We start from the raw sequence: 92,481 nt of genomic DNA, 5'->3' as shown, positions 1-92,481 counted from the left end.
TGTTTGGAGCGTGCGTAGCGAACACCATCTCGGCCAGCGGGGCTTGACTCGCACAAACAGGCCGGACATCTGATAGCAAGCGATCGAGTCAAACAACTATCTAGACCTGACAAGCTGGGAGGCCGTCCACATCTGCAATCTCTACTCCATGGTGTCAAACAAGGAGGCTATCCGGGAATTCGCAAAGTTCCTGCGTGTGGCTACGAACGCGGATAACCTCAAGGCCCAGCCTGATATTTTCGCGAACGGCTACGGTCCTGTCGTACGCAATACCGCGGAAGGTCGGGAACTGGCCGTATGCCGGTGGGGCATGCCATCATCGGAAGACGCGATTGGTACCAAGAAGTACGACAGCGGCACCACAAATGTGCGACGCTCATATCTGCCGCACTGGCAGCCCTGGCTGGAGGTTGAGAACAGGTGTGTCGTGCCAGCGACATCGTTCGCCGAACCGGATCAGGTTGGCAGGACCTTCAAGAACTACTGGTTCGCCCTCGATGAAGACCGTCCGCTGTTCTTCTTCGCCGGCATCTGGACGCCAGAGTGGACAAGCGTCCGCAAGGTCAAGGAAGGCCCGACGACCTCTGACCTCTATGCCTTCCTGACGACGAAAGCCAATGCAGAGGTCGCACAATATCACGACAAGGCCATGCCGGTCATTTTGCGCACGCCTGAAGAGGTGGAGCAATGGCTCACCCTGCCTTGGAATGAGGCCAAGGCCCTGCAAAAGCCTCTACCGGATGACGCTCTGAAGATCGTCGCCAACGGCCTTAAGTGGGATCCGCCCACCGCGACTCCGTCCCACTTGGAAAGCAAGCACGAAGATGCTCCTGCCAAAACGCCGCCGGCGCCTTCGCCACAGTTGGACTTGTTTTAGGCGGCGCCGCCTCGCAATCATGCCACCATACGATAGGTGAAGCCGTCGTCCGCCCAGGGTGAGCGCAGGTCGAGAGTGTCCGCGCCATCGAGCCAGGCCGCAAAGTCTTTCGGTTCAACGACAACCGGCTCGCGATCGTGAATTTGCGCCATCCGAGGACCGGGATCGCGCGTCAGCATGGCTGCGGTCAACAGCAGTCCCTTGTCAGTCTTGATCGCATTGTAGATCCCGGCAACTCCCAGTGGCAGTCCGTCGGTCCGGCTTATGGCCAGCTTGGCGCCCTTCGCGCCCTTGCCGAACAGGTCGCTACCGGCCTTTACCTTTTGATGGAAGGCGTCCATTGGAAACAGGCATCGCCACTTCCGGCGCCAGAGCTCCCGAAAAGACTCTAACTGGTGAGCGGTCTCGATGCGGGCATGGAACAGGCGCTTATCGCAAAGTTCAGGTGCCGCATTATACCGCGGCGGGATCAGTCCCCATTCCATTTCCTTTGGGACATGAAGTCCCTGGCTATTGCGCGCCAGCAGATCAACTTTCTTTCCGGCCAGCATGGTGTCCTCGTTCTTCAAATTCCTGAAAGGCGGATCAACCGCCAGATAGCCCGCATAGACGGCCATCTCGGCCGGACCACCATATTTCCCACACATACGCTTACCCGCTTACGCTACATTTACGCCAATCAGTGCCGGCTAGGCTTGATCCCGGTCAGCGCATCGACCAGACCTTCGACATCGATGCGAGCAATCCCGGACACCTCGACAAACCGCGTGCCTTCTGGGGCGACCGGCATGTCCCGGTCAGCCCAGGCTTTTTCGAGGCTTGCCGCATAGGCCGGCTGCGTCATGCGCGTCAGTTCCTGTGCGCCGTCATACATCGGCATGATCCCCTCCTGCATCAGGCTGAACATCTCGCGCATGGCGTTTTTCAGGCCGCGCGTTTCCGTGCAGCCTCGATCGATAGCTTCCGAGATCGCCGCGGCGAGCGCCAGGTCTGCGCTCATCCTGCACTCATAGAAGAGCTTGGACACCTCTAGGAGCTTGCCATTCATGACGAAGGGCGTCCCGCCCGGACAGGTCACGTAGAAGACGTGGCGATCATCCGAGTAACCTGTGAACGACGTCGCTTCATTCCACTCACCCACGTCGCCGACCTGCATCGGGATATCGTGATAGGCAAAGGCATCGACCTGATCTAGGTGAACCGACAGCCCGGAGCCGTGGCAAAGCGCCAGAAAGTCGCTTCGGGAAATCTCCAACTGAAGCGACGTGTCGATCGACTTCCGCGCCACCTTTTCGATCTTGGCCAATCGCGTCTCGATGTCGACATCCTGGTTGAAGGCGACCACATTGCTCTTGGTCGCGACGGTCTGGACCACCGAGTCAAGATGAACGACCAGGGCCATCTGGTCGAAATGGTCGTGCGGCCACCACTCCGTACGTGGCTCGAGACGATCGATTACGTACCGCTCCACGGCTGGAAAATTGAAGATCGTCAGGCTGTCCCCGGCCTTGGGCACCGTGTCACGTGACACGACGTCGATCCGAAGCACATCGGTCAGGCTTTTCAATTTGAACAAGTACGTCTTCATCGCGAACATCCACAAAAGTTAATGTTCTATATTTGTTCTCCCTCATTCCAAGAGTCAAGCCCTCGGCATCTTCACGATGCCGACAGAAGGTCGAGTGTCGCGCCGTCGGGCTTCCCATCGCACCAGCGTTCGAGCGCCTGCCTAAACGGACATTGAGGGTCAGGTGCGATGGCGGAAAACAATGTCATGCTGGATCGAAACTTCAAATCGTCGGGGGTTCCCAGATAGGCAGTGAGCGAAGGAGCCCTGGCGCTCAACGTCGCAAGCGTGCAGGCGACCAGGCGTGGCCCAAGCAAAGCATGATCGTAGTAAGCGGTCGCTTCGGCGAAAGACCCGATGCCATAGAACTGCGCTGTGGCCGACCGCCCCAATTGCCGCAGCTGGGGAAAGATGAACCACATCCAATGCGAACGCTTTCTGCCAGCCCGAAGCTCGTCAAGCGCCGTCGCGTAGGTGGTCGCTTGCGCGTCCACAAATCTTTGGAGGTTGAACTCATCCCGCATGGCCGCATCCAATGCCGAAATCAGTCACTGCCGAGTTCCAAAAGCTCGCCCAAGTCTTCGCTTTGCGACACCCAGTAGCCGATCATCTGTCGGACATCCGAAGCGGCATCCTCGCTTTCCAGCTCTCCGCTCGCCACCTTGTTTGAAATGTCTGTGATGTATTCCTTCAACTGGTTGCGGCGGGCGGGGTGGATCTCGGCATCGAACAACAGCAGAAGGTCCTTTTCGACCTCGGCAGGGGTCAGGCTATGTGCGCGATAGCGTTCGAGTGTCAGGGCGATCGCCTCTTCGTCGTTGGCGGCGCCAAGGGCGGCGGGAATAGCGGTCATTGCAATGTCCTCAAAGGCGAACGAAGTCGGATGCCCCGCTGTCGAGGAGACTCCGCATCGCGTAAAAAATCAGTGGGGAATTGGCCTCTACGTTGTGTCTAGCGCTCACGCTCAATCCTCGGGCTTGCATCCGCTGCGCGCACACGCTTCGTCGGTCCCATTGTTACCTCCTCTAAGAAGGTTGCCAGTTCCGTAGCCAGTTTTCGGTCTTCGGCAGATGATGACCTTGCCAGTACGTCTGTAACCACGCGGTAATAGGAAAGGCGTTTTTCCCCTAAGGCGCCGTGGGTCTTGGCCGCTTTCGACGTCGGCTTTGCCGAAGCGGATTGGCCTCGTGCCTCCATGGCGAGCTTCGCACGACTTGGGCCCCGATGCCGTTGCAGGCGCGCCAGCCGGTGTGTGGCGTTCGCCTCTATCCCATGCGCCCGCAACGCCTGCGCGAATCCGTCCCGCCACTGTTGGAGGTCAGCCTTCCTCGGGTTCAACCGCCGACCGTCCCGGCCCTGGATCTTTACAGATAGGTGGACATGCGGGTGTGCCGGAGGATCCGGATCAGGGTCCGAAGCCTGGGTGTGGTAGGCGAAGACATACTGATGACCGTTGAAGACGTCCGCCGCAAAGGCGCGTATCGCACGCTTCATGGCGACCTCATCGGTAAATGCCGGCATCGAGAACACAATGTTCAAGGTGTCCCGTCGCTCGCTGGTACGGGCGATGGGCTCCGGGCCGCTCGCTTGCCAATCCGCCTTCAGCTCGCGCAGATCATCCCTGCCCTTCAGCAAGAAACCATCCTGGTCCTCGAGTTCAAGTTCGCCCTTGCGGCTGATGTAGTCGACGTGTCGACCAACCTGTCCTATGCCACGACAAGACGAGGTGATTTTAACCACGACCTCGGGCGTAGCCCGCACGGTGCGTTTCAGCTTTTCGCGCACCTGCTGCGCTCGGGCGGCGGTGCCGCCGGCACGATTGGCGAGGTTTGGTTTCAGGGCTTTTGACCTCTGCCCGGACATCCGCACTTCGGCGGCGTATTCGTTCGCTTCCCATTCCACCAGGAAGCCGTCGACATAGGACTTAGGCAGGAGGGTCACTGCCATCTCGCCGAATTCGCTACGAGGAGCTTCGCAACCTCGCGCGTGTGTTCCGTTATCAGATCCCGGACAAAGCTGAGCTGGTCCAGGCTCAACCCATCGCCACGCGGGTTAGCCTCCTGGTTCCGGATAAGCTGATTGATGTTCCGGCCGATCGCCAACAATGCCTGACTGGACCGGGTTAAAGCCTCGACCTCCTGTCGGCCGAATTGCGAGCGTTTCTGCAAGTGGACAATGACCAAGGCCTGGAGCCAGCGCGGAAGACTCATTCCCTCCGCGTCCGCGGCGATGCGCATGGCATCATGTTGCTTCGGGCACATTCGGATCTCCAGGCGCTTTAGATCCACCTGCGCCTTTCCAGTTCCGGGCGAGATCGACGCTGCGGGCCCTGCGGCACCATCAAGGGTCTCGCGGAGAACGCGCCGGACGGCCTCGCTTGGGGTGAGACCTTGTGCTGCGCACCAGGCCAGCCACGGCGCCTTTAGGTCTTTCAGGTCGACGTGGAGGAGATTTGTCCGCGCACCGGATTTGCCGTCTGAACTCATCGGGCACCGCCACGCCATGTCCGTGTGACATTTTCGGCGTTCAGCCTATCCTGCCAATCCAAAAAAACGAAAACCATCTGAGCCGCCACAGGCCGTGACGCTGTTTCGCATGCGAAACTTTTCGCCAATCTCCTCATCGCCGCAGCTCCCTTCGCCGGCCGCGTGGTTTTGCCGGTCCACTGCGTCCGTCTTCAAGGGCCACCACCTGAATCGCCTGAACCTCGACAGGTTGAACCTCGCCGCCATCATCCCACCTGACCAGGACATGGTTGTCCAAATCGCTGCGCCGGTTCAAAACCAAAACGCCAGGCCGTTCCCCGATGCGAACCTTGAGCAGGGGGTGCCGAATGTGGTCGGTCCGATGGCTGGCCTTATCGCGGCCCGCGGCGCCAGACATCTGGTCTTTCTCCGCCTCCGTGAGGTGCCGCTTCAGGTGTTCAACAGATCGTCGGGTAACGTCGACATCGCTTGCCAGCCATGCCCGCGTCTTTTCCGGCCAGCGATCAAGGACCTGCCGAAGATCATAGAGCGTGTCTGGCGAAGTGGTCCGGCCCGAAGCGTACGTAGCTTCAATCTCGCTGGGCGCATCGACCAGGGCGAAATATTTGCTGATGGCTGATCGGGACAGGCCGAGACGCCGGGCGATTTCAGCCGGTTTCATACCGCCTTTTTGCTTGCCGGATATGAACAGTGCCATTTCCATCGGAGAAAGTTCCGCCCGATGAAGGTTCTCGATGACTTGGTCGAAATCGCTTAGGAGGTCTTCGATAAGAGCGGGCACATGCGCCAACCCCACGGCGACGGCGGCCCGGTGGCGCCTGGCCCCGAAATTCAACATGTACTGGCCCGGCAGCTGGGGATGTGGCCGTACTGAAATCGGAATTCGTATGCCGCTCTCGGCGACACTGGTGCAGAGTTCACGCTGCTTGGTATCATCGAAGACTTTTCGCGGCTGCTCCGGATCCTCATGGATGAGACCGGTATCCACCATCATCGGCTTTCCTGCCGGCGCCGTGGGTTCAAGCTTTTCGAAGGCTTCAAGCGCATCCAGGTCAATGGTGGGCGCGATCATGTGCGGTCTCCCGTCCAACCATCGATGCCCATTTTAGCGAGCATGAGGTCGAAGACCGGTTGAATTTCGTGCCAGGCTTCGCGGGCTGCGCTTTTCTTCAGGTCCGGAAGGAAAAGGCCGGCCGCCTGCGCTTCCGCAATGGCTGAACGCTTGGGAATATGCGCGAACCACGGCTTCCCTTGCGCTTCACCCGAAAGCAGTCGCGACCCGAACCGCGAAATAAGACATTTCAGGTTGGTGCGCTGGAATGGCGTGGATTCAACGAGATTTGGCAGGATACCCATGAACTCCAGCCGGGAATTCAAGAGCGCCTTGATCCGCGCGAGGCCGTACCGGGAATGGTTTAAGAGGGCGCCTATGCCTTCCATGGCCTCCTGGTTCAACTGGATCGGCGCCAGGACGTAGTCTGCGCATATCAAAGCCGCGCCGTAGCGAATATCTGGATTAGGATTGGTATCGATAAGGCAAACGTCAAAACCCCTGGCATCGGAGAGCGCGGCCCGGAGCCTTGCGGCTATACGGTTGTGCTGTTCACCCTGACGTTCTAGCTGGGAGAGCTCTTCACTGCCGGCAATGAGGACGAACCCGGCGTCTGGCAATGCCATTCGTCCCTCCCCCTGCAACAACTGGCAAGCCGTAAACGCCGCGCAAGTCACATTCGGGTTCATGCGCAGCGGGCGTGAACTGTTTTGCTGGTGATCCAGGTCGAGAAATAGGACTGACAGTTGGCGCCGTCGGAGGTAGTGCGCCATTTGCGTAGCGATCGCGCTCTTGCCAACGCCCCCCTTTTGATTGGCAAAGACAAGAATTTTCATAGATCACCTCGTGCTAAAATGACATATCGCACTGACGATATATTATTTCGTCCGTTCGATATGTCATTTCGTACACGCGATAATTCATTTTGACAACTTGACCGCGAATGTTCGGCGGGCGCAAGGCATCACTCTCAAGAACCCGCTTGCAAGCGAGAGCGTCAGCGGATGACCTTGCGCATCTTTCGCCACCACGCCACACGTTCGTCTCGTGACGCATTCCCCAGCCGGAGCAGGATCTCGCCGTGGCATCTCGCTGGCGCGCAGAAGCACACCAGGTCCCGACCGCGCAGTTCATCAATATGTTTCAAAAGGTCGGGCTGGGACACAAGCCAGCGTTCATGTTTGTCTACGACCGCTGTCCGGTCTCCGTCTTTGCCTATGACAAATGGGTTGCCCCATTTGGAGCCACGACCGATATAGACGGCGCCTGCGGGCACGCCTGCATGATGTTTGTTCAAGACCTTACACATGACTCAAACCCCTTAGCACGGGAAAAGCCCTCCGGTGGCACCGGAGGGCGGGTTGACTTGATTAGAACGGGATTTCGTCGTCGAGATCGTAGCGGGGTTCCTGTAGCTTCTGGCGCTGGCTCGTTTTCGCCTTCTGGTCCGTCTCGCTCCGGCTGGCGGGCGCCAGCAGGGACGTGCTGCCGATCAGTTCGGCATTGTGATATTTCACGCCATTGCTTTCGGACTGGCTATAGCCGAGGCGCCCGGTAAACTGGATCAGGTCGCCCTTGGCGTAGTGTTTTTCGATGTACTCGACGCGCTTGTCGCCCCAGACGGTGAGACGGTGCCAGGCCGTGCGTTTCACCCAGTTGCCGTCCCGGTCCTTGTAGCCTTCGTCGGTGGCGACCGAGAGATTGGCGACGCGAGCGCCATCGTTGAGGGTGCGGCACGACGGCTTTTCACCCAGGCGGCCGATGAGGTTGACGACGTTGTTCATTTTAGTCTCCATGATGTTCACCCCTGGGGCCCATCCCCATCGGGCCGCGGCCTCACCGCGATCATGCGACGGAACTGGCCGGCCAAGGTGGCACGCCACACCCGAAGGGGCGAAACGGAGTGAAGCAGGGCAAAGCCCTTGGGGCGTGACGCTGGCCGGCCTACGTCTGCATGCTTGATCGCAGGAAACAGCCGGCTCGCAGGGAAGGCCCGGAGGCTACGTCATCGAGATGGACCGCTCGGCAACCACTGGCCTCGAAAGGTGATTGGACCGAATGGTGAAATGCTCCATCATTGCCGCCAAATGGTTCAGGGGGACGGCGCGAGGTTGAGGACGTAACGGGTGGACTTGCGCTCACCGCTACGCACCAAGGCACCCAGTGACACAAGTTCCGAAAGGTCGCGCGTTGTCGTCGCCGTGGTGGCCCCCGTGATCGATATGTAGTTGGCCGCGCTCAGCCCCCCCAGGAAACCACCGGGCCCGGCATCGAACATTCGCAGCAGCGCTTTTTCCTGTCGGACATTGAGCTTGCCGCGGAGACCTGCCAGCAGACGGTCCTTGGCAAGGACGAAGTCGACCAATGCGGTGACGCGCTGTTGAGCCATGAGTACGTGCGCAGCAAACCAGGCGAGCCATTCGTCAAGGTCGAGAGTGCGGCTCGCGCGCTCAAGTGCTGCATAGTAACTCTTGCGATGTTCAAGCAGCGTACCCGCCAGACCTGTGATGGCTGGGGTTGTCAGGCCCTGAGCGAGGGCTTTCTCGGCGATGGCACGACCGATACGCCCATTGCCGTCTTCGAACGGGTGGATGCTTTCGAACCAAAGATGCGCAATCGCCGCACGTGTGACTGCCGGAAGGGTGCCACCTTGCGCGGGCGACGTCGACTCCAACCAACCAATGAAACGCGTCATTTCAAACTGGATACGGTCGGACGGAGGCGCCTCGAAATGGATTTTAGGGTCATGGATCGCGCCGGAGACAATCTGCATGGGCTCGGCGTCAGACCGATAGCAGCCGATGTCCCTTATATCGGACCGTCCGTTCATTAGCATTTTATGCCAACGGAACAAATCTGCTTCCGCCAGCGGTTCAGTGAGCGTACGATAGAGGTCGACCATCATGTCTGCGATACCGACTTCTGCAGGCGACGCCCGACGCCGGTCACCCGCGACACCGAGCTGGCGTTGAATCGACGACTGCACGCTGCCGCGGTCGAGTTGCTCACCCTCGATGGCGGACGTATCAACCGCCTCGTGGCTCAGTAAGGCAATGCTCAGGTTTTGACGGTCACGCTGGCCCAAATGCTTCGAGGCGCCCACGACGACACCGGCGCCCTCTATGAAGGCCATCTCGGCGCGTGTCACCTTATCCCTGTCCCAGCTAAATTCTGGCCAGTCCTCGTGTTGCCAGTTCCAGACCATGATCGATAATTACTCCATTTATCGATCACAATATAACCAAAAATGATCGATAAACACCAGCTTTATCGATCATACTGGTTTTAATGCTGTGACCGATAAACGGCACCGCCCGAACAAATGCCGGATCAAGCCGGAAAAGAAAATGCAATGGAGCCTATTGGCTCCCGATCCGCAGAACGCGAATACCCTTGGCGCGCGCCTTGTCAGCCAGGTTTTCCTGGATACCGGTGCCACCAGCGACCACGATGACCCCGATTGGCAGACACTCCAGCATCTGGTCGTTACGCCGGAAAGGAGCAGCCTTCCCGTGCTTGTTCCAATCCGGCTTAAAGGCGATTTGCGGCACCTTGCGATGATCGGCCCATTTGGCGGCGATGAGTTCGGCACCCTTTGGCGAACCACCATGGACTAGAACCATGTCGGGGTGCTGCCCATGAGCCTTGTCGAGCTTGTCCCAGATCAGGCGGTGATCGGAATAATCAAGGCCGCCGGTGAAGGCGATCTTGGGGCCAGCCGGCATCAAGACCTCGGTGGCTGCCTTGCGCTTCGCGGCCAGGTAGTCGCGACTATCGACCATGGCGGACGTCATGGCCTTGTGGTTGACCTGCGAGCCGTATTTCGGGCGCCAGGGGGTGCGCATGTAGGACTGGTAGAGGTCAGCCGCCTGGTCACGCATCGCCTCCAAGGTGTCACGCCGCCCGATCAGTCCGCGTCCTGCCACGATCAGACGCTCCAGTTCCACAGACCTGACTTCGGAACCATCCTGCTCGTTCTGGCCGCGCCGCTGCGCGACTTCATTGTCGTCGAGCTCACGGCCAAGACGGTCGGCCGCGCGATGGAACAGGTTGACGGCGCCCCAGAGCAGGTCCTCCAGATCGGGCTCCATGGCCGTGTCATCGAAAGTGCCGACGAGAACGTCCATGATTTCAAGGACGGCACCCTGGACCTGGATATCTTCTGGAATCGGACGCGGGTCAGGTTCGTCAAGGTTGGGGCGATAGCCGTATAGCTCAAGCTCGGTCAGATAGTGGTCGGTGGATGAGCCTTGATGTGTGGGTTCAAATTCTGCGTCTTGATAGGTCATGTCCGTTTTCCTCGTCATGTGACCGGCGCCTGCCGGCCTTCATGGCGCCGAAAACCCCATCGACCTGCTGGCTGCACCGGCGCTCGCGCCGGCCGAAACGCAGTGGAGGAGGCTTAAGCCTTGCGGCCAGCAGACGCATGGGGTCGGTCGCCCTCTGAAGAAGGCCGCTGCGCGGGCACCTCTCGACGAGGAGAGGACTGGCGGGACGCGAAGTCCCACTTGGCGGTCACGCCAACACGAACCGCTCGACCAGGTTTTGCGGCAGCTGCGACCGGACATGAGCGGTGAGCCGCTCGCTTCCGAACGTCACCAGGTCGCTGTTCAGGTCGTCAAGCTCCGGCGCCACGAGGTGGACGTCGAGGCCGGCCGCCTGACCGCGGGCGTACAGGGCGTCAGTCGCCGCATCGCCGGCATGGTCATTGTCGCGGATCACCAGAAGCGTCCGCACACTGGCCGGAAACAGCAAGGCCGAAAGGTGATTGGCGCTGGTTGCCGACATCAGCGGTACCGATGGCATGGCCGCCCGCAGGGACAGGGTCGTCTCAAGCCCCTCCCCGACCGCCAATATATCCGCCACGACCCCGAAACGCGTGCCGTTTCCCAGTAGGTCACCCTTGGATCGCCGCTTTGGCTCTACCGGCGCCTTCTCCAGGCCGTCGCGTCGCAAGAAGGTGCGCGATACACCGGTCAGGTCATCCTGCAGGTCCGTAATCGATGCGATCAGACCTGGCCAGAACACGGGTTTTCCGCCTTCGCCAGAGCCATGAAAGCAACGCGGATGAAAACGCAGGGCTTCGAAGTCCGGTTGCCAGACGATCCCGCGACTGTTCAGGTAGATCTCGGCGATCGACCCCTTGAGCGCCCGACTGGATGTGAACAGGCGTGAAGCGAACGCCTTAGCGCGGTCGGTTGGATGGCCCGCCCGCCGGCGCCCCGGAGTGATCGCAGGCATTGGGTCGGGCAGCTTCAGGAAGCGTGACGCTTCGGTGAGGACGATGCGGAACTCTGTCAGCCCCTGGCTCAGACGGATAATGTCGAGCAGGTCGCCAAACTCGCCGGTCGCCTCGTCCACCCATTTGCCCGCTGCGCCCTTGCCCGCCAAGGGGCCGCGCAAACGGACATGCAGGGACTGACCGGGGACGCCTGTGGCGTCCCCCACTCGCCAGTAATTGCCCTCCTTCCTGCCATTGGGCAGATAGGTTCGGCAAACGGCTTCCGCGCGACTCGCCAACAAGGAAGCCAATTCGCTGGCGGAGGACATGACCATCAGCCTGCCTCCTTCTCGCTTACGCGCTCGATCGGCCAGGCGCCGAGCACATGGCCCAAGGCAACGATGCCTTCGGCCGAGACCGGCACGAACATGCGTAGTTTCCAGGTGATGATCTCGTGGAAGAGACCATAAGCCTTGAGCCGGTCACGCATGCTATCGGTAAAGCCCGACAACTCGATGCGGTTCGACCCCATGACGCGAACACGGCGCAGTTGAAGCCCTTCCGCCAACGATAGGATTGTCTTGCCCTCCATCAGAGCCGCGTGGGCATCAGCCGGTTCCAGCGTCACGCCGCCGACCGCACTGGCGTTGGCGACCCAGGCCGCCGATACACACCGTCCCACTATCCGTTCGCCCTCATCCGTTTGAAGGCGGTAGACGCGCGCGCCCTCGCCCGGCAGCCGGTTCCAGATCGGCAACAACAGACCCGAGACCACGTGGAGCGTGTCTTCGGCAAATTCTGGAATAGTTGCAACCTCGGCCTCCCACGCGCCAATGAAGGTGGCGCGCTCAGCCACCCGCCAATGACTATCAGCCATCGAGGCCAGGGATGTAAAGCGTTCATGTTTTGGTCCAATCAAGACGACGCGATCCTCCACGCTTCCATCTTCGAGCAAGAGCCCGCGTGTGCGGTGTTGCAAGCAGGCGTGTCCGGTCTTGCCATTGACCAGGAAAATCCCCGCCCGGGCCTCTGCCTTCTCCAGGACCTCCGCCACGGTCATGACCTCAGACCGCAAACGGCGGCGTATGCTGATCATTGTGGTTTCGGCCCCCGTGGTGGGGTGCTGGTTGATCACCTGACGGTCGGACACCTGGAAGCTCACCGCCTGCAGCGTCTCCAGGCCAAGTTCGTATGTACCCGCCGCAATGGCGCCCTCGATCTTGGCGGACAGCAGGTCTTCAAACGCGGTGAACAGCAGTTCCTGCATCGAGATCGTCAGGGCCAGCAGGCGGTTCAGGAAGGTATTGATCGGCGGCAGGTCGTCGCGGAGACCGTTTTCGTCACAGAGCCGCAGCCCCGTGATTTGCTCAAATTTCTGAAGCGAACAGCCTTCGACCTTGCCGGCATGGATCATCTTGTAGAGCTGACGCAAGGCATCGCGGCCGTAGACGCTCTCCAAATTGTCCTCGGGCCGGAACAACCCTTGACCGCCCGTTTGGCGCTGGCCCCGGGTCAGGGCGCCCAAAGTGTCGAGCCGGCGGGCGATGGTCGCCAGGAACCGGCGCTCCGCCTTGACATTGGTTGCGATCGGCCGGAACACGGGCGGCTGTGCCTGGTTGGTGCGATTGGTCCTCCCCAGCCCTTGGACGGCCGCATCCGCCTTCCAGCCGAACTCCAGCAGATAGTGGACACGCAGGCGCTGGTTCTTGGCCGACAGTTCGGCGTGGTAACTCCGACCGGTCCCGCCCGCTTCCGAGAAGATCAGGATTTGCTTCAGGTCATCCATGAAGGCCTGGGTTTCAACCAGATTTGCGGCACCGGGCCGGCTTTCGACGACATAGCGGTCGCCCTTGCGGACAATACGGCGCGACCGGCCGGTGACTTCGGCCACGGCATCGGTTCCGAAATGCTGGACAATCTGGTCGAGCGCGCCCGGTACCGCCGACAGGCTGGCAAGGTTTTCGATCAACGCGTCGCGAGCCGCGACGGCCGCCCGGCATTCAACGGGCTGGCCATCCTTGTAGACGGCGCGCGAGACGACCTTGCCGTCATCCGTCGAATAGGGCTCATATAGCTGGACCGGGAACGAATGCCGCAAGTAGTCCAGGACGTATTCGCGCGGGGTGATATCGACTTGGATATCGTTCCACTCCTCGGTCGGCACCTCCGACAGGCGACGTTCGGTCAGGGCCTCGCCGGTCGAGACGATCTGGATGACCGCGCTATGGCCCGCGTCAAGGTCCTGCTGGATGGCGCGCAGCAAGGTCGGCGTCTTCATGGAGGTCAGGAGATGACCGAAAAAGCGCTGTTTCGTGCTCTCGAAGGCGCTCTTTGCGGCAGATTTCGCCTGGCGATTCATCGTGCCCGTATCGCCCGTTACCTTGGCCGCTTTCATCGCGGCGTCCAAATGGTTGTGGATAATGGCGAAAGCATCGGCGTAAGCGTCGTAGATCCGCACCTGCTCAGGCGTCAGGTCATGGACCAGCATGTCGTATTCAACGCCCTCGTAGGACAACGATCGGGCGGTGTAGAGGCCCATCGCGCGCAGGTCGCGTGCCAGGACCTCCATGGCCGCCACCCCGCCGTTCTCGATCGCCGCGATGAAATCCGCCCGGTTGGCGAACGGGAAGTCTTCGCCGCCCCACAGCCCCAGGCGCTGGGCATACGCCAGGTTATGGACGTTGGTTGCGCCCGTCGCCGAGACATACACCACACGGGCGTCAGGCAGGGCATGCTGCAGGCGAAGGCCCGCCCTCCCCTGCTGCGACGCCTCGGCGTCACCCCATTCGGTCGAGCCGCCGCCGGCATTTTGCATGCTGTGCGCCTCGTCGAAGATGATCACCCCGTCGAAATCGCGGCCAAGCCAGTCCACGATCTGTTGTATGCGCGATTTCTTGGTGCCACGCTCCTCCGAGCGCAGGGTCGCGTAGGTGGTGAACAGGACGGCCTCGTCGAGCGGAATGACGGCGCCCGGCTTGAACCGGGACAATGGCGTCACTTCCAGGCGTTCGCGGCCCAGGGCTGACCAATCCCGCTGCGCATCCTCCAGCAGCTTGTCGGATTTGGATATCCATAGCGCCTTGCGGCGGCCTTTCAGCCAGTTGTCGAGTATGATGGCCGCGGACTGGCGACCCTTGCCGGCACCGGTGCCATCGCCCAGGAACCAGCCTCGCCGGAATTGAAGGGCGCCGTCCGTGCCCTCAGCCGCTGTGGAGACGAGATCGTAGGTATCGTCGACCGTCCACCAGCCTGACAAGTGCGCGCCGTGGGCTTCGCCAGCATAGATCACCGACTCCAGCTGGGCGTCCGACAGCAGCCCTGCTTCGACCGCCCCGGCGGGCAGATGCGGCCGGTAGCTCGGCTTGGGGGGCGCGACCGATGACATGGCCGCGGATTGGACCAGGACGGTCGGATGGGGCTTCGCGCCCGGGATGCGGAGGCTCTGAAGGCTATATGGCTCGTAAATGGCCTCGGAGAGCCGTGTGGCGGGATCGGGCGCCCAATCCGCCGCGTGGTAGTCGAGCGGCACCCCAGCGGCTTCCTGGGGCGTTCTGAGAGGCTTTCGTGACCTCGCGCCCTCAAAAGCCGACTCGCCCGCAACGTTCGCTGGCAATGCGGCGCCCCGGAAAGCGGTATGGGAGACTGCCGGGCGGGGCGGCAGGTCAGCGTCAATCCATCTCATTAGGGTTTCAACGTCCTGGGCCATGCCATGGGACGCGTGCAGCAAGCTTGGGTCAGATGCCGGCACCTTGTCGATGACGGTCAGCCGCGTCTCGACGGTCGTGCCATGTTTGGCATAGACAGATCCGTCGATCGCAGCGCTGAAGACAATACGCCCGACCTGCTGGACCTCGACAAAGGCATCCCGCCAGGCCGGCTCATCCGGCGACAAGGAAGCGCCCGTGATCGCCACCAGGCGCCCGCCCGGCGCCAGCCGGTGGAGGGCGGAACGGATATGCTTCATCGCCGCGCCCTGGACGGGGCCTCTGACGCCCTTCAGCACCGAAAATGGCGGGTTCATCAGGATGACCGAGGGTTTCAGTGCCGGATCGAGGTAGTCGTCGATCTGGGCGGCGTCGAAACGGGATCGCGCCACCCGCGGAAAGAGGAGATCGAGCACATCGGCCCGACCGGGCGCCAGTTCATTGAGGATAAGCCCGGCACCCATCATCTCGGCCAGCACTGCGAGCATGCCCGTGCCCGCCGATGGCTCAAGGACCAAATCCGCAATATCTAGTTGCGCGGCGGCCGCGGCGACCCAGCCCAACGGCAGGGGTGTCGAGAACTGCTGATAGGTCTGGCTGTCGACCGAACGACGGGTGTGCGTCGGCAGGAGCGAGGCCACCTTGTGCAGGGTCGGCAGGAGGGCCGAGGCCGCCGGCACCTTGCGCTTCAGGACCTGGCCATACTTGCGGATGAACAGGACACTGGCGATCCCGCACGCATCATATGCCGTCTTCCAGTCCCACGCGCCTTCGGCATCGGTGCCCCGGAAAGCCGCCTGCATCGCTGATCGTAAGACCGATGCGTTGATGCGGCCGCCGACCTCCATGGTGGGCAACAAAGCCGTTGCGGCAGTGTACGTTGCCTCGGCGACCTTGCGGGACGCATGGGCTGAAGTCGGGTGGGCTGAAAACGAATGGGCGGTTGCCAACGAGGTGGCAGGAAGCATGGCGTTCATCGATTAATCCTCGCGAAAGGTGTGGAAATGACGAACCAGGGCTTTCTCTTTCGCACCTGGCTCACTCCCTGCCCCGCCGCCTCTCCCTCTAGCCGGGCCAATGAAAGACGGCGCCTGATGCAGGGATCAGGCGCCGCGCAAAGGAGGCAAGAAGTCAGTCGATGGCGCCGAAGATCGCGGCAGCCTCCGGATGGCTGGCGGCATATTCATGAAGCCGTTGGAACGCCTCGCTCAGTCGCTCGGACTCGAACTGAAACGACAGGTGCGAGAGGGTGAACAAGGTCACAATAATGCCGGCGGCGTCGGATGAGGCCGTGCCGTGGTAGCCGTTGGTGTCGCATGTGATGCGATACAGGTCTTTTTCCGGCGGAACCATGTAGAGCGGCCGCCCATCGAGCGCATAAAATTCCCAATATCCGCCGCCATAGTCCTGAGGGCTCAGCCAGCCCATGAAGTTGTAGATGGCGTTCTCGCCAACGAGGAAATGCTCGTAGCCGAACAGCGAGGGAAGGAAGGTTTCACGGTCGTCGTCACCGACGGCAAGCGCGATGGGACGGTTCGTGTCAGGGGTCGTGGGATTGGACATATCGGTCTCCGAAGTGGGGTTTGAGGGAGAACCCGGCCTCTAGGCTCGGCCTGGCTCACCCCCTTCCCGCCACCTCTCCCTCCTCGGTGTCAGACGAACAGGGTGCCGTCCGCCCTGAACCGACAGTCGCCCGCCGCGAGGGCGTCATCGACCACCGCGTCGGAGGTCAGGTGTTCGTATTCGCGTTCGAGCCTGCGGTAGAGCCACCGGGCCAGATCTCGCAGCCCTTCCTTCACGACTTCCTCGGCATCGTTGGAAGGTCCCTGATCGGATCTGTCACGGTCGACGTCAATCACCATGGAATACTCATGGTAATACCGGCCACGGTGCAGGATGTTCGCCTCGAGCTGATAGAAATTGCGGCGCTGGATCTCCGCCAGGGTTCGCGCAATCTGATGCAGTTCCTTGTCAAAAGGCGCATATGCGCGGATGGCCGAAGCGCTATCCCTGCGGTAGCGGTAGGTGCCCTCGAAGTAGGCGCCATCACCCTGGCTCCAAAAGCCACGGAAATAGATGTTTGCCTTTTGGCGCGAGCCGCCTCCCATCAGCGGCACCGATGCTGTGCGAAGGGTAACACCAAGCAGCGGGCAGATGGCTTCGAACTCGTCGTAGATAGTCTGGAACCAAGGATAGTCGAGGCTGTTCACGCGATAAATATCGCGCGCATGCGTCTTGGCTTCGTCCGACAGTTCGTCGAACGCAAAGACCGTAACTTGAATCTTTTGCGGCATGGTTGCCTCCAAAATGAAACCCGGCGCGATGGCCGGGTTCCGTGGACGAAAGAATTACTCGGCGGCGATCGACGACGGGTCACCATCCAGTGTGTCTTCGCTCGGGTCATCGAGAAAGGCTGGTAGCGCGGCGACCGCCTCGAACGTTTCTGGTGCTGCCTGGTCAGGACCGCGTAGCACCTCCGGCAGCCAGCCAACGTCGGCCAGCAACCGCTCGGCTTCGACGACCATGTCGCCCTTTTTCAGGTGGTCGATCATTTGGGCCGACCGCTCGCCACAGCCCTCTCGGACCGCCTCAAGAATGCGGGCCCGCGGAACGCGGTTGAGGTAGGTATCGGCCGTGGGACGCCAGCCGAGGGCCACGAGATCAAGCTCTGTCGCCTGCGCCAGGCGCTCTGCCTGCTTCATGCGGCAATCGATCCCACGCTGGGTCGTCGAACCGTTGGGGTTGGGACGTTCCATGACGGCGTCGACGCCATAGCTTACGCAGAAGGCGAGCAGTTCCATGCGGACCTCGTCGCTTTCGGCCTCCAGCCAGTCCCAGAGCACCTGGTCATCGGCTGGGACGACATCGGCCCACAGTTCACGGCAGTGTGCCATGGATGCAGCCGGCGGCGTCTCGTTCAGGTCCTTCTGCGCGATGCCCACCAATTGTGGGGCGGAGACGAACACCCCTAGGCAGGCGCCGCCATAGCGGTGCTGGAATGTATCGCTGACCAGCTTATGAAGCAGGAGCGTCATGGCAACCCGGGGATTGCGGGCCACGGCGTCCCGCAGGGCAACGGTGCGGAAGGCGGTCAGCTCCAGGAGCAGCCGTTCCGGGAGGGGACGCAAGGTGTCGCCCTCCCCGTCATCAGGCGGGGTGGCAGATAGCGGAGCAGCCCCATGCGAAATGATCGCCGCTTCTCTCACCGGCTTGTCCAAACCGGTGCCTCCAGCCTCGCCGCTGACGTCATCAGCGTGCGTTTCCAGTTCAGGTTCATCTTCGGGCCGCACATAACCGCGCATGATCAGCGGCTGGCCGTCGCGGGCGATGGAGACAATGACGCCGGCAAAAACCATCTCGGCGGGATCGAACCTGGCCTCACCGGTCTTTTCCAAAGCCTCGATGGCTGTTTCAAGCTCGCCAAGGCGCTGGTCGACCTCATCGGGGAGGTCGTCGTCATAGTCTGCAAACCGCTCCTGGATCTCGTCATACTCGGACCTGAGCACTTCAAGCGTCACCTGGTCTTCCGCGCTGAGCGCCGCCGCCAGCGGCGGCAGGATACGAAGACCATCGGTAAAGCCGTATGGCACAGAAGCGAGCACCTCGATCCACTTCCACCCCTCCCCTTTCAGATCGTGGGCGACGGCTTGCAGCTTTTCGTTGGCCAGCCGGTCGAGCAGGACGGGGTCCTGGAACCATCCGCCATTGTCGGCATGGAACAGGTCCTTGAGGATCTGGCCTCCTGCCGCCTCGTAGGCTTCGGTTCCCACGAAGAGCGCCAGACGATCGGTTGCCGGAACGGTACTGTCGGTGAGCATGCGCTTGATCGTCGATGTATGTTTTTCCCATGCGGTAAGCTTGCCGAACGCTTCCCAGACCTGTTCCTGGCGCGCATGGTCTCCGGTAATCGAAAAGGCCATCAGCTGTTCGAGCGTCATGCCGTCGGCGGCATATAGCTCGAGCAGGGTTGGCGAAACCGCCGCCAGGCGTAGGCGCTGCTTGACGACGGAGACCCCGACGAAATACCGCGCGGCGATGTCCTCCTCACTCATGTTTTGCCGGCGCAGCGCTAAGAAGGCCCGATACTGGTCGAGCGGATGCAGGGCGACGCGGTGCGTATTTTCGGCCAGGCTGTCGTCTTCGATCGACGTCTCGCTGGCCTCGCCACGGATAACGCACGGAATGGGCGCCGTCTTCGGCAAGCGCTTGGCCTTGACCAAAAGCTCAAGTGCGCGGAAACGCCGGCCGCCGGCGGGCACCTCGTACTTCCCGGTGTGCTGGCCGTTTTCGTCAAGGATCGGCCGGACATTGAGGCTCTGTAGGAGCCCCCTGACGCCGATGTCTTCGCTGAGTTCCTGGATAGATACGCCGGCATTGACCTGGCGAACATTGGCTTGGGATAGCACCAGTTTGTTGAAAGCGATATCGAGCGAGCGGCTGAGTGGGACGACTTTGGTAGTAGTGGTCATTTGCAGGTTTCCTGACGAGCGATCGAAAGCCTCTCTTTCAACCTTCACCTCGTCAGCTTTCCGAAGGCCTTCTCTCCCTCTGCTGATCACGAAGATTTGGAATGCCGAGGTACGGGAATCGGGATTTCAGGGGCGCCACTACATTTGCCAGACCGCCCTGACCGCGGGGACACCGACAGACAGTTTTATCGGGATTTCAGGGGCGTGAGGGTTCTCGGCAAGACAGGCGCTATGCGACCCTCTCAAGGTCGCTAAAGCGCCGTATCATTTATTCACAGCTCTTAGAGGGTTAAGAAGAGTCTTGTTAAATATAAAAGTTATAGAGTTAAACGGTCAAAAAACGCCATTTTTTGATTTCAGATCAATTGCTTAGATAAACGTCTGGTCCCTATTGTCCCGACGAATCGGCCCCTCTAGTCCCGAATCCGCCGCCCTTATAGTCCCGATTGAAAAAGCCCTTAAAATCCCGATGCTTACGCTCAAATTATCCACAGGGCGGGACAGGTTCAGATGGCCCCTAAAGTCCCGACAGGATATCCAGACCTGGCAGGGCGGGCGATAGCACGATCCGGTGCCGGGTGGCGACACCGCATTGCTCACGCGAGCCGACAAGGAACGCATTGAAATATTTACTTTTCAGAAACCATTCTGAGTCCGCCCCTAATATCCCGACGAGTCGAATGGAACCGCCAATTTCTGTACCTTCGCCCCTAATATCCCGAGTAATTTCCGGGAGCGGCCAGACGCCTGGGAAAAACATACCCTCAAAATATCCTTTTCAGACGCGGGTTTAACGCCATGTCTGATCTAAGAGGATGATGTCGGCCCCTTATATCCCGACGATTCGGGAGCACGCGGTGGAACCAATGCAATCGGCCCCTATTGTCCCGATAGATACTTCGTTTAAGTCATTGATTTCGTTGCGTGGCCCCTAATATCCCGAGTGGAGCGTTCGACGCTGTGCGGAAAATCTGTGACCAGATCGTAGGAACGCGTAACCGGCCCCTGAAATCCCGACCGTTCTCAGCGGGCCTGGACCAGGCGTGGGTTCTTTCCACTGTCGATCAGTTCCGCACGGGCGTCCTCTCGTGCAATCTGCTGGAGGTGCTCGAGCTCAGCGGCGATCTTCGCGGCCTCGACTTCGTCCCGGATAAAGCTACGATCAATGAAGTGAACCGCGGGCTGCCCGTCAACCAGTGTGGTGGCCGACATCTGGTAGCGTGGCAAGTCGTTCTTTTTTATGGAATTGCGCAACATTTCGGCAAATTTCTTAGTCGAACTGTCGCTACCCGTCTTCTTCTGCAGGGCGGAGAAGCCGCACGTCCATCCCTGCCGCTGAGCGCCGGCGTGCTTGCGGGCCACGCGATACAGGGCCCGGTCGAGGCCACCGGTCAGCAGGAAGTATTCCCGATCAAGGGTCAGCACGTTTTCGGTCTTGCTGATGGCGTTGAAGATCCAGGTTGGCAAGGTAAGCGACAGGCTTGTCACCTTCTCCATCTGGTCGGGCGTTTCTATACGCCCCTCCCCTTCAAACTCCGCCAGCCAGTTGAAGGTCGCGAAACGGCCTTTCTTGGCGCGGATGTTCGTGGAAATCGACGTGTGGTGAAGTCGATTAAGCGCTTCGAAGAGCAACCTGTACTCGCGTCCGCCCGTGTCCCGGGCAATGCCGCGCAGGAGCTCGTAAGGCGTGGTATGAATCGTCGCGGATTCCATGTTCCGGCCACGGTCGCGTTCCTGGACGACCCTGGAGATCAGCCAGATTAGGATATCGCAGTCCCAGATCGTCGCCATGCCGAATTCGGGGTTGGCCCGGACCTTGACGACAACCTCGTGGTCGTCGCTTTCATATTCGATTGGCTTGTTGCGCTTCTTCTTTGAAATCGAGAAAAACGGCCGCTCCATAAGCGAGCGCTCGTCCTTTGGGCTGTAATCGATGATATCTCTGATGAAGAGATCACGTACAGGATGGGGATCGATGCGCTTGACCATTGGTGGCGGACTTTCGAGTTGCTGAAATGCCGTCAAGACGACGGAATCGACTCACTTGCGTACTGGTTGATGACTGGATCGGAGTTTCGCGCAATTTGCAATGCGCAGACGCCCCCTGCCCTATCTGACGCCTTGGGCTGCGCGGTACTGGCTGATCGCGTCTTCAATGATGTCCGGAAGGCTAAGGCCTGTTTCCGAAGCGTGGTCACGCATCCAGCGGGCCGTTTCGGTCGTGATCTTCACCGTCAGGGGTGCGTCGCGGGGCACACGATTGCGAACCACGCGTCCCGCATCGCGGTGGGCGGACGAATGACCGCTTTTATCAAAGCCTTGCTGGCGAGCAATGGTTGCGATGTCAGCTGCCGGCGTTTGAGGTGCGTTTACGCGCGGAGCGGACGGCAGCAAGGGCTTACGGGCGGAGATGACGCTATCCATTAGGCGACTTCCTTCTGTTGGCTGCGGACAATGCTTTCAGCAACGGCTTCTGCGAACCGGAGGCCCTCATCTATGGCCTTGCCGATGCCGGGCACCTCCTTTTTGTCGAGACGGCCGAGAATGGTGCTGTAGCTGAATAGGGAGCGGTAGGCATCTCTTTCGCAAACCTCGAAAATTACTGGGATTCCTGCATCAATAGCCGCCTTGGCGGTATTGTCCATCTCGCGGCTTTTGATCGCCGGCGGCACACGGTTCCAGACAATGCCGTAGGCCCGCTGGACCTGACTTTGTGAGTTGTATTGCGCGACCAGGGCCGCGGTTGACATGGCGTCCTTTAGGTCCATCGTGGACTTGTTGGCGGGAATGAGAATGCAATCCGAGTTGAAGACGGCATTGGCCAGGATCAGGCTTGCGGAGCCTTCGACATCGACGATGACAACGTCGAAATTTGTGCGGCCCCAGGCGATCTTGTCCGCGATGGTCTTATGATCGGCGGTCGTCACCTTGATGTTTTCCGGCAACCGGGACGCATCGTACCATTCGGTGGCCAGCCGCTGTGCCGCGTCGGCATCAATTATGAGGACGGAATATTCGGATACGGCGTACACGCCGGCCAGGACAACACTGAGGGTGCTCTTGCCCGGCCCTCCCTTGCTCGAAGCCATACAAATCACGGTCGACATTTGCAACTCCTGTCCCGCTGCCGGGCGGGTGCTGATGTGGCGCTTGCCCCGTACCGTACCAGTCAAGGGCAAGTCCTTGATAAGTCGTTTACCTTAACAAGGCGTTAAACCGCCTGCTGCCGTGCCTTGCATTGTCGTGCGCCTGTCCATCCAAAGTCATTTACAAGTCACTGGCCGGGGTTGCGCATGGCCTCTAGCGCGCTTGCAAAAGCCCGGTGCTTGCCAGTTGCGTGTGCTGTGCTGGTAGATGTCAGGCGCTGGCCTAGTGTCGGTATCTGACTGCCGCAAGACTTGCGCCTGCAATGCGCCAGGCAAGTGCCGCTACAAGGCTTGTGCTTGCCCAATACAAGTATTGTGCCAGTACGGTGCAATGTTGAGGGAATTCAATAGGTTGTTCTAACCAGAACGGATGCAAAGGTATCTTGACGCCGAGTCGTCGATTAAGACAACACCGTTTTCCACACCCAGCCATCCCATTGTTGAGGACAAGCGGCCGCCGCGCGACGACCGCAGGGCAGGGGGCGGTAGCCTTGGATGGATTCCTGAAGTATCAATAACCCGCGCAGAATGGCGCAAATATCATCCGGAAATGTCGGCTTGACGTGTCGACCCGAACGAAGCCGACACCCGTATCTACCACGTTCGCGGATAGACGCCCGCAGTTTTGACGCTTCGGGCCCGTCGCAGGCCAGTAAAAATAAAACTCAAACAATAAACAGATGGACGCCGGCCGAAGGATGTAGACAATGCCTGAGACGAGTCGGAGAAAGCAAACGGTGCTGAATTACGCCAGGGTTCATCGCAAGGAGCCCCAATTCAAAGAGACGGTAACGATCATTCGAGCAGATCATTTGATTGTCCGTCAGCGCGACGACAATGCGTTTACTATCCTTGTCCGCGACCCAGCGACAAACACCGAATACGTCTTGTCGAAAACGCGAGTAAGCGGCGTTGAGAGAACCTTCACAAATCTCGGGCGGTGCGTCCAGTTCGCGGTCCGGGTGTTCGGTTTAAGGGTTATCCATTTCGACCTGCTCGATGGCCCTTTTACGGATTCGGATTCCGCGTAATTCGCCAATGACGCGAGTCAGGGGATGCAAGCTCTCGTAAAAGGCACTTTCCGGCGACTTTATGCAACATTAGACTGTCGAAATTGCATATCGGCAGCACAAAATGTCATTTCGTCGCAATTTCGGGTTGCCAAGCGCTGTCGCCCGTACTATGGGTAGTTTTGTACCTTTAACGTAACTCACTGACAATCTTGAAGAAATGGCGTGCGAGATGGATTTCGCTGCGTTGGCGGAGCTTTGCGCCCCGAATATGGGGGCTGACATCCTGTCTGGAATTGTGGCCGTGGAGTCGAGCGGGAACCCTTACGCGATAGGCGTGGTGGGTGCCCATCTCCAACGCCAGCCACGGTCGCTGGCGGAGGCCATCGCGACAACGGAGATGCTGGAGACGGCGGGATACAATTACTCGCTCGGCCTGACCCAAATTAATCGCATGCATTTCGCCCGGTTTGGCCTGACGGGCGCGAATGCCTTCGATCCTTGCCGTAATATCCGCGCCAGTTCGGTCATCTGGAACGATTGCCTGGATAGGGCAGGGGGCTCGGATAGCCGGTTTGGCGACGCGCTGAGCTGTTACAATTCCGGCAACTTCACGACCGGATATCGCAATGGCTACGTAACACGCGTGCTGAATGCACGCCTGTCGCTGCCGGCAAATGGACGAGAGTCCGGCGCCATTGATGTTGTGCCTGACCAGCCTCCCGCAGGCCGCCGCGTAACCACGCCCGCGCGCAAGTCCGTGCCGGAAGCTTTGCTGACCACACCCTCATCCTCTCAAACCCCCAAAGGGCAGGCGGAACCGACCGCGCTGCTGTTCTAGGAGAATCGACATGACCCCACAGGCTGAAAAGCGGATCGCGCGTCTTGGCTATCTGACAGGATTCTGCATGGCCCTGGCGACACCGGCCTTTGCCCAGGTCACGCAACTCACCAACGGCCTGAACTGGATCAAAGGCACGATCACCGGGATCGGTGTCGTGGTCATCATCATCGCGATTATGTGGACGGGCATCCAGATGATGTTCCAGCACGCCAAGTGGTCGCAGGTCGCCCACATATTTTTCGGGGGCATTCTGGTCGGCGGTGCGGCGGCCATCGGGCCGCAGCTGTTCGGCGGCGGCGCGACCAGCTGAGGTTTTGCCATGTCGTTCCGTGACCCCGTTTTCCGAGGCTGCACGCGGCCTGCCATGTTCCTTGGCGCGCCGATGGTGCCTGTAATCTTGCTGGCGGGGGCTACCGTGTTGATTGGCATGCTAGGCCTGTTCGTCAACCTCCTGGTCCCGCTGGCGATCGTACCTGTCACAGTCCCGATCTATGCCTGGATGCGCGTGATGACCAAGGCCGACGATCAAAGGCTCAGCCAGCTGATCCTGCGCATCCGCCTGCGCACCCGCATGGCCGTCTCTTCCCATGCCTGGGGCGCCATCACCTATGTTCCACTGACCTACAAGAAAAGGTAGGCCGATGAAATCAAGACGCCAGATCAAGGAAGCGGCATCTGCGCAGGTGTCATCCAGTGCGTTCATCCCGTTCGCAAACCACATCGCGCCCAATGTCCTGAAGCTGCGGCGCTGCGGCGACCTGGTTGCCACCTGGCGACTGGCGGGCATCGGCTTCGAAACCCGGGACGAGGAGGCGATCAGCGGCGCCAAGAACGGACTTGTGAACCTGCTCAGAAGTCTGGGCGGGGGGCAATGGGCCGTGTGGTCGCACAAGGTGCGCCGAAGGGTCAGGGAGCGTCTGGCGGGCGGTGGTAGCAACCCTTTCGCCGCCAGGCTTACCAATGAATACTATGCCAGCTTCGACAGGCACCGCCAGATGCGGACCGAGCTCTTCGTGACGATCATCTATCGACCGGGTATCGGGCAAATGCCCAACCTGTTTGGCCGCATGTTTGGCGCCGGGCGACGGTCCATCGAGGACATCACGGCGTCGGACCGGCAGGCTATGGATGAGCTGGAGGACGCGGCCAACATGGTCGAACGTGCTCTGGAGCCGTATCGGCCCGAGCGGCTTACCTGTTACCCACGCGCTGGCCACACCTATTCGGAGCTTCTGCAATTCTACGGATACCTGGTCAACGGCATCTGGGAAGAGGTGCCGATGCGTCGGGCCGGCATCGAGACCTACCTGCCATCGAGCCGTCTGCACTTCGGCAATTCCAACGGCCGGCTGCAGCTGATACATCCCGCCGGCCAGAGGTTTGTCGGGTTCCTCGATATCCAGGACTATCCGCGCTGGACCGAAAGCGGCATTGGCAACGCGATCCTCTATTCGGATTACGAATATATCGAGACCCAGAGTTTTTCGCTCCTGAACCGGCGGGACGCCCAGTCGGCGCTCGAGCGTCAGCGCGGCCACATGCAGGCCGCCGAGGACGCTTCGGCCACGGAAATCGCAGAGATTACAGGCGCGCTGGACGATCTGGTGTCGGGGCAGATCGAGGTCGGCGAATATCATTATTCGCTTGCCGTGATGACCGAGACGCCGGAGGCGCTCACCAAGGCCATGGCGGACGCCCGCGCCGTGCTGCAGGACCAGGCGGGGTTCAAGGTCTCACCCATCGACGTCATTCCCGAGGCGGCCTGGTTCGCGCAGCTGCCGGGGAACTGGGAGCTGCGACCGCGGGAAGCGAAGCTTACCAGCCGAAACTTCGCCGGGCTTTCGCCCTTCCATAATTTCGAAAGCGGCAAGCGCGACGGCAACCCGTGGGGAGAGGCGGTGGCCCTGTTCCAGACGCCGTCTGGCCAACCCTATTATTTCAACTTCCATGTCTCCCCGGCTTACCGCAACTCGGTAGGGGAGGCATTGCCGGGAAACACCTTCATCTGCGGCGCCACGGGCGCCGGCAAGACGGTGCTGCAGACCAGCCTGCTGGCGTTTTCCCTCAAATACCCTGGCCTCAGGGCCGTTTGCTTCGACAAGGACCGGGGGATGGAAATCGGCATCAGGGCCCTGGGCGGCGTCTACCGGGCATTGGAGCGCGGCAGGCCTACCGGTTTCAATCCCTTCCAGTTGGAGTCTACGGACGAGAATATCCAGTTCGTCGAACGGCTCATGCGCCTGCTTGTCGGGGAGGCACCGACGGCGCGCGAAGAGAACGAGATTTCCCATGCCGTGCGGACGGTCATGTCCGATCGCATTGAGCGTGGCGTGCGATGCCTGTCCCTGGTCGTGCAGAACCTGTCGGCGGTCGGCGACAATTCCCTGGCGGAGCGGTTGCGCAAATGGCAGCGCGGCCAGCCCTTGGGGTGGGTGTTCGACAACCCCGTGGACGAACTGGACTTCGGGACGGGCAACCTGTTCGGCTTTGACTACACCGAATTCCTCGATGATCCCGAGGTGCGGACGCCGGTGATGGCCTATCTGCTGCACAGCACGGAATCCCTGATCGACGGCCGGCCGTTCATCTATGTGATGGAGGAATTCTGGAAGTCCTTGATGGACCCGCATTTCAGCGATTTCGCCAGGGATAAGCAGAAGACGATCCGCAAGCAGGGCGGTCTTGGGATTTTCGTGACGCAATCACCGTCTGACGTCCTGACGCATCCGATTGGCAAGACGATGGTGGAGCAATCCGTAACTCAAATCTATCTGCCCAATCCACGCGCCGACCGGGCCGACTATGTCGACGGCTTCAAGCTAACCGAGGCCGAGTTCGACATCGTGCGGTCGCTTTCCGACACGTCCCGGACCTTCCTGGTCAAGCAAGGCCAGTCCAGTGCGATTTGCCGGTTCGACCTGGCCGGCATGGATGAGGTCTTGAGCGTGGTCTCGGGCACGACCGAAAACATCATGCTGCTCGATGAGCTGCGTGCCGCTGTCGGTGACGATCCAAAGGATTGGCTGCCGAAGTTCCTCGAACAACGCCGATCCCGCGCCAACAGGAGACTATCCGCATGAACACGCTGACAGTCATAGCCGTGAGCCTGGCCATTATCACTCCGGTCGTCGCTGACGCAGCGCCCAAGAAAAAAGGCGCCCTTGACGACACGACTGATCTCTTTGCGATGGTGACTCCAGATCGCCGGCTAGGCGATCTGACTCGTCGAAAATGGCTGACGTTGTGGCCAGTCGACGGTCGAGAATACTGGGCCGCCTGGGATTGCAAAGGCAAACGCTGCGATACTCCCAAGCGCGCGCATATTCGCGCCACGGCAAAGCTCATTCCGCGGACCGATGCCGATCCGAAGCCACTGCCGCCCGACACGTCAGCGCCGAAGAATCGGTGACTTTGATGGACTTTTTTCAATCGTTCGAATTGGGTATGGATACCCGCCTCGACCAATACCTCAGTGGCACCGCATCAGCGCTGTGTGCGATGATCGCACCCGCCGTTGCGGCGGGTGTCGTTATCTATATCATGCTGATCGGCTACGCGATTATTCGCGGCGAGGCCAGCGACAGCCTCCATTCGGCGCTATGGAAGACGGTGAAGTGGTCGCTGGTCGCTGCCGTTGCGCTGAGCGCGGGCGGCTTCAACACCTACATTGCCGGCAGTCTCAACGGTTTGGAAACGGCACTGTTCCAGGCGACGACAGGGGCAAATGGGGGCGGAGAACTCCTTGATCACGCCTTGGCGGCCTTCATCGAGCTGTTCAACCAGCTCGTCGAGAACGTCAAGGGTGACGGAATGGGCATGTTCCCCAATATTGCCGTCTGCTTCGCCATTTTGCTCCTGGCGCTTGGCTGCTTTGTCTTCTTCGGCCTGGCGGTCTGCGTCTTCATGCTGGCCAAGGTCGCCGGCGTTCTGGTCCTGGCCCTCGGTCCGGCCTTCATCGCCACCCTGATCTTTCCACCGATCCAACGCTTCGCCGACGCCTGGCTGTCAGCGGCGCTCAACACAGTGATCATCAAGGTTCTCGCGGGCATAATCCTCACCATCAGCACCTTGTTCCTGAAGGGCGTTATTGACCAGGTTTCAGGGAACTTCGATACGACGGCGGTGCTGATGGACTGCCTGAAGATCATGGTGATGTCCGTCTCCTTCGGCGCCATCTTCGGCTACCTGCCGATGCTGTCGGCACAACTGGTCGGCGGCTCGCCCCTGCCGCACCTCGCCCTGCCGCGCCTGAACACTTCCGGCGGGCAACGCGGACAACCATTGTCCCAGCCGACGTCCTTCAGCGGTGGCCACATCCAGCACGACCGCAGCCTTGCCCTCAATACGGGCATCCCGGCCTACCGCCGCAATGTCATCGGCCATTTGAACAGATAGGTGACCCATGTTCCAAGCCTTCAAACGCTATACCCGATTCATCCATGTCTCTGTCGCCGTCATCGCATTGGCCTTGCCTGCCGGCGCGGCGTTCGCCATCGGGGGGCTGGGTGATATTGTCTACGACCCCAGCAATTATGCCCAGGCCATCAAGCAGGTGCAGGCGTGGGAGCAGCAGTATCGCCAGATGACCCAGGCTTTGGCCAAGGCCGAGGGCACGTACCAAAGCGTCAAGAGCCAGGTCGATGCGCTGACGGGTGTGCGTGGGTTCGGCGACATCCTGAACAATCCCGCCCTGCGGGCAATCGTGCCACCCGATCTCAGCGCCTCCCTGGCCGATCTGAATACGACCGGCAGCCTGGCGGGCAGGGCGCTATCGCTACGCAATGCCTCCCGCATTTATGACTGTTCGGACGTTGCCAATGAAAAGGCGCGCCTCAGTTGCCAGGCCCTCTTGAGCCAGAACGCCCAGGCCCAGGCTTTCCAGCAAGAGACCATGGCGCTACTGAACCAGCGCACGACCCAGATCGATGCGCTGCGGGCGGAGATCAGTGCCACCCAGGACCCCAAGGCCATTGCCGAGCTGCAGGCACGGCTGGCGGCCGAGCAGGCGCAGGTCGACAATGACCAGACCAAGATTGCCCTGGCCAGCGCCATGTTGGTGTCGAACAGGCAGGCCGCGGCCCAGGCGCGCTCAGAACGCGTTGAGGCCCTGATGGCGACCAACAAGACCTCCGCGCTCGACGGCTTCTCCTTTGCGGACCTCGGCTATGCCAATCAACGGTCCGGGGTGGAGGAATAGGATGCCGCGTAATGGGGAAGGGGCGACGGCCTTGCCGAACCTGTTTGCAGCGGCGGCGAGCTGGGAAACCGATCGGACGGCCCTGCTCGAGAGAAGCGAGCGCCGGGCCTGGCTTGTCGCCGGCGGCGCCAGCATCCTGACGGTCGTGGCGTTAGTGGCCGTGGTCGCCATGTTGCCGCTTAAGCGGGTCGTGCCCTATGTCTATTCGCTCGATCGCCAGACAGGCCAGATGACGCTGATGGATGCGGCGGGCCAGCGGACGGTCGTCAGTAACCAGGACCTGCTCGACAAGCATTTCGCCAATGCCTACGTTATCGCCCGTGAAAGTTATGACTGGCGTATCCTGCAAACGGATTTCGACGATACGGTGGCCTTCTCGTCGCCGCAGGTGGGCCGCGACTATGTCGGCCGGTTCGACGGCCCGCGGGCTGTAACCAGGGTCTGGGGGCCAAACACCGAGCGGCACGTGACGGTGACGTCGATCCAGCTGGCGCCGGATGCGGTCAGCAAGAAGGTGGTCGTCAGGTACACCGTCCAGCAGCGCGATCTCCAGACCAACACCTTGCAGCCGCTCGAGCACTATATCGCCACGCTGGCATATGAATATCATCCGGAGCGCTCCGGCAAGGAGCAGGACCTGATCCGCAATCCCCTCGGCTACACCGTCACCATGTTCCGGGCCGATCCCGAGATCGGTGGCGTACCCGGCATCACGCCCGGTTCGGAAGGGGAGGGGCGCTGATGCTGACGGCACTGTTGTTCCTGGCCGCGGCCACGCCGGCCACGCCTATACCCTATTCGCCTCCGGCCGATCCGCGCATACGAACCATCCCATTCACCTCCGACAGCGTCATCACGGTGCCGGTGTCGCGCGGCGTGGTCACGCGCATCGTTCTGGAACCTGGCGAGCGCATCATAGCGGCCGCGACCGGCGTGCCGTCGAAGTGCGAGAACGAGCAACTACAGTGGTGCGTCGTTGCCAATGCCGACGGCAATGAGATCTGGGTGAAGCCCAAGGTCGGCGCGGGACGCAACAACCTCGAACTGAAGACCGACCGCCATGACTACAGTTTCGAATTCGTCGTCGGCACGGCTGTGACTTACCGCGTGGTCCTGACCTATCCACCCTCGCCGGCGGCCCCTGCGAACCTGCCACCGGATGAAGCGGCATTGGTGGCCGAACGCATGGCCGCGGCACAGCCCATTGAGAAGAACAGCGCCTACTCGGTCGAAGCCAACAGGAAAGGCGCGGATATCCGGCCGGCGGCGGTTTTCGACGACGGGCGTTTCACCTATTTCCGGTTTCCCGGAAACAGCGAACTGCCGACCATTTTCGTCATCGGCGCCGACGGCAAGGAAGCCCGCGCCAATTTCAACATGCAGGGAGACCTCATGGTCGTGCAGCGTCTCGGTCGGAAGTTTGTCCTGAGGCTTGGCAAGTCCGTCGTGTCGGTATGGAACGAGCACTACGATCCCATTGGCGAGACACAAGCCGAGGGTTCAACGGTGCCCGGTATATCGCGCGAGCCGGTGGAGGTGAAGCATGCAAGCTGATCCTTCCAACGAACAAGATGTTTTCTCCCCACCGGAGCCCGGAGCCATGGCCGAGCCGATCGTCTCGGTCAATGATCGCGGCAAGCGTGGCGGCGGCGGTGTGGCGCCATTCATCATGATCGGGGCCATTGTGCTTGTTGTCCTGGTGTTTGGGGCACTGACCCTGAACGTCGTCCGGTCAAAACTGGCTGGACCCAAGGAGCGGGCGCCGGGTGAAGCCGCGGCTTCCGGCTTGAGCCGTTCGTTTGCGACCGAGGATCCGCCACCCTTGCCGGGCGCGGCATCGGCGACGGCCGATGCCGCTCGCTCCGTCCGTTGCCCGGACGGATCTTCTGGCAGTGAGTTGCGCGGAACCGATGGGGTTGTTGTACGTAACGCGGCCGGCCAAAGCGTCAGGGTATGCCCGAACGGACAGGTCCTGGGCGCCTCGCCGGGATCGGCGGCCGCACAGCCAATACCTGCGGTCCGCACGGCGTCACCGACGACTGTCACGGCGTCTCGCAGCAATGGACCAGACATGATGGCCTTGGAGGCGCCCATGATGCTCAACGACGGCAAATATGGCGCGGCGCAGCCGTCCGCCGGCGGGTATTCCCCCGATGCCGTCCTCGCGGCCCTGCAGGCGCCTGTGACGGGCAGTAAGGCACCAAGTGAGGGATTGCTGACCGGGGCGCCTGCCGACGCCCTGGAACGGCAGCTGACGCCATCCACCACGCCCATGGTCCAGGCGAGCCGATTGGCGGACCTCAGCACGCTGCTGCCAAAGGGACGTACGATCGATTGCGGCCTGTCGGTGCGGGTCGTATCGTCCCTGGCCGGCCTTGCCACCTGCATCGTGACGCAAAATGTCTATTCGGCAAATGGGCGAGTGTTGTTGATCGAACGCGGCAGCGAGGCGGTCGGCGAGTATCGGTCAGGTGTGACCCGTGGCCAGCGGCGCCTGTTCATCCTCTGGAACCGGATCATTACCCCGGCGGGTGTGGTCATCAACCTGCAGTCTCCCGGCGCTGACCCGCTCGGTGGAACCGGGCTCGAAGGGCAGGTGGACAATCATTGGTTCGAGCGGATCGGCTCCGCCTTCCTGCTATCGACGATCCAGGATGGCATCCAGTACGAAATCGCCGATGCGCAGGCCCGCTCCGGGGGCGCGACCTTCGTCATGGGCAACACGGCCCAGACCGGTAATCAGATGGCGCAACGCGTGCTCGACGACACGATCGGCATTCCGCCGACCCTTTACAAGAACCAGGGCGACCGGACGGTTATCTATGTCGCCCGAGATTTGGACTTCTCCAGTGTCTACACACTCCGCGCCCGTCCTTAGCTTCGGCCGTGACACGGCGGTGCGCGAGCTGCTGCGGCCGCTCGAGCCGTTCCTTGCCGTCCCTAAGGCGACCGAGATCGTCGTCAATCGACCGGGAGAGGTTGTGTACGAGGTCGGGGAGGGCTGGCAACATGCCGCGGTCCCCGAACTCGACCACGGTTGGCTATGGTCACTGGCGCGTGCGGTGGCGACCTACACGGACCAGGATATTGGCCCACGACACCCCATCTTGTCCGCGATCCTGCCGGCGGGGCAGCGTGTCCAGATCGTCGTGCCGCCGGCGGTGCCGGCCGAGGCGATCAGCCTGTCGATCCGTTTGCCGGCGTCCCGTGTCCGTCGATTGCAGGATTATGAGGCCGAAGGCGCTTTTGGTCGGTTCCGATGGGCGGGCGAGGCAACTGAAGACCGGCCCGCATTAACTGACATCGATCGGGACCTTGTCACGGCCTTGCGCGACAGGGATCTGGCCCGGTTCCTGGCCCTGGCAATCAAGGGGCGACGGAATATTGCGGTTGTCGGGGACACCGGCAGCGGCAAGACGACGCTCATGAAGACCTTGTGCCGGGATATTCCGCGGGACGAGCGCATCGTGACGATCGAAGACGTGCGCGAACTCGAGCTGCCCGACCATGGGAACACCGTGCACCTGCTCTACAGCAAGGGCGGTCAGGGCGTGGCCGAGGTCACTGCGGCCGACCTGATCGCCGCGTCCATGCGCATGCGGCCCGACCGCGTGCTGCTAGCCGAGCTGCGAGGGTCCGAAGCCTTCGATTTCCTGAAGTTGCTGACGACAGGCCACAGTGGCTCTATCACCTCGTTCCATGCCGAAAGCTGCGCGCTGGCGCTCGAGCGCTATGTCCTGATGGCGAAGGAGCACAGTGACGCGGGGATCTTTGATGCGAACGGATTGAAACGCCTCGTCATGCTGACCCTCGACGTCATCCTGCATGTCCGGGCCGAGCGAGACTCTACAAGTGAACGAAAGGGTTCCAAGCAGAGATTTGTCGATGAGGTGTGGTTCGACCCGGGCCTGAAGATGCGCATACAGGCGAGCGAGCCAAGATGAGTAAGGCATCGAACAGGCATGTTGCGGGCGCCGCCGCCCTGGTGACCTGGGTCATCGCCGGGCCTGTGCTCGCTTTGTGGGCGGCTGGCGCGGTGTTTTTCCTGATGCACCAGACCTTTCCGCAGGACGTCACGCCGTTGACCTGGATCGGGTATGTCCGTGGCTACTGGCCAATCGAAACGGAGCGGCGTCTCTTGCTGTTGAGCCTGATCGTCCCGGGCGCATTGGCCTTGTTTCCGTTCGGGCTGATCCTCGGCTGGATGGGTGGTCCGGAGCCGTCCCTGCACGGTGATGCGCGGTTTGCCCTGCCGTCGGAGATCAAGCGGGCCGGGCTGATGGGCGGTAAAGGCATCATCGTCGGCAAGCATCACGGCCGCTTTCTGCTGTTTCCGGGGCAGCAGTTCTGCCTGCTGGCGGCGCCGACCCGATCGGGCAAGGGCGTCTCGGTCGTCATCCCGAACCTCCTGAACTGGCCGGATTCGATTGTCGTTCTCGATATCAAGCTTGAGAACTTCCTCCTCACCTCCAAATACCGGGCGGACCACGGACAGAAGGTGTTCCTGTTCAATCCCTTTGCGGAGGATGGCCATACCCACCGGTGGAACCCCCTGGACGCCATAAGTCCCGATCCGCATCTGCGCGCCGGTGACTTGCTGGCCCTGGCGACCAGCCTCTATCCCGCGCTGCCCGGCGAAAAGGATGCCTTCTGGGCCGAAAGCGCGCGCAACCTGTTCCTTGGCCTGGCGTTGATGGTTCTCGAGACGCCGGAACTGCCGCCAACCATAGGCGAGATCATGCGCCAGTCCGCGGGAAAGGGCAGGGGGCTGAAGGAATACCTGGCCGGGCAAATCGCGGCGCGAGAGACGGCCGGCCATCCCTATTCCCACGCCTGCCTGGACGCCCTCCATCGCTTCATGAGCGCGACCGAGAATACGCTGGCCAATATCATCAGCTCGTTCAACGCGCCGCTGATCCTGTTCGCGAACCCGCTGGTCGATGCCGCGACATCGGCCAGTGATTTCGACATCACGCGGATACGGGATGAGCGGACGACCATCTATATCGGCATCCAGCCCAATCGCCTGGCCGAGGCGTCTCTGTTGATCAACGTCTTCTTTAGCCAGCTGATCAACCTGAATACGCGAAGCCTGCCTTCGGCAGGTCGCCATCCCTATCCCTGCCTCCTGGTGCTCGACGAGTTCCCGGCGCTCGGCAAGATCAACATCCTTGCCAAGGCCAATGCCTTCATCGCCAGCTACAACCTGCGCCTGCTGACCATTGTCCAGAGCATCGCCCAGCTCGAGGCGACCTACGGTGTGAAGGACGCGCGCACCCTTATCACCAACCACGCCATGCAGATCCTGTTCACGCCAAGGGAACAGCATGACGCCAACGCCTATAGCGAGATGCTCGGGTACACGACCGTCAAGAGCCGGTCGACCGGGCGATCCATGAACCGTGGCTTCGGCGCCGGCGGATCGAACAGCGAGAACGTGTCGGACCAGCGGCGCGCCCTGATGCTGCCCCAGGAACTGAAGGCGCTTTCGGAGGATGAGCAGATCATTGTCCTGGAGAATGCCCGGCCGATACGGTGCCAGAAGGCGCGGTACTACCGCGATCGGAACCTGATGGACCGCCTGAAATCGGCCCTGTCCTCACCTCACACCCTCAAGTGGCCGCCGACCCAGACGCTATTGGAGCGCATGGCGTTCACCGAGAGACGTCTCTCCAGCTCGGTGCCCCAACTCGATATCGCTGGCCATGTCGCCGGCCTTGCCCGTCCGGAGCCGCCGCTCGTTGCCAGTGACATAGACCTCTCGGCCCTTGATATCGACCCCGACGATTTGCCGGAGATCACCGACCAGGAAAACCCGTCACAAGACGAAATCGACCGGCTGGTCGAAACCTTTTTCTCGCTGGCGAACGTCCAGCCCGACGAAATCCTGTTTGGACCATCCGATAGCCCAAGCCCGACCATTGGAGGCATGACATGACGATCCACAAACTCGCGGTCCTTCTGGCAATCCTTGGCGGTCTTTCCGCCTGTTCGTCGGGGCCACCACTGGCGCCGATCGGCCTGCACAAGATGCCGGCAAACCCAGCGCCCGATGGCGCGGGCCAAGGCTGAGGGCAAAGAGATGGCGAAACCAGCACCAAAACCCGACTATGACCTTGATGAGGCCGGCGGGGCCATCGCCGCCCGTTTCGACGCCTTGCCGTGGAACGAATTCGAGCACCATGACAAGAAAAGGCAGAACGCGCTCAAGACCGAGATTCTCGACATACAACGGGACCTCCTGAAACTGGGCCAACGTGACATGCGCATGGCGGCCGGCATCTGGGACGAACATGTGCCGACGTTCGTGCCGCGACCGCTTGTCTTCAGTGATCCGGAACCCTATCCCCTGGTTGTCAATACGGTCGAGCCCGGACGTCGCAAGCGCCGACCGTCTACAGAGCCCTGGCTCGAAGCCACGAAGAATGCGGCCGAGCCGACATCGACCACGCCCTCAAACCCTGCAGAAGCGACGCCGATATCGCCAGAGCCAGATACAAACCCCAATGCGGTGCGGCACAGGCTGCTGCTCGAGGGCCTTGAGAAGCAGTACCTGAAGGCCGAGGAGAAATATCACTTCAGGGACCGTTCAGGAGAGGTCGCCTTCGAGACGCTGGGCAAGCGACTGGTCACCTCCCATGAAACGCCGGGCATCGTCAGCTCCATGGTCGACCTGGCAGAGACCCGGGGATGGGAGACGCTGAAGGTCTCCGGAACCGAGGCGTTCCGTCGCGAGGCGTGGCTGCAGGCGGGCCTGCGCGGCCTCGACGTCACGGGATATCGGCCGACCAAGCTGGACAAGGTCCGTCTCGATGAGATGCGGTCCGAGTTTGGGCCGGATCGTGGCCGCCGCAATACGATCGCAAACGATCACGAACCGGCCCCCGAAAAGACCTACCCCGGCTTCCCACATGTCGAAGATGCCGGCCGACCTGAACACAGACCGGAGCTTGCACGGGGACAGGAGGCGGTTTTGGCGGCGCTTGCGAAGGCGATGCGCGCCCGGGGCGATTCCGAACCGGCCATTACGGCCGCCAGGGAAGCGGCCGCCCAGAAGCTCGGCAAGGGCCGGATACACGTCGGCAAGCTGGCCGAGACGGGGACGGCGCCCTACCAGGATAAGGCAGGCGAGGTGCAAAGCCACTATGTCGTTCTGGTAGACGAAGCTGGTCGGCGGCAGAAGATCTGGGGCGCTGACCTGCCGCGTGCCCTGGAGGCGGGCCGTGTCGGGAAGGGTGACCAGATCGCACTGGCCTTCAGGGGGCAAAAGCCGGTGACGGTAACGGTCAAGGTGCCATCGCAAGATGGAAAGGGTATCCGGCTGGAAAAACGCGAGGTCGAACGCAATGCCTGGGAAGCGGTGAAGCTCGACCGCTTGCGGGACAGTGTCAGGGAAAGGATTGCCCGGCAGGCCACACCTCCGGCAAAAGGCGCCCGGCCTTCCGATCACACAAGATCAACCGAACGGCGCGAGCCGCTCAAGGAACGGTACCGCTAGACTAGCTGGTAATCGCCCAGGCACCGCCTTCAGCGTTGTCATCCCGCGTTTGCCGGCCAAAATAATCGCGCACCTCGATACCCAGGTCGGTGCCTAAGGCTCCGGCTACGACGGACATTTGCTCCGACACCGCGTCGGACAGACGCTTGCCGCCAAGGGGCGCCGCGTTCTCGTTGACGATATCGACGATTTTGCTCATCCGACCGAGCGCGGGCTTGGCGCTCGGTCGGCGGTAGCCGAGGTCAACCATGAATTCGATCAAATTGGCTTCGGTCAGGTCTTCGGCATAATCAGCCAAACCCATCCGAAAGGCGAATTGATGCGTGACGCGCTTGTCCATGAAGACGGGTACCACGTCATAAAGTGGCGCCAGTTCAATGCCGCCGCCGCGATAGAGGATGGCGCTGTTCTTGCCGTGGTTATCGGTGTTGCCGACCAGGAGATTGAACAGGGTCTGGTCGAGGAACGACTGGAGAAACAGGCCGGGGGCCGTGACCTGGGTGGCGATTTTGCCCACGGCTTGGGCGCTGAACCGGTGATCGGGCGACATGGAATTGCGCTCGTACTTCAGGGAGGGGGCGAGGCCCAATGCCTGGCAGAAGTCTTCGCTATGGATGCGACGGATCTCATTCCCGTGGATATCGCGATCGAAGCGTCCGACGAGGATGGCATGGACTGTCGAAGACCCTATGTCGAAAGTTTTGGCTTCGAACTGGGTCGTTGGCAGTCCGCAGCGGGTCGAAAGGCCAAGAAGGGCGGCTTCGTACCGTGTCAGTTCCGGATCCCCTTGGGGCGATACCTTCAGGATGTGGGTCGTGGGCGCGCGTCGGCCGGGTTTCGGCAGGTAGTAGGTTCCATCCCGATAGAGGACGGCGATCTTTCCCTGCACGCCGGCGAGCGGCGAGGGGTCGCGGTGCTCTTCGAGCAGGCGCCGTTCGATGTGCAATGAGCGGACGATGGCGAGAAGGTGGTCCTCGTTGATGGCGTCATAGTCATCCGGGAAGACGCCTGGACGTTTGGCCGGGCCTTCGCCTTCCGGGGTTACGGAGATAGCGCCGGGGCAGTCGCCACCCAGATGGTAGAGGAGGGCGCCTGTATCCCCACGGTCCAGTCTGTAGCTGTCGAGGACGCGATCAAGCTGTGGGCCTTCGAACAGCAGGTTTTCAAAGAAACCTCGGCAGGCCGCATCGCTGTAGGGCTGATCCGTGATCGGCATCGACAACGAAATGCGTGCCGCCGCTTGTAGCCTGTCATCATAGGTAAAGGTCAGGCGCTTGTCATCGGCGCGTTCGAGGACGCCGACGCGCTGCTCGTGGGCTTCCAGCCAGACTTCCATTTTCATGAGCGCGGCACCGCGACGAGGTCAATGCCGAGCAGGAAACAGATCCGTAAATAGGTATCCAGGCGGGCGTCGGCTTCGCCACGCTCGATTTTCGACAGGTTGGGCTGGGCAATGCCTGAGAGGTTCGACAGATCGCCCTGCGTCATGCCAAGTGTGCGCCGGCGTTCACGGATGACGCGCCCCAGGTCGGTATCGGTTTTTAGCGTGTGTATCGTTTCCATGGCGGCCAGCGTTATAGCGAATAAACTATAATTTACTACAAACGGCAGCGATCGACAACAAATATATCGTTTTTGCTATAAAATGCTGTTTTGGACGCTCAGACAGCGAAATATATCGTTTCACATATATTTAAAGGCGATGAGGCACCGGTACCAGCAATGCCCACGTCCATCTGTGTGAAGTCGTCTCCCAATTACCCATGGCTCCGCCTGAAGACAAAGCCACTCGCTGGCCGGCCATGGTTATCAGGACCTGGATATTCGAGTATCGAAGGCAATGCCCTGCGCATCGCGGAAAACCTGAGATCAAATCCAGCGTAGGATCCTCCGTAACCAGACAATTAAACGTCAGGTGCGACAGCCCGTCACCGGACAGATTTGATGCATGCGATTACATCGGAACCATCGGATAATGTTACAATTTTTACTGTATGGAACGGTAAAAAAATATGAAGCGTTCGACGGAATTAGTCGCTAAAAGTGTTTAGCTTTCATGTCAAGGTTGAGCGCTTGGAGGGAAACGTTTGGCGAAGGAACCGTCAGCAGACGCGCTGAAGGCACTGTTTGCGCTTTTATCGGCGCGGCAGCTCGAAGTCCTGCGTCTTCTGGCTTCCCACCAGACGGCGAAGGAAATTGCCCGCGCCTTCGGCCGGAGCGAATACACAGTGCGGGCCCATGCGACCGAAGCAAGGAAAAGACTAGGCGCCGACACGCTTCGCGAAGCGCTGATCCTGCTCGCCCGCTTTGACGCGCAATCTGGCCTAGTACCAAACTGGCAATCCCAACCGGAGGGAATGGCGCCCGTCGATGTCAGTGGGGCAGGCTGGCCGGATGAACAGTCAAATACACATCCTCGCAACGACAGTCCGCCAGACGAAGATATCCCAGGTGATCCTGGACAGATCCTCGGCAACAATGCGACTGCGCGTCTGGATGACGGGCAGGATCGCCGTAAACCCAAGGGGGATGGCCTGTTTGTCGGGCTTTACGCACGACTGCAAACCTTGACCACGCCCAGGTGGTTCATCCTGCTCGGCGTGTCCACGCTCCTGGTCCTCATGATCACGGTCGGCATCCTCGCCGGCGCAGGTGCTCTTCTTCAAACCATTCAAGATTTAGGCGTCCGGGCTCGGTGAACCTGCCGGCCGGGCGCCAGCCCGGCCGGAAACGGCGACAGCTACAGGACCAAAGACGTGAAAAGATCTGACATGATTATCGCAGGCGCGGAGCAATTGTTCGTAACGGAAAATGCCGTGGACCAGGCCCTGACCGAGGCCGGTGAGCTCATAGCGACGCTGACACGGTTTCGGGTCGGTGGCGGCTTTTCGGGGATGCTGGGTCACAAGGCGGTGGATTCTATCGTGAAGGCGACCACGTCTCTTGGCGATGCGCGCCGGCACATCACGGACGCCCATACGCATCTCGATGAGGTCAAGACCCACATGGGCGGCGCGGCCGTTGCGGTCGGCACTGGACAGGACAAGCCCATGCCGGATCACGACGTGCCGGTTCATCCAGGTGCACAATCCACTACCGAAGTGACGCGCGCATGATGCCGGTCCTGCACCAGGTCTGGCTCTGGGGCGGCTATGTCGGCATAGTCGTCGCCGGCGGACTGGCCGTCTGGCGAGGCGGGTGGGCCGAGCGGTCGGCTGCCGCCACGATCCTGTTCACCTGGTTCCTGACGCCCTTCGTGCAGCAGCACTACGATCCGACCGTGACGGGCATCATTCTCGACGGCGCAACGGCGCTTATCCTCTGCGGCATCTCACTGAAGGCCAAACGCCTGTGGACGCTATTCGCCGCATCTTCGATGGTTGGCGCCCTGGCGCTCCATTTCATGGCCGGCATCTTCAGCCATCTCGGCTATTTCGCCTACATCACCTCATTGGGGCTGTTGAGTGGATATTACCTGATCGCGGCCTTAGGCGCCGGCGTCGCGGAGCACCGATGGGCCGTGCGCAACGTGGACCGGCTCAAGGCGCTTGCCGATGTCTAGGCGTCCCAAGCTGCAAGCTGTCCCAGCCCCACAAAGCAACGACGATCAGGATGACTTCCTGATCGAAGAGGGGATCGACGCGATCGACCAACTGGCCACAAAATTCCGCCAGGTCGGAATGATCGATAGTGCCAATGCCCTGGACGAGGTGTTCGTCCGCTGTCTCAGAAACTACGTGGCCCACCTGGAAGGTCCGGGTGCCGAAATTCAGAAAACCAAGAAGCGCGGAAACGGGGATCTCAACTGATCGCGGGGAGGGACGTACGATGCCAGAGATCAGACCACTGTCTACGTTCCAGATCATAACCCGCCTTGCCCAAAAAATGATCCAACCAAAAGCCGGCATGCGCTGGCAGGTGGCCCTTGGCATCGTCCTGGAACTCGCCGGTGTCGCACTCGGCATACTTGGACCTTATTTCCTCAAACGGCTCGTGGACGCTTTCGCGAACGACATTGCAATCGGCTCCATTCTGGTCCTCGTCGGCCTCTTCGTCGTGGCATGGTCCGGCGCCAGTATCTTGTCGACCGTACGATCGGTCTATTCGACCCACGTCATAGACCAGATGACGGAAGATATGGCGACGTCGGCTATGCGAACTTATTTGCCGGACTCGGCCAAGAGCAAGACATCCGACAGCGGTGCTATGCTCGGGCAACTGGAGCGCCTGCCTAACAGTCTGTCGATTGTCGTTGACGGCCTGATCTGGAGGACCATACCGATCGTCCTGCAACTGGCAGGCAGTCTTTGGCTTGTCTGCGCTCTGATCCCATTTCACTTCGCTCTGATCCTGGCGATCACATTGGTAGGCTATGTCCTGACGACCTGGCTGACAGCCAAAGCGCATAAGCGCCGTTCGACCGACGCACACCAGGCCATCAGCGCGGTGTCACGCGAGACGGGTGACGTCCTGCGCAATGCCCGTCGGGTCGTGTTCAACGGCGCACTGGATATGGAAATCGATAACCTACGCGCGCTTTTCCGTAACAAGACGAAGGCCGATGTCGGGATGATGTGGTCGCTTGTCGCCATGGTCAGCTGGCAGTATGGTGTGGTCGGCGCCGGGCTGATCGTCCTGCTGTCGCTGGGGACGATCGACGTCCTGGCCCACCGAATGACCGTGGGAGATTTCATCCTTCTCCAAGCCTATGCCCTACGATTAGCCGCCCCGCTGAGTGGTATTGGCTTCATCCTCAGCCAATCGGGTGTGGCTATTGCCAATATCCGTGAGGTGCTGGCAATGACGGCCAAATCAGAAGCCTGTGGCGAAATCGAGCCTGTGAGGCAGGGAGCGGCCAGGATAAGTCTGAAGGATGTATCTTTCAGCTATGTGCCCAATCAGGCCGTGCTCCAGAACGTGACTCTGGATATTGAACCCGGCACATTTACTGTGATTGTCGGGCCAAATGGATCGGGCAAATCGACGCTTGTGCAGATAATGGCTGGTATCCTTGCCCCTGACAGGGGGCTCGTAAAGATTGGAGGGCAGGCTATAAACCTTGTCCCCCTCAGTCAACGCCACCGCTCTGTGCTCTATATTCCGCAAGTCGCGGGCATGTTTAATAGACCCCTTTTGGCCAATGGCCTCTATCCGCCAACCACCTTTACAGAGGCTGATTTTTCGTCACTCCTAAAAAAATGGCGGTTCCACGAAGACAATCGCGAACTGAAACTAGATGTGTGTGTCGGAGAGCAGGGCGAACGGTTATCTGGTGGCCAACTGCAAAAGCTGGAGCTAGCCCGGGTCGCCGGCATTCACTCCCCGGCCATTATTTTCGATGAAAGTACTTCAGCCTTAGATCCAACCAGCGAAACAACCATAATCAACGATTTGCGCGCTCGATATGGCCGGGAGACGACCCTTGTCGTGATCTGCCATCGCATCGAGTTGGCGGGCTTGGCTGACAAAGTTGTTTTCCTGTCTGGAGGACGTCTGCTCGCTCATGGGCGTCACCAAGACCTACTTGCCGCGTCAACGGAATACAGGTGCCTTTGGACTGCCAGAGATGAGCCTTGAAATAGCAATTATGCAGTGTTTGGGCGTTTGAATTCACTAAATGGCGGTAATTGAAACTTGGCACAATTTGGTAAAATCTAAGCTCCACAGTCGGAATCATATGACTTGGTCTGATTGCTCTTGTGAGGTAAACGGGCAATTTTGCAGACCTAGAGCGGCGAAGCTACTTCAAAAACTTTAGATGTGGAGCAATTTGGTTCTGCTATTACATCGGCTTACCAGTTACGACGAAGTTACGTTATTCATATGAGCACCCAAATTCGCGATATCAGGAAATGCCATGATTGATCTGCATGAACGCTTATCCGAATTTTCATATGGTTTTGGCATCACGCGTGAAATGGAAGCGCGATTGGCTGACCAGGGCGTACACGCGACGCCATTTCTGCCAAATCTGCGGGACGAGAAGAAATTAGCGTTCGATGTCGGCTTTAAGGATAAAGGCGTCATCGTTTTGCTTCAATTCAAACTAGGCCACGAACTACAAAGGTTTCGCGCTGGAAAAGCGATGCCAACCAAGCCGGAGTTGCAGCGTCCTTTTTGGCGATTTCCGATCGATACGAGCGGCACACAATTCAAAATACTGGAACGTCATGAGAAAGGCGGCGCTCGTGTGCTTTATGCCGCGCCTCGGTTCAAGACCTGGCGTGAGTATGACACCGCATTTCAGACTGGAAAAATCCTAGAAAAGTCACTCATGATTAAACCCTCCGAGATAGTGGCGAAGCTTAAGGTTTCAGATCCCAAATCCGTCGCTGGCCCTCATAGAGTGGTTTATGATGATGTCGCCAGTTTCGTGTGCTCAGAACCTGTTCCGATTAAAGGTCTTTCGCCCGAGGCAGTTGTGAACGACATTAGCGACCGCGCAGGCGCGTCAGATCGCACGCTGGCACAGCTTCTAAATGCGTTGTACGACGACCGCCGAAAATTAACTGCTGCTGAAAAGCAACGCGACCAGGATATATTTTCGCAGGCCAACCAAAGAGAAGACGCCTTGCTAGAAATATTGAGCAAAGATGCTTTAGCTCAAGGGGCCCAAATGTTATTCGCGACAAAGCAAGTCAACAATTGATTGCCAAAAGATAGACGCATGTTGCCGGGGCGCATTACAGGTTTTGCGGGGCGTGTAACCGGAAAGTTATTTCCATGGCCGTCAAACGCCATAGACGTGTGACGCAGGTGCCTCAACTATATGAGATTGTTATAGGAAAATACTCCTTTATGCAAATATTTACATATATAGATTTCAGTCTTGAATTAGTATTCGAGTTAAAGTAAGTTAAATAACGACGGTATGTTCTGTTTTATAGCGAGAAAAACTGATTAGTTATTTCAAATTCTTTAGACTTGTTATGAAAATCAGCAAGAATCGATTGAAATTCCGAATAATATAATTTGATATTCTATTGTTTTTGATATAATATGTGTGGAAGGTGTCGTTTGGAGATTGCAATGACTGTTTCTGTTGATATTTCGGATCGCCTTTATGATTACACGGATGAAGAGGTGGCGACTGAGGCTGTTCGCTTTTTTCAAGATGAGCTTGGTCTGGATGACGCGGCTGTTTTGGCGGTGTGGGCCACTGAGGCAGACCCGAGGCGCGGCGAGTTAGAGAAGCGTATTTTTGACGCGGTAGATGCCAATGGCTCTGCGAAACGCGCCGGCGACAGTGTGCCGGGTGGAGTACTCTTGTTTATTGAGAGTGATTAGCGTTTGTTGCGTAAGCGTGGCAGAATAAAACTTGGGTTGACCTTTTACTTGCAAAATGAGAACATTTATAGAACGAAGTTTTTCGTAGCCTGCTCAAATTTGCGGCTTAGTGACGGAAAAATAGAGAATTATTCACCCGAATCACGGCATCGGTGATTCACTTGAATGCGAGAGGTTTCCATGCCCAAGTTCTATGAATTCTTCGCTGGCGGCGGCATGGCAAGGGCGGGTTTGGGCAGTGAATGGACCTGTTTGTTTGCAAACGACTTCGATCCTAAAAAAGGTATGTCGTATCAGCACAATTGGGGCGCCGAGGGGGTGCTTCATGTGGGTGACGTCAAACAGGTTCATGCAAAGTCTTTGCCCGAGGTGGCGGATTTGGTCTGGGGGTCTTTCCCTTGCCAGGATTTGTCCTTAGCCGGCGGCGGCGCGGGTTTGAAGGGGTCGCGTTCTGGAACTTTCTATCCGTTTTGGGATGTTCTGCATGGATTGATCGCCGATAAGCGCGCCCCGAAGCTTATCGTTCTCGAAAACGTAGTGGGCACACTGACCTCACACGGCGGCACGGATTTTCAGGCGATTTGCGACACGTTTGCGGACGCTAATTATCGGTTCGGCGCCGTGGTGATCGACGCGTCGCTTTTTGTGCCGCATTCCCGGCCCCGTCTTTTTGTTATCGGCGTCCACGCCGACATCGAGATCGATAGCCGTCTGGTGGCTTCTGAGCATGTTCCCCCCTTCCATACAAAGGGGCTGTGTAACGCCGTGTCTCACTTGTCGCCGCGAACGCGTGAGAAGATGGTGTGGTGGAATGTGCCGACGCCGCCGCATCGGACGTCGACTTTCGCAGATCTTATCGAGGAAAACCCGGACAGCGTGGAATGGCACACGCCTGATCAGACGGCGAAGTTGCTGAAAATGATGTCTCAGGTCAACACCGATAAGGTGACCGCGGCGAAGCGCGCCGGCCGTCGGATGGTTGGCGCAATTTACAAGCGCACGCGGTTTGACGAGAATGGCGTAAAGGTTCAGCGCGCCGAAGTGCGTTTTGACGATGTCGCGGGCTGCCTGCGCACGCCCTCGGGTGGATCGAGCCGCCAGACCATTATTGTTGTGGACGGCGAGAAAATTCGGTCGCGATTGATTTCGGCGAGAGAAACGGCCAGGCTTATGGGGTTGCCAGACTCCTATCGCTTGCCGAAGAAATATAATGACGCTTACCATTTGACTGGCGATGGCGTCGCGGTGCCTGTGGTCCGCCATTTGGCGCAGTTTGTGTTCGAGCCACTTCTGGAGCTGCTGGAAAAGCAGTCCACTCAGGTCGCTTAAGGCGCGTCTTGCGACTATAGTGTCGTCATTGGAGATGACGTTAAGGCGCAAATTTGAACAGTAAGCCCGACACTGCCCCTGACGAATTGCGTTCACGAACCATGCGTGCCGTCAAATCTCAGGACACCAAACCTGAGATGCAGGTGCGACGGTTAGTCCATGCGATGGGCTATCGTTATCGTCTTCATGCAAAAAATCTCGCGGGGAAGCCTGACCTGGTCTTCGCCTCCCGTAAGAAGGTTATCTTTGTTCATGGTTGCTTTTGGCATGGACATGACTGCAAACGCGGGAAGCGCATTCCCAAAACCAATACCGACTATTGGTTAGGAAAGGTCGGCCGCAATCGCACGAGAGATGACGCAGTCCTTGCTGCCCTGAAGGCTGCAGGTTGGCGGGCGCTGACGATTTGGGAATGTGAGATGGCGGATCAAGACGCGCTGCGCTTGCGCCTGTCGACGTTCTTATCGGTATAGGCTGGGTCGGAAGGGAATCATTATTCCTCTACCGCGTCTTCATCCGGAACGGCGGAACCCAAGAGGGTTCCATGGTATCGGCGTAGGCGTTCAAAGTGTGCGCTCATGGCGCGGGCGATCTGCGTGGAATTCTTTACCGCCAAAAAGTGGCTGACGATTTGCGCATAATGGGAGGCCTGCCGCGGTAGTCGTTGAACAGGATCACGGCGCTCGCTAATTTCGTCGTCGGTCATAACCTGGACCATCATGGCGGGATCGGGAATGGCAGTGGTCTCACCAGCGTAGGTCATGGCGGCGCCATTTATCAAGGCGGATTGGCTATTGAAATGGACAAATAGCTTTGCCTCAAGGGGCGTGATCTCGTCACGGGATTCCACGGGATAGGCCCAAACATAGGCAATTTCCCAGACGTCGAGTTGCCTATTGGCGATGATATCCGAGCGAGCGGATGTCAAGTGCCTGGCGACGCGTTTACGAATTCCGTCCTTAGATTGACCAACATAGATCGGCACGTTGTCGAGATCGCATAGAATATAGACGCCGATGCCCGCGGGTAGGGATCGAACGGCTTTTTTTCTGAATTCGAAATCGACAGCCATGCTCGCCCTTTAGTTTGCTTGTCAGACCTAAAAGCGACTTTATATCCCCAAGGCGTCAAGGATAGATGAAGCGCCTGTCTCTACAGATTAGATCGATTCCGTCTTGGGGCTAGCAACAGCGCTCATTTTGAGCAATTCCGAACGCAGCTTAAGAGACGCCCGCCAAAAACCCAAATCTCCCTTAGGTAGGTTAATCGCCTTGCCTTGTAGGTAGCCGTATTCAGTGGGTTTAAGAGACTTCTCGATCTTTGCCGTCAAGTTTTTATCATCGATGGACAATAAACCTTTGTCGAACAACGTGTGAATATCAGATCTTAGCAAAAGAGTGTTTCCAATGCCGTTCGTGTGCGTGCCCAGGTAAGGCACGATGTGTGCGGCTTCCAAAACGTCTGTCACTTTGCACCCGGTGACTGCGCATTGACCTTTGAAAGCTTTCAGCGCTTTTGCGCGGAACGCGCCAGCGCCTTCTCGTACGACAATGGCCTTTTCCATTCGACGGCGCGCGTCATTCAAATCGATAGGCGGAGACGGTTCCGCTACCGTTGGACGGATAGGTTCCGCGTCAAGGCTTTGCAAGGTGAAGTAGCCATTGCGCCACCCTGTCACAACGGCCAAGCCCATCACGTGGTATAGTGGATTAGGTTTCAACTTGGTCTGCCTGACGACGGCGACGGGCACGCGGTTAGCAATGTTTTGCATCAAAGCCACATTGGTGAAGTCTTTCTGCCAAGCCGTTGGGTCGTCGCCTTCTTGAAAATATTCAAACTCCCAGCTGCCATCGTCCTGGAAAACAATTTCCTTGTCGGGATAGGGGCTGTTGATGGCTTGTCTGACGCTCAAGGCGTGCGTCCAGTTTTTTGGCTTATGAATGCCTTTGGCTTTGTTTAGCAGATAAAGGCCGTTATTGAGCGGTTTAGGCCATTCGATTTCCTCGCCCGCTCTCGCGGCAAACCAATTCAGAGCCACTTTGTGGGGGCCTGATAAGGTCACTAATGAAGAGGGCGGATCCGTAACCATTTTGAACCTCGGCCTGGGTGGCGATTCTTGTCGCCGACTATACCGGCGGAATGGTTTATAGTGACATTTATTGTGACATTCCAAGTTAGGCCCTTCGATCCGGTCCTGGACGACGGTCTGATTGACGCAGAGATCATGTGGTCATAGGCTTCATGTGCGAATTTCTGCTGAAACCTACTTGTTCTCGGTGTCTTTCAGGCGGATAGCTTTGTGAAAACTGGGGAAGCGAATGGCAGACGGCGATTCAATCATCTCGATCCGTGAGCGGCTTTTGAAAGAGCGCCATGCGCTGCTTGATCTCTCGACACGCAACCGTTTGTTGAACGTGCCGTTGAGAACCCGCAATAACCGCGCCGTTGAAATCGTTGACGAGCGTGCGGCCGAGGTGTTTCGTACGTTAAGCGATGGCAAGAACATGACCTTCCTCGCCGGCGCCCAGTTGTCTGCGGAAGAGCGAGCGGACCTTGACGAGGATGACATTGAAACCGGCGGCATTCCGCAACCCGACGACGACGATCTCGATGCGAATGGGAAGGCCGCTCGCCATACCGACACCAAACTTCAGACGCGCTTGACTTCGGAAGGTTTGCAGAAACGTCTCTTCGATGTTTGGTATGACGCGCAGACCTTAGAGCAAGAGCAGGGCGTGAACATTCTCTACCTCGCGCTGGGGCTTTTGCGTTGGCGGGATGCTGATAATTCCGATTTGGTGCGGCACGCGCCGCTCGTATTGCTGCCCGTTAAGCTCGAGCGCTTCAGCGCCGCAGATATCTTTAAACTGAAGTGGCGAGACGAGCCGCCGTCGCCCAATCTTACCCTCCAGGCCAAAATGAAGGTTGAGTTCGGGTTGGTCATAGAGGATTTCAAGGACGAAGATTCACTCGATCTACCGGCGTATTTCAGGCGCATCGCCGAAACGGTTTCGAGCAAGGCGAACTGGGACGTTTTGCCCGATGCGATGGTGCTTGGTTTCTTCTCGTTTTCAAAATTTCTGATGTATCGCGATTTGGACCCTGAAAATTGGCCCGAAGACGCGATGCTCGCGGAAAACCCCCTGGTCTCCGCGCTGCTTCGTGATGGTTTTGCGCAAACCGATCCGATTATTCCGGAATCTCTGTCGATCGACGATGCAATCCCCGCGCAAGATCTGCATCATGTCGTCGACGCCGACAGCTCCCAGACCGTGGCAATCGCCGAGGCGGCTGGCGGCCGAACTCTAGTCATTAAGGGACCGCCGGGTACGGGTAAATCTCAGACTATCACCAACATTATCGCCGCCGCCGCGGCGCGTGGCCGTAAGGTTTTATTCGTTTCAGAAAAGATGGCGGCCTTAGATGTGGTGCACCGTCGTTTGAAGCAGGTGGGCCTTGGGCCTCTAACGCTTGAACTGCACTCAAATAAGATTAATAAGCGCGCCGTCCTTGAAGAGCTGAAACGCACGCGGGACTCAGGTCTGAAGACGAGCCGCGAGGATCCGGGCGTCGTTGATCGACTGGCTGAAGCGACCGGCGGATTGAACGCGTTTGTGCATAGGCTTCATGCGCCCCTCCAGCCGTCAGGCTTGACGCCTCAGAATTTGCTCGGGCGACTATCGGCCTGGGAGAGGGACGGACGACCCGGCGAAGATTATGAACTTGAGGGCGCGCAGGCCTGGTCCAAAGACGATGTCGCAAAACGCGTCGCACTCGCTCGAGAGATTGCGGAGAGGCTCACGCCGCTCGGGCCGATAGGACAAAATCCTTGGCGCGGCGTCCAGGCTGATGCGTTCGATCCCGCTGAACGCGATAGGCTTATGAAGGACATCGCTGCGGTCCAACAGGCGCTCGAGCGTTGCCTGACAGCGGCGGCGACGGCGCAGACACGGCTTGTCGGGCCTGATCCGACGCGGCTCTCCGATCTTGATGAAGCGCTTGCCTATTTGGAGGTGTCCACGGCCCCGGCTTCGGTCGATCGAAGCGCCCTTGGTCATACGGACTGGAGTGATCTGGCGCGTATTCGCGAGCTGCTTGATACAGGCATAAGGTTGAATACGTTACGTACGTCAGCGCGGGGCCTCTTCAATGAGACAGGCTTAACGGCCGACTACACCGCCATTCGGCAGGATGTTGTCGTTAAGAGCGCGTCGCTATTTCGCTTTTTAGATGGTCAATATCGCGCCAACGTCGCCCATCTGCGGTCCTACCTGACGTCGCCTCTGCCAAAGGACGCCTCGGAGAGATTGAAGCTCATTGATCTGGCTATATCTTTGCAAAATGCGGAACGTGATTTTCAGGCGCGCGCGCCAATAGGGCGTGTCTTCGGTCAGGTCTGGAAAGGTGACAACAGCGACTGGACTCGTCTTGAAGAGATACTGACTTGGCGGCAAGCGAACATCGCGCCGCCTCAAGCGACCTGGGCGGCTTTTTCTCGACTGTCTCAATCTGAAGTCGCCGAAGTTGAAACGGCCAGAAACGATCTGTCTGCGACGCTTGCCGCTTTCAAAACCTTACTAGATCACATCCTCAAAACCTTGAAGCTCGGCCTGAAACACTCGCCTGGGGACGTGTCGCTGCAACCCCTCAATATTCGTTTTACGAACTGGCTAGGCAACGTTGAAGGGCTCAGCCAATATATCGCTTTTGCCTCCCGGGGCCGTCAGCTCGTTGACCTCGGCGCCGGTGCGATCGTTCAGGCAATCCATAAGGGAGAGCTTATGGGCCCTCAGATCGAAGCGGCGCTCGTCGGCGCATATCTCAACGTAATGCGGAATGAGCTCTTCGCGTCCTGGCCGGCGTTGAAAGCGTTCGATGGCGAGGCGCATAATCAGCAGGTCGACGAATTCCGACGCCTTGATCGGCTTCGCATCGAGCTGGCGAAAGAGCAGATCGCGGTTCAACACAATGAAGGCCGCCCGCGAGGCGCGTCCGGCATCGGGCCATTAGGCGTGTTGAATGGGGAAATTGCAAAAAAGCGCAGCCATTTGCCTATTCGGCAATTGCTCGACAAGGCTGGGCCGGCGATTCAGCAGTTGAAGCCGGTTTTTATGATGTCACCGCTCTCGGTGGCGCAGTTTCTAAAGCCAGGCGGTTTGCAATTTGATCTGCTGGTGATGGACGAGGCCAGTCAAATCGAACCTGTTGACGCGCTTGGCGCCATTGCGCGGGTAAAGCAACTGGTTGTCGTCGGTGATGAACGCCAACTGCCGCCGACCTCATTCTTCAAGAAATTGACGGGCGAAGAAGAGCCAGAAGATGATGATGTGCCCATCCAAGCAAAGGACGCCGAGAGCATTCTAGATTTGTGCCTGGCGAAGGGCGCGCCGCACCGCATGCTGAGCTGGCACTACAGGTCAAAGCACCAGTCCCTCATCGCGGTGTCTAATCGGGAATTTTACGATAACCGGCTCCTCATTGTGCCGAGTCCGTTTGATGCTGTCGCTGGAATGGGACTGAAGCTCCACTATCTGCCAGAGTCCATTTACGAGCGTGGCGGCAGCCGCACCAACCCGGTCGAAGCCCGCCGGGTCGCGGAAGCGGTTATGGCGCATGCGGAAAACACGCCTGACCAAAGTCTAGGCGTGGCGACATTTTCTGTTGTGCAACGCCAAGCGATTCTGAAGGAATTGGAGCTGCTGCGTCGGGCTCGACCAGCTTGCGAGGGTTTCTTTAGCGGCGGCGGCAGCGAGCCTTTCTTTGTGAAGAACCTCGAAAATATTCAAGGGGATGAGCGGGACGTCATTCTTATTTCTGTCGGATATGGAAAAGGAAAGGACGGCAAGCTTGCCCATGCCTTCGGTCCTTTGAGTGGAGAGGGCGGTGAGCGCCGTTTAAATGTCCTGATTTCCAGGGCGAAAAGCCGGTGCGAGGTCTTTTGCAATTTCAAAGGGGCGGACATCGATCTGGAAAAGACGCCCTCGCGAGGCGTCGCTGCATTAAAACTGTTTTTGACATTTGCGGAGACGGGCCGCTTCGCGCCGGACAACGCGGCGACCGAAGACGCGCAAACCCATTTTGAGCAACAGGTTCGGGACCGGCTCCTAGAGCTTGGCTACAATGTTAAAACTCATATCGGCGCTTCCGGCTTCCAAATTGATCTGGCTGTATCTGATCCAAATCAGCCGGGACGGTTTTTGCTTGGCGTTGAATGTGATGGCGCGCAATATCGTTCGTCCCGATCGGCGCGTGACCGCGACCGCCTCAGGCAGCAGGTTTTGGAAGCGCATGGCTGGATTATTCACCGGATTTGGAGTGCCGACTGGTACTTAAGGCCGAAAGTGGAGCTGCAGAAGCTTGAGACGGCGATCAGGGCGGCGCAAGACGAATGGCGCGAGCGAGATGAGGAAGTCCTGATTGAGAAGGACATGCCGGCGCCGGTCGCTGACACCTATGATGACGAGGTTCACGCCGAAGCGGAGATCGAGTCGGATGATGTGGGGTTGGACGACGGGGCAGGACGGAGCGACTATGTTGAAGCGTGGTTCGCCGTGAACCAAGCGGTCGAACCCCATTTTACCTCCAGAGACATCATGGCGACCTATGTCGCTAAGATCGTGGATGTGGAGGGGCCAATTCATGTCGACGAAGTGGTCACCCGTATACGTAATCTTTGGGGGCTGCAACGCGCCGGCAATCGGATACGCGCCACGGTGATCAACGCCATCCGATTATGCCTTGCGCGTAATGTCATGGTTCAGGACGAAGAGTTCTTGTCGACTTCCGCCGAGACGCCGGTTGGGGTTAGGGATCGGTCGAGGGTTAAGTCCTATAGTTTGAGGCGAATTGAGATGTTGCCTCCGGCCGAAATTCAGGCGGGCCTTATAGAGACGGTAAGGGGGAATTTTGGCGCGAACCGCATTGAGCTTGCGACGGCGGTGTCGCGTCAGCTTGGCTTCGCGTCGACCAGCGGTCAGCTACGCAGCCTTATTGATGAACAGATGGATCGGCTAATAGCCCGCGGTGAGCTTGCCGATAGAAACGGCCTGATTGTCCTCGGCAATTTGTAACCTGGACGGACAAAATACGTTGAGATGTAGGATAATGTGTATTTATAGTTGATTTCTCGAGGCGACTTAGATTCGCATCGTTTAATTGTGAGCTGGGGGCAGCCTGCGGACATACAGTGCGGCGACGGTGTCGTCGATGTGTTCCTTATGCTGCGAACGCAGAGAGATCTTGTATTGAGCGCCGAAACATCTTTGCCTTGTCGTCACCATGGAGCGCCGCCTCCTGACACGGTGATAAAGGTGCTTGAAATCCTGAACACGTTGGGCGCTGACCGCGCGTTTTTGACGTCCAAGGGACTAACGCCCGACGAATATCGGGCGGCTTTGCCGCTTGCCATTCAGAAGGTTAGGGGGAGCGGTTCGGCTCAAACAGCTGACAAACGATCGTTCCTGCGGGCCATTTTCGACAAGATGCTGGAAAAAGGGCTGATCAGTGATGTACAAGATCCCGAATATGGTCAGGACACTGTATACAGACTGACCGCGCCCGGTTTTGGCGACATCGCGATTATCCAAAAGGGCTGTCCCGATGGCGCGCATAGCAGTTTAAACTGGTCCGCACCGGAATGGGCGAAAGAGACCTATCTTTGGTGGTTGTGTTCGAGCCTATCCTACGAGCCCGGCGTCCACGTCGCGAAGGGCATTAATCGCCTGCGCCAGCGGTTTTTTACGAAGCCGCTGGATGTTTTAGACGGGGTGATTTTCCACAATGAGATGTGCGGGTCCTCCGGTCGACCCTGCCCTAAGCAAGGCTATGCGATCGAGGTGGGGGGGCAAAGCGTGCCGCCTCCATGTGTTTTTGTCATGCCTAGGCCAGCGGATGGCGTGAACGAGTGGAACTGGAATGGCCGAGAAAGCCGGTATTTTCCGAAGCTGTTGCTGTCTTTGTTCGGAATTGATCAGGAACAGTCGCCTTCATTTATTGGATCTGTGGGCTTCCAAAAGCGAGGCGGCAACATTCGCGTTTCGATCGGATCGGCGTCCGGGCCCGGTCTCTCAACCTCATACAGGAGCTAGTCATGGCCAATCCGCTTGTAGATCAAGAACGCTATCAGTTTCTGAAGGCCAGGACAAAGGTCCGGAAGGTCTTGCTACCCCAATGGCCTCGCGAGTCAAAAGAGTTGGATCTGGTGCAGGTTGACGTGAAATGGGTGTTGTTTTCAACGCTTAATCACCGAACGAAGGCCGAGCAGATGCGCGCGATTCAGCTGGCGAAAAACCCGTCGCTCTTTACCGCCGACCCATCCGGCGAGGCCGCGCAAACCGCTCAGTACAATATCCTGAAGGCGCAAGATGGCTTTGACGTTCTCAAGGCCAATTTGAAAGAACGCGGCCAGCAAGAGCCGGCGATCATCACCTGTGACGGCATTCTCATTAATGGCAACCGCCGGTCGGCGGCGCTGAAAAGTCTTTATCTCGACGACACATATCTCAAAGCGCAATATGTGAATTGCCTTGTTCTGCCGGACGACGCCACGCCTGATGAACTGGTTGATTTGGAAGCCGAATTGCAGGTCTCCAAGGACTTCAAGGAAGATTATTCGTGGGTCAACGAGGCCTGGCTTATCGAAGAGCTTTATGAGCGCGAGGGCAGGGATTTTGCCCGTGTCGCAAAGAAGATGCACCGGGACGTTACGGACGTTCGCAGCCAATTTGAAAAGCTGCAGCAGCTTCACCAGCTGGTCGAGCTCTCGAATGGCGCGCGCTTGCATATCGATTTTAAGGACAATGAATCCGCTTTTGATGAACTGAATAAACACATCAAAAACAAGCCAAAACCAGAGCAGGACAGCGTCCGCTCGACCTATTTCCTTGGCACCCTGGCCGGTTCGAATTATCGCACGCTGCGGAATTTGCGCCGCGCTGACGCCTCTGAGCTTGTTTTGCATGAAATGGAGAAGGATTCGGCGTTTCAGCCGTTCATGGAGACGGTGCGCGCCGCGACGACGCCCTCGGGCGCCGTGGATCCGCTCGATGATCTTTTGGGCGCTCCTGACGAGGGCAACAGGCTAACGGCTGTGCTGTCTTTTCTGGCTGACAAGAAGAAGGAGCAGGTCATACCTTTGGTTGGCGGCGGGTCGATCCAAGTCGATCAGTTGTTTGGATCGATCCAAGCGGCGATCAATGCGGCCGCGTCTGAAGCTTCGGAAGACAAAAAGGATCAGGACGCGGTCACAAAACCGGTAGCCCGACTGAAGGCGGCAATTAAGGAGTTGGAAGCGGCCGCCGCCTCTTTGCCGAGGGCGCAACAGTATGGCGAATGGAATAGCGCTGAGTTTGTTGAGCTGGCGACGCGGGCGGAGACGTTGGCGCATCAGCTTACGCAGACGCCATGATACGCGCGGAGCTGTACGTCAGGGCGGGGCGGCCCGTGGTGATATTGGAGCGGGAAGCGGACAGCGAATCTGGCGCCTGGGCGCGTATCCAGGAGGGTTTTGCGCGCGGCGTTATCGGTGGCTCGCACACGCGACTGGATTTGAAGGCTGACGCCTTTTTCGCAGACATTCATGTCTTGCGGGAAGTGCGCTCTATGTTTGGCACAGCGGTTGGACTTGGCGACACGCTAACCGCCCAACTTAAGAGCTTCGCGGCGGATCGGCAGAGACGCGAGGGCAGCATAACAAACGATGCTCCCGTAGACCGAGAAGGTTTGGCGAAGGAATTGCAGACGGCCGGTTTTGTCCGTCAGCTGAAGCCGTTCCAGCTCGACAATTTGGGCGTGATTCTGCGGCTTCCACATGGCGCGGATTTTTCCGTTCCGGGCGCTGGCAAGACCACGGTCGCGCTGGCGTCCTTCGCAGTCAATCGCGCCAGGGGGATCGTAAAGCGTTTGTTGGTTGTAGCGCCTATCGCCGCTTTTGAAGCTTGGAAAGTGGATTCAGAAGCGTGTATCGCGCCGGTGCCCGTTATCTGCGTGCATGAGGGGGCCGGCTCGGTCATTCCTGAAAACACCGATCTATTGCTGACCAACTATAATCGGTTGGCCTCTGATTATGATCGTATTCGGGAGTATGTGTCAGAGATTCCCACCCAAGTCATTTTAGACGAGGCGCATCGGATCAAGCGGGGCGCGGGCGGAGTCTATGGTCAGGCGGCTTTAGATCTGGCCTATGCGGCGCGGCGTAGAGATGTGCTTACGGGCACGCCGGCACCGCAAGGCGCCTTTGATCTCGTGGCACTGATGCAATTTCTGTATCCTGGGCAGGACCGTCAAATATTGCCGGCGATGACCTATATGGAAAAGGAAGGGCGTGACCCTATCGTTCTGCGCGACACGCAGAACGCTATTGCAAAATACTTTGTGAGAACGACCAAATCGAAACTAGACCTTCCAGATACAACGTTTGAGGTCATTCGGCGCCCCATGGGCCCTATCCAAAAGGCCATATATGAGGGCCTCATCGGCAAGTTCAGCTCGGCCTTTGCCGTCGACACGCCTAACCGCCGCGAACTTAGCCGGCTCGGCCGGGTGGTCATGTATCTCCTGGAGGCGGCGACCAACCCGATGTTGATTGCGGCGGGATCCGATCCAGACGACGACGCCGGATTTGAACATCCGCCTTTGCCGGTCGGTGATGACCAAAGCCTGATGGACATGCTGCAGAACTATGCGTTGCATGAAACACCTTGGAAGTACAAGGTTGTTGCGGAAATTGTCGCGGACGCCGCGTCAAGACATGAAAAGATCCTCATCTGGTCGTCGTTTGTTCGGAACATCAAGGCGCTCCAACGCTATCTTAGCGTTTATAATCCGGCGGTCATTCATGGCGGTGTTCCGCCTGAAGATGGGGCTCCGCCCAACGTGGTCACGCGAGAAGCGGAGCTAAAGCGATTCAGAACGGACGCCAAGTGCTCGGTGCTATTGGCCAATCCTGCGGCCGCCGGGGAGGGGATCAGTCTACATCATGACTGTCACCATGCGATCTACCTAGATCGTTCGTTCAACGCGGGGCAGTTTCTGCAGAGCCAGGACCGCATACACAGACTCGGCCTTGCAGAAGGCACGGAAACACGGTTCACGCTTCTGGTTAGTGAAGACACTATAGACGATTCCGTGGACAGCCGGTTGAGAGACAAGGTGAAGGCCCTATCGATCTTAATGGATGATCCAGGCTTGGTTTTGGTTTCACTGCCTGACCCGGAAGACCCTTCGGCCGGCCCCCCGGTCTATAGTGATGATATGGACGCGGTTGCGGCGCATGTCGTTGGGGCGTCCCGTGCTGCCCAGTAAAGGTCAATGCGAGGGTACATTCCTCCTTTGTCGTGCGGCCGTTCTTGGCAATTACAAAACGACGGCCCAGTGGATTAATGCCGCGCGTAACTCAGCGACGCAAATGGCGCACGCGTTGGACCTCAATCAAATCGCCAATGACATGATGGCGTGCGGATTAGCTTCAGTCAGCGAAACCGTGAGCGTGAGCGAAGCCCTTCAGCCCTTGTGGCGCGAGCTAGATCGGTCGACCTTATTGACAGTGGCGCGTTTGCTTATCAAGGCGCGACTGCCGTTTTGGATTCACATGGCGGTGAAGGATGATGAGGTTCGTCGAGAATATATCCCAGAAAAAGACTTGCAAGATTTGATCTGGCTTGAGCCGCAGCTCGACCAATTTCTGATCGACATTTACGAACCCATCGCTAAGCGAAAGAACGAAGACTTCCAGAAACAGATGGGCGACGCTGCGGAATTGCTGCTGATGGCGGCGTTAGAGGCTGCAGGACGCCAGCCAATCCATACGGCGAAAATTAGCGACGCAATTGGATATGACATTGAATGCCAGGCGCCTGTAAAAGACCGCATCGAGGTCAAAGCGGCGACAGCGAATACGCAGACGCAGTTCCATCTGACGCGAAACGAGTTTGAGAAATCGACTATTTACCAGGACAGCTGGCGGATAATTCAAGTCATATTCGCTGGATCGGTGTTTACGACTACGCGCATCGGCGCCGAGCATGTTGCCGAAATCCGAGAATTACGCCCGACCTGGCTTCAGGAAAACGTGCCGGGTGACACACCTAGCTTTAAGTGGACTGAATCCGCTTTGCTGACGCCGAAGGAAGAAGATTGGCGAACTGCGGAACTCGAACTGGCGCAGGATAGTGCTGTGCCTGGCTTTATCTAACAGCTTAAATGAAAGCACTCCCGCTCGCTGCCCTGGCGGGCAACCCTAGGGTAGGGTGACGGTGTGAAAGTGGACACCTCGAGGCGTGCTCGAATTGTTCCGCTGCAAACTTGGGCGGCCGAGAAAGCATATGCAGGTCTATCATTTTATCGGTGAAGAATATGGCGTCGAAGCGGTAGGACTACGACGTCTGAAAATATCTCGCGTTGACCAGCTCAATGACCCGTTCGAATTGATGGCTGGAACACAGACCGATCAATTTTCCCGTTTGGCGATGCGCGTTTTGCGTGATACTTGGGCCAAAAGAATGGGCATACTTTGCTTTAGCCGAGATTGGCATAATACGGTCATGTGGGGCCATTATGCCAATCGGCATCGTGGCCTTTGTCTCGGATTTGAACTGGACGACAGATGCGCTATGCCGGTCAGGTATGTTCGTCACCGGCTGCCAGCTGATAGACTTATTTATCCGGATACAAGCTCTGAGGACTCGCTGAACATCGCAAGGCAATTGGTCAACACGAAATTTTCTCATTGGCGCTACGAACGAGAGGTTCGCGCTTGGGCGAGTTTGGATCCAGATGGACCTCCGGTACAGTTCAAGTATTTTGCAGCGGATATGAAGCTCACACATGTTTATATTGGAGCGCGTTCATCGATCCGACGACAAATGATCGCCGATGCTCTTGGTGACGACCTGGCTGATGTCAAAATTGTAAGCACCAGATTGGCTTTTCGATCATTTCGCGTGGTGACGCAACGAAACCCAGCACTCTGGGATCGGTTACCAGAACGATGGGAGTGATGAGGCCTATTTCAGAGTGATGCGGATATAGGTCGTGTGTCTGCCCAACGGGTTACTTCCCGAGGGACGCCCAATTCTGTCCGAGGAAGGTTTGGATTCCTTTGCCGGGTCGATAGACGAACTGTTTTTCGAATTCCAGCTTTGCGGCTTGGTAACTCTCGTCGGGTAAGAGGTTTAGCCGCTTGGCCATGTATAGCAAAGCTAATGACGGAGCACGAGACTCCCCTTGGTTGCAATGGATGAGAAGAGGTCGGTCTCGAATTTCTACGTCGGCGAAGCGAAAGAAGTGGTCGAAGCTTTCCAGCTTGAACAAGGGCGCTGGCGGGTCGATCAGATTTAGATAGAGATGATGCTGCCCCGACCACGCTAGATAATTGGGATGCGTGGGTGCCAGGCTGCCACTGTAACCAAGCCGTCGGCTGTGACAGGTCTTACAGGCATGCACCACTGAGACGTCGCTCGCAGGATCATGCGTACAGACAGCGTCAGCGCCGTAAAATAGCTTGTCAGTGATTTGCGTAGGTTTCATCATTTTAATTTCCTGTCTACGATAAGGTTTGTAAATGCCATGGCCTTGGCGCTGCGGGAGCCGGGATGAATAAGCGTCAGTGTAAATTAGCCGCGGCTGGAAACTAAAGCCATGTTGCGCCCTGAGAGGTCGTCCTGGGAAACCTGCCGCCAAATACCTTCCTCCACAGGTTTGTGGCCTCTTCCATGTCATCGGTGTCCTGAGCTTTACGCGCATAACCCGCGTAAGTCCGGCATTTGCCAAGGAATGCTTTCCATTGTGGAACGGTAACCTTGGCCAATAGATCGTTGTTTTTGACCAAAGGATCTTCGATAATCGGTTTCTGATCTCGCGCCGCATGGTCCTTGTATGCGTCGTAAATATTTTCGAGCGCTTGGGTAAAGGCCTCACCATAGTGGGTTTCGTCATACGGCGAATGATAAGCGATAAGCACTTCTAGGACGAAACCCTTGGGCCGTTTGCCGCTGAGGTTTTCGCGCCGCCACCACTTCATCAGCTTGACAAGACGTTTGAAGGCGCCGCCAAAATCCTTGTTACGTTCGGTGCTCCAGATCTTGTGGCCTTTCGGGTCGGTTTTTCTCCAAGCCTCGATTTCACGATCGGCGATCTTGTAGGTGTCACGGTAGGCAATAACGGGAACGACATCGATCTCGGCCTTCGACGTAGCCACTCGGACTGATCGCTTATTTACACGTTCAACGTCGTATTTTTCAGCTAGGACAATGGCGAGCTCGTTAGCCCTAACGCCCTGAAGATAAGGCGCAACGTCGTTGATGGCTCAGGCCCTGGGCGCAGCGACATCCAGCCATCGTGCATAGGCGCGGATGTCGATCATCGGTACCGTAGCGGATTCCTGCAGCCGCGCGATCAGGTCGAAGAGAAACGCCGTCGCGGGCTTTTCCATCGATGAAATTACGGCGCATCCCTTATCATCACACGAAAAAACACCGTGCGCCGCCACGCAGCCCATATCCAGCCGGTCATCTGCGCTGGCGGTGACCAGAGCGGATTTCAGTGGTTCGCCGAGCAGATTGTTCTTCCAATCACTCTCCAAGGTTAAAAGGCCGCCCAGGATATGCTGCAGAGGCTTGGCTGGATAGGTGCCACCGGCATGGGGAATGGGCAAGCTAGTACGCTGCAGTCTGCGCACGCTGGCGACCTTTTTTTGCGCATACGCAACTTGGGCGGCGTTGATTACCTGTTTTGCCTCGAACACTGCATAGACGCTTTCCGCGGGAACGATACTTTGCTCCTGGAATTTGAAAATAAACGGAGAGTACTGCCGATCGAAAATGACGACATCAATCTGCTCGCTGAAGGCGCCATGGCTGTCGACAACGTGCGCGGACATCGCCTGGTAGCGCTGCGGCAGATATGTCTGCAGCATTTCCAGCCAGGCGGCCTCGCTCGCATCCCCTTTTGTGCCTGGATGACTGAAACTGCGTCGCGAGATTGATAGTTTCGTTTGGATGTCGTCGTGGAGTCCGCTCAGGAGCTCGCGCAAGGACCAATCGCTCATAGTTGTATATCCTTAGGTTGCCGCATCGTCGCGGAAGGGGGGAGTTGGGACCATCACGCGGGCGATTTCGACCGCGCGTTGGCTGTTCACGGGGTTGTTCGGATAGGCGTCGAGAATGATCGACGGCACGAGGCGTTGTGTGAGGTCTGAGAAGGTGAAACCATAATCTCGAGCGCCGCGGATGGCGCCAGTCGCCCCGACTAAGCTTTCCAGCGCGGCGCCGGCGATGCCCAGCGGCTCCAAGAGATGATGTAGGACGAAGCGGCGTTGCTCTTCGTTCGGTCGATTGAAAGTGAGAACATCCGCGGCGCGACGGCGCACCGCGGGATCTAGCGCGCTTAGCCTATTGGTGCACATGATCACCGCCGCGGGTATCTTGGCGTTTGCGAGCCGGTCGATGCCGCGGATGAAGGCATTCACGCCGGCCCGGTCTTCATGGTGCATTTGTGCGTTCTCGCGGGATTGCGCCAATGCATCGGCCTCATCGACGAGCATTATAACGGCGCCACGGGAGCGCGCTCCCGCGCCCTTTAGCCGGCTGGCGTGTTCGTAGGCGTAGTCGAAAGCCGTCGACAGGAGCTGGGTCATTTCACCGACGCGGCCTTGACCACGTGTGGCAAGGCTCAATGGCAGCAAGGTAATATCGATTCCTTCTTGCCTGGCGACAGCATCGCCGATGGTTTCGGCCAGTTCCGTCTTACCGGAACCAACGTCACCCGCGAGGACCACAAGCGGTGGGCGACGCAGGACTGCATCGAGCGTGGCCTGTGCCCCCCCGTAGTGACGATTGGCCCACGCTTCCAGCCCTGCTGGGTTAACCAACAGCCCCAGGATTTTTGACAGGCGACTCTTCTGGTCGTCTAGACCGACCAGCCGCGCCAAGCGCGCCTGTTGCTCGAAGTCTGGATAGTTGATGCGACGCTCGAAAAGGTCGTCGAAAGGGGTTCTGGCGTTCATTAGAAGCTCCTGACAGTGGCGCGGTTAAGGGATCGGCCGCCGGCCGAGTAGGTTCGATCATTCGATAGGTAGCCGCTGATCCCGGGTTCGGATCCGCTGTTGCGCGAGACGGGCAGAGGGGCCTTGAATTGAGCCTTCTGCGCATCGGACAAGTTCCCCCAAGCCGCGTTGTAGGTGAGGTAGCTAAAAAAGGCTGCGCCACTGATGTCGGCTCCGGGGCGAATGCGGCCTGGGTCATCGTCAGGCCCGGCGCCGGATAGATCCTGGGCGGTATATTTCAATGTCGGCTCAATCCAGTTGCCGTTGCGCTTGAACCCATAGGCGACGGTATCTAGGTATCCCGCCCTGATGAATTCGGTTAGCTCGGTCTCGTAGTCGGCGATATCCCGGTCCGAAGGTTGGCCATAAAGCCGCTGCATGCGCTTGAGGTCGGTAGCCACCTTGGCGGCCATGTGACGCGCGTGGGTAACGGTAAAGGTATTGGTGTTGGTGACGCTGAAGCTGGAGGACATATTCTACACCTGGAAAGAGGGACCGAAGACCTTTTGCCAATAGGCAACGGTCAGTTGCTTGGTGGGGGCCGCAAGCGCGGCGTCTATGGCATCGCCGGCGTCAAGAGCCGCTTCGACGATCGCATCCGCGTTCTGCCGCGTGTACAGTCGGGCGACATTGTTCTCCGCGTTGACTGGATCGATGATCTGTACGATGTCGCTTGAGGCTTTGACCGATGAGGTGGGGTAATAATCCGAGAACACGATCCGCTCCCGCAGGTTCGTCCGGGCGATGTAGGTGAAGAAGTGCTGAAGCGCCTCTGGGTAGTCGGACAGGTCCAATCCATCGTCACAAAGCTTGGCCAGGATCATCTCGATCATGAATGACTTAAAGCGAAAGCCATCGCGTTCCTGCTTCATGAGGCGCGCCCAATATTTGACCAGGCGGACGACCTGCGCGAAATGCTTAACTTGTTGCCGCTTTCTCTTAGAGGCGAACTCCAGGTGCCGCGGAATGCTGGTCTTGAGGAAGGACCCGTCTTCTTGGCTGACCAGATTGCCGTACCAGTTCGGATCGCCGTCATAGAGGATCGGCACCACGTCGACGTCCAGGCCCGAGCCCCGGAAGGACACTGTGACCGAGTAGGTCTGGGGCTGAACCTGATCCGGACTGAAGTTTGGAAATGCTTTCCGCAGGCGCTCGGCAAGGTAGTCGAGAAGCTGGCGGATGTTGTGTGGCGCGTCGGCGCCGCTGATATAGCAGCCCATGTCGATGTCGTTTAGCGATCGCAGCGCGGTGCCTTTCGCCAGGCTGCCGGACATCAAGATTTTCTTCAGGTTAAAGTCCGGATGCTCAGCAAGGTAGCCTTCAAGCTTTTCGCGCACGCGCCGCGCTTGGGCTCTGTATTCGTCTGCCTTATCCTTCGGCAGGTTGATGCGCTCATCGGCAAAACGGACGATGTCGTTATGATTGACGTGTAATCGGCTCATTGGAAATATCCCGCATGTTAGTAATCAGTGCCGCCGCCCAGACCTGGTGGGTTGGTGGAGCGATGATTACAGTCTTGCAGGCGAGGGTGACAAAAGCTGTCACGCGAAATCCAAGTATCGCAAAATCATACGAACCGCGAATATCCGGCTTATTTGCCGGGGAAATGGCTCCGGCCATATTCGTCGAGAGCGCAAAGCGCATTGACCCGTACGATATCCTCGACTGTCCGGCATGGCATCTCTAGGAGTAGGGGACTGCAGAACATGATCGCGGTGGTCTGCGCGCGGGAGATGGCGACGTTTATACGGTTTAGGGAGAACAGGAAATCGATGTCTCTTGGCAATTCTTCGCCGCTGGATGTCGTCATAGAAACCAGGCACACAGGCGCTTCCTGTCCCTGGAACCGATCAACCGTGCCGACCCTGATGGCCCCGGGTAGCGCGGCGCGAAGCGCATTTACCTGGGCGTTATATGGCGCGACGACCAATATGTCGGCATGGGTGAGCGTGTGTTCCTCGCCGTCGCGGTCACGGTAGGTTCCGCCGAGGATATCAGAGATCATCCGGGAAATGGCCTCGACTTCCTCCGGACACACTTGGGAACGTCCAAGATGTGTAACCAGTTGCACGCCGGCGCCGACGAAAGTCGAGCCACTTGGCAGGGTGAGGGTCTGCGCTGCGGCGCTTTCATCGCTGTGCAACTGCCCGTCGTAGACCGCTTTGGAAATATAATCACAAACTCTGGGATGCATGCGCCGGCTGGTAGGCATGAATATGCCGCGATCGCTGGGGATAACTCGGTGGCCATCGATCAGGTATTCCAGGCAGGATTGCCCGCTGTCGCCAGGATGTACGCCCTGCAGAGGTTGCGGAAGCTGCATAGGATCGCCCACCAAGACGAGGTTGCTCGCCGACCGCGCCATGGCGACGATGTTGGCCAGCGAGACCTGGCCGGCCTCGTCGATGAACAGGTAGTCGAATGCCGGGGTGGCGTAGCGGGCGAAATGCCAGGCTGTTGCGCCGACAATCTGAGCTTGGAGCAGTTCAGGCGCGTCGTTGTCAGAAACCAGGGTAATGGCCTCTTCAGCGTCCTCATCACCTTCGTCTGACGCCTTCTGGACAATTTTAAGCTTGAGGCCCTCCTTCTTGACCCTATCTGCAATGGCAAGAAGCAGGTTGGTGATTGCCTTGTGGCTATTCGATGATACGCCGACGCGTTTGCCGGACTTGACCAGGTCAACGATCGACAAGGCGCTGACGTAGGTTTTTCCAGTGCCTGGCGGCCCTTGAATCGCAAGGGTCGTCCGGTCCATTGCGGCGACGGCCTCGCTGACTGCGGCGGCTAGATCCGCATCCGGCGCGACAATTTGGGATCGATATCCGTTATAAAATACCGGTGGCGCCTTGCGCAACAAATGCTCCAACGCTTGAAGCGCGCCAGGTGAAGAGATCAGCAGCTCTGTCGCGGCCGGTATGGCTTTGAGGAGCGCGTCCTTTGCGAAGGGTCTTGCTGGAATCAGGTCGACCCGATCAGGGAGGGGGCCGCTCTTTGGCGTTCGTCTAAGGACAAGCGTAGAATTGATATGGTCGATGGACATGAGATTCACAGCCTCGGGCATCGCCGCTGGCTTGACACACGGTTTGTGCCCTGCGCGAAGCTTTGTCTCCTGCGCGGGAAATCTGTAGGTTCGTTCAAAGGATTGAGCGGTCACCTTTACCGCCTCCCCAACAGCCTCGAGCCCGCCGATGCAATCCAAGTCGTCGATGAGCTGTTCGCTTTCCTGAACCAGTCGATCGAAAATGGCCCAGTAGGCTGGCTTGTCTTCGCGCTTGTAGAACGAGTTCAGGTCAAGCAACAGGTCCGCGACGCTATCGCCTAAGGTTTCTCTAAGACTCTGCAGCCTGGTTTTTAGCGCCTCTGTCTCCGCGTCTTCACCAGCCACATTTGCAAGTGGGCCTGCTTCGGGCACTTCCCCTATCATTGGCCATGGCGCACCGGATGGTCGAACGGCGGCCACGAGCCAGTCCCTCAACATCTGTGTTGATACACAATCGGTCCGGTTATAATCGAATATCTTCTGGAGCAGCTCGTCGTCCCCGGTCTCGCGCCACCGCTCATAGAAAACCACACTGGCGCCAGCGGTCGCGACGTCGGCCTCGCGCTTTGGCATGTAGAAAGCCTCGAGATCCTTGATCGAATAGCCTTTTTCTGACGCCGTAAGCCCCCCGGAGACAACCTTGAACAGGTCGACGAAACGCCGTTCCCGTTGCAGCTGATCCATTGCCGCTTCTCCAACGCGATGGAAGGCCGTTAGTTGGCGAAGCGCTGCGATCTCGTAATTGGCGTAGTGATAGATGTGGGCGGCAGGGTATTGTCCAATATGGCCGACAAAGAATGTCAGGAGCTCATCGACCGATTTGCCTTCTGATGTTCGATCATGAGCCCAAAAGGCGCGGAACACCCATTCTCTATTTTCCCGGAACCAGACGCCATGAAGGTACTCCAAGCCACCTGGATAATAGGGGTCGCCTTCGATATCATAGAAGATATCTCCGTCATTTGGTTGCGGAAGTAGGTCAAATCCCTTGCCTTTTTCAGGGTTGCGTAGTTCGAATGCAGGCTGGCCGCCCGCACGGCGCGCCACTTGTAAACGCGCTTGAACTTGCAGGCGGCGCTGTGTCTCGAGTGTGAGGGCGGGAATCCGGCTTGCGAGCTCAGCAAGCTCGGTCATCGTTGTTATGCCCGCGTCTTCTAGTTTCGTTCGCTGCCCTTTTGAAATTCCGGCCACTAGCCCCAACGCGTCGGCCTTCTCCCATTCGCTGTGGCAGTGGTCCTGCCATCTGCACAATCCGCAGGCAGTGACAGGCGCGGCTTTCGTCTGAGGCCTGTCCAACAGAAAATCTTGGAAAACGCGCCTGCCGTGACGGGCGTAGGCGGAGACATCTGCAAGCTTTACTGTGAAGCGGCTTGCATTTCCGAGCTCAAGGTGCGCGCGCCGTGGCGCAACGCCCTGGAGATCGGCCAACAGGTCCGAATAAAGTGACAATTGGAGAATGTGCTTTGGGTCCGGCTTTCGCTTCAGCTTCGTGTCGACGACCTCGTAGGACCAGTTTCCGAGGTCAGACGGAAATTCGACTTTCTCTAGAAAATCCGAATAGCCACCCCATGGCCCACCAAGGAATGCGCCCTGGAAAATAACGTCTGCCCCGTGTCGCATGGCCTCAAGCGTAAGCTCGACGGAAGCTTCGAGCGGGAGGCCGTCCTTTGGGATCTCGACGACGCTCCTTCCTGATGCTTTCAGTTGTTCGAGAAAAGCGAGTTCGTGGGCGTCACCCTGCTTTTGCAGCAGCTCCGCCTCATCACTATCGGCAGAAGGCGACAGGTCGCCGACTTCGAGATATCGCAAGTCAAGTGTCGTGGCGTGGCGACACCCCTTGAAACGCATCAAGTCAGATGCGGATAGCCTTATGGAACTATTGATATAGCGCATTAGATTTTCCCTCTGAAGTTGCTATATCACATAAGGGCGACAAAAACTGTCACGGAGGCGAAATGTCTTATTTGAAGGCTCGGGAGCTGTTGCGCTTGGCGATATTGGCGACGCGCCGGCAAGGTATTTCATTGCTTGAGATATCCGAGGAGTTCGGTTGTGTTCACCGCACGGCGCAACGGATGACGGATGCGTTGGAGGAGGTCTTTCCAGCCGTCATGCATACTGAGGACCATGAGCGGCATAGTCGATGGACCCTGCCTTCCAGATCGGTGGCGCCGCTCCTTTCTCCTAGCGCCGACGAGCTGGCCTCCTTATCCGCTGGAATCGCAAACTTAGAGCGTGCAGATATGGTTGCGGAGGCGGCAAATCTACGTCTGCTCGAAAGGAAGGTGAGGGCATTGATACCCCATCAGGCCAATGTGAGGTTGGCGGTGGACGAAGAGGCGCTGCTCGAGGCCTTGGGATATGCCGCTCGTCCTGGACCGCGTCCGGCAGCAAATTTCGATGTCGATCTGGCAATTTCCCAGGCGCTGAAGGGGCCATTTCTTCTGAGGATCGTATATCGCCGCCGAGATGAGGACGGGCCCAGCGAACGTATCGTAGCCCCCCACGGCCTCCTCCTCGGCGTGCGGCGCTATTTGGTTGCCAGGGACATGGCGAAGACGGGAACGGGCCTGCGACATTACCGAGTTGAGGAGATATACGAAGCCGAGGTGCTGGAACAAAGTTTCGAGCTGGATCCAAATTTCAATATTGGCACGCATGCAGAGCGCGGTTTCGGGTCCTATGAAAATGCCACTGAACACGGGGAAGTCATTTGGAAGTTTCGTGCGGACGCGGCCCCACATGCCCGGCGATATATGTTTCACCCCACTCAGACGAGCGAGGATATGGAAGACGGGTCGTTGGTCGTCAAGTTTCGTGCGTCGGGGCATATTGAGATGTGTTGGCACCTTTATGCGTGGGGGGATGCAATCGAGGTCCTGGCGCCACAAGCCCTTATAGACTTGGTCCAACACCATCGACGGGACGATTTCAAAGTCCTGCCGTAGGGCACGACGAAAACAACGACGTATCAAACCGACTGAGTTATAACTATCTGTTATGCTCTGTGATGCCTGGCGAGAAGCGCATGCGCGTACAAATACGACCCTGTGGTACATGTGCAGATGGATCGATGGGGAGTCGCAGACGCCACAAAAACATGCCCGCAGAAGCTCGATCTTATGCTTTCTCGATCTCAGGATACCACGCCGCGTACGCTTTGCTGTTAGGCTTTCCTGGGCTTTAACGGGAGGATCCGGAACTGTAGAAGGACTCCATGGTGGACATCTAAAGGGCTCCATCTCAGGCGAAGAGCTCGGCGCTCGGAAACCGAGCGCGACGCTCCATTTTGCCTTCAATCATGAGTAATACAGGCCAGACTAGGGGCTGCTCGTCTAATTCATTTCTTCTGTGAGCGGGAGCTGCGAATTATGACCGTACCAGCCAGTATTCTGTTTGGCACGCCGTCCGTCTGAAATAGTTCGGCAACATTTACGGCCAACGCAGATGCCATCAGGTAGAGCATAACGGCAGTGGGATTTTGTTGGCCGCTTTCAACCCTGCTTATGTATGCTTGGTCGGCGATACCCAAGCGTAGCCCTATTTCCTCTTGGGATAGGTTCCGCGCCTTTCGTAGGCGCTTCAAATTCCAACCTATAAGGGCCTCAACATCCATGTGTAATGCCAAGTCGATTTGACCTTGCAGAACCATGTATTTAAGTACATATTTGGATGTGGTTGTTCGGCACATACCCGTTTGCCAAATCATATTTGCTTGCGGCGACGTCGCGGTTTGATTTCGACGGGGCCCGCCGCATATGCCTGAGGAGCGCCTTCAAACGAGAAAAGGTCGCCGATAGTCACCCCTAAGGCTTGGGCAATAAGGGCCAACTGTTCAGCACTTGGGTTACGTTGGCCGTTTTCCAATCGGCTGAGGTATCCTTGGTCGACCGTCTGAATTAGGCCGGCAAGATCCTCCTGCGTCAGGTTTCGAGACTGACGTAGCCGAGTAACATTCCACCCAAGGAGACGACGAACAAGCATGAGGCATAGCAACTCATTTGGTCGTCGCCACCCATGTACTAGAATACATAAACGCACGCTAAGCGTTCACTGAACACAGGTTTTGGATGTCAGAGACTGCAATATCGGAGCAATCTATCAACCTCCACATCGGCGCCCGCCTGCGCGCCCGCCGTGAACTCCGCCGGTTGTCCTCATCCGACCTTGCAGACCTCACCGGTATCAGCCTCGCCGAACTCCAAGCGATCGAAGAGGGCGGGGCGGAAGCGACCCCGAAATTCCTGCTGCGGGCCGCTGCAGCGCTGAATGTCCACGTCCGTTATTTCTTCCTCGAATACCAACCGCGGAGGATCGCGGCATGAACTGGCTCAGGGATGTCGACAAGTGGCTGTGTGACGAGGTCCTTCCGCACCAAGGCGCTTTTCTGGCGCTGGCGCGCCGGATAACCGGCCTGACCGAGACCTCTCGTGACATCGTCCAGGACGTCTATGCGGAAATCCTGGCGGGGGAGGGGTGGCGTAGCGCCCGCGATCCGAAGGCGTTCGTTATGCGGATCGTCTACTGCCGGGCGATCAACTGGGTAAACCGGCAAAAGGTCGTGCCTATGCGCAATATGCCGAGCCTGGAGCTGATGCTGGAAAGTGAAGACAGCCCGGACGCTTTCGAAGTGCTGTCGGGCCGCGAAGAATTGACGGCTGTCATGGAAGCCTTGGACCAGCTGCCGCAGCGCTGCCGTGAAGTGGTGACCATGCGCCGACTCGACGAACTGTCACCGCCCGAGATCGCAAAGCGGTTGGGGATCACGGTCACAACCGTCGACCGCCATCTGGGCCGGGGCATCGCCATGCTGATCGAAAAGCTTGGGGACCGCATGTCCAGGCGCCGACGCAAACCGGTGGGCAAGTCCGATCGCTCGTCCGCGGCCGAATAGACGGTTCATGCAACCTCAGATATGGTGCTGCCATCAAGCGGCTTTTTCGCGACATAGGACATAAGGTGACTTCCGAGGGCAAACCTTCCTGGGATGAGTTGGAAGAACAAGCCTCCCTGTGGCTTGCGCGTCTGGATTCCGGCACCGCCAGCCGGGAAGAGTTCGAAGCCTGGCGTTCGGCTGATACAAGGCATGCGGTGGCCTTCGCGCAGGCAGCTCACGTGCTGCAACAACTGGATCGCGTCAAACCGGCTTACAAACTGCGCGAGAAAGACGTCAAAACTTCTTCACGCAGACACTTGCTATTGGCGCTGGGTGGCCTGGGCGCGGCTGTGTCTGTCGGCGGTGGCGCCTACCTGGCCATGGGCGGGGGAAGGTCGCACGCATCCACACAGATTGGTCAAAGGCAGACACTGGCGCTGCCGGCGGGCGTCAGCGCCAGCCTCAATACAGATTCCAGGATGCAATGGGCCGGCGCCAAGGATCGCGTCGACGTCTGGCTCCGGCGCGGAGAACTGCTGCTGGCGTCAGGCGTTGCCCCTGTTCGTCTGTTTGCCGCGGACTCTGTCGTCACACTCGTGCGCGGCAAGATCAACGCGCGCCTTCGTGGGGGATTGCTCGACCTGACCGTTCTCTCCGGGGACTGCACCGTCAATCGTGACAATGCCGGTTCGGAGAAGAAGGCCACGATATCGGCCAATCAGGCCGTGCTTGCGAGTGCCGACCAGCAGGTTGTACGGTCACTCGACCAGTCAGACATTCGGTTTGTCTCAGCGTGGCCGAAAGATGAGCTTGTCTTCGAAGGCCAGACCCTGGGTACGGCCGTTGCCGAATATAACCGCTATCTCAACCAAAAGATTGTCATTACTGATCCATCGCTATCCGACCTGCGGATAGGCGGGCGGTTCACGACACGAGACGCCAAACCCTTTCTGGACGCGTTGCATGCCGGCTTCGGCATCAACGCCGTAACGGACGGCGCGGGTACGATCGCCCTGTCGAAATAACGACGCACCGATCATTCAAATTCCAGCACAAACTGCTCTTTCTTCTTGAAACAACAAGCTCGTGGCAGCCATTTCGCCTGCCCCCACGAAAGCTACTGAGGTCAGCCCCAGGTTTCTAATTAATCGAAATCGCTTCCGTGCTGGGATATGGACCCCTCAATTCGTTCCTCCGATATTGGCCCAAAGGCGACATTCCCGCGCTTGTTCCAAACGCAAAAAGCGGACGTGTTTAACGGTGAGGGGGCTCTGTCGAAAACGCAGGCGTTGCCGATCAAGAGCAGGGATTTCAGATAAACGGTCTAAGCTCTTGTCAATCAACGCGCTTCTTGGGCTGTAAATTTTTAAGAGCACTGTTCCTCGGACGAATCGTAGCTCTTAACTTATTCCCGCTTTGCCACCTGTCTTGGGTAATCCCCAATAACCATGTGTTAGGCTTCGCGTAATTAACTCTCGATCCGCCATTCTCGTAAGATATGACCTGAAAGTACCGTCTTTGAGTTCGGGACTAACCTTTTTCGCAGCTTTTAATAAATTACGGGCCGAAACTGGATTTTTGCTTGATTTGAGACGCTCTAATATCGAGTTCTCGATAATAATACGATCTACGCTGTTTTTGCGGCTTACATCTTTGACTGTCAGATCGGTACGACGTACCTTCAAAAGTAAGCGCTCTAATGCGCGCCTTTCCGAATTTAGCTCGCTTATGTGAAGATCTATTGCTTGTATTTGTTGTAAGATTGATTGTTCGGCGCCGTTATCAGCGTTCAAGTTTGTCATGTTGCAAGAACCTATTTTGCAGCAAATGGCTTGAAATAGGTGACATAAAGTCTATGTTTTCTCAAGAGATTTTTTATTGACTACAACCCATAGCCCCTGTATAAGGCAGCAAAGCGCCATTGGTTAGGCGCTTTGCTGCCTTATACAGGGGCTATGATGTTTGCAGCAAAAATTATTGCACGCTTAAGAATGAGCCAGCATAATCGTTGGTGATACGGCCGGCCCCTCTGCATAGCACGGGTCGGCTTTCTTATTTGTGGGGTGGGCGTGAACTATATAAAGCCTTACCTGACCCAAGGCGATCAGGCAACGTTGCTCCAATCGCGTGGAATGAAGATCGATGATCTGGACAAGGCTAAGGCTTGCCTCTCGCGGATCAACTATTATCGACTAAGCGCATATTGGTATCCTTTCCGTAAGTCGGAAGTCCAGGTCGATCCGTTGTCAGGTGCTCCAAAGAAGATCGTTTTAAACGATTTTCGGGACGACACCGATTTTGTGACGATAATGGAGCTTTACGTTTTCGACAAAAAGTTGCGCATGATTGTCATGGATGCGCTTGAACGTGTCGAGGTTGCCGTGCGCGCGGATATCACTCTTCAGCTTGGCAAAGTGTCGCCTTGGGCTCACCGAGATCCTGCTGCACTTGACGGCAAATTCGCACGCACTCCCCATCCTACAAAGCCAGCCAGCACGCAACATCAGGAATGGTTGGCAAATATAGATGAAAAGGCCCGACGTTCGAAGGAGGATTTCGTCAAACATTTCACCTTCAAATATGCGGGTGAGCGGCTTCCACTTTGGATGACTTCCGAACTGTGGGATTTCGGCGCTCTTTCAATATTTTATAGCGGTATGAAGAGAGCTGATCGGGATGCAATTGCGCGACGGTACGGCGCCAACTTAACTGGTCGTGAATTTTCGAGCTGGCTGCGGTGCCTCAACGATGTCCGAAATGTTTGTGCTCACCATTCGCGATTGTGGAATCGCCCCTTATCGTCCCAGCCGCGTTGGACGCCAACAGGCCAGTTCCCGGATCTGGACAAGCTAGGGCCACCGGCTGCCGGCCACAGACTCTATTCCGCCATTGTGGTGTTACATGTGCTCCTGTGCAGAATTCACCCATCAACGCCGTGGCTTCAGCGTTTATCGGATCACCTCAAAACGCTGCCCCAGAATCCAATCGTTACTCTGAGTAGTGCGGGATTTGGTGCCGGATGGGAAGCACAATTCGGCATTTAGCGTGTTGGCCGAAAATGGGAAATCGATCAGGCGTGGTTTTCTCAAAACCTGCCATGATTTACCGAGACGACTTCCCTCAGCGCGATGCAATCAGATAGCACCATGTGAAGCCATCGGCACATAGTTTGGAAGTTCCCGGTGTCTGATTCGAGCCAAATTACGCTCGGCTTGGAAACGTCCGGAACGGTCTTTGGCACCTTGTTTTTGGCAGCCCACGTCACATCAGGCGTCATTATAATGGCCGGGCCAAGACCGGCCAACAGTTGGCATTTGTTGAAGGGAATCATCACCGTTTATAGCCTCGAGATGCAGAGCCTCTTTAGGTTTTTGGGAATTTTGGTGATGGTTGCCGTTGCCATCAAACTCGATTCGCATGTGCCGCATTTTTGCGGCGCAATAATCCTCAATGCGTTCAAACAGATACACTCATTGGATGTGCCTGTTGACAGTTTCGCGAATTTGGTCTTACTTTCATTACTTGCAGTTGCACTGCAGTGTGGGGGGAGACGGCGGGCTGTCCCGCTATTGTTTTCTCATTTCCGAGCATAAGTGACGGGGCGCCGGTGCGCTCCGGTGGGAAAGTGACGGCCGGATAATGTCTGATATACGCTACTACGTGAATGTGACCACCGATGAGCTAAGGCCCATACCGGCCGGCAGCGCCGATTTGTTGAACCAGACCATAAAAGACAATCTGGATGAGTTCCGGGTGAACTCAGGATTCGACTATAGGTCTTTCTCGGTGAAGGGCATGAACTCCACCGCGGCGGCGCACGAAATCTACGATGAGGTTGTCGTCGAACAGGGCGACGAAAGTCAATTCATACGTCTGATCATCTCACAAGATCGTCCGGGCGGCACACAACTCAACAATCTGGCCCTGGGGGTCTGTCACGGTGACACAGCGACCTGGGAGTGCGGAGACGGTGACAACTTTGGCGTCCTGACCATGCCCAACCTGAAGGGGGCAGGGCGGCAAAACGCGATCGTCGATATCCTTCAGGACATCCGCATCGCCAACGGTGCCACGATCGCGCCAATCTTCCAGAAATATCTGGCCGCGGGCGGCAGCGAAAAGGCGCTCTATGAACTGAAGGCGGAATTCGCCAAGACGTTTTATGCGGCCAATCCAGGGCGAAGTCATTTCGCTGTTTTCACGCCAAGGGCCTACGCCTCGTTTTCAGCTCTGAGCCGACTCGACGAGAACAAAAACCTGAGCGACAATGAAATGGCCACCCTTGAGTCGCTTTGGAATGACTTTATCTGCGAGCGTTTGTCGAACTACTTTCTGACGGCCGCTGAAACCGTCGACCTCATCACCCGTGCCTATATTCGTAATACCGCCAACGGTAAGCGGCGGCGTTTGGGAAGTGTTGCTAGAAGCAAAATCCTTGCGCTGATTACTGACGCTCTGACTGTCACGGCTGACGGTCCCTATGTGTTTTGTTACGTCAATCGGTCGCTGACCGGCAGCGGCAAATTCTTCAATCAGCTAAGCCGGCATTTTGGCTTGAGCAGTCATGGTCGGCTTCTTCCCTACGGACTGTTTTCGCTAAAGGACTATAAAGCGCTAACGACCCTGGTTCGGAACGGCGCCGTTACCCCGATACGTCTCTTCCTCAAAAAGCCCTAGCGGAAACGTATGACATGCCACAGCAGCAAGCTCTTTTTATCGGCGTGATCGACCTGAGCGTCAGGCTATCCTCTATGAACCCGATCAAGATGCTGGATGTCGACTATCAGGAAGAGCATCTGGAGGGCCTGATCATTCGCCGGATCCGGTCGCTTATAGAGAAGGCGGGGCAACCGGCCATCAATCGAATTGTCATTCGGCCCGGCATGACGCCAAAGCAGTTTGAATTCGAGGGCTACGACCAATTTGAGGAATTCGTCTCCAACCTGCAATGGGACTTGCTGAGTCAGTCGGAGGACGGCACCTCTATTCCCTTTAAAATGTGTGTCGGTACCAGCCGATCGGCCGCTCAGACGCTAGCTGAAGCCTGGGCGAAAGAGGTCGACGATCTGGAAAACGGGCACCTTGCTGGTCCCCAATTGGCGGAGTTGAAGTCACGGTTGCGTAACAAATTCGCGACCGACAAACCGAAAACCATCAAGAAAATTATTGCCCTGTACCAGGCCGAGGGCGTGGACAGCGATCGGCTCCAACTCAGTGTCGAGATGGAAAGCTTTAAGGGGATGGGCTTTCATGCCGTCCCAGCCTTCCTACACGCCGTACCGGAAGCCAAACGCGCCAATTATTTTGTGAACTATTTTCCCATCAAGCGCGGTCCGAACAAATACTCCGTCGAAGAGTTCTTGAGCTTGAAGCTTGATATCGTGCCTGATGATCTGATCAAGACATCTATCTTGGAACGGTACCATACCGACCCGGCCGGAGTGAAGCACACGGAGAGCAAGCGCCGTGTTAGCTCTTTGGATACGGGCAGCAAGCCGGTCCTTACCGGCCTGTTCAAACTGTTAAGGCGGTCGATCAGTGCGGACGAGGCTAATGGGATCTATTACGTCTCGATGTTCAACTGCTTCATCGTTTCATCGAACTACAAAGAGCTGACCTACAACAAAGAACGGGTCAAAATACAAAAGTCCTCCACCAATGGCGAGTTTTGGGATGTGGGCTGGTACGGCTTTCCGCCCATCTTCGATTCTCTAATACTCGACACCCATACCAAAGCGATCGTCAAACGCATTCCGGCCAAGGAAATGTTGCTCGCAAGTCTTTTGGGCGCTGTCTATAGAGATATGCCATTGGCGCAAAAGGTGTTCATGTATCGCCGACTCCGTCTCAGGATAGATGAGGGCTTGCAGCGCGAGATCGATGCAGCGGTGGGAGCCGGTGGGCAAGATCCAATCGGCGAAGCCAATGGTCTCAATGACATCCCGCTGACCCACCTGGTGACGCAAATGGCTACGTCTTATGGAAAGGCCACGATGCGCGCAATCTTGAACATCAGATTGCCGGGCGTAACCGATGTTCTCCAAAAATTTGTGCTGAACGCGGTCTCGACAGATACCTGATGCGGCTAAATCGGTCGAACTTGGTCCTTTTGGCGGTGGTTGCAATTCTGGCATGCCTGATAATCGACTTTGGGTGTTCGCTTCTTCAGCATCCAGATGCCCCAGACGACGCAACAAATCAGGCGTCTTCAGCCGCAAACTTTCATTTGGCGGGCGACGCCGGCACGAAAGGCGAGACGGCGACAAAGCCGCGCCCATTGAGCGACGCCGCAGCGACCGTCGCGATATGGCATGAGAGAGGGGCAATCCGCGATGTGCTCCTCGATCACACCCGATCGGTCATGTCCAATATCAGTGCCTCTCTGGTCATCTTCATCATTCTGATCTTCTGCGAAAAGCCGATTGCGGAGGCGTACAATCGCCACTTGGAAAATCGCCGTCTAAACCGGTCCATCGCTAGCTGGCGTTCCGGTGCAACGGAAGAGAAGGTCAAGCTCAGCGCAATTGCAGCCGTGGATCATGCCGATATTGATGTGGCGGGCCTGGCTTTCGAAAACGAACGCATCCCTGAAACCGCCTTGGAGAGGCTGCGATTTTGGCGTTCTGGGGCGACGAAAACCCGCATTGCCAATTGCGATCTTGGAGCGGGGCGGATCAGCCACTGTAAGTTCGGTGCGGCCGCGGGCGGAACTATTATCGAAAATACGTATTTCAGATCGATCGCATTTCGGAATGTCGATTTTTCCGGCTGCCGGTTGGCGTCTTCAGATCGCGGCAAGCATGTGTTCGACAGTAAATGCACGTTCAAAAACGTCCGGTTTATCAACACCGAGTTTGCGGGGGACCTGCCTTACGCTGAGATCGAGAGGTGCCCGCTTTGGGGAGCGTCCTTTGCACAAGGTGTGAAATTAAAAGACGGCTTTTCCAATCTGTTGTCCGATATGGGCATTCTGACCGGACAGGCCGGTGGGATGCGCGTCCTCACCTTGCGCGAAATTTCACATGTAAGACTGTCGTCAGTGCCGATCATCGGAAAACTATTTCGTCTTCCGCCGGACTTGCAGGGCAAACACGTCAAGTGGACCGAGTTCGTACAGTATGTGTGGCGGCTGGACAGAAAAGGATGGCTGGGCGTCTAACTCGCCATTCACGAATTCGAGCTGGCAAACACAAGCTAAAGGTCTTCTTGTAGAGTGGGGCACAATTTCGCTGCTGGCGCTTTGGGGCGGCTACTGGTTTGCGGGCTTTATAGCGGCGGCAATTCGGCGGCTTCTCGAGTTGGTTTCAAGCGGTCGGAGCGGTTCTTGCAATTGTGACCGGATTTACCGCGACTGCTTGGCAAGACGGCGACGATTCACCGAATCGACCCCGTTGCCTGCATCGATATCGTCGGACAGCGTTCGGAGCGGAGCGACATTCTTATGTCAGTTGAAGGCTTTCTGGAGTTCCTGCTTTGAGGTGAATATCCTCAAAACGAACTGCATGCTGGTGCATTTCCGCTTAGCGGCGCGTGGGCGACATCAGCATTAGTCGCCTGGAGAGGGGCCCACTTCAGGCGCCAGCGGGAGGAACGCGGACTGAAGGCCGCGGATATAGGACTCGTAGGTTGTGCTGCTATGGCGCTCATCTTCGACAATGTGGAACACATAATCAAAATCCGGGCTCCGGCGCGCGGCCATACGCTGGTTGAAACGAATGACACCTTGCAGATAATTCGGCGATTCATTGCCTCCGATTGTGACATAAAGCCTTGTCGGTGATTTTGCATGGGCTGCCGTTTCCTCGTATCTGAACAGCCAATCATTATCGACCGTGACGGCTGGGCTTGACGCGATGTAGGCCTGGAATAGCTGGGGATCATTTAACATGGCGTATAAGGTAAAAAGACCACCAAGAGACGAGCCCGCTAGAACACGATAAGATGGATCCGTAGCATATTCAGAATCGATCATAGGAATGATGGTCGTACGCAGGGTTTTCAGAAACTCTGCGGCATGACCAGAGGCTTCGCCATTGTCGCCGAACGGTGCCGGTGACAATTCCCACCTTCGCAGATCGCCGTAGTTGAGATTTTCTCCGCTGTAACTGAGGCCGACAGTTATATATTCCGGGGCGACCCGATCATAAGCCAGAGATCCTCCCATGGTGAGGACTTTTGTGAAATCCCAATAGCCGTCAGTAACATAGACGACGGGATACTTCTTGTCAGGCACCTTGCCATAACTTTCGGGAAGACCGATGTAGAGCGCATAGTGCCGGCCGTCACTGGTTACCGGAAGCGTGCGCACTTGAGTATTGGACATTGCAAACGGCGGATAGATCGGTGGCTTTGCACCTGCGGTAGGTGCAAAGATGAATGAGCTCAGGCCTATCCAGCCTGCTAAAAAAATGCCGGATGCTTTGATCATTGTTCGCCCACCTGTTCCTGGAACTAGAGTAGTACCACACGGGGACGCGAGCAACCATGCGCGGCAAAAATGCATAAGTGCCTGCATAACAACTGCACCGCTAACGGCAGGGATTGTCTCGACACCTAAATGACGTAGAAATACTGGGGCGATACCTGGCGCATTTAAACGGTGAGGAAAATAAAAATGGATGGGACGAATGTCCGCTTTCCGTCCCAGGGTCGTTCGAATGCAAAGATGTCTCCTTCGGGGCGCAAAGCGGCTCTTGCGTTAGGGATCGAGCCCGCAGGGTGGAGACCCAAAGGGGCTCCATCGAAGACGAAGAGCCCGGCGCTCGGCCCAACCCGGCGCAACGCCCAATCCACGGACTTAAATGTCTGCGCGAGCACTCCAATCTTCTAAGCGCACGTAAGCTAAGTCGGTGCCAGCTTGTTTAGACGCCCTGTCGAAATAGTGACGCGGCGATCATTCAAATTCCAGCACAAACTGCTCCTTTTTCCTAGAGACGACCAGTTCATAGAAGCCATTTCTCCTACCACCGCGAAACAGAATTAGGCCGGCTGCAACCAAGTCCGAAATATCCCGACGGGCAGTTCTCAGGTTTACGTTCCAACGTGCCATGAGGTCCTCGGCGGTCACTTTGTGCCCGGTCGACAATTGCTCGATAAACCATTTCCGACGCTCCTTGGGAGAGCGTGATATGACAGTTGTCGTGACATTCTGATTGTCTGTCACTTCAGCAACCGGCAGATCGTATTTGACCGGCCCTTTGAGGACTTGGCGCTGCGACAGGTCGAAGACGTCCCACAAATCTTCCCCACCAATCTGCATAAGAATGAAACGAAGGATACTCGGCGACGACCGGGCAAGGATCAACAAGTATCTGGAACTAGGGGCATTTTTTGCAATATACCAATTCTTGATCGCGCGCAGATGGGCCTTTGTCAGTCGCCCGATCTGCTTGATGGAAGAGGGAGTGTCACCGAAGTCCTGACGCAGGGCGCCAGCGATGATTTCCGCCAGTTGAGCGTCCGATGAGAGCCCGTTTCCACCTGGAAAATTTCGGTCCTTTTTCGACAGAGACATGTCTTTGCTTCCTGCGATAGGTATTGCCCGCGCCGGGATGGCGGCAAGCCAAGAAAAATCGTCAGGACTAAGTCAAATGAGCGGGACGGAACTACCTGTGGAAATCCAAAAAAATGTTCGCCGGGGGGCAATGTATGTTCGCATGTCGACGGACCACCAGAAGTATTCCACTGAAAACCAGGCCGATGCTATCCGCGAATACGCGGACCGTCATGACATCGAAATCGTCAGGACGTATGCGGACGCCGGCAAGAGCGGCCTCAGCCTCGATGGTCGCGACGCCTTGCAGACCCTCATTCGGGATGTCCAGACCGGCGCCGCTGATTTCAAAGTCATCCTGGTTCTGGATGTAACACGCTGGGGCCGCTTCCAGGACGCAGACGAGAGCGCCTTTTATGAATACCAGTGCCGGCAGGCCGGCATTGATGTGCTATATGTCGCCGAGCAATTCGAAAACGATGGCAGTCCTGTCTCCACGATCGTCAAGGGCGTCAAGCGAGCGATGGCGGGTGAGTATAGTCGCGAGCTGTCGAGCAAGGTGTTTGCCGGTCAGTGCCGTCTGATCGAGTTGGGTTTCCGACAAGGCGGTCCAGCCGGATATGGACTGCGGCGGATCCTTCTGGATGAACAGCGCGAGACCAAGGCGGTTCTCGCCCGCGGCGAGCATAAGTCGCTCCAAACGGACCGCGTCGTCCTGTCGACAGGGCCCCAGGAGGAGACAGACACCGTCCGCTGGATCTATCGCGCTTTCACGGAAGAGGGCCTTCGCGAGTCGGAGATAGCCAGCCGCTTAAACAACCAAGGCATTCTCACCGACCTTGGGAGGGCCTGGACCCGGGGAACAGTCCATACGATTCTGACAAACGAGAAGTATATAGGCAACAATGTCTTTAACCGACGCTCTTACAAGCTGAAGAAGCGCAGGGTGGTCAACAGCCCGGACATGTGGATCCGCGCTGACGGGGTGTTCGAGGCAATTGTTGAGCCTCGCCACTTCTACACGGCACAAGGCATCATCCGGGAGCGCAACCGCAAGTTCTCGGACGACGAGATGCTCACCCGCCTGCGCGACCTGCACAGCCGGGAAGGGTGGCTTTCCGGAATCCTCATCGACGAGACCGACAACATGCCGTCCAGCTCCGCCTATGCCTATCGCTTCGGCGGGCTGACCAGGGCTTATAACCTGATCGGTTATGATCCAGGCCGTGACCTGAGCTTTATCGAAGACAACCGTCATATCCGCAAGATGCACCCGGAGATCGTGGCCGATGTCATGACGCAAATCCGCGACCTGGAGGCAAACGTCAGGCAAGACGAGCAAAATGACCTGCTCATCATCAATGAAGAGGTGACGGCTTCACTAATCATTTGCCGCTGCATTGTGACCGACGCCGGCCAAAGCCGCTGGAAACTTAAGTTCGACGCCGGCTTGAATCCGGACATCACAATCGCGGCGCGCCTGGCGGCCAACAACCGCGATATCCTCGATTATTTCCTTATTCCGGCGCTCGACATCGAGAACCCTGACATCCGCTTGAGGGAGCGCAATCACGTGGCCCTCGAAGCGTACAGGTTCGACAATCTCGATCCATTCTTCCTGCTGACGGAGCGTGCCAATCTCCGAGAGGTCGCATGACCGCACCATTATCACGACGCTCGAAGATCGAGCAGATTGAGATCGATCGCATTCACGTCCTGAACCCGAGGGTGCGCAACCAGAAAACCTTCCAGGAGATTTCGGCCAACATTGTTGACGTCGGGATGAAGCGCCCGATCACGGTAACGCCATCAAGGGCAGGCGTGGCCGGGAGGGAATACGACCTGGTTTGCGGCCAAGGCCGGATGGAAGCGTTCAAGGCTGCAGGTATGCACAAGATCTGGGCGGTCGTCATCGATGCTGACGAAGAACAGGCCTTGATCATGAGCCTGGTCGAGAATTTGGCCCGGCGCCAGCACCGCCCGGTCGACCTGCTTCAGGGGATCGAGGTGCTTAGCAAGCAGGGCTATGGCACCATGACCATAGCGAAGAAAACGGGCCTCACGGCGACCTATGTCTCCGAGGTCTTGAACCTGATGGAAAAGGGGGAGGAGCGGCTGATTAACGCCGTCGAAAACGGCACCATTCCGATGTACCTAGCTGTGCGGATCGCAGATAGCCCTGAAGAGGAGCAAAAGGCGCTTCAGGAGGCCTACGAATCCAAGGCGCTGCGTGGCAACCGGTTACTTGCCGCGCAAAAGCTCATCGAACGTCGCCGGCGCCGCGGCAAGGGGCTGTCAGATGAAGGCCGTATGCCCCGGGAGCGCCGGCCACTTAGCGGATCAGATGTTGTGAAGGCGTTCGAACGGGAGACTGAGCGGAAGAAGCTGCTGATCCGGAAAGCCAACGCCGTTGGGGACAGGTTGGTCTTCATCACCCAGGCGATGCGCCTACTTATATCCGACGACAACTTCCATACCCTGCTGCGCGCCGAGGGGCTGAATACGCTGCCGAAAGGATTGGCGGAGCGCATGAACGATCGGCCTCGCTATGTACGATGACGAGTCGAAAGGCGGCGCCATCCGCTCTGGCTTCGAAGATGTCCTGATCCCGGTCCGTCTTGAGCAAATAGTGTTCCTGAAGGCTATTTCGGCCGCAACGCGTCGCAGTGCCAAATATCAGCAGATCAGGGCATCGATTGAGGAAATCGGCATAATCGAACCCCCGGTCGTGCATGCGGACAGCAAGCTCAAGGGAAAGTTCATCTTGCTGGACGGTCACCTGCGTGTCGATATCCTGCAGGGTTTGAACGAGCCCGAAGTGATGTGCCTTTTGTCACGTGACGACGAGGCATTCACCTACAACAAGCACATCAATCGTGTCGCCACGATCCAGGAACACCGTATGATCTTGCGGGCGATCGAACGCGGCGTCTCGGAAGAGCGCTTGGCAGCCGCATTGAACGTCGACCTGCGCAATATCCAGCTGAAGCGCAACCTGCTGATAGGGATTTGTTCGGAGGCCGTCGAACTCCTGAAAGACAAGGTGATTGCGCCTAAAACCTTTAAGCCGTTGAAGGCCATGAAGCCGGTCCGGCAGGTTGAAGTCGCGCGCCTGATGAGCGACTCGGAGGTCTACACGCACTCCTATGCCCTGGCATTGCTGGCAGCTACGCCGCAAGACCTACTCGTTCACCCACAGAAACCCAAACGGATCAAAGGACTCGACACGGAGAAGATGGCCCGCATGGAGGCCGAGATGGAAGGGTTGCAGAAGGACTTCCAGCTAATCGAGGATAGTTATGCGGTCGATGTAATGACCCTGACATTCGCGAAAGGCTATCTGTCTGCACTTCTCGGCAATGCACGTGTCGTCAAATATATGGCCGCGAACCAACTGGATATTCTGAAAGAATTCGAGCGAATTACCGAGACGACCTCTCTCAGCGCGATGCAGGGAGATAACTCTGTTTGAAGTGATCTGGCACGCAAAGGCGCGATTTTCCACAACTTTCAGGCACGATAGTAGCCGGGAGACCAACGGCCGGCTGGTAATACCGTATCTCGATCACGCTCGCCGCAAAGACGCTATTGCCGCACGATCCGCGTCGCTGTTTCCCGCATCAAGCAAAGCTTCATAGAGGTCCATAGCGCGCGTCCGTATTGTACCGTCCGCCCTCTGTAGGGCGATTGCGGTGGAGACCAGATGCGCCGACGAGGAGCCTCGACCTGTTTCATTGCGTCGCGCTGCGTCTAGGTCGAAGATTTTTTCGCAAGTGTCCATCACCAATTCCGCGTGCCGAGGATTCGAGGTAAGCATTTGCACCTGCTCGAAGAAGTACGGAAGGCAGCACGCTTGCAAAACAGCTGTGTTTTGCGCGATCGCACCTATAAGCGTACTCGCTCTCGGCAATCCGATTCCCTCCCGTAGATTGAAAAATGCTGTCGAGATTGCTAGAGCCTGATCCCCGGAGGCACCAGGGATAAGTCGTGCCAATACCTCTGTGGTCTTCACATGAAGCTCCGCCTCCTGCCAAGCTTTTGCGTAGACCAGAAGAGCGCCGATTAGGGCAGGTGATGTGCCGCCAGATAGAATCTGCTGCAGCATGCTGGTGGTATCTTCAATGGCCTCGCCAACGATCTCCAGACCGGCTGCGTATTCGCCGGCTGCTTGCTGGAACGTCCTATCTTCGCTACCGTTCCACGTCCTGACGGCCTCCGCTAATGTCCCAGGCGGGAAAAGTGCCCGTAACTCCCATAGGGTTGGTATGGACCGTTTGAGCTTTAGAATATCGGGGTGCTTCTTGAACAGGGCGCCAAAGAACGCCTGGACCTCTTCCCGATCGGGATGATTGTACAGATCGACGGCGCGGAATTTCAAAAACGCAGCCCAATTGGCTGGATCTTCCGGCCGGTCGACATGCCGGATGAGGGCGGCCAGCCAACCAGAGACGTCGGCGGGTTCCCGTAACAGAAAACCGGCCTGAAGGGCGTCCATGGTCGTAAAATTACCTTGAGGAAGTATGCCACCCCACCTGTTGCCGAAGATCAGGGAGTGGGCCTTTTTCTCCTGGGTCTCATTTCTTCGGGCATTTGCATGATCCAGGTTTTCTCTTCGTATCCGGCGCTCCAGAACTTCTATTGGGTCCACTAGAAACCAGGATTCCAGCATGGAAATGTCACCATCTGACAAGCCTTTTGCTCTTTGCGCGAGCCTACGCAGTGCCCAGGCCGCATCTGTACGCCAGACCTTTGACGCAAATCCTTTCGAGTCCAGGTCTCGAATAAGTGTTAAAACGAGTTCGACGTCGACACTTTCGCTTTCACTGGCTTGCCGAACAAGCTCTCCGGCCGCATTTTCATGACGGCCTGCCACGAACCAAGTACTAGCCATTTCGGCTGCACGTGTGGGATGGGACTGTGCAAACCGTCCGAACGCGTCCGAAAGTTGCGACACACCTCCACTCAAACCACGTCTATAAGAGGTTCGTTCATCGGACTGGTCGTTGAGTTCATCGAGAAGCTTGAAAATATCTGCATTTGAGGCCTTGCTCATTTTATCCGCCCCCAATGGGGAGCCGACCACCTGCGCCATACCAAGGTGACGCGAGTTCGAGCTGAAGCTTGGTTGTTGTAGCCGCCATTCATTCAATTGGCGTAGGCGTCGGCCGAGAATTACGCCATCGGGCAGCTTATCGAGCAATTCCAACCGATGTTCATCTGCCCATCGCATCCTCTGTAGTCGTATTGACCGCTCTTCTTCCCGGTGCACGGCTTCGGTAGCGTATATATTCCAGCCTTCGATGTACTCAACCAATCTTGTAAGTTCGGTCGTTTCGAGATGGGGAGCGATGGCCTCGATCAAGACTTGGCTTGACCACCCGTGTGTTAGACGTCCGACATTGCACGTATCCGTACGGTGTGCATTTCCGCAATACAGGCGTCTTGGATCGCTCAATAAGAGGTCCAACGCGCGAGTTGCCAAAACGGACGCTCCTGCCGCCATTGTCTCCATAAGAAGAGACTGAACCTGATCGACATCGACGGTCAGGTATGGCGATATAAGTTCGTAGAAGGCTTCGGGTTGGTCCTGAGCGATCTGATCGAGTGCTCGGCGCAATGCAGTATATATTTTGTCGGGCCGGTCATCATGATCCCAGTCCCAATTCAATGTTGAAGAGCTCGGGTAAGTGGCGCGGTATGGGTTAACGTCTTTCATGCCAGCAAGGGCCTGGTGCACAAACCATGGCAGAACGACTTCCGCGAAATGCCAAGGGTTGTTTTCCGCCAACGTGGCAAGGCCGTAAATGCCATCACGTAACCACGTCGTTGTACTGGCCGATTGAAGAAATATTCCCACTAGATCGATAGCATGGATCGGCTGCCCGGCATCAACCAAGTTAGCAATATAGCCTTCGAGCTCAAAATTTGCGGAGCCGGACCTGGTGAATATTTGCCTTACTCGGGCAGAGACCTGCGGTGACCAAATGCCTGAACGACAGAAAACCTGAAACACGTCGTGGTCGTGATCGACGTTTAGCCAGTTAAACGAGATCATCCGAAGAACGGCGTCAGTATCAACGCTTGCTTCGCTTATCAGCAGCAAGATTGCTGGCCACCGCAGCTCTGGCTCATTCATGATACCTGGCAAGGATGGGAGAACATCTCTACGCCAAGCAGTCCAATAGGTCCTGAGGTTGTAAAGTCCACGCCGGGCCAATGCAAAATCGTCATCGAGGAGATGATGGATAGCAGCGACTTCGCAGGCGATGGGATTGTCTTGATTGGAAAAGACATCGACAACCAGATGCTTGAGATGACGCCGTGTCTTTTCAGAAAAAAGGAGTTTGTCGATCGCAGCGGCGTAAGACGTGACATGGTTGCGGCGCAGTCGTTGCAGACCTCGTAATATGCTGGCGCGTGAGAACAATCCATCCTGTCTGGCCCAAGCGTATGTACAAAGCTGTTCCGCCGTTCCGAAGGCTTTGGCCTGGAAATCATCCAGCCAGGATTGGTGGCTGAAACCAAGTTTGTCTTCCCGACGGACGAGCAGACCAGATGCCACAGCAAAGTTTATCGCTCGATCATCTTCGATATAGCGGTCAGTGGGAAGCCATAATTCTTCTGCTTCGGTCATGTCGGCGGCGAGACGCTTGAGAAAGCGCATAACCGTTTCTCTTTCAGACACTGAGCCTAGCTTCGCCGCGGCCAACCACCTGTCAAGCAACGTACTTTCGGCAAAATCGATCGGCGTATTCGATCGCGAGACTATATCTACATACAGTTTCAATGCGAATGGGCGGCGCAGGATCTCCAGAACATCGGCCGGCAGGTCGTTCCGTAGCGACAAAGCCGAAAGTAAGACCTTTATCGCCTCGCCCGATGGAGGTGCCAAGGTGACGGACTGCGCTTTCAGCATCTCGAACCGAGCGTCGTGAGCGGCCTCAAAAGGGCGCGACGAGACGAGAATGTGAATTGGCAGATGCTGTCGGTCGTAGGACGAGAAACGATTGACGAGTTGGAGCAGGGCTGTCATTCGGTCAGACTTGAAATCCATGACCTCGCTAACGGCGTCGAGTTGGTCAATCAGGATTACGACTGGGCCGTCGCGGGCGAGCAGCACTATCTCCTCATCTATTGGGGCTTTGCAGCCCAGCTCTCGCGTCAAATCCGCGACGTTCGCAACGGTCGCAGGCAGGAAATCCGCCTTGATAGCGAAAACCGCGATGCCGTCTTTCTGTAAGGTTTGCGTTAGTTCTGCGAATAGGGCCGATTTGCCGACGCCGGCGTCACCAATGACAAGTGTACGACCATTTGGCTTTTCCTTTAGTCTGCGTAGAAGAATCTCGAGTTCAGGTCTCGGGATATGTTGACCCTTAATAACACTTGGCCAGGCTGCCATGCCTTGAGAGGTGGTCATTGCATCCGCGTAAGCTTGCTGAGTAGCCGCGGCGGAAGGTGGCGATGCAATGAGACTCAGAAGATCTTGAAAGGTTTGCGAACCCAGGTACGACTGAGTGGCCTTGCGAAAACTATTCAGAAAGTCTTCGGCGTCCAATGTCCTGTCTGATGGGCGGATCGCTACCCTAAAAATATCGCAGAGCAAGAAATCATAGGCAAGTTCAGCCGCTTCGGAGGTCGACTGAACTTCGTCCCGACGGAGACGCAGGGCCTTTCGCCCGCTTGCTTCCAAAGCCTCACTATCAGGCATCCCGCAGGCGAACACCAGTTTAGAAATTAATTGTCTGAAAAGTTCAGCATCCGATGAATCCCTCAGGAATGTGCCCAAGTCGCCGGCCGGAAATCGACCAACGAGTGCACAACGCAACGCACTCAGGTCTCCATGTCCATCGGAAATGTTCATCCAAGCTTCGAGACCGGGTATTCCACTTGCGAGAGGCTGTTCCTTCTCCTTGCCAATTTCCGAAGTGGTCAGGTAAGTCAAATAGACGTCGCGCCCTTGGTTTGACACGCGCAACTTCCAAAGATTCTCTATGGCCGCTTTCACCCCAGGAGAATTCAGTGTCACCCGACCTGAGTTTATCGTGTCCTTGACCTGTACGCTGCGTAGAACGCTGTCTGCGGCCTGAGGCTCTCGAGCAATGACCGCGTAATCCTCGGCGACTTCCAACTGAAGTATGTCGCCGGGGGCGAGCTTCATCCAAGCTGCAAGACTCTGGTGCAGTTGGTAGATGTAACCACGCAGGGGTGCTACGGCTTGGCGGCGACTTTCGCCCTGTGGCAGGTTCCAAGCTTGGTCAGTAAATCGATCGCGTGGCATCAAGTATAGGACCTGAACTAGTATCCGAAATCAAAAAGGAAAAAGCTTATGCGCCGTTAGTGTCTAAATTTCTACTGACCCTGAAGTGATGCGCGAAGACCCGTCAAGGCAGGTCGTGAGCTTCAATCCAAAATATTTTAAGTGTTGGGTCCGAGTTCGTCGAATACGCCTCGCGCGCCCGAGATAGACAAAAGACGCATTGATAGATCACCATTCACTGCCTGACTGCTCCTTAGGGTCACGAAAGTGACATAAAACCAAGGGGTGGCACATGTACCAAAACGCTCGCAGATATATTCAAAAGTCCGGCTCAGCGCTGGCCGTTGTTTTCGCATTCGCCTGTTGTTCTGCGGTTCACGCGGACGAAAACCAAAAAAAGTACGCTTTCAATATTCCGGCAGAAAACACCGCCCAGGCGCTGATGGATTTTTCACGCCAGGCGGATGTCCAGATCCTTTTTCCGTACGACGTGGCTGCGGCGCATTCGGTGCCGGCGATCAAGGGCGAGCAGGATCGTCTGAGCGCCCTTGCACAGATATTGGAAGGCTCCGGCCTGGAGATTGCCGAGGAATCTAATCGCGTCGTCACGTTGCGGCAGGCTCGAAGGCAAGACAATTTCTCGTCGGCCGACGACCAGAATGTGCCGACCGAGGTGATCGTGACAGGCACTCACATCCGCGGTGGAAACCCGACGTCCCCTGTTCACACCTTGAGCCGTAAGGACATCGAGCAATCCGGATATTCTCAAGTGGGCGATCTCATTCGTAGCCTGCCGGAGAGCTTCGCCGGCGGGCAGAACCCCGGTGTCATTTCCGGCTCGTCCATAAGTGTGGCGAATGCCAACGCAACCAACGCCTCGACCGTAAACCTCCGTGGGCTGGGTCCAGACGCGACCCTTTCGCTGGTGAACGGGCATCGTCTGACCGGCGATAGCCGTTTCCAGGGCGCAGATATATCCGGCATCCCGATGGGCGCCATCCAGCGCGTCGAGATCGTTCCAGATGGATCGTCGGCCCTGTACGGGTCTGACGCTGTAGCGGGCGTGGTCAACTTCATCTTGCGCAAGAATTACGATGGCGCCGAACTCAGCGCACGGGTCGGCACGACCTCGCAAGGCGGAGGAGACGAGCAGACGTACAGCGCGCTGGCAGGGCGCGCCGGTGAGAGAGGGTTCGGCTTGGTCAGCCTGGAATATTCCAACCAGGACGGTATTGACTACGGACAACGCGGGTTGGGGAGCCTGGCCAGTCCCGACAACACTTTGATGCAGCCGCAGGAGCGCATTTCGGTGTTCGCGAGTGCCGGGCACGACCTGTCGGACCGGATCAAGCTTTCCGTCGATGTTCTCTACAGCGAACGCGACACGGACAACTATTTCGCCTTTTCGGCAGCGGACACCCTTTACACCACGCGTGCCAGGACAGCGGCATATAATGTCACGCCGATGGTAGACATCGGCCTCGCCGGAGATTGGAAAGCCCGGCTGACAATTAATGGTTCCGGAAGCCGCAATATCTTCACCTACTACGAGGACAGTCTGTACACCTCGACGGGCGTGAACAAGAACGACGATAAGTATGTTGAAGTCACGACGGATGGCACGCTCCTGACCTTGCCGACGGGGCCCGTCAAAGCGGCGATTGGCGCTGGCTACCGACAAGAAGGTTTTTACAGCGGGTCTTACGGTCGTCATGAACGCGACGTGTCGTTCCTATATGGAGAAGTCCTGGCGCCGCTCGTCGCGCCGTCCGTGGACCGGGTTGGACTGAACTCACTGGACTTGAGCCTCTCCGCGCGAACCGAAAATTACAGTGACCTCGGCAGTTCCACCAATCCGAAGATCGGGCTGCGTTACGTGCCTATCCAGACGGTGACTGTTCGGGCGAGCTGGGGCAAATCCTTCAAGGCGCCGGCCTTCTATCAGATGTTCAGCGGATCGAACGCCTATCTTTATCAGAAGACGGGACTCGGTGGCATCGGCGCGGGACATGCCCTGCTACTCTTCGGAGGCAATCCCGGCCTGAAGCCGGAGACCTCGACGTCCTGGACAGTGGGCGCAGACTATAGCCCGAAGTCCATCCCGTCCCTGAAACTGTCGGCAACTTATTTCGATATCGACTACACGGACCGGGTCGTACAACCGGTGAACAATTTCGCGACGGCGCTGAACAATCCAATATACTCTGCATTTGTCCAACTCGACCCCACCAGCGACGAGGTCATGGACGCCAGGGCAGGAGTAGATAGTCTCTACAACTTCACGGGTGAAGCCTACGACCCGGCCAACGTCGTCGCGATCGTGGATGACCGGCTGCAAAACGCGACGGCGCAGACAGCGACCGGCGTTGACGTCTCTTACCGTCAAAGCTTCGACGTCGGTGAGGGCACGCTCGACCTGTTCGCCAATGCGACCTGGCTCAATCTGCACCAACAGACCGTCCCATCTGCCCCGGCGGTAAAGCTCTCCGGAACCATATTCAGCGCGCCTGAGTTCAAAGCCCGGGCCGGCTTCAGTTGGCGCCAGGGTGCCTGGGTCGTCAACGGCATTGTCAACCAGATTTCGCCGGAAGACGATACCTCCGTCACACCGGTGGCGGGAATCGACGGCTGGACGACGGCCGACGCGAATATCAGCTACAAGTTCGGCGATACCGGATCTGCTTCGGGCACCCGGATCAGTCTTTCCGCCCTGAACCTGTTCGATACGGCGCCGCCTTACACGGTGACGCCAGTTTCCAACGACAGCCCACATTTCGACAGCACGAATGCGTCTATCGTCGGCCGTTTCGTCAGTCTGACGATCGCCAAGAGCTGGTAAGCAGATGCTCCAAGGTAAGACGACTGCCTTGCTATGCCTGCTGTTGGGAGCGGTGATACCGTCGCTCTCGATTGCAGGCCCATGCGACGGCTTTTTGCCCGAGCCCGGCACTCAAGACGCCCAGCGCGATATCGAGGCTTCTGACTTGGTTCGGCTTCGCGACATCGGCCCGGTGATGGCCCATGACACCGAGGCCGAAATCCTCACTCTGTCGCCCGACGGCACGCGCGCCGCCTTCCAATTGCGTCGCGCGGATCCGGTCAGCAACACCTACTGCCTTGGCATGATCGTCCTGCCCACGGCACCGAATGGAAGTCCAGTGCTCGTCGACCAAGGGGGCGAATTCATTCCGGAGACACGGACCCAGGATGGCTTCGCACAATCGACCCCGTCCGGCGCACCTCTGCTCATCACGCCAAAATGGTCTCCCGATGGCCAATCGATCGCCTATCTGAGGCGTGACTACGGCATTACCCAGGTATGGAAGGCAAGGGCAGATGGATCGGGCGCTTCGGCTATTACCCGCTCGATTTTCGACATCGAGACGTTCGATTGGTCGCCGGACGGCCGGGCCCTTGTCGTCTCAGGCAGACCTAGTATCCCTGATGCGGAGTTGGCGATTAAGAAGGAGGCCAGTTCAGGGTTTCTCTATGACGACCGCTTCGTGCCGATCGCGGGCAATCGCCCGAAGGCACGCGGTGTTTTCCCGCTGGTTCGCTTCTCAGTCGATGCAACCGGGTCCGGTCCACATGCCCTTGTGCCGTTGCCAGCGGAACTGTCTAACACCGCAACGGGCACACCATCTCATGCCAGTCGTGTGACACGTGTGGGGACAAGCATGGCCTGGACTGCGCCCGTTGATCCACTGAACCTAATCTCGGATGTCGAACTGCATGTGCGGTTCGCAGGACGACCGGAAGCGCAGATCGTAGTCCCGCACACACAGCGGATCAGCGGCATCTGGTTCTCGTCCGATGGCAATGTGCTCTATTTCATGCGGACGGAAGGGTGGGGACACGGCTGGCACGCAAGTGAGCAGGGCTTGTACCGGCTGGACCGGACCCATTCGGCACCAACACGCATCGTCTCCACGAATGATGTCTTGATGGGCTGCCAGATCGATGGCAGCGCACTGATCTGTGGCGAGGAAAGCTCCACCATCCCGCGACGCATTGTTCGTCTCGACTTGCGCACAGGGCAGCAAGACACTTTGTTCGATCCCAATCCCGAGTTCCAGGCGCTTCGTCTCGGCCCCGTGCAGCGCCTGATCTGGAAAAACGCGTTCGGTTATGAAGCGTTCGGTGATTTGGTGCTGCCGCCTGATCATAAGCCCGGCGAGAAACACCCCCTGGTCGTCGTGCAATACTTCTCCCGTGGCTTTCTCCGCGGTGGCACCGGCGACGACTATCCGGTGTTCTTGCTAGCGTCCCAAGGGTTTGCGGTGCTCGATTTCGAGATGCCGCCAAACTATTCCAGCCTGCAATCGAGCCCGGTCAGATCCGGCGATGAACTGGGGCGGATTGATTTCCAGGACTGGCAAAACCGCAAGCATGTCCTGTCGTCATTGGAGCAGGGTATTGCCGCAGCCATCGACACAGGCGCTGTCGACCAAGAGAAGATCGGCCTGACGGGCTTGAGCGACGGGTTCTCGACGGCCTTGTACGCGCTCTTCAACGGTCACGTCCATTATTCGGCGATGGCCATCAGTACCTGCTGTGGAGGGCGCACGGTCACAGGGATGCTCGATGGCCCGGCGCCGGCACGATACTATCAAGCCATGGGTTATCCGAAACTGACGGAGGCGGGTTCGGCTTTTTGGCACGTATTCTCGATGCGTGAGAACGCCGAGCGCATGAATACACCGCTCCTGATCCAGGTGCCTGACGACGAGTATCTTGGTGCGCTGGAAGGCTTCACAGCGTTAAGAGAGTTGGGAAAACCAGCCGAAATGTATGTCTATCCGGACGAGCATCACATCAAGTGGCAGCCAGCCCATCGCCTGGCGACCTATAGCCGGGCGGTAGATTGGTTCAAGTTCTGGCTACTGGATCACACAGACACGACAGCAGAAAAGGCGGATCAATACCGGCGCTGGCAGGCGATGCGCGATACCCTGCCAAAAGACATCGGGTCCTCTCAAGGTGCGCGATAACAGCTATGGTGTGGCCAAGGTCCCAGGACTACGCCACACCGACTGACCTATTTACCGGATTCTTTTCGGATCGGTCGAGCCAGTAGCGTGACCAGACCT

General features: G+C 57.7%; 82 protein-coding genes (1 of these 82 cut by a window edge). 44 read left to right on the top strand and 38 right to left on the bottom strand.

Annotation, left to right across the window (positions count from 1 at the left end; genetic code table 11):
- The first annotated feature begins 82 nt into the window (after positions 1 to 82).
- On the top strand, positions 83 to 877 hold the full coding sequence (locus ACTHND_RS17820) for an SOS response-associated peptidase (RefSeq protein ID WP_440179320.1): 795 nt from the start codon (positions 83 to 85) through the stop codon (positions 875 to 877).
- A gap of 17 nt (positions 878 to 894) precedes the next feature.
- Here ACTHND_RS17820 and ACTHND_RS17815 read toward each other — a convergent pair whose 3' ends face one another.
- The 20 genes from ACTHND_RS17815 to ACTHND_RS17720 form a co-directional block, all read right to left on the bottom strand.
- Entirely contained in the window at positions 895 to 1,524 is a 630-nt protein-coding gene (locus tag ACTHND_RS17815) for an SOS response-associated peptidase (protein WP_440179315.1), read from the bottom strand.
- Between the two features lie 32 nt (positions 1,525 to 1,556).
- Positions 1,557 to 2,465 (bottom strand): hypothetical protein, encoded by a 909-nt coding sequence (locus ACTHND_RS17810; RefSeq protein WP_440179314.1) that lies wholly within the window; start codon positions 2,463 to 2,465, stop codon positions 1,557 to 1,559.
- Between the two features lie 71 nt (positions 2,466 to 2,536).
- Positions 2,537 to 2,968 carry a DUF1810 domain-containing protein gene (locus ACTHND_RS17805; protein WP_440179313.1) on the bottom strand — a complete coding sequence of 144 codons (432 nt, stop codon included), beginning with the start codon at positions 2,966 to 2,968 and terminating at the stop codon, positions 2,537 to 2,539.
- 20 nt (positions 2,969 to 2,988) lie between these two features.
- Complete coding sequence (locus tag ACTHND_RS17800) at positions 2,989 to 3,297, bottom strand: hypothetical protein (RefSeq protein ID WP_440179312.1); 309 nt, start codon at positions 3,295 to 3,297, stop codon at positions 2,989 to 2,991.
- A 98-nt stretch (positions 3,298 to 3,395) separates the two neighbouring features.
- Complete coding sequence (locus ACTHND_RS17795; protein WP_440179311.1) at positions 3,396 to 4,391, bottom strand: relaxase/mobilization nuclease domain-containing protein; 996 nt, start codon at positions 4,389 to 4,391, stop codon at positions 3,396 to 3,398.
- Positions 4,382 to 4,930 carry a hypothetical protein gene (locus ACTHND_RS17790; protein WP_440179310.1) on the bottom strand — a complete coding sequence of 183 codons (549 nt, stop codon included), beginning with the start codon at positions 4,928 to 4,930 and terminating at the stop codon, positions 4,382 to 4,384. The genes ACTHND_RS17795 and ACTHND_RS17790 overlap by 10 nt, the downstream gene beginning before the upstream one ends.
- Positions 4,931 to 5,063: 133 nt before the next feature.
- A complete protein-coding gene (locus ACTHND_RS17785) occupies positions 5,064 to 6,002 on the bottom strand; it encodes a ParB/RepB/Spo0J family partition protein (RefSeq protein ID WP_440179309.1) in 939 nt (312 codons plus the stop codon).
- Positions 5,999 to 6,817, bottom strand: coding sequence for a ParA family protein (locus tag ACTHND_RS17780; RefSeq protein ID WP_440179308.1), 819 nt, complete (start codon positions 6,815 to 6,817; stop codon positions 5,999 to 6,001). The genes ACTHND_RS17785 and ACTHND_RS17780 overlap by 4 nt, the downstream gene beginning before the upstream one ends.
- Before the next feature lie 161 nt (positions 6,818 to 6,978).
- A complete protein-coding gene (locus ACTHND_RS17775) occupies positions 6,979 to 7,290 on the bottom strand; it encodes a DUF4326 domain-containing protein (RefSeq protein ID WP_440179307.1) in 312 nt (103 codons plus the stop codon).
- Between the two features lie 61 nt (positions 7,291 to 7,351).
- Entirely contained in the window at positions 7,352 to 7,765 is a 414-nt protein-coding gene (locus tag ACTHND_RS17770) for a single-stranded DNA-binding protein (RefSeq protein ID WP_440179306.1), read from the bottom strand.
- Positions 7,766 to 8,073: 308 nt separating this feature from the next.
- A complete protein-coding gene (locus tag ACTHND_RS17765) occupies positions 8,074 to 9,186 on the bottom strand; it encodes a Fic family protein (protein WP_440179305.1) in 1,113 nt (370 codons plus the stop codon).
- A gap of 154 nt (positions 9,187 to 9,340) precedes the next feature.
- Positions 9,341 to 10,270, bottom strand: a complete 930-nt coding sequence (locus ACTHND_RS17760; RefSeq protein WP_440179304.1) for a DUF2493 domain-containing protein — start codon at positions 10,268 to 10,270, stop codon at positions 9,341 to 9,343.
- 226 nt (positions 10,271 to 10,496) lie between these two features.
- Positions 10,497 to 11,429: a DUF7146 domain-containing protein gene (locus ACTHND_RS17755; protein ID WP_440179303.1), complete on the bottom strand. Its 933-nt coding sequence runs from the start codon at positions 11,427 to 11,429 to the stop codon at positions 10,497 to 10,499.
- A 107-nt stretch (positions 11,430 to 11,536) separates the two neighbouring features.
- Entirely contained in the window at positions 11,537 to 15,883 is a 4,347-nt protein-coding gene (locus tag ACTHND_RS17750; RefSeq protein ID WP_440179302.1) for a strawberry notch-like NTP hydrolase domain-containing protein, read from the bottom strand.
- A gap of 154 nt (positions 15,884 to 16,037) precedes the next feature.
- Entirely contained in the window at positions 16,038 to 16,469 is a 432-nt protein-coding gene (locus ACTHND_RS17745; RefSeq protein ID WP_440179301.1) for an antirestriction protein, read from the bottom strand.
- Positions 16,470 to 16,558: 89 nt separating this feature from the next.
- On the bottom strand, positions 16,559 to 17,200 hold the full coding sequence (locus ACTHND_RS17740; RefSeq protein WP_440179300.1) for an antitoxin of toxin-antitoxin stability system: 642 nt from the start codon (positions 17,198 to 17,200) through the stop codon (positions 16,559 to 16,561).
- A gap of 54 nt (positions 17,201 to 17,254) precedes the next feature.
- Positions 17,255 to 19,375, bottom strand: coding sequence for a ParB/RepB/Spo0J family partition protein (locus ACTHND_RS17735; RefSeq protein WP_440179299.1), 2,121 nt, complete (start codon positions 19,373 to 19,375; stop codon positions 17,255 to 17,257).
- Positions 19,376 to 20,398: 1,023 nt separating this feature from the next.
- On the bottom strand, positions 20,399 to 21,364 hold the full coding sequence (locus ACTHND_RS17730; protein WP_440179298.1) for a replication initiator protein A: 966 nt from the start codon (positions 21,362 to 21,364) through the stop codon (positions 20,399 to 20,401).
- A gap of 120 nt (positions 21,365 to 21,484) precedes the next feature.
- Positions 21,485 to 21,799, bottom strand: coding sequence for a hypothetical protein (locus tag ACTHND_RS17725; RefSeq protein ID WP_440179297.1), 315 nt, complete (start codon positions 21,797 to 21,799; stop codon positions 21,485 to 21,487).
- Complete coding sequence (locus ACTHND_RS17720; RefSeq protein WP_440179296.1) at positions 21,799 to 22,482, bottom strand: ParA family protein; 684 nt, start codon at positions 22,480 to 22,482, stop codon at positions 21,799 to 21,801. The genes ACTHND_RS17725 and ACTHND_RS17720 overlap by 1 nt, the downstream gene beginning before the upstream one ends.
- 1,281 nt (positions 22,483 to 23,763) lie before the next feature.
- On the opposite strand from ACTHND_RS17720, the gene ACTHND_RS17715 reads away from it, so the two are divergent.
- The 14 genes from ACTHND_RS17715 to ACTHND_RS17650 all read left to right on the top strand — a co-directional run bounded on the left by ACTHND_RS17715 (position 23,764) and on the right by ACTHND_RS17650 (position 37,070).
- Entirely contained in the window at positions 23,764 to 24,372 is a 609-nt protein-coding gene (locus ACTHND_RS17715) for a lytic transglycosylase domain-containing protein (protein WP_440179295.1), read from the top strand.
- A 10-nt stretch (positions 24,373 to 24,382) separates the two neighbouring features.
- A complete protein-coding gene (locus ACTHND_RS17710) occupies positions 24,383 to 24,685 on the top strand; it encodes a TrbC/VirB2 family protein (protein ID WP_440179294.1) in 303 nt (100 codons plus the stop codon).
- Between the two features lie 9 nt (positions 24,686 to 24,694).
- Entirely contained in the window at positions 24,695 to 25,012 is a 318-nt protein-coding gene (locus ACTHND_RS17705; RefSeq protein ID WP_440179293.1) for a type IV secretion system protein VirB3, read from the top strand.
- A gap of 4 nt (positions 25,013 to 25,016) precedes the next feature.
- Positions 25,017 to 27,455, top strand: a complete 2,439-nt coding sequence (locus ACTHND_RS17700) for a VirB4 family type IV secretion/conjugal transfer ATPase (protein ID WP_440179292.1) — start codon at positions 25,017 to 25,019, stop codon at positions 27,453 to 27,455.
- Entirely contained in the window at positions 27,452 to 27,784 is a 333-nt protein-coding gene (locus ACTHND_RS17695) for a hypothetical protein (protein WP_440179291.1), read from the top strand. Before ACTHND_RS17700 ends, ACTHND_RS17695 begins: the two co-directional genes overlap by 4 nt.
- Before the next feature lie 89 nt (positions 27,785 to 27,873).
- Positions 27,874 to 28,770 carry a type IV secretion system protein gene (locus ACTHND_RS17690; RefSeq protein WP_440179290.1) on the top strand — a complete coding sequence of 299 codons (897 nt, stop codon included), beginning with the start codon at positions 27,874 to 27,876 and terminating at the stop codon, positions 28,768 to 28,770.
- Positions 28,771 to 28,777: 7 nt separating this feature from the next.
- The gene (locus ACTHND_RS17685; RefSeq protein ID WP_440179289.1) at positions 28,778 to 29,572 is read left to right on the top strand and encodes a type IV secretion system protein; all 795 of its coding nucleotides are present in this window, start codon (positions 28,778 to 28,780) and stop codon (positions 29,570 to 29,572) included.
- 1 nt (position 29,573) lies between these two features.
- Entirely contained in the window at positions 29,574 to 30,314 is a 741-nt protein-coding gene (locus ACTHND_RS17680) for a virB8 family protein (protein WP_440179288.1), read from the top strand.
- On the top strand, positions 30,314 to 31,126 hold the full coding sequence (locus ACTHND_RS17675; protein ID WP_440179287.1) for a TrbG/VirB9 family P-type conjugative transfer protein: 813 nt from the start codon (positions 30,314 to 30,316) through the stop codon (positions 31,124 to 31,126). Before ACTHND_RS17680 ends, ACTHND_RS17675 begins: the two co-directional genes overlap by 1 nt.
- 46 nt (positions 31,127 to 31,172) lie before the next feature.
- Positions 31,173 to 32,450, top strand: coding sequence for a type IV secretion system protein VirB10 (gene virB10 / locus ACTHND_RS17670; protein WP_440179286.1), 1,278 nt, complete (start codon positions 31,173 to 31,175; stop codon positions 32,448 to 32,450).
- A 19-nt stretch (positions 32,451 to 32,469) separates the two neighbouring features.
- A complete protein-coding gene (gene virB11 / locus ACTHND_RS17665) occupies positions 32,470 to 33,516 on the top strand; it encodes a P-type DNA transfer ATPase VirB11 (protein ID WP_440179285.1) in 1,047 nt (348 codons plus the stop codon).
- A complete protein-coding gene (locus ACTHND_RS17660) occupies positions 33,513 to 35,510 on the top strand; it encodes a type IV secretory system conjugative DNA transfer family protein (protein WP_440179284.1) in 1,998 nt (665 codons plus the stop codon). The genes virB11 and ACTHND_RS17660 overlap by 4 nt, the downstream gene beginning before the upstream one ends.
- Positions 35,507 to 35,644: a hypothetical protein gene (locus ACTHND_RS17655; protein WP_440179283.1), complete on the top strand. Its 138-nt coding sequence runs from the start codon at positions 35,507 to 35,509 to the stop codon at positions 35,642 to 35,644. Before ACTHND_RS17660 ends, ACTHND_RS17655 begins: the two co-directional genes overlap by 4 nt.
- 10 nt (positions 35,645 to 35,654) lie before the next feature.
- The gene (locus ACTHND_RS17650) at positions 35,655 to 37,070 is read left to right on the top strand and encodes an LPD7 domain-containing protein (RefSeq protein WP_440179282.1); all 1,416 of its coding nucleotides are present in this window, start codon (positions 35,655 to 35,657) and stop codon (positions 37,068 to 37,070) included.
- 1 nt (position 37,071) lies between these two features.
- Here the strand turns inward: ACTHND_RS17650 and ACTHND_RS17645 are convergent, their stop codons facing one another.
- Both ACTHND_RS17645 and ACTHND_RS17640 read right to left on the bottom strand, forming a co-directional pair.
- The gene (locus ACTHND_RS17645; protein ID WP_440179281.1) at positions 37,072 to 38,412 is read right to left on the bottom strand and encodes a HipA domain-containing protein; all 1,341 of its coding nucleotides are present in this window, start codon (positions 38,410 to 38,412) and stop codon (positions 37,072 to 37,074) included.
- Positions 38,409 to 38,633, bottom strand: a complete 225-nt coding sequence (locus ACTHND_RS17640) for a helix-turn-helix domain-containing protein (protein WP_440179280.1) — start codon at positions 38,631 to 38,633, stop codon at positions 38,409 to 38,411. The genes ACTHND_RS17645 and ACTHND_RS17640 overlap by 4 nt, the downstream gene beginning before the upstream one ends.
- A gap of 524 nt (positions 38,634 to 39,157) precedes the next feature.
- Here ACTHND_RS17640 and ACTHND_RS17635 point away from each other — a divergent pair.
- The 9 genes from ACTHND_RS17635 (at position 39,158) to ACTHND_RS17595 (ending at position 46,159) form a co-directional block, all read left to right on the top strand.
- Positions 39,158 to 39,769, top strand: coding sequence for a response regulator transcription factor (locus ACTHND_RS17635; protein ID WP_440179279.1), 612 nt, complete (start codon positions 39,158 to 39,160; stop codon positions 39,767 to 39,769).
- A 72-nt stretch (positions 39,770 to 39,841) separates the two neighbouring features.
- Positions 39,842 to 40,186 (top strand): hypothetical protein, encoded by a 345-nt coding sequence (locus ACTHND_RS17630; RefSeq protein ID WP_440179278.1) that lies wholly within the window; start codon positions 39,842 to 39,844, stop codon positions 40,184 to 40,186.
- The gene (locus ACTHND_RS17625; protein WP_440179277.1) at positions 40,183 to 40,632 is read left to right on the top strand and encodes a hypothetical protein; all 450 of its coding nucleotides are present in this window, start codon (positions 40,183 to 40,185) and stop codon (positions 40,630 to 40,632) included. The genes ACTHND_RS17630 and ACTHND_RS17625 overlap by 4 nt, the downstream gene beginning before the upstream one ends.
- A complete protein-coding gene (locus tag ACTHND_RS17620; RefSeq protein WP_440179276.1) occupies positions 40,625 to 40,879 on the top strand; it encodes a hypothetical protein in 255 nt (84 codons plus the stop codon). The genes ACTHND_RS17625 and ACTHND_RS17620 overlap by 8 nt, the downstream gene beginning before the upstream one ends.
- A 19-nt stretch (positions 40,880 to 40,898) precedes the next feature.
- The gene (locus ACTHND_RS17615) at positions 40,899 to 42,647 is read left to right on the top strand and encodes an ABC transporter ATP-binding protein (protein WP_440179275.1); all 1,749 of its coding nucleotides are present in this window, start codon (positions 40,899 to 40,901) and stop codon (positions 42,645 to 42,647) included.
- 280 nt (positions 42,648 to 42,927) lie between these two features.
- Positions 42,928 to 43,719 (top strand): hypothetical protein, encoded by a 792-nt coding sequence (locus tag ACTHND_RS17610; protein WP_440179274.1) that lies wholly within the window; start codon positions 42,928 to 42,930, stop codon positions 43,717 to 43,719.
- A gap of 380 nt (positions 43,720 to 44,099) precedes the next feature.
- Positions 44,100 to 44,357: a hypothetical protein gene (locus tag ACTHND_RS17605; RefSeq protein ID WP_440179273.1), complete on the top strand. Its 258-nt coding sequence runs from the start codon at positions 44,100 to 44,102 to the stop codon at positions 44,355 to 44,357.
- 180 nt (positions 44,358 to 44,537) lie between these two features.
- Positions 44,538 to 45,686: a DNA cytosine methyltransferase gene (locus tag ACTHND_RS17600; protein WP_440179272.1), complete on the top strand. Its 1,149-nt coding sequence runs from the start codon at positions 44,538 to 44,540 to the stop codon at positions 45,684 to 45,686.
- 53 nt (positions 45,687 to 45,739) lie between these two features.
- Complete coding sequence (locus tag ACTHND_RS17595; protein ID WP_440179271.1) at positions 45,740 to 46,159, top strand: very short patch repair endonuclease; 420 nt, start codon at positions 45,740 to 45,742, stop codon at positions 46,157 to 46,159.
- 20 nt (positions 46,160 to 46,179) lie between these two features.
- Here the strand turns inward: ACTHND_RS17595 and ACTHND_RS17590 are convergent, their stop codons facing one another.
- On the bottom strand, positions 46,180 to 46,758 hold the full coding sequence (locus tag ACTHND_RS17590) for a GIY-YIG nuclease family protein (RefSeq protein ID WP_440179270.1): 579 nt from the start codon (positions 46,756 to 46,758) through the stop codon (positions 46,180 to 46,182).
- An 87-nt stretch (positions 46,759 to 46,845) separates the two neighbouring features.
- Positions 46,846 to 47,775, bottom strand: a complete 930-nt coding sequence (locus tag ACTHND_RS17585) for an HNH endonuclease (protein ID WP_440179269.1) — start codon at positions 47,773 to 47,775, stop codon at positions 46,846 to 46,848.
- A 229-nt stretch (positions 47,776 to 48,004) separates the two neighbouring features.
- Here ACTHND_RS17585 and ACTHND_RS17580 point away from each other — a divergent pair, with 229 nt between their 5' ends.
- From ACTHND_RS17580 to ACTHND_RS17555, 6 genes are all read left to right on the top strand, one after another.
- On the top strand, positions 48,005 to 52,756 hold the full coding sequence (locus ACTHND_RS17580) for a DUF3320 domain-containing protein (RefSeq protein ID WP_440179268.1): 4,752 nt from the start codon (positions 48,005 to 48,007) through the stop codon (positions 52,754 to 52,756).
- Between the two features lie 240 nt (positions 52,757 to 52,996).
- A complete protein-coding gene (locus tag ACTHND_RS17575; protein WP_440179267.1) occupies positions 52,997 to 53,773 on the top strand; it encodes a hypothetical protein in 777 nt (258 codons plus the stop codon).
- 2 nt (positions 53,774 to 53,775) lie between these two features.
- Entirely contained in the window at positions 53,776 to 55,092 is a 1,317-nt protein-coding gene (locus tag ACTHND_RS17570; protein ID WP_440179266.1) for a ParB N-terminal domain-containing protein, read from the top strand.
- Between the two features lie 35 nt (positions 55,093 to 55,127).
- Positions 55,128 to 56,987: a DEAD/DEAH box helicase gene (locus ACTHND_RS17565; RefSeq protein ID WP_440179265.1), complete on the top strand. Its 1,860-nt coding sequence runs from the start codon at positions 55,128 to 55,130 to the stop codon at positions 56,985 to 56,987.
- Complete coding sequence (locus tag ACTHND_RS17560) at positions 56,974 to 57,876, top strand: protein NO VEIN domain-containing protein (RefSeq protein WP_440179264.1); 903 nt, start codon at positions 56,974 to 56,976, stop codon at positions 57,874 to 57,876. Before ACTHND_RS17565 ends, ACTHND_RS17560 begins: the two co-directional genes overlap by 14 nt.
- A 130-nt stretch (positions 57,877 to 58,006) precedes the next feature.
- Positions 58,007 to 58,681: a DUF2971 domain-containing protein gene (locus ACTHND_RS17555; protein WP_440179263.1), complete on the top strand. Its 675-nt coding sequence runs from the start codon at positions 58,007 to 58,009 to the stop codon at positions 58,679 to 58,681.
- A 52-nt stretch (positions 58,682 to 58,733) separates the two neighbouring features.
- Here the strand turns inward: ACTHND_RS17555 and ACTHND_RS17550 are convergent, their stop codons facing one another.
- From ACTHND_RS17550 to ACTHND_RS17520, 7 genes are all read right to left on the bottom strand, one after another.
- Positions 58,734 to 59,213 carry a hypothetical protein gene (locus ACTHND_RS17550; protein ID WP_440179262.1) on the bottom strand — a complete coding sequence of 160 codons (480 nt, stop codon included), beginning with the start codon at positions 59,211 to 59,213 and terminating at the stop codon, positions 58,734 to 58,736.
- A 100-nt stretch (positions 59,214 to 59,313) separates the two neighbouring features.
- Positions 59,314 to 59,934, bottom strand: coding sequence for an SMODS domain-containing nucleotidyltransferase (locus ACTHND_RS17545; protein ID WP_440179319.1), 621 nt, complete (start codon positions 59,932 to 59,934; stop codon positions 59,314 to 59,316).
- 54 nt (positions 59,935 to 59,988) lie between these two features.
- Positions 59,989 to 60,729 (bottom strand): DUF6602 domain-containing protein, encoded by a 741-nt coding sequence (locus ACTHND_RS17540; protein ID WP_440179261.1) that lies wholly within the window; start codon positions 60,727 to 60,729, stop codon positions 59,989 to 59,991.
- Positions 60,730 to 60,741: 12 nt separating this feature from the next.
- Positions 60,742 to 61,686, bottom strand: coding sequence for an AAA family ATPase (locus tag ACTHND_RS17535; protein WP_440179260.1), 945 nt, complete (start codon positions 61,684 to 61,686; stop codon positions 60,742 to 60,744).
- The gene (locus ACTHND_RS17530) at positions 61,686 to 62,198 is read right to left on the bottom strand and encodes an HORMA-1 domain-containing protein (protein ID WP_440179259.1); all 513 of its coding nucleotides are present in this window, start codon (positions 62,196 to 62,198) and stop codon (positions 61,686 to 61,688) included. The genes ACTHND_RS17535 and ACTHND_RS17530 overlap by 1 nt, the downstream gene beginning before the upstream one ends.
- 3 nt (positions 62,199 to 62,201) lie before the next feature.
- Complete coding sequence (locus ACTHND_RS17525; RefSeq protein WP_440179258.1) at positions 62,202 to 63,167, bottom strand: CBASS oligonucleotide cyclase; 966 nt, start codon at positions 63,165 to 63,167, stop codon at positions 62,202 to 62,204.
- Positions 63,168 to 63,316: 149 nt separating this feature from the next.
- Positions 63,317 to 66,658: a TM0106 family RecB-like putative nuclease gene (locus ACTHND_RS17520; RefSeq protein WP_440179257.1), complete on the bottom strand. Its 3,342-nt coding sequence runs from the start codon at positions 66,656 to 66,658 to the stop codon at positions 63,317 to 63,319.
- Positions 66,659 to 66,720: 62 nt separating this feature from the next.
- Between ACTHND_RS17520 and ACTHND_RS17515 the strand changes: the two genes are divergently transcribed.
- Entirely contained in the window at positions 66,721 to 67,713 is a 993-nt protein-coding gene (locus tag ACTHND_RS17515; protein WP_440179256.1) for a helix-turn-helix transcriptional regulator, read from the top strand.
- A gap of 392 nt (positions 67,714 to 68,105) precedes the next feature.
- Here the strand turns inward: ACTHND_RS17515 and ACTHND_RS17510 are convergent, their stop codons facing one another.
- Positions 68,106 to 68,381, bottom strand: coding sequence for a helix-turn-helix domain-containing protein (locus ACTHND_RS17510; protein ID WP_440179318.1), 276 nt, complete (start codon positions 68,379 to 68,381; stop codon positions 68,106 to 68,108).
- An 89-nt stretch (positions 68,382 to 68,470) separates the two neighbouring features.
- Entirely contained in the window at positions 68,471 to 68,749 is a 279-nt protein-coding gene (locus ACTHND_RS17505; protein WP_440179255.1) for a helix-turn-helix domain-containing protein, read from the bottom strand.
- An 86-nt stretch (positions 68,750 to 68,835) separates the two neighbouring features.
- On the opposite strand from ACTHND_RS17505, the gene ACTHND_RS17500 reads away from it, so the two are divergent.
- The 3 genes from ACTHND_RS17500 (at position 68,836) to ACTHND_RS17490 (ending at position 70,666) form a co-directional block, all read left to right on the top strand.
- Entirely contained in the window at positions 68,836 to 69,090 is a 255-nt protein-coding gene (locus tag ACTHND_RS17500; protein WP_440179254.1) for a helix-turn-helix domain-containing protein, read from the top strand.
- Positions 69,087 to 69,659 (top strand): RNA polymerase sigma factor, encoded by a 573-nt coding sequence (locus tag ACTHND_RS17495; RefSeq protein WP_440179253.1) that lies wholly within the window; start codon positions 69,087 to 69,089, stop codon positions 69,657 to 69,659. The genes ACTHND_RS17500 and ACTHND_RS17495 overlap by 4 nt, the downstream gene beginning before the upstream one ends.
- Before the next feature lie 65 nt (positions 69,660 to 69,724).
- The gene (locus ACTHND_RS17490; protein ID WP_440179252.1) at positions 69,725 to 70,666 is read left to right on the top strand and encodes a FecR family protein; all 942 of its coding nucleotides are present in this window, start codon (positions 69,725 to 69,727) and stop codon (positions 70,664 to 70,666) included.
- A gap of 375 nt (positions 70,667 to 71,041) precedes the next feature.
- Here ACTHND_RS17490 and ACTHND_RS17485 read toward each other — a convergent pair whose 3' ends face one another.
- Positions 71,042 to 71,443, bottom strand: coding sequence for a hypothetical protein (locus ACTHND_RS17485; protein ID WP_440179251.1), 402 nt, complete (start codon positions 71,441 to 71,443; stop codon positions 71,042 to 71,044).
- Between the two features lie 267 nt (positions 71,444 to 71,710).
- Here ACTHND_RS17485 and ACTHND_RS17480 point away from each other — a divergent pair, with 267 nt between their 5' ends.
- From ACTHND_RS17480 to ACTHND_RS17460, 5 genes are all read left to right on the top strand, one after another.
- Positions 71,711 to 72,685, top strand: coding sequence for an Abi family protein (locus ACTHND_RS17480; RefSeq protein ID WP_440179250.1), 975 nt, complete (start codon positions 71,711 to 71,713; stop codon positions 72,683 to 72,685).
- A 138-nt stretch (positions 72,686 to 72,823) separates the two neighbouring features.
- The gene (locus tag ACTHND_RS17475) at positions 72,824 to 73,234 is read left to right on the top strand and encodes a hypothetical protein (RefSeq protein WP_440179249.1); all 411 of its coding nucleotides are present in this window, start codon (positions 72,824 to 72,826) and stop codon (positions 73,232 to 73,234) included.
- Between the two features lie 46 nt (positions 73,235 to 73,280).
- The gene (locus ACTHND_RS17470) at positions 73,281 to 74,318 is read left to right on the top strand and encodes a hypothetical protein (RefSeq protein ID WP_440179248.1); all 1,038 of its coding nucleotides are present in this window, start codon (positions 73,281 to 73,283) and stop codon (positions 74,316 to 74,318) included.
- Between the two features lie 14 nt (positions 74,319 to 74,332).
- Positions 74,333 to 75,721, top strand: a complete 1,389-nt coding sequence (locus ACTHND_RS17465; protein ID WP_440179247.1) for a hypothetical protein — start codon at positions 74,333 to 74,335, stop codon at positions 75,719 to 75,721.
- Between the two features lie 146 nt (positions 75,722 to 75,867).
- Positions 75,868 to 76,800, top strand: coding sequence for a hypothetical protein (locus ACTHND_RS17460; RefSeq protein WP_440179246.1), 933 nt, complete (start codon positions 75,868 to 75,870; stop codon positions 76,798 to 76,800).
- Positions 76,801 to 77,187: 387 nt separating this feature from the next.
- On the opposite strand, the gene ACTHND_RS17455 is transcribed toward ACTHND_RS17460, so the two are convergent.
- Both ACTHND_RS17455 and ACTHND_RS17450 read right to left on the bottom strand, forming a co-directional pair.
- On the bottom strand, positions 77,188 to 78,069 hold the full coding sequence (locus ACTHND_RS17455; protein WP_440179245.1) for an alpha/beta hydrolase: 882 nt from the start codon (positions 78,067 to 78,069) through the stop codon (positions 77,188 to 77,190).
- 465 nt (positions 78,070 to 78,534) lie between these two features.
- A complete protein-coding gene (locus tag ACTHND_RS17450; RefSeq protein ID WP_440179244.1) occupies positions 78,535 to 79,155 on the bottom strand; it encodes a DeoR family transcriptional regulator in 621 nt (206 codons plus the stop codon).
- Positions 79,156 to 79,231: 76 nt separating this feature from the next.
- Here ACTHND_RS17450 and ACTHND_RS17445 point away from each other — a divergent pair, with 76 nt between their 5' ends.
- From ACTHND_RS17445 to ACTHND_RS17435, 3 genes are read left to right on the top strand one after another with little or no spacing between them, the layout of a single operon-like run.
- Entirely contained in the window at positions 79,232 to 80,791 is a 1,560-nt protein-coding gene (locus ACTHND_RS17445) for a recombinase family protein (protein ID WP_440179243.1), read from the top strand.
- Complete coding sequence (locus tag ACTHND_RS17440) at positions 80,788 to 81,693, top strand: ParB/RepB/Spo0J family partition protein (protein WP_440179242.1); 906 nt, start codon at positions 80,788 to 80,790, stop codon at positions 81,691 to 81,693. The genes ACTHND_RS17445 and ACTHND_RS17440 overlap by 4 nt, the downstream gene beginning before the upstream one ends.
- A complete protein-coding gene (locus ACTHND_RS17435) occupies positions 81,683 to 82,606 on the top strand; it encodes a plasmid partitioning protein RepB C-terminal domain-containing protein (protein ID WP_440179241.1) in 924 nt (307 codons plus the stop codon). Before ACTHND_RS17440 ends, ACTHND_RS17435 begins: the two co-directional genes overlap by 11 nt.
- Before the next feature lie 93 nt (positions 82,607 to 82,699).
- On the opposite strand, the gene ACTHND_RS17430 is transcribed toward ACTHND_RS17435, so the two are convergent.
- Positions 82,700 to 87,292, bottom strand: coding sequence for an NACHT domain-containing protein (locus ACTHND_RS17430; protein ID WP_440179240.1), 4,593 nt, complete (start codon positions 87,290 to 87,292; stop codon positions 82,700 to 82,702).
- A gap of 391 nt (positions 87,293 to 87,683) precedes the next feature.
- On the opposite strand from ACTHND_RS17430, the gene ACTHND_RS17425 reads away from it, so the two are divergent.
- Both ACTHND_RS17425 and ACTHND_RS17420 read left to right on the top strand, forming a co-directional pair.
- Positions 87,684 to 90,230: a TonB-dependent receptor domain-containing protein gene (locus ACTHND_RS17425; RefSeq protein WP_440179239.1), complete on the top strand. Its 2,547-nt coding sequence runs from the start codon at positions 87,684 to 87,686 to the stop codon at positions 90,228 to 90,230.
- A gap of 4 nt (positions 90,231 to 90,234) precedes the next feature.
- Positions 90,235 to 92,382: an Atxe2 family lasso peptide isopeptidase gene (locus ACTHND_RS17420; RefSeq protein WP_440179238.1), complete on the top strand. Its 2,148-nt coding sequence runs from the start codon at positions 90,235 to 90,237 to the stop codon at positions 92,380 to 92,382.
- Positions 92,383 to 92,410: 28 nt separating this feature from the next.
- Here ACTHND_RS17420 and ACTHND_RS17415 read toward each other — a convergent pair whose 3' ends face one another.
- A protein-coding gene (locus ACTHND_RS17415; RefSeq protein ID WP_440179237.1) for an asparagine synthase-related protein crosses the window boundary here: on the bottom strand, positions 92,411 to 92,481 show its end. Its footprint extends 1,696 nt past the window's final position; only the last 71 of its 1,767 coding nucleotides appear in the window; its start codon lies off the right edge, out of view; its stop codon occupies positions 92,411 to 92,413.

It is taken from the genome of Asticcacaulis sp. (assembly GCF_051954415.1).
GTDB lineage: Bacteria > Pseudomonadota > Alphaproteobacteria > Caulobacterales > Caulobacteraceae > Asticcacaulis.
This window is presented reverse-complemented; position numbering and strand designations above follow the sequence as displayed.

Bases quoted from the DNA above. Each gene is read 5' to 3' on its own strand.
- ACTHND_RS17815 (WP_440179315.1), bottom strand. From the start codon at position 1,524: ATGTGTGGGAAATATGGTGGTCCGGCCGAGATGGCCGTCTATGCGGGC.
- ACTHND_RS17810 (WP_440179314.1), bottom strand. From the start codon at position 2,465: ATGAAGACGTACTTGTTCAAATTGAAAAGCCTGACCGATGTGCTTCGG.
- ACTHND_RS17805 (WP_440179313.1), bottom strand. From the start codon at position 2,968: ATGCGGGATGAGTTCAACCTCCAAAGATTTGTGGACGCGCAAGCGACC.
- ACTHND_RS17800 (WP_440179312.1), bottom strand. From the start codon at position 3,297: ATGACCGCTATTCCCGCCGCCCTTGGCGCCGCCAACGACGAAGAGGCG.
- ACTHND_RS17795 (WP_440179311.1), bottom strand. From the start codon at position 4,391: ATGGCAGTGACCCTCCTGCCTAAGTCCTATGTCGACGGCTTCCTGGTG.
- ACTHND_RS17790 (WP_440179310.1), bottom strand. From the start codon at position 4,930: ATGAGTTCAGACGGCAAATCCGGTGCGCGGACAAATCTCCTCCACGTC.
- ACTHND_RS17785 (WP_440179309.1), bottom strand. From the start codon at position 6,002: ATGATCGCGCCCACCATTGACCTGGATGCGCTTGAAGCCTTCGAAAAG.
- ACTHND_RS17780 (WP_440179308.1), bottom strand. From the start codon at position 6,817: ATGAAAATTCTTGTCTTTGCCAATCAAAAGGGGGGCGTTGGCAAGAGC.
- ACTHND_RS17775 (WP_440179307.1), bottom strand. From the start codon at position 7,290: ATGTGTAAGGTCTTGAACAAACATCATGCAGGCGTGCCCGCAGGCGCC.
- ACTHND_RS17770 (WP_440179306.1), bottom strand. From the start codon at position 7,765: ATGAACAACGTCGTCAACCTCATCGGCCGCCTGGGTGAAAAGCCGTCG.
- ACTHND_RS17765 (WP_440179305.1), bottom strand. From the start codon at position 9,186: ATGGTCTGGAACTGGCAACACGAGGACTGGCCAGAATTTAGCTGGGAC.
- ACTHND_RS17760 (WP_440179304.1), bottom strand. From the start codon at position 10,270: ATGACCTATCAAGACGCAGAATTTGAACCCACACATCAAGGCTCATCC.
- ACTHND_RS17750 (WP_440179302.1), bottom strand. From the start codon at position 15,883: ATGAACGCCATGCTTCCTGCCACCTCGTTGGCAACCGCCCATTCGTTT.
- ACTHND_RS17745 (WP_440179301.1), bottom strand. From the start codon at position 16,469: ATGTCCAATCCCACGACCCCTGACACGAACCGTCCCATCGCGCTTGCC.
- ACTHND_RS17740 (WP_440179300.1), bottom strand. From the start codon at position 17,200: ATGCCGCAAAAGATTCAAGTTACGGTCTTTGCGTTCGACGAACTGTCG.
- ACTHND_RS17735 (WP_440179299.1), bottom strand. From the start codon at position 19,375: ATGACCACTACTACCAAAGTCGTCCCACTCAGCCGCTCGCTCGATATC.
- ACTHND_RS17730 (WP_440179298.1), bottom strand. From the start codon at position 21,364: ATGGTCAAGCGCATCGATCCCCATCCTGTACGTGATCTCTTCATCAGA.
- ACTHND_RS17725 (WP_440179297.1), bottom strand. From the start codon at position 21,799: ATGGATAGCGTCATCTCCGCCCGTAAGCCCTTGCTGCCGTCCGCTCCG.
- ACTHND_RS17720 (WP_440179296.1), bottom strand. From the start codon at position 22,482: ATGTCGACCGTGATTTGTATGGCTTCGAGCAAGGGAGGGCCGGGCAAG.
- ACTHND_RS17715 (WP_440179295.1), top strand. From the start codon at position 23,764: ATGGATTTCGCTGCGTTGGCGGAGCTTTGCGCCCCGAATATGGGGGCT.
- ACTHND_RS17710 (WP_440179294.1), top strand. From the start codon at position 24,383: ATGACCCCACAGGCTGAAAAGCGGATCGCGCGTCTTGGCTATCTGACA.
- ACTHND_RS17705 (WP_440179293.1), top strand. From the start codon at position 24,695: ATGTCGTTCCGTGACCCCGTTTTCCGAGGCTGCACGCGGCCTGCCATG.
- ACTHND_RS17700 (WP_440179292.1), top strand. From the start codon at position 25,017: ATGAAATCAAGACGCCAGATCAAGGAAGCGGCATCTGCGCAGGTGTCA.
- ACTHND_RS17695 (WP_440179291.1), top strand. From the start codon at position 27,452: ATGAACACGCTGACAGTCATAGCCGTGAGCCTGGCCATTATCACTCCG.
- ACTHND_RS17690 (WP_440179290.1), top strand. From the start codon at position 27,874: ATGATCGCACCCGCCGTTGCGGCGGGTGTCGTTATCTATATCATGCTG.
- ACTHND_RS17685 (WP_440179289.1), top strand. From the start codon at position 28,778: ATGTTCCAAGCCTTCAAACGCTATACCCGATTCATCCATGTCTCTGTC.
- ACTHND_RS17680 (WP_440179288.1), top strand. From the start codon at position 29,574: ATGCCGCGTAATGGGGAAGGGGCGACGGCCTTGCCGAACCTGTTTGCA.
- ACTHND_RS17675 (WP_440179287.1), top strand. From the start codon at position 30,314: ATGCTGACGGCACTGTTGTTCCTGGCCGCGGCCACGCCGGCCACGCCT.
- virB10 (WP_440179286.1), top strand. From the start codon at position 31,173: ATGGCCGAGCCGATCGTCTCGGTCAATGATCGCGGCAAGCGTGGCGGC.
- ACTHND_RS17660 (WP_440179284.1), top strand. From the start codon at position 33,513: ATGAGTAAGGCATCGAACAGGCATGTTGCGGGCGCCGCCGCCCTGGTG.
- ACTHND_RS17655 (WP_440179283.1), top strand. From the start codon at position 35,507: ATGACGATCCACAAACTCGCGGTCCTTCTGGCAATCCTTGGCGGTCTT.
- ACTHND_RS17650 (WP_440179282.1), top strand. From the start codon at position 35,655: ATGGCGAAACCAGCACCAAAACCCGACTATGACCTTGATGAGGCCGGC.
- ACTHND_RS17645 (WP_440179281.1), bottom strand. From the start codon at position 38,412: ATGAAAATGGAAGTCTGGCTGGAAGCCCACGAGCAGCGCGTCGGCGTC.
- ACTHND_RS17640 (WP_440179280.1), bottom strand. From the start codon at position 38,633: ATGGAAACGATACACACGCTAAAAACCGATACCGACCTGGGGCGCGTC.
- ACTHND_RS17630 (WP_440179278.1), top strand. From the start codon at position 39,842: ATGATTATCGCAGGCGCGGAGCAATTGTTCGTAACGGAAAATGCCGTG.
- ACTHND_RS17625 (WP_440179277.1), top strand. From the start codon at position 40,183: ATGATGCCGGTCCTGCACCAGGTCTGGCTCTGGGGCGGCTATGTCGGC.
- ACTHND_RS17620 (WP_440179276.1), top strand. From the start codon at position 40,625: ATGTCTAGGCGTCCCAAGCTGCAAGCTGTCCCAGCCCCACAAAGCAAC.
- ACTHND_RS17615 (WP_440179275.1), top strand. From the start codon at position 40,899: ATGCCAGAGATCAGACCACTGTCTACGTTCCAGATCATAACCCGCCTT.
- ACTHND_RS17610 (WP_440179274.1), top strand. From the start codon at position 42,928: ATGATTGATCTGCATGAACGCTTATCCGAATTTTCATATGGTTTTGGC.
- ACTHND_RS17605 (WP_440179273.1), top strand. From the start codon at position 44,100: ATGACTGTTTCTGTTGATATTTCGGATCGCCTTTATGATTACACGGAT.
- ACTHND_RS17600 (WP_440179272.1), top strand. From the start codon at position 44,538: ATGCCCAAGTTCTATGAATTCTTCGCTGGCGGCGGCATGGCAAGGGCG.
- ACTHND_RS17590 (WP_440179270.1), bottom strand. From the start codon at position 46,758: ATGGCTGTCGATTTCGAATTCAGAAAAAAAGCCGTTCGATCCCTACCC.
- ACTHND_RS17585 (WP_440179269.1), bottom strand. From the start codon at position 47,775: ATGGTTACGGATCCGCCCTCTTCATTAGTGACCTTATCAGGCCCCCAC.
- ACTHND_RS17580 (WP_440179268.1), top strand. From the start codon at position 48,005: ATGGCAGACGGCGATTCAATCATCTCGATCCGTGAGCGGCTTTTGAAA.
- ACTHND_RS17570 (WP_440179266.1), top strand. From the start codon at position 53,776: ATGGCCAATCCGCTTGTAGATCAAGAACGCTATCAGTTTCTGAAGGCC.
- ACTHND_RS17555 (WP_440179263.1), top strand. From the start codon at position 58,007: ATGCAGGTCTATCATTTTATCGGTGAAGAATATGGCGTCGAAGCGGTA.
- ACTHND_RS17550 (WP_440179262.1), bottom strand. From the start codon at position 59,213: ATGATGAAACCTACGCAAATCACTGACAAGCTATTTTACGGCGCTGAC.
- ACTHND_RS17540 (WP_440179261.1), bottom strand. From the start codon at position 60,729: ATGAGCGATTGGTCCTTGCGCGAGCTCCTGAGCGGACTCCACGACGAC.
- ACTHND_RS17535 (WP_440179260.1), bottom strand. From the start codon at position 61,686: ATGAACGCCAGAACCCCTTTCGACGACCTTTTCGAGCGTCGCATCAAC.
- ACTHND_RS17530 (WP_440179259.1), bottom strand. From the start codon at position 62,198: ATGTCCTCCAGCTTCAGCGTCACCAACACCAATACCTTTACCGTTACC.
- ACTHND_RS17525 (WP_440179258.1), bottom strand. From the start codon at position 63,167: ATGAGCCGATTACACGTCAATCATAACGACATCGTCCGTTTTGCCGAT.
- ACTHND_RS17520 (WP_440179257.1), bottom strand. From the start codon at position 66,658: ATGCGCTATATCAATAGTTCCATAAGGCTATCCGCATCTGACTTGATG.
- ACTHND_RS17515 (WP_440179256.1), top strand. From the start codon at position 66,721: ATGTCTTATTTGAAGGCTCGGGAGCTGTTGCGCTTGGCGATATTGGCG.
- ACTHND_RS17510 (WP_440179318.1), bottom strand. From the start codon at position 68,381: ATGGATGTTGAGGCCCTTATAGGTTGGAATTTGAAGCGCCTACGAAAG.
- ACTHND_RS17505 (WP_440179255.1), bottom strand. From the start codon at position 68,749: ATGCTTGTTCGTCGTCTCCTTGGGTGGAATGTTACTCGGCTACGTCAG.
- ACTHND_RS17500 (WP_440179254.1), top strand. From the start codon at position 68,836: ATGTCAGAGACTGCAATATCGGAGCAATCTATCAACCTCCACATCGGC.
- ACTHND_RS17495 (WP_440179253.1), top strand. From the start codon at position 69,087: ATGAACTGGCTCAGGGATGTCGACAAGTGGCTGTGTGACGAGGTCCTT.
- ACTHND_RS17485 (WP_440179251.1), bottom strand. From the start codon at position 71,443: ATGACAAACTTGAACGCTGATAACGGCGCCGAACAATCAATCTTACAA.
- ACTHND_RS17470 (WP_440179248.1), top strand. From the start codon at position 73,281: ATGTCTGATATACGCTACTACGTGAATGTGACCACCGATGAGCTAAGG.
- ACTHND_RS17465 (WP_440179247.1), top strand. From the start codon at position 74,333: ATGCCACAGCAGCAAGCTCTTTTTATCGGCGTGATCGACCTGAGCGTC.
- ACTHND_RS17455 (WP_440179245.1), bottom strand. From the start codon at position 78,069: ATGATCAAAGCATCCGGCATTTTTTTAGCAGGCTGGATAGGCCTGAGC.
- ACTHND_RS17450 (WP_440179244.1), bottom strand. From the start codon at position 79,155: ATGTCTCTGTCGAAAAAGGACCGAAATTTTCCAGGTGGAAACGGGCTC.
- ACTHND_RS17445 (WP_440179243.1), top strand. From the start codon at position 79,232: ATGAGCGGGACGGAACTACCTGTGGAAATCCAAAAAAATGTTCGCCGG.
- ACTHND_RS17440 (WP_440179242.1), top strand. From the start codon at position 80,788: ATGACCGCACCATTATCACGACGCTCGAAGATCGAGCAGATTGAGATC.
- ACTHND_RS17435 (WP_440179241.1), top strand. From the start codon at position 81,683: ATGTACGATGACGAGTCGAAAGGCGGCGCCATCCGCTCTGGCTTCGAA.
- ACTHND_RS17430 (WP_440179240.1), bottom strand. From the start codon at position 87,292: ATGAAGCTCGCCCCCGGCGACATACTTCAGTTGGAAGTCGCCGAGGAT.
- ACTHND_RS17425 (WP_440179239.1), top strand. From the start codon at position 87,684: ATGTACCAAAACGCTCGCAGATATATTCAAAAGTCCGGCTCAGCGCTG.
- ACTHND_RS17420 (WP_440179238.1), top strand. From the start codon at position 90,235: ATGCTCCAAGGTAAGACGACTGCCTTGCTATGCCTGCTGTTGGGAGCG.